Annotated in this window: 143 protein-coding genes, 3 tRNA genes and 1 pseudogene (2 of these 147 running past the window's edge); 112 read left to right on the top strand and 35 right to left on the bottom strand. The window is 70.2% G+C overall.

Annotated elements, in window-relative coordinates:
• The 6 genes from HKK74_RS41240 to HKK74_RS02350 all read right to left on the bottom strand — a co-directional run.
• Window positions 1-346, bottom strand: the start of a protein-coding gene (locus tag HKK74_RS41240) for a cytochrome P450 family protein (RefSeq protein ID WP_187241275.1). Its footprint begins 911 nt before the window's first position; 346 of the gene's 1257 nt are visible here — the first part of the coding sequence; the start codon lies at window positions 344-346; the stop codon falls past the left edge of the window.
• A gap of 221 nt (window positions 347-567) precedes the next feature.
• A tRNA-Tyr gene (locus tag HKK74_RS02370) sits at window positions 568-650 on the bottom strand.
• Between the two features lie 27 nt (window positions 651-677).
• Window positions 678-750 (bottom strand) — tRNA-Leu (locus HKK74_RS02365).
• A gap of 26 nt (window positions 751-776) precedes the next feature.
• Window positions 777-854: transfer RNA gene (locus HKK74_RS02360), tRNA-Leu, on the bottom strand.
• A gap of 384 nt (window positions 855-1238) precedes the next feature.
• The gene (locus HKK74_RS02355; protein WP_187241274.1) at window positions 1239-1700 is read right to left on the bottom strand and encodes a DUF3515 domain-containing protein; all 462 of its coding nucleotides are present in this window, start codon (window positions 1698-1700) and stop codon (window positions 1239-1241) included.
• A gap of 35 nt (window positions 1701-1735) precedes the next feature.
• Window positions 1736-1969, bottom strand: a complete 234-nt coding sequence (locus HKK74_RS02350) for an Lrp/AsnC family transcriptional regulator (RefSeq protein ID WP_187241273.1) — start codon at window positions 1967-1969, stop codon at window positions 1736-1738.
• 60 nt (window positions 1970-2029) lie between these two features.
• Here HKK74_RS02350 and HKK74_RS02345 point away from each other — a divergent pair, with 60 nt between their 5' ends.
• The 4 genes from HKK74_RS02345 to HKK74_RS02330 all read left to right on the top strand — a co-directional run bounded on the left by HKK74_RS02345 (window position 2030) and on the right by HKK74_RS02330 (window position 5336).
• Entirely contained in the window at window positions 2030-2953 is a 924-nt protein-coding gene (locus HKK74_RS02345; RefSeq protein WP_187241272.1) for a thiamine-phosphate kinase, read from the top strand.
• A 92-nt stretch (window positions 2954-3045) separates the two neighbouring features.
• On the top strand, window positions 3046-3660 hold the full coding sequence (locus tag HKK74_RS02340) for a cellulose binding domain-containing protein (protein WP_187241271.1): 615 nt from the start codon (window positions 3046-3048) through the stop codon (window positions 3658-3660).
• An 81-nt stretch (window positions 3661-3741) separates the two neighbouring features.
• A complete protein-coding gene (gene thiD, locus HKK74_RS02335) occupies window positions 3742-4539 on the top strand; it encodes a bifunctional hydroxymethylpyrimidine kinase/phosphomethylpyrimidine kinase (RefSeq protein WP_187241270.1) in 798 nt (265 codons plus the stop codon).
• Window positions 4540-4682: 143 nt separating this feature from the next.
• The gene (locus tag HKK74_RS02330; RefSeq protein ID WP_187241269.1) at window positions 4683-5336 is read left to right on the top strand and encodes a hypothetical protein; all 654 of its coding nucleotides are present in this window, start codon (window positions 4683-4685) and stop codon (window positions 5334-5336) included.
• A gap of 119 nt (window positions 5337-5455) precedes the next feature.
• On the opposite strand, the gene rpmB is transcribed toward HKK74_RS02330, so the two are convergent.
• Window positions 5456-5650, bottom strand: a complete 195-nt coding sequence (rpmB, locus tag HKK74_RS02325) for a 50S ribosomal protein L28 (RefSeq protein ID WP_187241268.1) — start codon at window positions 5648-5650, stop codon at window positions 5456-5458.
• A gap of 184 nt (window positions 5651-5834) precedes the next feature.
• Between rpmB and fakA the strand changes: the two genes are divergently transcribed.
• The 3 genes from fakA (at window position 5835) to HKK74_RS02310 (ending at window position 10849) form a co-directional block, all read left to right on the top strand.
• Window positions 5835-7484 carry a fatty acid kinase ATP-binding subunit FakA gene (fakA, locus tag HKK74_RS02320; protein WP_312881180.1) on the top strand — a complete coding sequence of 550 codons (1650 nt, stop codon included), beginning with the start codon at window positions 5835-5837 and terminating at the stop codon, window positions 7482-7484.
• A 69-nt stretch (window positions 7485-7553) separates the two neighbouring features.
• Window positions 7554-9770, top strand: coding sequence for an ATP-dependent DNA helicase RecG (recG, locus tag HKK74_RS02315; RefSeq protein ID WP_312881201.1), 2217 nt, complete (start codon window positions 7554-7556; stop codon window positions 9768-9770).
• Window positions 9771-9955: 185 nt separating this feature from the next.
• The gene (locus tag HKK74_RS02310) at window positions 9956-10849 is read left to right on the top strand and encodes a HEAT repeat domain-containing protein (RefSeq protein WP_312881179.1); all 894 of its coding nucleotides are present in this window, start codon (window positions 9956-9958) and stop codon (window positions 10847-10849) included.
• Window positions 10850-10918: 69 nt separating this feature from the next.
• Here the strand turns inward: HKK74_RS02310 and HKK74_RS02305 are convergent, their stop codons facing one another.
• Entirely contained in the window at window positions 10919-11566 is a 648-nt protein-coding gene (locus HKK74_RS02305) for a hypothetical protein (RefSeq protein WP_187241265.1), read from the bottom strand.
• 281 nt (window positions 11567-11847) lie between these two features.
• On the opposite strand from HKK74_RS02305, the gene rsmD reads away from it, so the two are divergent.
• From rsmD to smc, 10 genes are all read left to right on the top strand, one after another.
• Window positions 11848-12408 (top strand): 16S rRNA (guanine(966)-N(2))-methyltransferase RsmD, encoded by a 561-nt coding sequence (rsmD, locus tag HKK74_RS02300; RefSeq protein ID WP_187241264.1) that lies wholly within the window; start codon window positions 11848-11850, stop codon window positions 12406-12408.
• A 92-nt stretch (window positions 12409-12500) separates the two neighbouring features.
• On the top strand, window positions 12501-12980 hold the full coding sequence (gene coaD, locus HKK74_RS02295) for a pantetheine-phosphate adenylyltransferase (protein ID WP_187241263.1): 480 nt from the start codon (window positions 12501-12503) through the stop codon (window positions 12978-12980).
• A gap of 65 nt (window positions 12981-13045) precedes the next feature.
• Window positions 13046-13639, top strand: coding sequence for a YceD family protein (locus HKK74_RS02290; protein ID WP_187241262.1), 594 nt, complete (start codon window positions 13046-13048; stop codon window positions 13637-13639).
• 1 nt (window position 13640) lies between these two features.
• Entirely contained in the window at window positions 13641-13817 is a 177-nt protein-coding gene (rpmF, locus tag HKK74_RS02285; RefSeq protein ID WP_187241261.1) for a 50S ribosomal protein L32, read from the top strand.
• Window positions 13818-14154: 337 nt separating this feature from the next.
• Window positions 14155-14898 carry a ribonuclease III gene (rnc, locus tag HKK74_RS02280; protein WP_187241260.1) on the top strand — a complete coding sequence of 248 codons (744 nt, stop codon included), beginning with the start codon at window positions 14155-14157 and terminating at the stop codon, window positions 14896-14898.
• Window positions 14899-14917: 19 nt separating this feature from the next.
• Window positions 14918-15121 carry a DUF1737 domain-containing protein gene (locus HKK74_RS02275; RefSeq protein ID WP_187241259.1) on the top strand — a complete coding sequence of 68 codons (204 nt, stop codon included), beginning with the start codon at window positions 14918-14920 and terminating at the stop codon, window positions 15119-15121.
• Complete coding sequence (mutM, locus tag HKK74_RS02270) at window positions 15114-16031, top strand: bifunctional DNA-formamidopyrimidine glycosylase/DNA-(apurinic or apyrimidinic site) lyase (protein ID WP_187241258.1); 918 nt, start codon at window positions 15114-15116, stop codon at window positions 16029-16031. The genes HKK74_RS02275 and mutM overlap by 8 nt, the downstream gene beginning before the upstream one ends.
• Window positions 16032-16104: 73 nt before the next feature.
• Complete coding sequence (locus tag HKK74_RS02265) at window positions 16105-16386, top strand: acylphosphatase (RefSeq protein WP_187241257.1); 282 nt, start codon at window positions 16105-16107, stop codon at window positions 16384-16386.
• A 178-nt stretch (window positions 16387-16564) separates the two neighbouring features.
• Window positions 16565-16759: a hypothetical protein gene (locus tag HKK74_RS02260; protein WP_187241256.1), complete on the top strand. Its 195-nt coding sequence runs from the start codon at window positions 16565-16567 to the stop codon at window positions 16757-16759.
• A 365-nt stretch (window positions 16760-17124) separates the two neighbouring features.
• On the top strand, window positions 17125-20784 hold the full coding sequence (gene smc, locus HKK74_RS02255; RefSeq protein WP_187241255.1) for a chromosome segregation protein SMC: 3660 nt from the start codon (window positions 17125-17127) through the stop codon (window positions 20782-20784).
• Window positions 20785-20787: 3 nt separating this feature from the next.
• On the opposite strand, the gene HKK74_RS02250 is transcribed toward smc, so the two are convergent.
• On the bottom strand, window positions 20788-21897 hold the full coding sequence (locus HKK74_RS02250; RefSeq protein WP_187241254.1) for a ricin-type beta-trefoil lectin domain protein: 1110 nt from the start codon (window positions 21895-21897) through the stop codon (window positions 20788-20790).
• A 108-nt stretch (window positions 21898-22005) separates the two neighbouring features.
• The gene (locus tag HKK74_RS02245) at window positions 22006-22167 is read right to left on the bottom strand and encodes a hypothetical protein (RefSeq protein ID WP_222721746.1); all 162 of its coding nucleotides are present in this window, start codon (window positions 22165-22167) and stop codon (window positions 22006-22008) included.
• A 13-nt stretch (window positions 22168-22180) separates the two neighbouring features.
• Between HKK74_RS02245 and HKK74_RS02240 the strand changes: the two genes are divergently transcribed.
• The 4 genes from HKK74_RS02240 (at window position 22181) to HKK74_RS02225 (ending at window position 26004) form a co-directional block, all read left to right on the top strand.
• Complete coding sequence (locus tag HKK74_RS02240) at window positions 22181-23401, top strand: sensor histidine kinase (protein WP_187241252.1); 1221 nt, start codon at window positions 22181-22183, stop codon at window positions 23399-23401.
• The gene (locus tag HKK74_RS02235; protein ID WP_246491107.1) at window positions 23386-24069 is read left to right on the top strand and encodes a response regulator; all 684 of its coding nucleotides are present in this window, start codon (window positions 23386-23388) and stop codon (window positions 24067-24069) included. Before HKK74_RS02240 ends, HKK74_RS02235 begins: the two co-directional genes overlap by 16 nt.
• A gap of 171 nt (window positions 24070-24240) precedes the next feature.
• Window positions 24241-25191, top strand: coding sequence for a glycoside hydrolase family 16 protein (locus HKK74_RS02230; RefSeq protein ID WP_187241251.1), 951 nt, complete (start codon window positions 24241-24243; stop codon window positions 25189-25191).
• A 60-nt stretch (window positions 25192-25251) separates the two neighbouring features.
• A complete protein-coding gene (locus tag HKK74_RS02225; protein WP_187241250.1) occupies window positions 25252-26004 on the top strand; it encodes an AfsR/SARP family transcriptional regulator in 753 nt (250 codons plus the stop codon).
• An 18-nt stretch (window positions 26005-26022) separates the two neighbouring features.
• Here HKK74_RS02225 and HKK74_RS02220 read toward each other — a convergent pair whose 3' ends face one another.
• Window positions 26023-26541: a hypothetical protein gene (locus HKK74_RS02220; RefSeq protein ID WP_187241249.1), complete on the bottom strand. Its 519-nt coding sequence runs from the start codon at window positions 26539-26541 to the stop codon at window positions 26023-26025.
• A 291-nt stretch (window positions 26542-26832) separates the two neighbouring features.
• Here HKK74_RS02220 and ftsY point away from each other — a divergent pair, with 291 nt between their 5' ends.
• The 13 genes from ftsY (at window position 26833) to HKK74_RS02155 (ending at window position 39376) form a co-directional block, all read left to right on the top strand.
• Window positions 26833-27999, top strand: coding sequence for a signal recognition particle-docking protein FtsY (gene ftsY, locus HKK74_RS02215; protein WP_187241248.1), 1167 nt, complete (start codon window positions 26833-26835; stop codon window positions 27997-27999).
• A 179-nt stretch (window positions 28000-28178) separates the two neighbouring features.
• A complete protein-coding gene (locus HKK74_RS02210) occupies window positions 28179-29582 on the top strand; it encodes an ammonium transporter (RefSeq protein ID WP_187241247.1) in 1404 nt (467 codons plus the stop codon).
• Window positions 29579-29917 (top strand): P-II family nitrogen regulator, encoded by a 339-nt coding sequence (locus tag HKK74_RS02205; RefSeq protein WP_187241246.1) that lies wholly within the window; start codon window positions 29579-29581, stop codon window positions 29915-29917. The genes HKK74_RS02210 and HKK74_RS02205 overlap by 4 nt, the downstream gene beginning before the upstream one ends.
• A gap of 166 nt (window positions 29918-30083) precedes the next feature.
• A complete protein-coding gene (locus HKK74_RS02200; RefSeq protein WP_246491106.1) occupies window positions 30084-32519 on the top strand; it encodes a [protein-PII] uridylyltransferase in 2436 nt (811 codons plus the stop codon).
• Between the two features lie 175 nt (window positions 32520-32694).
• Window positions 32695-34245 carry a signal recognition particle protein gene (ffh, locus tag HKK74_RS02195; protein ID WP_187241245.1) on the top strand — a complete coding sequence of 517 codons (1551 nt, stop codon included), beginning with the start codon at window positions 32695-32697 and terminating at the stop codon, window positions 34243-34245.
• A 214-nt stretch (window positions 34246-34459) separates the two neighbouring features.
• A complete protein-coding gene (rpsP, locus tag HKK74_RS02190) occupies window positions 34460-34969 on the top strand; it encodes a 30S ribosomal protein S16 (RefSeq protein WP_187241244.1) in 510 nt (169 codons plus the stop codon).
• Between the two features lies 1 nt (window position 34970).
• Entirely contained in the window at window positions 34971-35213 is a 243-nt protein-coding gene (locus HKK74_RS02185) for an RNA-binding protein (RefSeq protein ID WP_187241243.1), read from the top strand.
• 13 nt (window positions 35214-35226) lie between these two features.
• Window positions 35227-35736: a ribosome maturation factor RimM gene (rimM, locus tag HKK74_RS02180; RefSeq protein ID WP_187241242.1), complete on the top strand. Its 510-nt coding sequence runs from the start codon at window positions 35227-35229 to the stop codon at window positions 35734-35736.
• 10 nt (window positions 35737-35746) lie between these two features.
• On the top strand, window positions 35747-36535 hold the full coding sequence (trmD, locus tag HKK74_RS02175; RefSeq protein ID WP_187241241.1) for a tRNA (guanosine(37)-N1)-methyltransferase TrmD: 789 nt from the start codon (window positions 35747-35749) through the stop codon (window positions 36533-36535).
• Between the two features lie 119 nt (window positions 36536-36654).
• A complete protein-coding gene (rplS, locus tag HKK74_RS02170) occupies window positions 36655-37005 on the top strand; it encodes a 50S ribosomal protein L19 (RefSeq protein WP_187236619.1) in 351 nt (116 codons plus the stop codon).
• Between the two features lie 219 nt (window positions 37006-37224).
• The gene (gene lepB / locus HKK74_RS02165; protein WP_187241240.1) at window positions 37225-38232 is read left to right on the top strand and encodes a signal peptidase I; all 1008 of its coding nucleotides are present in this window, start codon (window positions 37225-37227) and stop codon (window positions 38230-38232) included.
• Window positions 38233-38312: 80 nt separating this feature from the next.
• Window positions 38313-39071, top strand: a complete 759-nt coding sequence (locus HKK74_RS02160) for a ribonuclease HII (protein WP_187241239.1) — start codon at window positions 38313-38315, stop codon at window positions 39069-39071.
• On the top strand, window positions 39068-39376 hold the full coding sequence (locus HKK74_RS02155; protein ID WP_187236622.1) for a DUF2469 domain-containing protein: 309 nt from the start codon (window positions 39068-39070) through the stop codon (window positions 39374-39376). Before HKK74_RS02160 ends, HKK74_RS02155 begins: the two co-directional genes overlap by 4 nt.
• 17 nt (window positions 39377-39393) lie before the next feature.
• Here HKK74_RS02155 and dprA read toward each other — a convergent pair whose 3' ends face one another.
• Together dprA and HKK74_RS02145 are read right to left on the bottom strand one after the other, a co-directional pair.
• The gene (gene dprA / locus HKK74_RS02150) at window positions 39394-40557 is read right to left on the bottom strand and encodes a DNA-processing protein DprA (protein ID WP_187241238.1); all 1164 of its coding nucleotides are present in this window, start codon (window positions 40555-40557) and stop codon (window positions 39394-39396) included.
• Entirely contained in the window at window positions 40554-41876 is a 1323-nt protein-coding gene (locus HKK74_RS02145) for a YifB family Mg chelatase-like AAA ATPase (protein WP_222721744.1), read from the bottom strand. Before HKK74_RS02145 ends, dprA begins: the two co-directional genes overlap by 4 nt.
• A gap of 20 nt (window positions 41877-41896) precedes the next feature.
• Between HKK74_RS02145 and HKK74_RS02140 the strand changes: the two genes are divergently transcribed.
• Window positions 41897-43516: a recombinase family protein gene (locus HKK74_RS02140; protein ID WP_187241237.1), complete on the top strand. Its 1620-nt coding sequence runs from the start codon at window positions 41897-41899 to the stop codon at window positions 43514-43516.
• Between the two features lie 22 nt (window positions 43517-43538).
• Here the strand turns inward: HKK74_RS02140 and HKK74_RS02135 are convergent, their stop codons facing one another.
• Together HKK74_RS02135 and HKK74_RS02130 are read right to left on the bottom strand one after the other, a co-directional pair.
• Complete coding sequence (locus HKK74_RS02135; RefSeq protein ID WP_187241236.1) at window positions 43539-44225, bottom strand: hypothetical protein; 687 nt, start codon at window positions 44223-44225, stop codon at window positions 43539-43541.
• 182 nt (window positions 44226-44407) lie between these two features.
• On the bottom strand, window positions 44408-44827 hold the full coding sequence (locus HKK74_RS02130; RefSeq protein WP_187241235.1) for a hypothetical protein: 420 nt from the start codon (window positions 44825-44827) through the stop codon (window positions 44408-44410).
• 169 nt (window positions 44828-44996) lie between these two features.
• Between HKK74_RS02130 and HKK74_RS02125 the strand changes: the two genes are divergently transcribed.
• From HKK74_RS02125 to HKK74_RS01840, 59 genes are all read left to right on the top strand, one after another.
• Window positions 44997-45239, top strand: coding sequence for a helix-turn-helix transcriptional regulator (locus HKK74_RS02125; protein ID WP_187241234.1), 243 nt, complete (start codon window positions 44997-44999; stop codon window positions 45237-45239).
• On the top strand, window positions 45239-45382 hold the full coding sequence (locus HKK74_RS02120) for a hypothetical protein (RefSeq protein WP_187241233.1): 144 nt from the start codon (window positions 45239-45241) through the stop codon (window positions 45380-45382). The genes HKK74_RS02125 and HKK74_RS02120 overlap by 1 nt, the downstream gene beginning before the upstream one ends.
• Window positions 45379-45543, top strand: a complete 165-nt coding sequence (locus tag HKK74_RS02115) for a hypothetical protein (protein WP_187241232.1) — start codon at window positions 45379-45381, stop codon at window positions 45541-45543. Before HKK74_RS02120 ends, HKK74_RS02115 begins: the two co-directional genes overlap by 4 nt.
• A gap of 81 nt (window positions 45544-45624) precedes the next feature.
• A complete protein-coding gene (locus HKK74_RS02110) occupies window positions 45625-46083 on the top strand; it encodes a DNA-directed RNA polymerase subunit alpha C-terminal domain-containing protein (protein ID WP_187241231.1) in 459 nt (152 codons plus the stop codon).
• 94 nt (window positions 46084-46177) lie between these two features.
• Window positions 46178-46420 carry a hypothetical protein gene (locus HKK74_RS02105; RefSeq protein ID WP_187241448.1) on the top strand — a complete coding sequence of 81 codons (243 nt, stop codon included), beginning with the start codon at window positions 46178-46180 and terminating at the stop codon, window positions 46418-46420.
• Window positions 46417-46809, top strand: coding sequence for a hypothetical protein (locus HKK74_RS02100; RefSeq protein WP_187241230.1), 393 nt, complete (start codon window positions 46417-46419; stop codon window positions 46807-46809). The genes HKK74_RS02105 and HKK74_RS02100 overlap by 4 nt, the downstream gene beginning before the upstream one ends.
• Window positions 46806-47246, top strand: coding sequence for a hypothetical protein (locus HKK74_RS02095; protein WP_187241229.1), 441 nt, complete (start codon window positions 46806-46808; stop codon window positions 47244-47246). The genes HKK74_RS02100 and HKK74_RS02095 overlap by 4 nt, the downstream gene beginning before the upstream one ends.
• The gene (locus tag HKK74_RS02090; protein ID WP_187241228.1) at window positions 47246-47413 is read left to right on the top strand and encodes a hypothetical protein; all 168 of its coding nucleotides are present in this window, start codon (window positions 47246-47248) and stop codon (window positions 47411-47413) included. Before HKK74_RS02095 ends, HKK74_RS02090 begins: the two co-directional genes overlap by 1 nt.
• On the top strand, window positions 47410-48162 hold the full coding sequence (locus tag HKK74_RS02085; RefSeq protein ID WP_187241227.1) for a hypothetical protein: 753 nt from the start codon (window positions 47410-47412) through the stop codon (window positions 48160-48162). Before HKK74_RS02090 ends, HKK74_RS02085 begins: the two co-directional genes overlap by 4 nt.
• Window positions 48159-49022, top strand: coding sequence for an ERF family protein (locus tag HKK74_RS02080; protein WP_187241226.1), 864 nt, complete (start codon window positions 48159-48161; stop codon window positions 49020-49022). The genes HKK74_RS02085 and HKK74_RS02080 overlap by 4 nt, the downstream gene beginning before the upstream one ends.
• Entirely contained in the window at window positions 49019-49282 is a 264-nt protein-coding gene (locus HKK74_RS02075; RefSeq protein WP_187241225.1) for a hypothetical protein, read from the top strand. Before HKK74_RS02080 ends, HKK74_RS02075 begins: the two co-directional genes overlap by 4 nt.
• Window positions 49282-49584 carry a hypothetical protein gene (locus tag HKK74_RS02070; protein WP_187241224.1) on the top strand — a complete coding sequence of 101 codons (303 nt, stop codon included), beginning with the start codon at window positions 49282-49284 and terminating at the stop codon, window positions 49582-49584. The genes HKK74_RS02075 and HKK74_RS02070 overlap by 1 nt, the downstream gene beginning before the upstream one ends.
• Window positions 49581-49946 (top strand): hypothetical protein, encoded by a 366-nt coding sequence (locus HKK74_RS02065; protein WP_187241223.1) that lies wholly within the window; start codon window positions 49581-49583, stop codon window positions 49944-49946. The genes HKK74_RS02070 and HKK74_RS02065 overlap by 4 nt, the downstream gene beginning before the upstream one ends.
• A complete protein-coding gene (locus HKK74_RS02060; RefSeq protein ID WP_187241222.1) occupies window positions 49939-50550 on the top strand; it encodes a hypothetical protein in 612 nt (203 codons plus the stop codon). Before HKK74_RS02065 ends, HKK74_RS02060 begins: the two co-directional genes overlap by 8 nt.
• On the top strand, window positions 50543-50911 hold the full coding sequence (locus HKK74_RS02055; protein ID WP_187241221.1) for a DUF6197 family protein: 369 nt from the start codon (window positions 50543-50545) through the stop codon (window positions 50909-50911). The genes HKK74_RS02060 and HKK74_RS02055 overlap by 8 nt, the downstream gene beginning before the upstream one ends.
• Window positions 50908-51102 (top strand): hypothetical protein, encoded by a 195-nt coding sequence (locus HKK74_RS02050; RefSeq protein ID WP_187241220.1) that lies wholly within the window; start codon window positions 50908-50910, stop codon window positions 51100-51102. Before HKK74_RS02055 ends, HKK74_RS02050 begins: the two co-directional genes overlap by 4 nt.
• Window positions 51095-51526, top strand: a complete 432-nt coding sequence (locus HKK74_RS02045; protein WP_187241219.1) for a hypothetical protein — start codon at window positions 51095-51097, stop codon at window positions 51524-51526. The genes HKK74_RS02050 and HKK74_RS02045 overlap by 8 nt, the downstream gene beginning before the upstream one ends.
• Window positions 51519-51674 (top strand): hypothetical protein, encoded by a 156-nt coding sequence (locus HKK74_RS02040; protein WP_187241218.1) that lies wholly within the window; start codon window positions 51519-51521, stop codon window positions 51672-51674. Before HKK74_RS02045 ends, HKK74_RS02040 begins: the two co-directional genes overlap by 8 nt.
• Complete coding sequence (locus HKK74_RS02035; RefSeq protein WP_222721743.1) at window positions 51671-52240, top strand: RusA family crossover junction endodeoxyribonuclease; 570 nt, start codon at window positions 51671-51673, stop codon at window positions 52238-52240. Before HKK74_RS02040 ends, HKK74_RS02035 begins: the two co-directional genes overlap by 4 nt.
• Window positions 52237-52884, top strand: coding sequence for an Lsr2 family DNA-binding protein (locus HKK74_RS02030; RefSeq protein ID WP_187241217.1), 648 nt, complete (start codon window positions 52237-52239; stop codon window positions 52882-52884). Before HKK74_RS02035 ends, HKK74_RS02030 begins: the two co-directional genes overlap by 4 nt.
• On the top strand, window positions 52884-53132 hold the full coding sequence (locus tag HKK74_RS02025) for a WhiB family transcriptional regulator (protein WP_187241216.1): 249 nt from the start codon (window positions 52884-52886) through the stop codon (window positions 53130-53132). Before HKK74_RS02030 ends, HKK74_RS02025 begins: the two co-directional genes overlap by 1 nt.
• Window positions 53129-53530, top strand: a complete 402-nt coding sequence (locus HKK74_RS02020) for a helix-turn-helix domain-containing protein (RefSeq protein ID WP_187241215.1) — start codon at window positions 53129-53131, stop codon at window positions 53528-53530. The genes HKK74_RS02025 and HKK74_RS02020 overlap by 4 nt, the downstream gene beginning before the upstream one ends.
• Window positions 53527-54225, top strand: coding sequence for a hypothetical protein (locus HKK74_RS02015; RefSeq protein WP_187241214.1), 699 nt, complete (start codon window positions 53527-53529; stop codon window positions 54223-54225). The genes HKK74_RS02020 and HKK74_RS02015 overlap by 4 nt, the downstream gene beginning before the upstream one ends.
• A gap of 91 nt (window positions 54226-54316) precedes the next feature.
• A complete protein-coding gene (locus tag HKK74_RS02010) occupies window positions 54317-55039 on the top strand; it encodes a hypothetical protein (RefSeq protein ID WP_187241213.1) in 723 nt (240 codons plus the stop codon).
• Window positions 55036-55365 (top strand): hypothetical protein, encoded by a 330-nt coding sequence (locus tag HKK74_RS02005; protein ID WP_187241212.1) that lies wholly within the window; start codon window positions 55036-55038, stop codon window positions 55363-55365. The genes HKK74_RS02010 and HKK74_RS02005 overlap by 4 nt, the downstream gene beginning before the upstream one ends.
• Window positions 55366-55411: 46 nt before the next feature.
• Window positions 55412-56083, top strand: coding sequence for a helix-turn-helix domain-containing protein (locus HKK74_RS02000; RefSeq protein WP_187241211.1), 672 nt, complete (start codon window positions 55412-55414; stop codon window positions 56081-56083).
• A complete protein-coding gene (locus HKK74_RS01995; RefSeq protein ID WP_187241210.1) occupies window positions 56076-56318 on the top strand; it encodes a hypothetical protein in 243 nt (80 codons plus the stop codon). Before HKK74_RS02000 ends, HKK74_RS01995 begins: the two co-directional genes overlap by 8 nt.
• A complete protein-coding gene (locus HKK74_RS01990) occupies window positions 56318-57094 on the top strand; it encodes a hypothetical protein (protein ID WP_187241209.1) in 777 nt (258 codons plus the stop codon). Before HKK74_RS01995 ends, HKK74_RS01990 begins: the two co-directional genes overlap by 1 nt.
• The gene (locus HKK74_RS01985) at window positions 57091-57390 is read left to right on the top strand and encodes a DUF7352 domain-containing protein (protein ID WP_187241208.1); all 300 of its coding nucleotides are present in this window, start codon (window positions 57091-57093) and stop codon (window positions 57388-57390) included. The genes HKK74_RS01990 and HKK74_RS01985 overlap by 4 nt, the downstream gene beginning before the upstream one ends.
• Window positions 57387-57617 (top strand): hypothetical protein, encoded by a 231-nt coding sequence (locus HKK74_RS01980; protein WP_187241207.1) that lies wholly within the window; start codon window positions 57387-57389, stop codon window positions 57615-57617. The genes HKK74_RS01985 and HKK74_RS01980 overlap by 4 nt, the downstream gene beginning before the upstream one ends.
• An 85-nt stretch (window positions 57618-57702) precedes the next feature.
• Window positions 57703-58362: a hypothetical protein gene (locus HKK74_RS01975; protein WP_187241206.1), complete on the top strand. Its 660-nt coding sequence runs from the start codon at window positions 57703-57705 to the stop codon at window positions 58360-58362.
• Window positions 58359-58577, top strand: coding sequence for a hypothetical protein (locus tag HKK74_RS01970; protein ID WP_187241205.1), 219 nt, complete (start codon window positions 58359-58361; stop codon window positions 58575-58577). Before HKK74_RS01975 ends, HKK74_RS01970 begins: the two co-directional genes overlap by 4 nt.
• A 107-nt stretch (window positions 58578-58684) precedes the next feature.
• Window positions 58685-58981, top strand: a complete 297-nt coding sequence (locus HKK74_RS01965; protein ID WP_187241204.1) for an HNH endonuclease — start codon at window positions 58685-58687, stop codon at window positions 58979-58981.
• Window positions 58982-58983: 2 nt separating this feature from the next.
• On the top strand, window positions 58984-59130 hold the full coding sequence (locus tag HKK74_RS01960) for a hypothetical protein (protein ID WP_187241203.1): 147 nt from the start codon (window positions 58984-58986) through the stop codon (window positions 59128-59130).
• A gap of 5 nt (window positions 59131-59135) precedes the next feature.
• Complete coding sequence (locus tag HKK74_RS01955; RefSeq protein WP_187241202.1) at window positions 59136-59558, top strand: hypothetical protein; 423 nt, start codon at window positions 59136-59138, stop codon at window positions 59556-59558.
• 384 nt (window positions 59559-59942) lie between these two features.
• Complete coding sequence (locus HKK74_RS01950; RefSeq protein WP_187241201.1) at window positions 59943-60227, top strand: hypothetical protein; 285 nt, start codon at window positions 59943-59945, stop codon at window positions 60225-60227.
• Window positions 60224-61714: a terminase large subunit domain-containing protein gene (locus HKK74_RS01945; protein ID WP_187241200.1), complete on the top strand. Its 1491-nt coding sequence runs from the start codon at window positions 60224-60226 to the stop codon at window positions 61712-61714. Before HKK74_RS01950 ends, HKK74_RS01945 begins: the two co-directional genes overlap by 4 nt.
• 13 nt (window positions 61715-61727) lie before the next feature.
• On the top strand, window positions 61728-61919 hold the full coding sequence (locus HKK74_RS01940; RefSeq protein ID WP_187241199.1) for a hypothetical protein: 192 nt from the start codon (window positions 61728-61730) through the stop codon (window positions 61917-61919).
• Window positions 61916-63157 (top strand): phage portal protein, encoded by a 1242-nt coding sequence (locus HKK74_RS01935; protein ID WP_187241198.1) that lies wholly within the window; start codon window positions 61916-61918, stop codon window positions 63155-63157. The genes HKK74_RS01940 and HKK74_RS01935 overlap by 4 nt, the downstream gene beginning before the upstream one ends.
• A complete protein-coding gene (locus HKK74_RS01930; protein ID WP_222721742.1) occupies window positions 63129-63881 on the top strand; it encodes an HK97 family phage prohead protease in 753 nt (250 codons plus the stop codon). Before HKK74_RS01935 ends, HKK74_RS01930 begins: the two co-directional genes overlap by 29 nt.
• Before the next feature lie 141 nt (window positions 63882-64022).
• Window positions 64023-65273 carry a phage major capsid protein gene (locus tag HKK74_RS01925; RefSeq protein WP_187241197.1) on the top strand — a complete coding sequence of 417 codons (1251 nt, stop codon included), beginning with the start codon at window positions 64023-64025 and terminating at the stop codon, window positions 65271-65273.
• Between the two features lie 69 nt (window positions 65274-65342).
• Window positions 65343-65708, top strand: coding sequence for a hypothetical protein (locus HKK74_RS01920; RefSeq protein WP_187241196.1), 366 nt, complete (start codon window positions 65343-65345; stop codon window positions 65706-65708).
• Complete coding sequence (locus HKK74_RS01915) at window positions 65708-65896, top strand: hypothetical protein (protein ID WP_187241195.1); 189 nt, start codon at window positions 65708-65710, stop codon at window positions 65894-65896. The genes HKK74_RS01920 and HKK74_RS01915 overlap by 1 nt, the downstream gene beginning before the upstream one ends.
• Window positions 65897-65899: 3 nt before the next feature.
• Window positions 65900-66505: a hypothetical protein gene (locus HKK74_RS01910; protein WP_187241194.1), complete on the top strand. Its 606-nt coding sequence runs from the start codon at window positions 65900-65902 to the stop codon at window positions 66503-66505.
• Window positions 66505-66924 carry a hypothetical protein gene (locus HKK74_RS01905; RefSeq protein ID WP_187241193.1) on the top strand — a complete coding sequence of 140 codons (420 nt, stop codon included), beginning with the start codon at window positions 66505-66507 and terminating at the stop codon, window positions 66922-66924. The genes HKK74_RS01910 and HKK74_RS01905 overlap by 1 nt, the downstream gene beginning before the upstream one ends.
• A gap of 1 nt (window position 66925) precedes the next feature.
• Window positions 66926-67216 (top strand): hypothetical protein, encoded by a 291-nt coding sequence (locus HKK74_RS01900; protein ID WP_187241192.1) that lies wholly within the window; start codon window positions 66926-66928, stop codon window positions 67214-67216.
• Window positions 67216-67944, top strand: a complete 729-nt coding sequence (locus HKK74_RS01895) for a hypothetical protein (protein WP_187241191.1) — start codon at window positions 67216-67218, stop codon at window positions 67942-67944. Before HKK74_RS01900 ends, HKK74_RS01895 begins: the two co-directional genes overlap by 1 nt.
• Window positions 67945-68006: 62 nt before the next feature.
• Window positions 68007-68420 carry a radical SAM protein gene (locus tag HKK74_RS01890; protein WP_187241190.1) on the top strand — a complete coding sequence of 138 codons (414 nt, stop codon included), beginning with the start codon at window positions 68007-68009 and terminating at the stop codon, window positions 68418-68420.
• The gene (locus tag HKK74_RS01885) at window positions 68417-68875 is read left to right on the top strand and encodes a hypothetical protein (RefSeq protein ID WP_187241189.1); all 459 of its coding nucleotides are present in this window, start codon (window positions 68417-68419) and stop codon (window positions 68873-68875) included. The genes HKK74_RS01890 and HKK74_RS01885 overlap by 4 nt, the downstream gene beginning before the upstream one ends.
• A gap of 14 nt (window positions 68876-68889) precedes the next feature.
• Window positions 68890-69297, top strand: a complete 408-nt coding sequence (locus HKK74_RS01880) for a hypothetical protein (protein WP_187241188.1) — start codon at window positions 68890-68892, stop codon at window positions 69295-69297.
• A gap of 135 nt (window positions 69298-69432) precedes the next feature.
• Window positions 69433-71751, top strand: a complete 2319-nt coding sequence (locus HKK74_RS01875) for a phage tail protein (protein WP_187241187.1) — start codon at window positions 69433-69435, stop codon at window positions 71749-71751.
• On the top strand, window positions 71751-73136 hold the full coding sequence (locus HKK74_RS01870) for a hypothetical protein (protein WP_187241186.1): 1386 nt from the start codon (window positions 71751-71753) through the stop codon (window positions 73134-73136). Before HKK74_RS01875 ends, HKK74_RS01870 begins: the two co-directional genes overlap by 1 nt.
• Window positions 73133-74884: a hypothetical protein gene (locus HKK74_RS01865; protein WP_187241185.1), complete on the top strand. Its 1752-nt coding sequence runs from the start codon at window positions 73133-73135 to the stop codon at window positions 74882-74884. Before HKK74_RS01870 ends, HKK74_RS01865 begins: the two co-directional genes overlap by 4 nt.
• Before the next feature lie 39 nt (window positions 74885-74923).
• Complete coding sequence (locus HKK74_RS01860; RefSeq protein ID WP_187241184.1) at window positions 74924-75268, top strand: hypothetical protein; 345 nt, start codon at window positions 74924-74926, stop codon at window positions 75266-75268.
• Window positions 75265-75795, top strand: a complete 531-nt coding sequence (locus tag HKK74_RS01855) for a collagen-like domain-containing protein (RefSeq protein ID WP_187241183.1) — start codon at window positions 75265-75267, stop codon at window positions 75793-75795. Before HKK74_RS01860 ends, HKK74_RS01855 begins: the two co-directional genes overlap by 4 nt.
• Window positions 75796-75802: 7 nt before the next feature.
• Window positions 75803-75928, top strand: a complete 126-nt coding sequence (locus HKK74_RS40685) for a hypothetical protein (RefSeq protein WP_281397647.1) — start codon at window positions 75803-75805, stop codon at window positions 75926-75928.
• The gene (locus HKK74_RS01850) at window positions 75918-76661 is read left to right on the top strand and encodes a peptidoglycan recognition protein family protein (RefSeq protein WP_187241182.1); all 744 of its coding nucleotides are present in this window, start codon (window positions 75918-75920) and stop codon (window positions 76659-76661) included. Before HKK74_RS40685 ends, HKK74_RS01850 begins: the two co-directional genes overlap by 11 nt.
• A 5-nt stretch (window positions 76662-76666) precedes the next feature.
• Window positions 76667-76885: a hypothetical protein gene (locus HKK74_RS01845; RefSeq protein WP_187241181.1), complete on the top strand. Its 219-nt coding sequence runs from the start codon at window positions 76667-76669 to the stop codon at window positions 76883-76885.
• Between the two features lie 2 nt (window positions 76886-76887).
• The gene (locus HKK74_RS01840) at window positions 76888-77106 is read left to right on the top strand and encodes a hypothetical protein (protein ID WP_187241179.1); all 219 of its coding nucleotides are present in this window, start codon (window positions 76888-76890) and stop codon (window positions 77104-77106) included.
• 116 nt (window positions 77107-77222) lie between these two features.
• On the opposite strand, the gene HKK74_RS01835 is transcribed toward HKK74_RS01840, so the two are convergent.
• The 6 genes from HKK74_RS01835 to HKK74_RS01810 all read right to left on the bottom strand — a co-directional run bounded on the left by HKK74_RS01835 (window position 77223) and on the right by HKK74_RS01810 (window position 79652).
• Window positions 77223-77372, bottom strand: coding sequence for a hypothetical protein (locus HKK74_RS01835; RefSeq protein ID WP_187241176.1), 150 nt, complete (start codon window positions 77370-77372; stop codon window positions 77223-77225).
• A gap of 209 nt (window positions 77373-77581) precedes the next feature.
• Entirely contained in the window at window positions 77582-77920 is a 339-nt protein-coding gene (locus HKK74_RS01830) for a hypothetical protein (protein WP_187241175.1), read from the bottom strand.
• Between the two features lie 93 nt (window positions 77921-78013).
• On the bottom strand, window positions 78014-78730 hold the full coding sequence (locus HKK74_RS01825; RefSeq protein ID WP_187241174.1) for a DUF2637 domain-containing protein: 717 nt from the start codon (window positions 78728-78730) through the stop codon (window positions 78014-78016).
• Between the two features lie 66 nt (window positions 78731-78796).
• Window positions 78797-78937 (bottom strand): hypothetical protein, encoded by a 141-nt coding sequence (locus HKK74_RS01820; RefSeq protein ID WP_187241173.1) that lies wholly within the window; start codon window positions 78935-78937, stop codon window positions 78797-78799.
• A complete protein-coding gene (locus tag HKK74_RS01815) occupies window positions 78934-79116 on the bottom strand; it encodes a hypothetical protein (RefSeq protein ID WP_187241172.1) in 183 nt (60 codons plus the stop codon). Before HKK74_RS01815 ends, HKK74_RS01820 begins: the two co-directional genes overlap by 4 nt.
• A gap of 254 nt (window positions 79117-79370) precedes the next feature.
• On the bottom strand, window positions 79371-79652 hold the full coding sequence (locus tag HKK74_RS01810) for a hypothetical protein (protein WP_187241171.1): 282 nt from the start codon (window positions 79650-79652) through the stop codon (window positions 79371-79373).
• Between the two features lie 154 nt (window positions 79653-79806).
• On the opposite strand from HKK74_RS01810, the gene HKK74_RS01805 reads away from it, so the two are divergent.
• Entirely contained in the window at window positions 79807-80646 is an 840-nt protein-coding gene (locus HKK74_RS01805) for a helix-turn-helix domain-containing protein (protein WP_187241169.1), read from the top strand.
• Window positions 80647-80655: 9 nt separating this feature from the next.
• Window positions 80656-80853 carry a DUF397 domain-containing protein gene (locus HKK74_RS01800; protein ID WP_187241167.1) on the top strand — a complete coding sequence of 66 codons (198 nt, stop codon included), beginning with the start codon at window positions 80656-80658 and terminating at the stop codon, window positions 80851-80853.
• 92 nt (window positions 80854-80945) lie between these two features.
• Here the strand turns inward: HKK74_RS01800 and HKK74_RS01795 are convergent, their stop codons facing one another.
• From HKK74_RS01795 to HKK74_RS01775, 5 genes and pseudogenes are all read right to left on the bottom strand, one after another.
• The gene (locus HKK74_RS01795; RefSeq protein ID WP_187241165.1) at window positions 80946-81356 is read right to left on the bottom strand and encodes a hypothetical protein; all 411 of its coding nucleotides are present in this window, start codon (window positions 81354-81356) and stop codon (window positions 80946-80948) included.
• 47 nt (window positions 81357-81403) lie between these two features.
• A complete protein-coding gene (locus tag HKK74_RS01790) occupies window positions 81404-81685 on the bottom strand; it encodes a hypothetical protein (protein ID WP_187241163.1) in 282 nt (93 codons plus the stop codon).
• On the bottom strand, window positions 81682-82029 hold the full coding sequence (locus tag HKK74_RS01785) for a hypothetical protein (protein ID WP_187241162.1): 348 nt from the start codon (window positions 82027-82029) through the stop codon (window positions 81682-81684). The genes HKK74_RS01790 and HKK74_RS01785 overlap by 4 nt, the downstream gene beginning before the upstream one ends.
• A gap of 43 nt (window positions 82030-82072) precedes the next feature.
• Window positions 82073-82327, bottom strand: a pseudogene (locus tag HKK74_RS01780) (magnesium chelatase domain-containing protein); the annotation flags it as partial.
• Between the two features lies 1 nt (window position 82328).
• Complete coding sequence (locus HKK74_RS01775; protein WP_187241160.1) at window positions 82329-82730, bottom strand: YraN family protein; 402 nt, start codon at window positions 82728-82730, stop codon at window positions 82329-82331.
• 84 nt (window positions 82731-82814) lie between these two features.
• On the opposite strand from HKK74_RS01775, the gene HKK74_RS01770 reads away from it, so the two are divergent.
• Complete coding sequence (locus HKK74_RS01770) at window positions 82815-83759, top strand: tyrosine recombinase XerC (protein ID WP_187241158.1); 945 nt, start codon at window positions 82815-82817, stop codon at window positions 83757-83759.
• On the opposite strand, the gene HKK74_RS38920 is transcribed toward HKK74_RS01770, so the two are convergent.
• Complete coding sequence (locus HKK74_RS38920) at window positions 83722-84531, bottom strand: murein hydrolase activator EnvC family protein (protein WP_222721741.1); 810 nt, start codon at window positions 84529-84531, stop codon at window positions 83722-83724. The genes HKK74_RS01770 and HKK74_RS38920 overlap by 38 nt on opposite strands.
• 327 nt (window positions 84532-84858) lie before the next feature.
• Between HKK74_RS38920 and rpsB the strand changes: the two genes are divergently transcribed.
• The 5 genes from rpsB to HKK74_RS01740 all read left to right on the top strand — a co-directional run bounded on the left by rpsB (window position 84859) and on the right by HKK74_RS01740 (window position 89172).
• Window positions 84859-85869 (top strand): 30S ribosomal protein S2, encoded by a 1011-nt coding sequence (rpsB, locus tag HKK74_RS01760; RefSeq protein WP_187241156.1) that lies wholly within the window; start codon window positions 84859-84861, stop codon window positions 85867-85869.
• Between the two features lie 106 nt (window positions 85870-85975).
• Entirely contained in the window at window positions 85976-86812 is an 837-nt protein-coding gene (gene tsf, locus HKK74_RS01755) for a translation elongation factor Ts (RefSeq protein WP_187241154.1), read from the top strand.
• A gap of 77 nt (window positions 86813-86889) precedes the next feature.
• Window positions 86890-87663, top strand: a complete 774-nt coding sequence (pyrH, locus tag HKK74_RS01750; protein ID WP_187241419.1) for a UMP kinase — start codon at window positions 86890-86892, stop codon at window positions 87661-87663.
• 51 nt (window positions 87664-87714) lie between these two features.
• Window positions 87715-88272, top strand: coding sequence for a ribosome recycling factor (gene frr, locus HKK74_RS01745; RefSeq protein ID WP_187241151.1), 558 nt, complete (start codon window positions 87715-87717; stop codon window positions 88270-88272).
• Between the two features lie 3 nt (window positions 88273-88275).
• A complete protein-coding gene (locus HKK74_RS01740) occupies window positions 88276-89172 on the top strand; it encodes a phosphatidate cytidylyltransferase (RefSeq protein ID WP_246491104.1) in 897 nt (298 codons plus the stop codon).
• A 127-nt stretch (window positions 89173-89299) separates the two neighbouring features.
• Here HKK74_RS01740 and HKK74_RS01735 read toward each other — a convergent pair whose 3' ends face one another.
• Window positions 89300-90409: a suppressor of fused domain protein gene (locus tag HKK74_RS01735; RefSeq protein ID WP_312881171.1), complete on the bottom strand. Its 1110-nt coding sequence runs from the start codon at window positions 90407-90409 to the stop codon at window positions 89300-89302.
• Between the two features lie 126 nt (window positions 90410-90535).
• On the opposite strand from HKK74_RS01735, the gene rlmN reads away from it, so the two are divergent.
• Together rlmN and HKK74_RS01725 are read left to right on the top strand one after the other, a co-directional pair.
• On the top strand, window positions 90536-91744 hold the full coding sequence (gene rlmN / locus HKK74_RS01730; protein WP_376771501.1) for a dual-specificity RNA methyltransferase RlmN: 1209 nt from the start codon (window positions 90536-90538) through the stop codon (window positions 91742-91744).
• A gap of 8 nt (window positions 91745-91752) precedes the next feature.
• Window positions 91753-92262 (top strand): DivIVA domain-containing protein, encoded by a 510-nt coding sequence (locus tag HKK74_RS01725; protein ID WP_187241146.1) that lies wholly within the window; start codon window positions 91753-91755, stop codon window positions 92260-92262.
• Between the two features lie 10 nt (window positions 92263-92272).
• Here the strand turns inward: HKK74_RS01725 and HKK74_RS01720 are convergent, their stop codons facing one another.
• Together HKK74_RS01720 and HKK74_RS01715 are read right to left on the bottom strand one after the other, a co-directional pair.
• Entirely contained in the window at window positions 92273-92968 is a 696-nt protein-coding gene (locus HKK74_RS01720) for a hypothetical protein (RefSeq protein WP_187241144.1), read from the bottom strand.
• On the bottom strand, window positions 92965-93723 hold the full coding sequence (locus tag HKK74_RS01715; protein ID WP_187241142.1) for an ATP-binding cassette domain-containing protein: 759 nt from the start codon (window positions 93721-93723) through the stop codon (window positions 92965-92967). Before HKK74_RS01715 ends, HKK74_RS01720 begins: the two co-directional genes overlap by 4 nt.
• Window positions 93724-93811: 88 nt before the next feature.
• Here HKK74_RS01715 and HKK74_RS01710 point away from each other — a divergent pair, with 88 nt between their 5' ends.
• Window positions 93812-94222 carry an HIT family protein gene (locus tag HKK74_RS01710; RefSeq protein WP_187241140.1) on the top strand — a complete coding sequence of 137 codons (411 nt, stop codon included), beginning with the start codon at window positions 93812-93814 and terminating at the stop codon, window positions 94220-94222.
• Between the two features lie 271 nt (window positions 94223-94493).
• On the opposite strand, the gene HKK74_RS01705 is transcribed toward HKK74_RS01710, so the two are convergent.
• Together HKK74_RS01705 and HKK74_RS01700 are read right to left on the bottom strand one after the other, a co-directional pair.
• Window positions 94494-94760: a type II toxin-antitoxin system TacA family antitoxin gene (locus HKK74_RS01705; protein WP_187241138.1), complete on the bottom strand. Its 267-nt coding sequence runs from the start codon at window positions 94758-94760 to the stop codon at window positions 94494-94496.
• A gap of 146 nt (window positions 94761-94906) precedes the next feature.
• Entirely contained in the window at window positions 94907-95422 is a 516-nt protein-coding gene (locus HKK74_RS01700) for a PH domain-containing protein (protein ID WP_187241417.1), read from the bottom strand.
• A 154-nt stretch (window positions 95423-95576) separates the two neighbouring features.
• Here HKK74_RS01700 and HKK74_RS01695 point away from each other — a divergent pair, with 154 nt between their 5' ends.
• Window positions 95577-96179, top strand: a complete 603-nt coding sequence (locus tag HKK74_RS01695; protein WP_187241137.1) for a helix-turn-helix transcriptional regulator — start codon at window positions 95577-95579, stop codon at window positions 96177-96179.
• Between the two features lie 69 nt (window positions 96180-96248).
• On the opposite strand, the gene HKK74_RS01690 is transcribed toward HKK74_RS01695, so the two are convergent.
• From HKK74_RS01690 to HKK74_RS01680, 3 genes are read right to left on the bottom strand one after another with little or no spacing between them, the layout of a single operon-like run.
• Window positions 96249-97673 carry an NAD(P)/FAD-dependent oxidoreductase gene (locus HKK74_RS01690; RefSeq protein WP_187241135.1) on the bottom strand — a complete coding sequence of 475 codons (1425 nt, stop codon included), beginning with the start codon at window positions 97671-97673 and terminating at the stop codon, window positions 96249-96251.
• Window positions 97674-97707: 34 nt separating this feature from the next.
• Window positions 97708-99054, bottom strand: coding sequence for an aspartate aminotransferase family protein (locus tag HKK74_RS01685; RefSeq protein ID WP_187241133.1), 1347 nt, complete (start codon window positions 99052-99054; stop codon window positions 97708-97710).
• Window positions 99051-99551: an Lrp/AsnC family transcriptional regulator gene (locus tag HKK74_RS01680; RefSeq protein ID WP_187241131.1), complete on the bottom strand. Its 501-nt coding sequence runs from the start codon at window positions 99549-99551 to the stop codon at window positions 99051-99053. Before HKK74_RS01680 ends, HKK74_RS01685 begins: the two co-directional genes overlap by 4 nt.
• 164 nt (window positions 99552-99715) lie before the next feature.
• Here HKK74_RS01680 and HKK74_RS01675 point away from each other — a divergent pair, with 164 nt between their 5' ends.
• The 6 genes from HKK74_RS01675 to HKK74_RS01650 form a co-directional block, all read left to right on the top strand.
• Window positions 99716-101161, top strand: a complete 1446-nt coding sequence (locus HKK74_RS01675; protein ID WP_312881169.1) for a gamma-aminobutyraldehyde dehydrogenase — start codon at window positions 99716-99718, stop codon at window positions 101159-101161.
• Window positions 101162-101325: 164 nt separating this feature from the next.
• Complete coding sequence (locus HKK74_RS01670; RefSeq protein WP_187241130.1) at window positions 101326-102474, top strand: ABC transporter ATP-binding protein; 1149 nt, start codon at window positions 101326-101328, stop codon at window positions 102472-102474.
• Entirely contained in the window at window positions 102471-103694 is a 1224-nt protein-coding gene (locus HKK74_RS01665; RefSeq protein ID WP_187241128.1) for a polyamine ABC transporter substrate-binding protein, read from the top strand. Before HKK74_RS01670 ends, HKK74_RS01665 begins: the two co-directional genes overlap by 4 nt.
• Window positions 103691-104554, top strand: coding sequence for an ABC transporter permease (locus HKK74_RS01660; protein WP_187241126.1), 864 nt, complete (start codon window positions 103691-103693; stop codon window positions 104552-104554). The genes HKK74_RS01665 and HKK74_RS01660 overlap by 4 nt, the downstream gene beginning before the upstream one ends.
• Window positions 104551-105390 carry an ABC transporter permease gene (locus tag HKK74_RS01655; RefSeq protein WP_187241124.1) on the top strand — a complete coding sequence of 280 codons (840 nt, stop codon included), beginning with the start codon at window positions 104551-104553 and terminating at the stop codon, window positions 105388-105390. Before HKK74_RS01660 ends, HKK74_RS01655 begins: the two co-directional genes overlap by 4 nt.
• A gap of 215 nt (window positions 105391-105605) precedes the next feature.
• On the top strand, window positions 105606-105837 hold the 5' end (the start) of the coding sequence (locus HKK74_RS01650) for a glycosyltransferase family protein (protein WP_187241122.1). It continues 1028 nt past the right edge of the window; the window shows 232 of its 1260 coding nt (coding positions 1-232); it begins with the start codon at window positions 105606-105608; the stop codon falls past the right edge of the window.

Genomic DNA, 105837 nt, shown 5'->3' with positions numbered 1-105837 from the left:
GTGCCAGCGCCTCGACGCGTGACGCGGTGAAGGCGCGGGATACCAGCGTCCGCAGCCGCCGGTGGTCGACGCCGTCCAGGACCTGGAGATGCTCGCCCTCGATGAGCGGGCGCAACGGCCAGTCCGCGGGAATCTCCCCGTTCCGGAGGGCCGACCAGTGCCTGGGGTTCCTGGAGACCAGCTTGTTGTCGTTGGCGAGCAGTTCGGCCAGAGCGGCGTAGTTGGTCACCGCCCAGGCGCTGACATTGCCCGGGAGCTCCAGGGGGACGACCGGACCGATCTCCCTGAGCCGGGCGAGAGTGTGCGGGACGGGCTCTCCAGGTACAGGGAACTGGAAGGGGACCACGAAGCGCCTCCGAAGGGGTTGGCCGCTGTCAGCGAGACCGGCCGAAGAAACCAGGGCAACATCATCAGCCGTGCGTGCCCCACAGATCCGCACCATCGGTGCGGGCACGACATGCGCGGCGCACCACCATGATCTACTAAGTCCACGCGGACCGGGCGCACTTGGGCGCCGTCGTGCCCGAGATCGCGAAATTCACGACGGCGGCGCCGTCGTCGCGCCGGTGGGGCGGGTGGGATTCGAACCCACTCAGCACATGGCACCCGGTTTACAGCCGAGCCCGACTCTCCCACGTCGGCGCCGCCCCTCACCGGACTCGCGAGAGTCCGTTTCGTACCCCCGGCGGGATTCGAACCCGCACATCTGGCTCCTCGGGCCAGCGCCTCTGCCATTTGGACCACGGGGGCATAGGTCATCAGTTGTGGAACGGGAATGGTGCGGCTCCCGGGATTCGAACCCGGCTCTTCCGTTTCCTGAGAACGGTTCCTCTTGCCAGCTGGGATAGAGCCGCGCGGGTGAAGCGGGCGCTGCTCGCGGCGGCGCGGCGGGAAGCGGCGTCGTGCCCGGGCGAGGGAAGTGCCTCAGTGGGCGACGGGCCGGCCGCGGCGGGCGAGAAGCGCCGGGCGCAGTCGATAGCGAAGCTGCTCCATGGCCATGGCCGGTCCTCCTCCGCGATGTCTCGGAAACCTCGGGTCGCCCTGTCGCCGGGCGGACCGGGCGGGCGAACGACCCCCACGGTGCCAGCGGTCGCGGCACCGGCGCAACGGATTATTCGCCCGGTTGGAGGCGCCGTACCGGCCGCACGGCGTCCTCGGGCACTCGTGACCCCTTACGGGCCTGCCCAGCGACCCGGCGCGCCGGGAGTCGTGCCGGGTCGCGTCGAGGGGCCGTCGCCTCAGAGTTCGCCGTCGGGTTTGGGACGGAGGGTCTTGATCACGCCGGTCAGCTCGTTGAGCACCTCGGCGGCCGGCTCGTAGGCGGCCGGCACGGTGACCTCGACGTAGGCCTGCCGGCCCACGGCCGTGAACGTCGTGGGCCGGTCCATGGGCTGCCCGAACCAGTCGACGCCATTGATCGTCAGCAGCTGCGACGTCGGGACCATGGCGGACGGGCGGGCGACCCCGCAGCGCACCGCGATCGCGGGGGAGCCCCACGCGGTGATCAGCGGGGACTTCGGCGCGGTCGACCGCCGGGACTGGCCGTGCAGTTCGGCCGGCAGTCGCAGGCCTTCGCAGACCCGGGCCGTCGCGGCGTCCGGGCGGGGCACGGGTACCTGGACGGCGCCACCCGCGCAGCCGCCCGCCAGCAGTGCCGGCGACAACGCCAGCACCGTCAGAACCGCGGCGGCCCTCCGCATCTCGGAACTCCTACCGCACCCTGCGTACGGTGGAGTCAGATATGGACGATCGGGCAGGTGAGAGTACGCGTGATGCCGTCGACGCCCTGAATCTGCGCGACGACGAGCTTGCCGAGATCATCCACATTGTGCGCCTCCGCCCGCACGATCACGTCATAGGGACCGGTGACGTCCTCCGCCTGCTTGACACCGGAGATGCCGGAGATCTCACGGGCCACGTCCGCGGCCTTGCCGACCTCGGTCTGGATGAGGATGTAGGCCTGCACCATCACGTCCTCCAGGGCGTAGTTTGTCCCGTCCGTCGGCCACCGTACCGTGTCTTCACGGAGGTGTGGGCTATCACGATCGGGGATCTGGGCGAGTTCGGACTAATCGCTCGTATTTCACAGCGTCTCACGCAGGGACCGGACGTCGACCTCGGGCCGGGGGATGACGCGGCGATCGTCCGCGCGCCGGACGGCCGGGTCGTCGCCACGTCGGATCTGCTGGTCGAGGGCCGTCATTTCCGCCCTGACTGGTCCAGCGCCTACGACGTGGGGCGGAAGGCGGCGGCGCAGAATCTGGCCGACGTGGCGGCGATGGGGGCGCGCCCGACGGCGCTGCTGGTCGGATTCGCGGCCCCGCCCGAGACCGAGGTCGCCTGGGCCGAGGAGCTCACCGACGGGCTGCGCGACGAGTGCGCCGTGGTCGGGGCCTCGGTGGTCGGCGGCGACGTCGTACGGGCTCCGCTGGTCGTCCTCGCGGTCACCGCGCTGGGTGATCTCGGCGGGGCCCGGCCGCTCACCCGCTCAGGAGCCCGTCCCGGCGACCGGGTGGCGGTGCGGGGCCGGCTCGGCTTCGCCGCCGCCGGGCTGGAACTGCTCTCCGCCGAGCGTACGGAGCCGGCCGAACTGATCGCCGCGCACCGCCGCCCGCTGCCGCCGTACGACGCGGGTCCCGAGGCGGCGCGGTTGGGCGCCACGGCACTGCTCGACGTCAGCGACGGTCTGGTGCAGGACCTCGGGCACGTCGCGGCGGCGAGCGGCGTCCGGATCGATCTGGACACGTCGTCGCTCCCGGTGCCCGCCGTCCTCGGAGCGCGCGGCCTGCGGCATGTGCTGACCGGGGGAGAGGACCACGCGTTCGCGGGCACGTTCCCGGCCGGGGTCGCCCTGCCCGAGACCTGGCGGGTGATCGGCCAGGTGACGGAGGGGACCGGTCTGACCGTCGACGGCGAAGCGTACGCAACCGGCGGTTGGGATCATTTCCGCTAGTGAAATGTGGTGATTCGCGGTTCAAGTATTGCTTGTCTTGTAGGCACTCTTGGTGCGGATTTGGTATACATCCTGGGACCGAAGAGGACGGGATGGGACGACACACCAAACTCGCGGATGACCTTGACCCCGAGGACGCTGACCTCACGGGTGACGCGATCACCGAACCGCCGCAACAGGGGCGGCGCATGGGCTGGGTCACGAAAGTGCCGTTGCTGCCGGCGATCGCCGGCATCGGCGCCATCGGCGTCGTCACGGCCGCATGGAGCACCTCACAGATTTCGCTGAACTTCGCGGGTGGAACCCCGGCGGTCGCCGACCGGCCGCAGGCCCAGGCACAGGACAGCGCGAACCGGCGTGGGGCGGACGACCGGACCAGCCGCGCGGAGCGTTCGAGCGCGGTGACCATCGCGTTCCGGGCCACCTCGCGGTCGTCCACGGGCTTTCGGGCCACGGCGACGATCGCCAACCACGGGACGCAGCCGATCAACGGCTGGACCCTGCGGTTCCAGATCCCGAACGCCCAGGTCATCGGGGCGACGAACGTCGTGCTGGTCCAGCCCGGCAGGGTCGCGACCGTGCGGAACCCGGCGCACTCGCCGACGATCGCCCCCGGCCGGTCGGTCAAGGTGATCTTCACCGCCGAGGGTGCGGCCAGCAAGCCGTCGACGTGCCGTTTCAACGGGGTCGCCTGCACGCTCGACTGACGCGGGCGGCCAACGCCGGGGCCCTCCGGCGGACGGCCTCCGGGATCTTCGAGCCCGGCCGCAGGCTCTAGGCTGGCTGCCATGGCGCGACCGACCCCTCCGCGGGTGCTCACCGTGGCCGGATCCGACTCCGGTGGCGGTGCCGGGATCCAGGCGGACCTGAAGACGATGCTGGCTCTCGGCGTGCACGGAATGAGCGTCATCGCCGCGGTGACGGCGCAGAACTCCGTGGGCGTCCAGGGCTACTGGGAACTGCCGGCCGAGGCCGTACGGGCCCAGCTCGACTCCGTGCTAGGTGACATCGGGGCCGAGGCGATCAAGACCGGCATGCTCGCCTCGGCCGAGCTGGTCGAGACGGTGGCGCAGGTCCTCGCGGACGCCGAGGCGCCGGTCGTCGTCGACCCCGTCGGCGTGTCCAAGCACGGCGACTCGCTGCTCGCCGCCGACGCCGTCGACGCGGTGCGCACCGCCCTGCTGCCGGTCGCCACCGTGGTGACGCCGAATCTCTGGGAGGTCGAGCAGCTCACCGGGATCAAGGTCGTCGACGAGTCGGGGCTGCGCGAGGCCGCCGAGGCGGTGTGGGCGCTCGGCCCGCGGTGGGTGCTGGTCAAGGGCGGTCACCTGCCGGGCGAGCCGGTCGACCTGCTGTTCGACGGAACCCGTGAGTACCACTTCTCGGCGGCCCGGCACGACAACCTGCACACGCACGGCACCGGCTGCACGCTGGCCTCGGCCACCGCCTCGTATCTGGCCCTCGGAGAGGACGTGCCGGGTGCGGTGGGCAAGGCCAAGGAGTACGTCACCGGAGCGATCGAGCGTGGTTTCCCGCTCGGCTCGGGCATCGGCCCCGTCGACCACGCCTGGCGCTGGCGCGACTGATCCCGATTCGGGATCTCGCGAGCGGTTCGGCTGCCGAGCGCTTGACGTCGATGCGCCGTTGCTCCATGATCACGGCTCACGGTCGCCGCGACGCACGCGGCTTGTGCGGTGTGGGCTCCCGCTCACTGACGGAGGGAACCGGCGTGGGCGACGGCGAGTCGGCGCGAGACGAGCGGGCAGAGCACGGCGACGCCGAAGAGGCTCACGCCGAAACGGCCGGATCTGAAGATGCCCGCACCGAAGAGGCCGGTACCGAGAAGGCCCGCACCGAGAAGACCCACACTGAAGACGCCAATACCCGAGAGGCCGCTCCCGGAGAGATCGCTGCGGGGCGGCGCGGTGGCAGGGGTGCGTCGGCCGCGCTCGGGGGGCTCATCCTGGTGGCCGGCCTCCTGCTGGGCGGGATCGCCATGGACGCGGGGTGGCTCGGCGGTACGAAAGATCCACTGCCTGCGTCCGTTCCGGTGAGCCGGAGCGCGATTCCCGACTGCGCCGAGCCCGGGCCCTGTGAGAGCGGCGCGCCGCGTGGCGTCACGGCCGACAAGGCGCCGGCGGCCAAGCCCTCGGCCCGCCCGGCGGGTGGCACGGCGAACGGCGGAGCCGACTCCGGAACGAGCGCCGGGAGCGGCGGCCGGCCGAACCAGACCGATCTCGCCCGCAGGGCACGGGACGGCCAGGCGCCCCGGCCGCCCTCGACGTCCGGGGTCGATCAGGACGAGATCGACCGGCAGCGCGACGAGGCCGAGTCCACGGTCGTCCCCGAGCCCGCCGACAACGGCCCGACCCCGGCTCCGTGATCACCGGGCGGCCCCCGCTGCCCGCTGCCCGTTGAAGGCAGTGAGGAACGATCGGGCCGGCGGAAACTACGAAGCCGGCCCACCCCAGGGGTGAGCCGGCTCGGTTGGCGCGGGAGCGGTCAGACGGTGGGACGCTTGACCTTGCCGGCCTTGATGCAGGACGTGCAGGCGTTGATCCGCTTCGTGGTGCCACCGACGACGGCACGCACGCGCTGGATGTTGGGGTTCCAGCGGCGCGGGGTGCGGCGGTGCGAGTGGGAGACACTCATGCCGAAACCGGGTCCCTTGCCGCAGACGTCGCAGACGGAAGCCACGGGAAACTCCAAGTGGTATCGATGCTTGAGCGCCCTGATCGGCCGCTCGCCAAAAGGTCCCCATCGGGGACGACCTAGCAAGAGTAGCCGACCCCTGGCTACCGTGCGAATCAGCCCGCGAACCCGTTCCACCCTGGACGGCCTGTCCGATAAGGATAATCTCGCCGGAAACACGGAGGTGGGCGTGCGCGAGATCCTGGACGCGGCCGGTGTACGGCATTGGTGCGGGCTCGCGGCCGACGCCCTCGGCCGGGTCCGGGGTGAGATCGACGGACTGAACGTCTTTCCCGTGCCCGATGGCGACACCGGCACCAACCTCCACCTCACGGTGCTGGCGGCGGCGGAGGCCCTCGCTGAGCTGCCGCCCGGGGCGGACGCCGAGCGCACCTGGCGGGCCCTGGCCCAGGGGGCGCTCCTCGGCGCGCGCGGGAACTCGGGGGTGATCCTCAGCCAGGTCTTCCTCGGACTCGCCGACGTCCTGGGCAAGCCAGGGGTGATCGCCGACGGCCAGGTGCTCGACGAGGCGCTCGGATACGCGGCCGCGCTCGCCCGTACGGCCGTGGCGCATCCCGTCGAGGGCACCATCCTGAGCGTCCTGGCCTCGGCCGCCGCCGCCCCGCCCACCGGCGGCCCCACGCTGGCGGGTGTGGTGCGCGCGGCCGCTGAGGCGGCCAGGGCGGCGCTGTCGCGGACCCCCGAACAGCTCGACGTGCTCGCCCGCAACGGGGTGGTCGACGCGGGCGGAGCCGGGCTCTGCGTCGTGCTGGACGCCCTGGTGGCGGTGGTCACGGAGGAGTTCCCGGACGGCTACGCGGTTCCCTCCCGCGCCGTGGCGCCCTCCCGCGCCGTGGCGCCCTCCCGCGCCGCCGTGCCCGGCGGCTACGACCTCGCGGACCGGTCGGTGACCGCCGGGGAGGCGGGCGGCGGGGGCTATGAGGTGATGTACCTCCTCGACGCTTCCGACGACGAGGTCACGGTGCTGCGGCGGACCCTGGACGGGCTCGGCGACTCGCTGGTCGTCGTCGGCGGAGACGGGCTCTGGAACGTCCACGTGCACGTCGACGACGTGGGCGCGGCCATCGAGGCGGGGCTGGCCGCCGGCCGGCCGCGCCGTATCAGGGTGACCTGCCTGCACGACGCACCGCACGCGGCAGGGAGGCCGCAGGCGCCCTGCGCCGGCCGGGGAGTCGTGGCGGTCACCGACGCCGATGGCCTGGCGACGCTCTTCGAGAGCGGCGGCGCCCGGATCGTGCGCAGGGAACCGGGTGCCGTGCCGCCGGTCGCGGTACTGGTGGAGGCGATCTTGGCGGCCGGCGACGAGGTGACCGTATTGCCCAATGATCCGGGCGTGCTGGCGGTCGCCGAGGCCGCCGCGGAACGCGCCGGCGACAGCGGGGTGCGCATCGCCGTGCTGCCCACCGAGGCTTCCGTACAGGGTCTGGCGGCACTGGCGGTGCACGATGAGCTGCGCCGGTTCGACGACGACGTGATCGCCATGATGCGCGCCGCGGGAGCGACCAGGTCCGGGCATGTGGAGATCGCCGAGCAGGAGGCCGTCACCAGTGCGGGCATCTGCCAGCCCGATGACGTCCTCGGGCTCATCGAGGGCGACGTGTGCGTGATCGGCGCCGACGTGACCGAGACGGCCCTCCACATCCTGGGCCGCATGCTCGCCGGCGGCGGTGAGCTCGTCACACTGATCATGGGCCGCACGGCACCGCCCGGGCTGACCGGCGCGGTAGAGGGCCGCCTGCGCGCAGAACGCCCCGGTGTCGAGCTGGTCTTCTACGAGGGCGGCCAGGAACGCCGCCCGGTGCTCATCGGAGTGGAGTGAGCCCGCGGCGCCCGCCTTCGCGCACGCGCACCCTCGCGCATGGTCTGTAATAGCCCTGTGGGTAGCACTGTGGCGAAACTCGACGAGCCGCTGCGCAAGGCGCTCGGTGACCGTACGGCCAAGGTGATGGCCGAAGGCCTCGACCTGCACACCGTCGGAGACCTGTTGTGCCATTACCCCCGGCGCTACGCCGAGCGGGGTGAGCTCACCGACCTGTCCGGCCTGGTGGAGGGCGAGCACGTCACCGTCATGGCCGAGGTGCTGAAGGTCCAGGGCCGGACGATCACCAAGCGGCCCGGCTACCTGCTGGAGGTCACCGTCACCGACGGGCGCGGCGAGCTGATGCTCACGTTCTTCGGCAAGAAGGCGTCCTACAAGCCCGAGAAAGAGCTGCCCCCGGGCACCCGGGCGCTGTTCGCCGGAAAGGTGACCTTCTTCCGCACCAGGCAGGGTGTCAAGAAGCAGCTCACCCACCCCGACTACCGGCCGGTGGCCGTCTCGGCCGTCTCGGGCGCCTCGGGGAGCGGGATGTCCGAGGCCGCGCGGGAGTTCGTCGAGGAACTGATCCCGGTCTACCCGGCGACCAAGGGCCTGGAGTCCTGGAAGATCACGGACTGCGTGAAGATGATCCTGGACACCGTCGACATCGGCACCGATCCCATGCCCGAGCCGATCTTGCGTGACCACGGCTTCATCAGGCTGCGTGAGGCCTATGACGGCATTCACCGGCCCAAGGACTTCGCGGAGCTGTCACGGGCCCGCAAGCGGCTGAAGTGGGACGAGGCGTTTCTGCTGCAGCTGGCTCTGGCGCGCCGACGCAGAGCGGCCGGCGCGCTGCCCGCCAAGGCCCGGCCGCGAGCCGAGGACGGGCTGCTCCGCGAGTTCGACCGGCGGCTGCCCTTCACTCTCACGGAGGGACAGCTGTCGGTCGGCGAGGAGATCGCTGCGGAGCTGGCCCGCGAACACCCGATGCACCGGCTGCTCCAGGGCGACGTCGGCTCGGGCAAGACCATGTGCGCCCTGCGGGCGATGCTGCAGGTCGTCGACTCCGGCGGGCAGGCGGCGCTGCTCGCGCCCACCGAGGTCCTCGCGCAACAGCACTACCGCTCGATCACCGGCATGCTGGGCCCGCTGGGGCAGGCGGGGCAGCTGGGCGGCGCCGACCGGGCGACCAGGGTGGCGCTGCTCACCGGTTCACAGGGGGCCAAGGCGCGGCGCGCGGCGCTGCTCGACGCCGCCTCCGGTGCCGCCGGGATCGTGGTCGGCACCCACGCCCTGCTGCAGGAGCACGTGCAGTTCGCCGACCTCGGGCTGGTCGTCGTCGATGAGCAGCACCGATTCGGGGTGGAACAGCGGGACGCCCTGCGGGAGAAGGTCGCGGGCGGGCGCCCGCACGTGCTGGTGATGACCGCGACGCCGATCCCGCGTACGGTCGCGATGACCGTGTTCGGCGATCTGGACACCTCGGTCCTCAACCAGCTTCCGGCCGGCCGAGCGGAGATCAAGACCCATGTCGTGCCCCCGGAGAAGCCGGGCTTCCTCCACCGCGCCTGGGAGCGGATAAGGGAAGAGGCCGCACAGGGCCGCCAGACCTACATCGTCTGCCCGCGGATCGGTGAGCAGGAGGGGGACGAGGGCGACGTCGAGCCCAAGGACGACGAGGGGGAGCGGCGCCCTCCGCTGGCAGTGCTCGACCTGCTGCCGAGCCTGGCGGAGGAGCACCTGTCCGGGCTTCGCATCGGCGTGCTGCACGGCAAGCTGCACCCCGACGAGAAGGACGCCGTGATGCGCCGGTTCGCGGCCGGCGAACTGGACGTCCTGCTCGCGACCACCGTCATCGAGGTCGGCGTCGACGTCCCCAACGCCACCGTGATGATGATCATGGATGCCGACCGGTTCGGCGTCTCGCAGCTCCATCAGCTTCGCGGCCGGGTAGGGCGCGGCAACCTGCCCGGTCTCTGCCTCCTCGTGACCGAGGCGCCCGAGGGCACGAAGATCAGGGAACGACTGGCGGCCGTCGCCTCGACCACCGACGGCTTCGAGCTGTCCCGGCTCGATCTGGAGCAGCGCCGCGAGGGCGACGTGCTGGGCGTCGCCCAGGCCGGCCGGGCGTCGAGCCTCAAGCTGCTCACCCTGCTCCGCGACGAGGACGTGATCCTGCGTGCCCGGCAGGCGGCGGCGGCGGTCGTCGCGGCAGACCCCGACCTCACCCACAGTCCCGGGCTCGCGGCCGAACTCGCCGCGCTGCTGGACGACGAGCGCGCGGAGTACCTCGAGAAGGCCTGACAAGAGGGTTTCCTACTTATTCCATTGATTTTATCCGCAACCTCCTCGACCATGAGGACATGGAGCGGAGCCGGCCTTTGATCGCTCGGCTGCACGTCGACCTACGGCGGCAGGCCAGCGCGCTGTGTTCCCGTCGGTGATCTGAGCCCCACTCACAGATCCGCGACGGCTCCGGAGGCCATGCCGTGACCACCACAGACACTCCCTCGACCCGCATTGCCGCGCTCTACCGGCTGGAGCGCCCAGAACTCCCCGACATCGAAGAACATCTGCGCGACCCCGCGCCCGAGGTGCGCAAGGCCGCCCTCATCATGTTGACCCGCACCGCTCCGGCCGGGGCGGGCGACACTCTCGCCTGGGCGCTGGCCGACGAGGACCACAGCGTGCGGGAGGTCGCCGCCGAATCGCTGCGGGTCCTGGCCGAGGTCTACATCGGCGAGGACGGTGTCAGGGCGCTGCTGCTGGCCGCCGCGCACGGCCGCGACGCCCGGCTCCGCGAGACGGCCGTCGAACTGCTCGCGCTGCTGACCGAGGGTGCCCGGGAGCAGTACGCCGATGGCCTCCGGGACGGCGAGCCGGAGGTGCGCCTCCAGGCGATCATCGGCCTGATCGCACTCGGCGCCGTCACCGAGGTGGCGCAGGCGGCCGGCGATCCGGCCCGCGAGGTGCGCGTCGGCGTGGCCGAGGGGCTCGCGCGGCTCAAGTCGCCCGCGGGCCTCCCGGCGCTGGAGCGGCTGATCGTCGACCACGACGCCGTGGTTCGGATCGCAGCGATCGACGCGGCCACGGACCTCGGCATGCCGCCGCCCCTCGCCGAGCGCGTGGCGAGCACGCTGGAGCACCCCGACTGGCGGGTGCGCGCACGCGCGGCGACCGCGCTGCGCGCCGCCGCTCCCGAGATCGCCATCGGCCTGCTCGTCCGGGCACTCGGCGACCGCGTCGTGGACGTACGGCGGGCCGCCGTACGGTCACTGGAGCCGTGGGCCGACGACCGGCCCGAGGTCGTGACCGCACTCGTCGAAGCGCTCGCCGATCCGGACGCGGGCGTGCGCACCCAGGTGCGCTGGGTGCTCGGATAGCGCGATCAGCGCGGGCCGTGCTGCGTCAGTCAGGGGCCGTGCACCTGGGTCAGGAGCCGTGCGCGTGCGTCAGGAGCCGTCGCGAGCGCGCCTGCGGGTGGCGGCCAACGCGGCCGCCCCCGTGAGCACCAGCGCCCCGGCCACGCCCGCGAGCGTGTCGATGGATCCGCCCGTGAACGGCAGGCTGCCGGTCACGGTCCCCGTCGCCGTGGGCAGCGCTCCGGCTTCCCCCGCCGCGACAGGTGGAGCCGCGGGCGGTGCGGAGGGGGCGGGCGGCGGAGATGGGACGGGCGGCGAACCCGGCTCTGTCGGGGGGCGGGGCGGTATGGGCGGCGTACCGCCGTTCCCGCAGCTCGCCGTGCCGAGGCACACGTCCGCCGCCGCCCGTGCCGACAGCCCGCTCTGCGCACTGACCCGCACCGAGGCGCCGGCCGAGGCGCGGAGGGGACCGGCGGCCGGGGTCTCGACCCTGGCGTCGACGCCGAGCCCGGGCGGCCGGGTGCTCTTGGGCCGCGAGTCGCGGGCCGGCGCCCCCGGGTCGGCGACGGTGCTCACGAGCCCGTCGACCAGCTCGGTGGTGCCGGTCACCGTGTCGGTGAGCCCGGAGAGAAGCGACGGGTCACGGGTGGCCGTGTCGGCCTGGGCCATGCCGCCCATGACGGTGATGCCCAGGACCGTCGCCCCGGCCGTCGTCACCGCTCTGGAAACCAGGCGCATCGTCGAGCCTCCTGCCGTGAAATGGGGGGATCGGGCGGCACCGGCGCTTCACCTGCCACTGCCGTCCCACAGGTTGACACCTATCTTGTCACCTTACGTAGCGTTCCGAAAGGAATCTGTTGTTCTGTGGAGCGTCGTTGTTCCGCTGAGCCGGTGGCCTTCCGGGTGAACCGGCCCGGGTGAACCGGCCCGGGTGAACCAGCCCGGGTGAACCAGCCCGGGTGAACCGGCTCGGGGGAGTCCCGGAGCGGGCCGCTCGCGCGGCCGGGCACACTGAGTGGGTGACCCGAGTCATCGCAGGCATCGCCGGAGGGCGGCGGATAGCCGTGCCGGCCGGCCGTGACACCCGACCGACCAGCGACCGCGCCAGGGAGGGCCTGTTCTCGACCGTCGGGGCGCTGCTCGGGCCGCTCGACGGCTGCCGGGTCGCCGACCTGTACGCGGGGTCCGGCGCGGTGGGGCTCGAGGCCCTGTCCAGGGGAGCCGACCACGCTCTGCTCGTCGAGTCGCACGCCCGCGCCGCCCGGGTCATCAGGGACAACATCGCCCTGCTCGGCCTGCCCGGAGCCGAACTGGTCACCGACCGGGTCGAACGCCTCGTGCGCCGAGGCTGTGAAGCGCCGTACGACCTGATATTCGCGGACCCTCCGTACGCCCTGGGCGGCGAGGAGGTCACCGGCCTGCTCGGCGCGCTGCGCGACAACGGCTGGGCGGCCCCGGACGCGCTGATCGTCGTGGAGCGGGCCGGCCGGGACGGACCCCTGGCCTGGCCGCCGGGCTACACGGCTGAGCGTGAGCGGCGGTACGGCGAGGCGGTTCTGTGGTATGGCAGGGTGACGTAGAGGCGCTCAGGGGTGAGGCGGGCACGTCACGTCACGGCCCGTTTGGTACGGTCGCGCCACAGGTCTCCGCTCTTGACCGGAGGTTCCACTTCGTGCGCCGTGTCGTCTGTCCGGGTTCGTTCGACCCAGTGACCAACGGACACCTCGACATCATCAGCCGGGCGTCCCGCCTGTACGACGAGGTCGTCGTCGCCGTGTTGATCAACTACTCGAAGCAGGGTCTCTTCACCGTCGACGAGCGCATCGACATGCTCCGGGACGTGACCAAGGAGTACGGGAACGTCCGGGTGGACAAGTTCCACGGGCTGCTCGTCGACTACTGCCGGCAGCATGACATCCCGGTCATCGTCAAGGGACTGCGTGCCGTCAGCGACTTCGACTACGAGTTGCAGATGGCGCAGATGAACCATCGCATGGCCGGGGTCGAGACGATGTTCATGGCCACCAATCCCCTGTACTCCTTCCTCTCCTCCAGCCTGATGAAGGAGATCGCGAAGTACGGCGGGGACATCTCGGGGCTCGTTCCGGAGATCATCCACGAACGCCTGGTACAGCGCCTTTCCGAAGCCTGAGTTGGGTCCACCGGATCTGTTCGCTATCCTGGGTCTTCGGCCATGTCGTCGGCCACGGATTCCCCATGCCCCACGAAAGCAGGAGACCTCTGTCTCGCCTTGATCCCCGCGATCCACTCGTGCTCGACACCCGAGCCCTGGGCCGCCGACCGGGATCGATGCGCGAAGAGAGCCTGACCGTGCCGGCTCCGGGGAGTCTCGGCGTCGAGATGGTCGGCGTCCCGAAGGACGCCGAACTCGAGCTGGATCTTCGGCTCGAGGCGGTGATGGAGGGGGTGCTCGTCACCGGCACCACGCGGGTACCTCTCGTCGGGGAGTGCTCGCGCTGCCTGGATCCGCTCGCCTCGGTCTTCGAGGTGGAGTTCCAGGAGCTCTTCGTCTACCCCGACAACCGCTTCGGCAGCGTCGAACACGCGGCCGGAGAGGACGAGCTCCGTCTCGAGGGAGATTTCATCGATCTCGAGCCGGTGCTGCGGGACGCGGTGGTGCTGGCACTGCCGCTGTCCCCGCTCTGCCGGGACGACTGTCCCGGCCTGTGCTCCGAGTGCGGCGTCCGGCTGGACGACGCCGAGCCCGGTCACCATCACGACGCCGTCGACCCCAGGTGGGCGGCGCTGAAAGACCTAAAAGACCAACGAGAAGAAAGCCAGGAGGGCTGAGGTGGCCGTCCCGAAGCGGAAGAAGTCGCGCAGCAACACGCGGCACCGGCGTTCGCAGTGGAAGACCTCGGCGCCGACCCTTGTCGAGTGCCCGCAGTGCCGTGACCCGAAGCTGCCGCACACCGCGTGCCCGACCTGCGGTACCTACGACCGGCGGCAGGTAATCACGCCGGCCTGACCCCCGGCCCGGGGATCGCAAGATCATGTCCGGGCGGGGCCGGATTGCATGATCACGTACTACGGGGGCCGCTCGTGCTCCGGATGCCGCGTGATCATGCAATCCTTTCCATTTCGGCTGGGCCTGCCGCGTCGGACGCGGCCGCCCCGGTCCACGTGTGGAGTCGGGCGAGTGGCCGGGGAGCGCCCGAGGCCGTGGTGTACGCCGGGGGATCGACTCACCGGCGCACACCTCGTCTTCGAGGAATCCCCGGCCCGTGTGACGCGTCGGGTCACCGGGCATGTCACTCGCCGTAGCGACGGACGCACGATGACGTGTGGAGCTACGAGGAGGACGTGTGAGTGCTAAGACTCCCGACCCTGCGCCGGATCGCGCCGACCTTGAGCGCGCCCTCGGCGTCAAGCTGGACGATGCGCTGCTGGAGCGGGCGCTGACGCACCGCTCGTTCGCCTATGAGAACGGCGGCCTGCCCACCAACGAGCGGCTGGAGTTCCTCGGCGACTCGGTGCTCGGCCTGGTGGTCACCGACACCCTGTTCCGCGGTCATCCCGACCTGCCCGAGGGGCAGCTGGCGAAGCTCCGCGCGGCGGTTGTCAACATGCGGGCACTCGCCGGCGTGGCCCGAGGGCTCGGCGTCGGCGCCCATATCCGGCTCGGCCGGGGCGAAGAGGGCACCGGCGGCCGGGACAAGTCGTCGATCCTGGCCGACACCCTCGAGGCGCTCATCGGCGCGGTCTACCTCGACCAGGGCCTCGTCGAGGCGTCCGACCTCGTGCACCGGCTCTTCGACGCGCTGATCGACCGGTCCGCGAGTCTCGGTGCCGGCCTGGACTGGAAGACCTCGCTACAGGAGCTCACCGCGGTCGAGGAGCTCGGAGTGCCCGAGTACCACGTCGTCGAGAGCGGCCCCGACCACCAGAAGACGTTCCGCGCGTCGGTGCGGGTCGGCGGCAAGGTGTACGGCAACGGCGAGGGGCACAGCAAGAAAGAGGCCGAGCAGCACGCCGCCGAGGCGGCCTGGACCGAGATCCGGGCCCGTGCCACCGCCCGTGAGGCGGACGGGGCCGCGACCGAGGGCTGATCCTCACTACGCTGCACATATGACCGGACAAGCCCCATTGGCCGAACAAGCCCCCTTGCGGTATCGGCTGATCACCGGACCGGACGACGCCGGGTTCTGTGCGCGCGTCAGCGCTCTCCTCGAAGAGGGGTACGAGCTGTACGGCTCACCCGCCCTGACCGGCGACGGGGGCCGAGTGATCGTGGCCCAGGCGCTGGTCCTGCCGGGGACGGCCGGTGCCTGAGCTGCCCGAGGTCGAGGTCGTCCGCCGCGGTGTGGACGGCTGGGTGTCCGGCCGCACGATCGCGTCGGTCACGGTCCTGCATCCCCGCGCCGTCCGGCGGCACATCACCGGCCCCGACGACTTCGCCGCCCGGCTGGCCGGCCGTAAGGTGCTGGGCGCCGAACGCCGCGGCAAGTACCTGTGGTTGCCCGTCGGTGATCCGGACGCGCACGCCGACGAACTCCCGGCCGAGGCGTTGCTCGCGCACCTCGGCATGAGCGGGCAGTTGCTGGTGGGCAAGCCGGACAGCCCCTTCGAGAAGCACCTTCGGGTTCGGATGACCTTCACCGACGGCGGCCTCGATCTGCGCTTCGTCGACCAGCGCACCTTCGGCCACCTCATGGTGACGAACCTCGTCCCCGACGCCTTCGCCGCAACGGCGCCCGGGGCGTTCGCGCGCGTCCCCGAGCCCATCCTGCACATCGCGCGCGACCCGCTGGAGCAGGCGTTCGACGACGAGGCGTTCTACCGCGCGTTGCGGCGGCGGCGGACCGGGATCAAACGCGCGTTGCTCGACCAATCGTTGATCAGTGGGGTCGGCAACATCTACGCCGACGAGGCGCTGTGGCGGGCTCGGCTGCACTGGGCCCGCCCGACCGAGACGCTCACCCGGGCCGAGGTCACCCGGGTGCTGTTGGGGGTACGCGAGGTCATGGGTGCCGCCCTCGCCGCGGGCGGCACGTCGTTCGACAGCCTGTACGTGGACGTCAACGGCGACAGCGGCTACTTCGACCGTTCCCTGCACGTCTACGGCCGGGGCGACCGGCCGTGCGACCGCTGCGGCACGCCCATCCGCCGCGACGCCTTCATGAACCGCTCATCCTTCAGCTGCCCCCGCTGCCAACCCTGGCCACGGCGCGCGCGTGTCTGATTGCCTCGCTCCGCTCGGGCTCCGCGCCCCCCTCGGGGTGGGTCCGGGTGGGCTGGTCGTACGATCGGGGCTCGTGGGGAACGAGGAGGTCCGGCTGACCGCCTGGGCGCGGGGCGCCGTGCAGGGTGTGGGATTCCGCTGGTGGGTCCGTGCGCGGGCGCTGGAGCTCGGGCTCGTCGGGTCCGCGACCAACCTCGCGGACGGCCGGGTCGAGGTCGTCGCCGAGGGCTCGCGGACGGACTGTGAACGGCTGCTCGAGCTGTTGCGAGGCCGAGAAACACCCGGAAGCGTGACCGGAGTCACTGAACGGTGGGCCCAGCCCCGTGGCGGCCTGTCCGGTTTCGTGGAGCGATGATCGGGTAGGGCATTCCGGTTTGTACCTGCTAAACTCATGGGGACAGGTTGTTACCGGCCTGTGATGTCCGTCTTGACCGACACTCCGGCCGGTGCGACTCTAGATGATACGCGCATCGGCTCATGTGGCTCTTTGTGCGCGATCCCTGCTGGTCACTCAGCGTGGAGGACCCTTAATCATGGCGAAGGCTATACTCGGCCACGTCGGCGGTCCCGACCCCCGGATGGTCGCGGAGATGCGGCGTCTGCAGCGGCGTGTTCGGGATCTGGAAGCCGAGCTGGTACGGCTTCAGGCGGAGAACGATGCGCTGTCAGTGGACCAGGACGATGTCCTGACACTGAGGGCCAAGGATCGTGAACCGGCGCTGACCTGATCGTCTGCGCCGAGACCGAAAGGGACGTCGATAACGACGTCCCTTCTGTTTTGTCCGGATTTGTCACGGCTGCGGCAATCCACGAGCAGATGGCAGTGGAGTCTTCACCATTGGATGACCGGCGATAGGGCCGTCATGAGACGTGCCGGCCGAGGAACGGGATTTGCCGGGGCAGCATCCGGCGGCGGAAGGCGCTGTCGTGGCAGCCTGCTGAAATCCCGCCGGTGATTTCAGATGCCGCATGCCCGATGATCATGCCAGATTGGCAGGCAAAGGTCCTTGATACCGGATGTGCTGACTGCCGACCGGTATCGTTCGACTGATCAGGGGGCCGGCCCCTGAGGGATTGACAGGGGAGCGCGTGCGTGTATCTGAAGAGCCTGACGCTGCGCGGCTTCAAGTCCTTCGCCTCCTCGACCAGCCTCCGCTTCGAGCCGGGCATCACCTGCGTGGTCGGGCCGAACGGTTCCGGTAAGTCCAATGTCGTCGACGCTCTCGCCTGGGTCATGGGTGAGCAGGGGGCCAAGTCGCTGCGCGGCGGCAAGATGGAGGACGTCATCTTCGCCGGCACCGCGAGCCGGCCGCCCCTGGGCCGTGCCGAGGTCGTGCTGACCATCGACAACTCCGACGGCGCGCTGCCGATCGACTACACCGAGGTGACGATCAGCCGGCTGATGTTCCGGTCCGGTCAGAGCGAGTACTCCATCAACGGCGATCCGTGCCGGCTGCTCGATGTCCAGGAACTGCTGTCGGACTCGGGTATCGGCCGGGAGATGCACGTCATCATCGGGCAGGGCCAGCTCGACGCCGTGCTGCACTCGGGCGCCGAGGGGCGGCGCGCGGTGATCGAGGAGGCCGCGGGCGTTCTCAAGCACCGCAAGCGCAAGGAGAAGGCCCTGCGCAAGCTCGACGCCATGCAGGCCAACCTGACCCGCGTGCAGGACCTCAACGGTGAGCTGCGCCGCCAGCTCAAGCCCCTTGGCAGGCAGGCCGAGATCGCCCGCAGGGCGGCCGTCATCCAGGCCGACCTGCGCGACGCGCGGCTGCGCCTGCTCGCCGACGATCTGCTCACCCTGCGGACCAGGCTCGAGGCCGAGGCGGCCGACGAGGCGGCGGTGCGGGAACGGCGCCGCTCGGTCGAGCAGGCGCTGGCCGGGGCACAGGACCGCGAGACCGAGCTGGAGGCCGAGGCACAGGCCGAGGCTCCCCGGCTGGTCCAGGTGCAGGACACGTGGTTCCAGCTCTCCTCACTCAAGGAGCGGCTGCGGGGGGTCGCCGATCTCGCCTCGGCGCGGCACCGGCACGCCGTCGAGAGCGGTGACGAGGAGCGGCGCGGCCGGGACCCCGAGGACATGGAGCGCGAGGCCGCAGAGGTGCGCGAGCAGGAGGAATGGCTGCGCGGCCGACTCGACGAGGCCGAGGACGGCCTCGGCGAGGCCGTTCGCGAGCGCACCGAGGCCGAGCTCCTGCTGAAGGACGAGGAGCGCAGGCTGCACGAGGCCACCCGCGCCGCCGCCGACCGCCGCGAGGGGCTGGCCAGGCTCCGCGGCCGCGTCGACGCCCTGCGCAGCAAGACGCAGGCGGCCGAGGCCGAGATCGGCCGGCTGGCCGCCGCCCGGGCCGAGGCCGAGGGCCGGGCCGAGACGGCACAGGCGGAGTACGAGGCCCAGGACGCCCTGGCCGACGAGGATCCGGAACTGGCCGCGGACCACGAGCGTGCCCAGTCGGCGCTCGCCGAGGCCAAGAGCGCGGTGGAGGAGACCCGCGCCGCGGTCGCCGGCCCGGAACAGGCGGTGCGGGACGCCAGGGCCGGAGTCGCCGCCGCCCGTGAGGCGGATCAGCGGGCGCAGCGGGCGGTCGCCGCGCTGCGCGCCCGGATCGAGGCCCTGGAGCTGACCCTCGGCAACGCCGCCGCCGGCGGCGAGGCACTGCTGGCCTCCGACCTCGACGGTGTGCTCGGCACGGTCGCCGCATTGCTGGCCGTGGAGCCGGGAGCAGAGGTGGCCGTCGCGGCCGCGCTCGGCGCCGCCGCCGAGGCGGTCGCCGTCGCGTCACTGGACACGGCGCAGGCCGCTCTGACGCTGCTCCGTGACAAGGACTCCGGCCGGGCGGGGGTGGTCGTCGGTGACGGGCCCGCTCCCGGCGTCGCACGGGCGCCGTTGCCCGGTGATGCGCGCCACGCCCGAGATCTGATCACGGCGCCGGATTCCGTACGGGCCGCCATCGAGCATCTGCTCGACGGTGTGGTCGTGGTCGACGACCTGCCTGCCGCGAGGGCTCTGGTCGACGCGCGGCCGGAGCTGCGGGCGGTCACTCGTGACGGCGATCTGCTCGGGGCGCACTGGGCGCAGGGCGGGGCCGCGGGAGCCGCGCACGGGCCGTTGCAGATGCGGGCCGCGCTCGACGAGGCCGTCGAGGCGCTCGCCGCCGCGGGCCGCGAGGCCGAGCGCAGCGCGCTGGGGCTCGAGCAGGCCGCCGCCGCCGAACAGCGCGCCCAGACCGCGCTCGACGCGGCCAGGGCGTCCGTCAACCAGGCGCAGGCCACTGCCGGCGAGGCACAGTCGGCACTCGACCGGGTGCGCGTCCGGCTGCGCGAGGTCGACGCCAAGGCGGCGCAGGAGGCCAAGCATCTCGCCCGCCTCCAAGCGGCCGAGCACGCGGCCCGCCAGGAGGTCGAACGCCTCGCCAAGGCCGTCTCGGCGGCCGAGGAGGCCCGCGAACGCGACGATCAGGGCATCGCCGAGCTGCAGGAGCGGCTCGAGATCGCCGAGGCCCAAGAGGACCTCGACGTGGAACCTGATCTGAGCCGGCGCGACGACCTCGCGGAGCGCTGCCAGGAACTGCGCTCGGCCGAGATGGAGGCCCGCCTGTCGGTCCGTACGGCCGAGGAACGGGTGAAGGCGATCACCGGCCGCGCCGACGCGCTGGAACGCGGGGCACGCCGGGAGCGGGAGGAACGGGCCCGGGCGGCGGCGCTCCGTGAACGCCGAGCCCGGCAGGCGCGGGTCGCCAAGGCGGTCGAGCAGGGCGCCCGGGTGGCCCTGGAGCGGATCGAGGTGTCGCTCGGCGACGCCGTCGCCGAGCGCGAGACCGCGGAGCGGGGGCGCGAGAGCCGCGAGGCCGAGCTCAAGATCGTACGCAACCAGGTGCGCGAGCTGTCCGCACAGCTGGAGAAGCTCGTCAACGTGGTGCACGGCAGCGAGGTCGCCAGGGCCGAGCAGCGGCTGCGACTGGAGCAGATGGAGACGCGGGCCCTGGAGGAGTACGGCGTCGAGGCCGCCTCCCTCATCGCCGAGTACGGGCCGGACCAGCCGGTGCCGCCCCCGCCCGACGCGGGCGAGGACGCCGTCCCGCAGCCGTACGACCGTGCCGTACAGGAGAAGCGGGCCAAGGCCGCCGAGCGGCAGCTGACCACGCTGGGCAAGGTCAATCCGCTGGCGCTGGAGGAGTTCGCCGCGCTGGAGGAGCGCCACGCGTTCCTCACCTCTCAGCTCGAGGACCTCAAGAAGACCCGCCGGGATCTGCTGACGGTGGTCAAGGAGGTGGACGAGCGGGTCGAGCAGGTGTTCGCCGCGGCCTTCGCGGACACCGCACGCGAATTCGAGCGGATCTTCTCCCGGCTGTTCCCCGGCGGTGAGGGCCGCTTGTCGCTGACCCAGCCCGAGGACATGCTGACCACCGGTGTCGAGGTCGAGGCCCGGCCGCCCGGCAAGAAGGTCAAGCGGCTGTCGCTGCTGTCCGGCGGTGAGCGGTCGCTGGTCGCGATCGCCATCCTGGTGGCCATCTTCCGCGCCCGGCCGTCACCGTTCTACGTCCTCGACGAGGTCGAGGCGGCGCTGGACGACACGAACACCCAGCGGCTGCTGACGATCCTCGAAGAGCTGCGCGAGTCATCGCAGTTGATCATCATCACCCACCAGAAGCGCACCATGGAGGGTGCCGACGCCCTGTACGGGGTGAGCATGCGAGGTGACGGTGTGACACACGTGATCAGTCAGCGCATCCGTGAGCCGGAGCCCGCCTGACGGTCAGCTCCCGGTGGGGGACGCCACCGGCGACAGGGTGTACTCCAGAATGCCGGTCCGCTCGCAGCCGATCTGCATGGCCTGGGCAGTGCCTGCGACGCGCGTGCCGAGCCCGACGCACATGCCGTCATCGCCCTGCGGGCGCATCCGGAACAGCGGGCCCCTCTGCGGCGACGCGCCGGCCGACGTCACGGTGAACCGTTGCAGCGAGGAGTTCGGATCGCACGACGTCAGATGGATCAGCGCGCCCTCGGACCGCGAATCCACGGTGGCGCACCAGATGTCGTCGTCCATGGTCGAGCCCTTGATCGTGTATACGCCGCCCTCGCCGGACTCGAACCGAAATCGCTGCATGGTGTCGTCCGCGATGCAGGCGTCGGTCGCGAGCGTCGGCCGGAAGTCGTTGTCGGGCAGGACCGAGAGGCAGCCGCCGGGCGTCGGATGGACGGTGTACCAGCCACCCACGGGCAGTCCACGGGAGGACGTCGAGATGGTCGCGCCCGGTGCGGTCGTCCGGCCCGGCGTGGCCGGCTCGCCCGGTGCGGTCGACTCGGCCCCCGTGTTGGCGCGCGCGGGCGTGGCGCCGGGCTCGACGGCGGGGGTGCCGCCCGGCCACAGGGAGATCCCCACGATCGCGAAAGTGATCAGCACGGGCGCCATGACCAGCAGTGAGACCGGATGACGGCGGTGCGCCCGGCTGTGCCGCGGACCGTGGTCGGCCGGGGCGGGCGAGCCCTCCGACGTGGGCGTTCCGTCTCCCGGACCGGCTCCGGGCGGCTGGTCGGAACGGGGTTCGGTGACGGTCGTGACCGGCGCGTTCGGAGACGGCATGGCGGTGACACGCTCGTGGACCCGCGTCCATTCCCGCTGTACCGCGGGGGTGCAGCCGCATGCGCGTACGAACGCCACGGCCATTTCCCTGGGGGGAACGATGTCATGGTCGAGGAGAACGGCGAGCCGGCCGGCCGGCAGCCGGTCCCCGCGTACCGTCGCCCTGGCCTCCAGTTCGTCGAGGGTCAGACCGGACCATTGCTGCAGCCTGCGCATATGTGCGACGAACTCGATGGGGGTCGTCGCGTCCCCGGGGCGGGGCGCGAGCCGGGCACCGGACACTGTCGTCCCCTCAACTCCCCTAATACCGGCTATTGCGGGCATAATAGTCAATTACTGACCAGGTACGGCAACAGCTAGCTATGTAGACCAATACCACGATTATTGTAGTTACGTACCGGGGGTGTAAGTGTGACCGGAGGGCTCGGCGATGTCTTCTAGCGAGACTTCGTCCACCAGCGAATCCTCTTCCGGCTCTTCGCCCGCGTCCTTCTTCGAGGACCGGTCGCAGCGTGAGTTGAACCGCTCGACCGAGTCCAGGGTCGGCATCACTTTCGTGCTCCTCATGCAACTCCGGGTCCTCGCCGTGGGCGTGACCGTGCTGTTCGACGCGAACGTGCGCCGTGACGTGGTCGCGCTCTGCGTGCTCGCGGCCATGGCCGTGTCGTCAGGACTCGTGCTCGCCGTGTGGGAACGCGTCGTCCCCCGGCTCCTCAAGCACCCGGCCTTGCTCGGGTTCGACGTCCTGCTCGGATACGCCGTGCTCGAGGTGGGCGGCATCTTCGGTCCGTACTTCCTGGTCACGGTGGTCGCGGCCGGTATCGCCGGGCTCCTCTACCAGTGGCGGGTGACCGCGCTTCTCTGCCTGCAGCAGACGGTGCTCTACTACGCCGCCATGCACCAGAACGACACCTCCGACGAGCTGTCGACCGGCGCCTTTCCGCTCCTGCTCGCGATGCCGGTGTTCTATCCGACCGCCGCCCTGGTCGGGGCGGTGCTGCGCCGTCTGTTCGACGAACAGGTCGAGGTGGAGGAGACCCGCTGGCGGATGGAGGCCATGGCGCTGGCCGCGGACGAGCGCGCCCGGCTGGCCCGCGAGATGCACGACTCGCTCACGAAGACCCTCGCCGGGATCGCCCTGTCGGCGAAGGCGCTTCCGCTCTGGGTCCGCGAGTCGCCCGAGCGCGCGGAGGTCGAGGCGAAGCGCATCGAGTCCGCCGCCGCCATCGCCTCGCGCGAGGCGCGCACGCTCATCTCGGATCTGCGGATCGACGTCGTGCGCCGGCCGCTCGGAACCGCGATCGGCGAGGTCGCGGAGAAGTGGTCGAGGGCGAGCGGCGTGCCGGTGCGGACCACGGCCGGTGCCGACGCCGAGGTGCCGTTGCGCGCGAGGCACGAGGCCGTGGCCGTCGTCAAGGAGGCCCTGCAGAACGTCGGGAAGCACGCGAAGGCCACCAGCGTGACCGTCCGGCTGTCCGTGCGCGGTGACCGGCTGGAGGTCCGGGTGAGCGATGACGGCAGGGGCTTCGCGGCGCCGGCCGGGGGCGACGAGGCCTGGCTCGACGGGCTCGCCGACGACGGTCACTACGGCATAGTGGGCATGCACGAGCGGGTTCAGCGCGTGGGAGGGGACCTGGCGGTACGGTCCGAGCCGGGGGCCGGCACCGAGATCATGATGAGTCTTCCGCTCGATGACGTCGCTTCCGCGGCCGAGGCGGCAGCCGGACGACGGACGGGCGAGCCGCGCGGGAAGGGCCTGGAGACGAGAGCATGGAGGCTTCGATGAGCGGCGGCCCGCGTCACCGCGTGATGGTGGTGGACGACAACCCCGTCGTGCGGTCCGGGCTCACCGCCCTGCTCGAGGCCAGCGGCGACATGGACGTCGTCGCCGAGGCCGGAGACGGACGGAACGCCGTCGAACGGGCATGGCAGGTGATGCCCGACGTGGTCCTGCTCGACGTGCGCATGCCTCGGGTCGACGGAGTGAGCGCGGCAGAGGCGCTCAGCAAGATCAGCAGAGTGATCATGCTGACGCACGTCGACGAACCCGCAGTGGTGCTGTCGGCCATCCGCAACGGCGCGGTCGGTTATCTCGTGCACGACGCCTTCACCGTCGACGAGCTGCTCACGGCGATCCGCGAAACGGTGCACAATCGGGCGCATCCGCTCTCACCGGCAGCCGTCTCGGCCCTCATCAACGAGGCCAAGTCGGGCCGGGCCGCCGCTCCGCCCCCGCGGGAGACCCCGGCCGATCGGACCCGTTTCGGCCTGTCGGCCCGCGAGGCCGAGGTGATGGACCTGGTGACGCGGGGGCACACCAATCGGGATATCGCGGTCCGGCTGTTCCTCACCGAGAAAACGGTGAAAAATCATCTGAACAGGATTTACGCGAAGCTCGGGGTGCCGAACAGGGCGTCCGCCATCGCGACCTGGCTCGGTGTACTGCCGGGGTGAACGTTGCACTGACCCGCCTTGGGCCCGGCTCAATGCGATAGGTCCAGTTTGGGTCCAATGGCCCTACGGCTGCGCTTTCCGGATGCCTACTGTCTGAGGAATACACCGGAAAGGCGGGGTGGCCCATGACCGAGGAGCCGCCGGATCGCCCCTCGGGAAGGAGCTCACCCCGTGTTGCCTTCCCCTCTCTCCCGGGCGGCGGTCGCCGCCGGAGCCTTCCTGATCGGGGGCATGGCGATCGGTGCCGCGCTGCCCGTGGAGCGAGGGGAATCCGGTGTCGGTTCCGGCTCGTCGAGACCGGTGGCCACCGGTCATGACCGCCGTGATGAGTGCTCGCCCGCCGGCTCGCCGCCGCCCGCCTCATCGAGCCGGGCGGCGGCTCCGTCGGCGGGCGGGTCCGCCGAGGCGTCGCCGATGACGCCCGGCGATCGGGAGACCGCCGCTGGGCGCCATGGCTGGACCGGCCTCGTCGCCCGTGACGACTTCGACGGCGACGACGTCGACCGCGCCGACTGGGAGGTCTATGACGGCGCGGGGCACGCCGGCAACGGCCGGCGGAGCCCCGAGGCCATCCGGGTCCGCGACGGCGTTCTCACGATCACCGGCTGGCCCGACGGGACGACGGGCGCCATGGCGTGGCGACGGGGCGCGCAGAAGACCGGGCGCTGGGAGGCCCGCGTCAGGATGTCGCGGGGATGCGCTTGCTACCACCCGGTGCTGCTGCTGTGGCCGACGCAGGGCGGTGGCGGCGTCACCCCCGCGGGGGGCGGGGGCGAAGTCGACTACCTGGAGGTCATCGACTCCGGCAGGCGCGACGTGGCGAACTTCTTCCTGCACTATGGCCCTCCCGAGCGTGATGACCAGTTGCAGGCCCAGGTCAGGGCCGATCTGACCGAGTGGCATCACTTCGCGGTCGAATGGACGGCCGAGAGCATGACCGGCTACGTCGACGGACGACGCTGGTTCCACACCGATGACCGCGCCGTGCTGCCACCCGGCGACATGGTGCAGACGATCCAACTTGACTGGTTCCCGGCGGATCAGCCGCACACCGGGGAGGGCATCGACTGGAAGGTCCCGGCCACCATGGAAGTCGACTGGATCAAGATGTACCGGCTCTGATCGATGCGGGCAGGCGGCACAGGCCGCACAGAGCATGCAGAGGCGGAAAGGGGACGACGGGTGTTGACCAGAGACGGGTGCTCGACCGGCGGCGGTTGCGTTCACCTGCTGTCGGCGTTCACCTGCCGGATCGACGGCGGCGAGGTGGCTCTCGCGGAACTCCCGCGCAACCTGGTCATCAATCTGGTGCTCGGACGGCACCGGATGTCCAGGGGCGCGCTGATGGCGCGCCTCTGGCCCGACGAGGAACCGGAACGCGCCGCGAAGAGGCTGCGGCAGATCCTCTGGCGGATCCGCAGGCTGACCCAGGGCCGGATCGTCAGTGCCGACCACGAGGTCATCGGGCTGGCCGAGGACACCTGCGTCGACTTCACGGCCGCGCTGGACCTCGCCCGCTTCGCGGTCTCGGCCACGGCCACGCTCCCGGAGCTCGCGATCCGTTCCCTCGACCACTGGCGCCCTCTCGCCCAGCCCCTCCTGCCGGGATCGACCAGCGATGAGGTGCACATGGCGCGGCAGCGGTGGGACCGGCTCCGCCTCCTCGCCCTGGAGAAGATCGCCGATGCGATGCTGCTCAGCGGCGACATACCGGCGGCCATCGAACTCGCGTCGTACGCCGTGGAGGTGGACGATCTGAGCGAGGGGCCGTACAGGGTCCTGGCACAGGCTCACCTGGCGCGCAACGACATCGGGATGGCCCAGCGGGTCTACGGCGCCTACGCGGCGCTGCTCCGGGAGAGCCTCGGAGTCGGCCCGAGCGCCGAATTCGGCGACATCCTCAACACAGCGGGTTCGAGGAGGCTGGCCGGCTGACCGACCGGGCGCCGGCCGTCACCGGACGATCTTCCACACGCCGCCCGTCTCCCGCATCACGAAGACCGGCTGCACCGTGTGAACCGTCATGTTCCCGTCACTCCAGCTGAGGTCGGTGAAGGGGATGCTCACCTCGCCGGCGGCGTCGATCGTGCCCCCCGACACCTTGACCGTCACGAGGGCCCGCCGCTCGTCCGGCTTGATGAAGTGCGGCATGTCCTTGACGCCCTGCCGGCAGTCGCCCTTGAACACCTGCCGTTCGAACTCGCTGTCCGGGGCCACATGACCACACGCCGAGATGTCGCCGACCGTGCTACGCCGCATGAACGCCTGCAGGGCCTGCCGGGCCTGCTCCAGCCTGGCCTCCGTGGTTCCGTCCCCGGATTCGCCCTGCGAAGGCGAGGCGGCGGTGGAGCCGCGACCGTCCGCGCTGGGAGTGCTCTTGGACGCGCTACCGGAATCGCCACCGCATCCGGCCGTGGTGGCCATGCCGATGAGTACGAGGATCCCGAGCCGGAGCGCGCTTCGACCAGACATCGCATGCCTTCCTGAACTAGAGCGTGAACTGCGAAGAGAGGTTGAACGGCGAAGAGAGGTGCACCTGAGCAGTGAGGTTGAACTGCGAAAGCACCTTATATGTGGGGAAACCGGGAAATAGGGTTGGTCAAGGCATTGGCCGAATCGCGGCCTCGGGCCGTGCGCGACGCACGAGGAACCCGTCGGCGGCCGCGATGCCCATCCGCAGCCGCTCCGGCGAGCGCACCGGGTCATCACCCTCTCCCCGGGATGTCCGGGTCGGCTGCGCGGTCTGGGAGACTGGGACACGTTATGGAATTCGTGATCCTCGCCGTAGCCATCGTCGTCGTCGCCGTCATCACCGGCGCATTGCTCCTGCGCCCCGGCCGCCGTAAGGCGCCACCGCGCGTGCCGCCGGCGCGGACCTCCGCGGGCACCGCCACCGAGACCCGCCCGGCCGGAGCGACGGTCGCGGAGGAAGAGCCGGTCGCGCCGCCCCAGGGCCCGATCGAGCCGTCGGTCGGCACGATGCCGATACCGGAGATCGAGAAACCGCCACCGTCGGCCGGCCGGCTCGTACGGCTGCGGGCACGGCTGGCCCGGTCGCAGAACACCTTCGGCCGGAGCCTGCTCGCGCTGCTGTCGCGGGACACGCTCGACGACGACGCCTGGGACGAGATCGAGGACACCCTGCTCGCCGCGGACATGGGCGTGGCGCCCGCCCGGCAGATCGTCGAGGATCTGCGGACCAAGGTGCAGGTCCTCGGCAGCCGCACGCCCGCGGACGTGAGGGAGCTGCTCAGGGGGGAGCTGATCGCGCAGATCGGGGCCGACTGGGATCGGGCGCTGCACACCGAGCGGCACGGAACCCGGCCGGCCATCGTGCTCGTCGTCGGGGTCAACGGCACCGGCAAGACCACCACCTGCGGCAAGCTCGGCCGGGTGCTCGTCGGTGACGATCGCAGGGTGCTGCTGGGCGCCGCGGACACCTTCCGCGCGGCGGCCGCCGATCAGCTCGTCACCTGGGGGACCCGGGTCGGAGCCGAGGTCGTGCGCGGCGCCGAGGGCGCCGACCCGGCCAGCGTCGCGTTCGAGGCGGTCAGACAGGGCATCGACAGCAAGGTCGACACGGTCATCATCGACACCGCCGGACGGTTGCACACCAAGACCGGACTGATGGACGAGCTCGGCAAGGTCAAGCGCGTCGTGGAGAAGCAGGCGGAGGTCGACGAGGTCCTGCTCGTGCTCGACGCGACCACCGGCCAGAACGGCCTTCAGCAGGCCAGGGTCTTCGCCGAGGTGGTCAACGTGACGGGCATCGTGCTGACCAAGCTGGACGGCACCGCCAAGGGCGGCATCGTCGTCGCCGTGCAGCGTGAGCTCGGCGTCCCGGTCAAGCTGGTCGGCCTGGGAGAGGGCCCCGACGACCTGGCCCCCTTCGAACCGGGGCCTTTCGTGGACGCCATCCTCGGCGACTGACCCCTCGTCTCTCGGCGACCGACCCCCTCGTCCTCACACGGTGAGGATTGTGAAACATGCTCGCAACACGGCATGGCAGGGTTTCACACCTTGGAAACACAGGGGCCTTTCGGGTGAAACCGCGGCACCGGAACCTCAACGCAATCAACGTTCCGTGCCGAGGAGGGGCTCTCTCCGAGATGAAGATCGACAGCGGTAATACCGCCTGGATGCTGGCGAGCACAGCGCTCGTCCTGCTCATGACACCGGGCCTGGCCTTCTTCTACGGGGGGATGAGCCGGGCCAAGAGCGTCCTCAACATGATGATGATGAGCTTCGTCAGCATCGCCACCGTGACCATGGTCTGGGTCCTCTATGGCTATTCTCTGGCGTTCAGCGACGGTGGCGGCGTCAACAAGATCATTGGTGGCCTCGGCGACTGGGGCCTGGTGGGCCTTGAGAAGATGGCGACCACCGACGACGGCACCGGCATCCCGCAGCTCGTGTTCGTCGCCTTCCAGGCCACGTTCGCCATCATCACCGTGGCCCTCATCAGTGGGGCCATCGCCGACCGGGCCAAGTTCGGCGCGTGGGTCGTCTTCGGCATCGTGTGGGTGACGCTGGTCTACATCCCGATCGCCCACTGGGTCTGGGCCTCGGGCGGATGGCTCTTCGACCTCGGCGCGCTCGACTTCGCCGGCGGCACGGTGGTCCACATCAACGCAGGTGCGGCGGGCCTGGCCCTGGCCCTGGTGCTGGGCAAGCGCAAGGGCTGGCCGAAGGAGCCGATGCGGCCGCACAACCTGCCGTTTGTACTCCTCGGCGCGGGCCTCCTGTGGTTCGGCTGGTTCGGCTTCAACGCCGGGTCCGCGCTCGGCGCGAACGAGGTCGCCGCGGTGGCGTTCATCAACACGCTGGTCGCCACGGCCGCCGCGTCCTTCGCCTGGATCATGGTGGAGAAGGTGCGCGACGGAAGCCCCACCACGCTGGGCATCGCCTCCGGCGCGGTCGCCGGCCTCGTCGCCATCACCCCCGCATGTGCCTTCGTCACCCCCATCGGTGCGATCGTCCTCGGCCTGATCGCCGGCGCGGTCTGCGCCTTGGCGGTGGGCCTGAAGTACCGCTTCGGCTATGACGACTCGCTCGACGTGGTCGGCGTCCACCTGGTCGGTGGCGTGCTCGGCGCCCTGCTCATCGGCTTCCTCGGCACGGCGGCCGTCAACGAGGCCGGCGCCGACGGTCTGCTGGCCGGAGGCGGCCTCACCCAGCTGGGCAAGCAGGCGGTCGGCGTGGCCGCGACGCTCGCCTACTCGCTCGTGCTGACCTATGTGATCGGCAAGGTCATCGACCTCACCATCGGCTTCCGCGCCGACGCCGAGGACGAGATCTCCGGCATCGACAGCGCGGCGCACGCCGAGACCGCGTACGACTTCGGCACGATCCACTCCGGTATCGGAGCCTCCCTGCCGGCGGCCGTGCGCCAGGCGACCGCCGTGAGTGACGGCACCGGCCCGGCGGAGGACAAGGGCGACGATCCCAGCGAAACGGCCGGTACCGACGGCGACTCCGAGACCGCGTCCAAGAAGGTGGAGGCCGACGCATGAAGCTGATCACCGCGGTCATCAAGCCGTTCAAGCTCGATGAGGTCAAGTCCGCGCTGGAGACCTTCGGGGTCCGTGGGCTGACCGTCAGCGAGGCCAGCGGATACGGCCGGCAGAAGGGCCACACCGAGGTCTACCGTGGCGCGGAGTACAAGGTGGATCTCGTCCCCAAGCTGCGGGTCGAGGTCCTCGTCGACGACGCCGACGCCGACGACACCATCGACGTCATCGTCAAGGCCGCCCAGACCGGGAAGATCGGGGACGGCAAGGTGTGGGCGGTTCCCGTCGAGACGGTGATCCGGGTTCGTACCGGTGAAACCGGCCCGGAAGCCCTCTGAGGAACGGCGTGCTCGGGGGAGATCGCCGTATGGGTGACATGAGCGGGGCGCTCCCGACCGTACGACCCGGTCGGGAGCGCCCCCGTCCGCATCGGGGTGGGCGCGCGGCGACATCCGCGCGGCAAGCGCGTCCGGCCCGGCCGCGGCGCACCCCGAGGGGGAGCCGATGAGACACGAGGCGGTCGCGCCCGGCCCTGAGCAGATGCTGAGGTCACCGGACCTGCCGCGGTCCGGCACGCTCGCCGCCAGGAAGGCCCACGCGGACGCGCGGGCCACCCGGGCGGACGAGCTCGATCGGTGGCTCACCGGTCTGCTCGGCCCCGAACCGCACGTCGCCCTGGTCGCGGTCGGCAGCCACGGCCGCCGTGATCTGACTCCCGGCGGTGACCTCGATCTGGTCCTGCTGCACCGGGGAAGGTCCAAGGCACCCGGCGACGGTCTCGGGGACCGAGACCGCGCGCACCTGACCGGCCCGGCGGACCGGCCCGACGCGGGTGGCCCGAGTGGCCTGGACGTCCTCGACGCGGCCTGGGCACGTCACGTGGCCGAGGTCGCAGACCGGATCTGGTACCCGGTCTGGGACTCCGGGCTCCGGCTCGATCATTCCGTGCGCACGGTGCACGAGGCGCGAACCGTGGCCAGGGACGATCTCAAGGCCGCGCTCGGGCTCATGTCCGCCCGCCGCATCGCGGGCGAGCAGTCCCTCGTCGACGAACTCCGCGCGGCCGTGCTCGCGGACTGGAGGGCCGACGCGCGGCGGCGGCTCGGCGAGCTGTCCGCGATGACCCGTGAGCGCTGGGAGACCCAGGGCGAACTGGCGTTCCTGCTCGAACCCGATCTCAAGGAGGCGCGCGGCGGGCTGCGGGACGTCCACGTGATGCAGGCGGTGGCGGCCTCGTGGGTGGCGCCGGCACCGGACGAGCGCGTCCGCGCGGCCTACCGCCTGCTGCTGGACGTACGGCATGCCCTGCACGAGCTCACCGGCCGGGCGGCCGACCGGCTCGTCCTCCAGGAGCAAGAGGCGGTGGCGCGGGCGGTCGGCCTCCTCGACGCCGACATGCTGCTCCGTACCACCGCCGAGGCGGCGCGCACCGTCACCTACGCGGGCGACCACGTGTGGCGGCACGTCGACCGGTTCTGCGCCGCCCGCGGCCGCAACCGGGGGCGGGGCCGCCCCGAGCGGCGTCCGCTCGCCGACGGCGTGGTCGAGCACGACGGCGAGGCCGTCCTCGCCCGCGGTGCCGATCTGACCGACCCCGCGCTCGTGCTGCGCATCGCGGCCGGCGCGGCACAGGCCGGCCTCCCGCTGGCGCCCGCCACCGTGAACCGGATGGCCGAGGACGTGCCGCCCATGCCCGTGCCGTGGCCCGCCGAGGCCCGTGACGCCCTCGTCGCGCTCCTCGGTGCCGGCCCCCCTGCGATCCCCGTGTGGGAGGCGCTGGACCAGGCCGGGCTGATCACCAGGCTGCTGCCCGACTGGGAGCGGGTGCGCAACCGTCCGCAGCGCAATCCCGTGCACCGCTTCACCGTCGACCGGCATCTGGTCGAGGCCGCCACCGGAGCCGCGGCCCTCACGCGCGAGGTCGCCCGTCCCGACCTGTTGCTGGTCGGCGCGCTGCTGCACGACATCGGCAAGGGCTGGCCCGGCGACCACTCCCGCGGCGGGGCCGTGGTGGCCCGCGATATGGGCGCGCGGATGGGCTTCGGCGAGCGCGACGTCGGCGTGCTGGAGGCGATGGTCCGCCACCATCTGCTGCTGCCCGACACGGCCACCCGGCGCGATCTCGACGATCCGGTCACCATCAGGGCGGTGGCCGACGCCGTGGGCGGTCACGAGGTGCTCGAACTGCTGGCCGCGCTGTCGCTCGCGGACGGCCTGGCGACCGGTCCCGCCGCGTGGGGCGCGTGGAAGGCCGGCCTCGTCGACGAACTGGTCCGCCGGGTGACCGCGGCGCTGTCGGGCCGGGCGGTGCCACGGGCACCCGAACCCAGCCCCGCGCAGCTCGCCCTGGCCAGGCACGGCGGAGGCGCCGTGCGAGTCGTGGGCACGAGGATCACGGTGGTGGCTCCCGACCGGCCGGGGCTGCTGTGGCGTGCGGCGGGGGTGCTCGCTCTGCACCGGCTCGTCGTCCGTACGGCCCGTGGCGTGCTGCCCGCCCAGGGCGGCGACGGCCCCACAGCCATGATCGAGTTCACTGCGGTCCCGGAGTACGGCACACCGCCGGATCCGGCCCTGCTGGAGGCCGACCTGCGGCGGGCCCTGGCCGACCGCCTGGACGTCGCGGCCCGGCTGGAGCGCCGCGCCGGCGCGGCGCGGGTACGGCCGGGCGCCGTGGTGCCGCCACCACGGGTCACGATCCTCGACGACGCCTCGAACACGGCCACCGTCATCGAGGTGCGGGCGCACGACCGGCCCGGACTGCTGTGGCGGATCGGGCGGGCCATCGGTGCGTGCGGCCTGCAGGTCCGCGCCGCTCAGGTGGACACGCTCGGCGCCAACGCCGTCGACGTTTTCTACGTCGTGGGAGAGGACGGTGCCCCGATCTCCGACACCGCCGCCCTCGACGCCGTACGCCAGCGGATCCTCAAGGTCCTGCGCTGATCCGCGCCGGCCCGACCGGCGGCCAGGCGGCCCTGTGACCAGGGCCGGAGCCCCTCGGAGGCGTGTCGCGGCGGGGTGATCCCCGTATTCGTCCGTCTCGGCGCGACCGGGAACCGCGTGAACCGGATAACCTTGGGGGTCGATCCCCGAAGCTCCTGAGGACTGGTCGAGACACGTGTTCGAGACGCTTTCAGACCGCTTGACGTCGGTCTTCACGTCGCTGCGCAGCAAGGGCAAGCTGACCGAGGCCGACATCAACGCGACGGCGCGCGAGATCCGCGTCGCGCTGCTCGAGGCCGACGTCGCGCTGCCCGTCGTCAAGGACTTCATCGCGCGGATCAAGGAGCGGGCAACCGGCGCCGAGGTCGCCCAGGCGCTGAACCCCGCGCAGCAGGTCGTGAAGATCGTCAACGAGGAGCTCATCGAGATCCTCGGCGGCGAGACCCGGCGGATCCGGTTCGCCAAGACCGCGCCCACGGTGATCATGCTCGCGGGTCTGCAGGGTGCCGGTAAGACCACCCTCGCGGGCAAGCTCGCCCGCTGGCTCAAGGCGGAGGGCCACGCGCCGCTGCTCGTCGCCGCCGACCTGCAGCGCCCCAACGCGGTGCAGCAGATCCAGGTGCTCGGCGAGCGTGCCGGCGTCGCCGTCTTCGCGCCCGAGCCCGGCAACGGCGTCGGCGATCCGGTGCAGGTGGCCCGGCGCTCCATCGACCATGCCCGGCACGCCCAGCACGACATCGTGCTGATCGACACCGCCGGCCGGCTCGGCATCGACGCCGAGATGATGGGGCAGGCGGCCGACATCCGCGACGCGGTCCGGCCGGACGAGATCCTCTTCGTGGTCGACGCCATGATCGGCCAGGACGCGGTCACGACCGCCCAGGCCTTCCTCGACGGGGTCGGATTCGACGGGGTCGTCCTCACCAAGCTCGACGGCGACGCGCGCGGTGGCGCGGCGCTGTCGGTGCGCCACATCACCGGCCGGCCGATCATGTTCGCCTCGACCGGTGAGAAGCTCGAGGACTTCGATGTCTTCCACCCCGACCGGATGGCCGGCCGGATCCTCGACATGGGCGACGTCCTCACCCTGATCGAGCAGGCCGAGAAGGCGTTCGACGCCGACCAGGCCGCCAAGATGACCACGAAGTTCGCCTCGGGTGAGAACTTCACGCTCGATGACTTCCTCGAGCAGATGATGATGATCCGTAAGCTCGGCCCGATCGGCAATCTGCTCGGCATGCTGCCCGGCATGGGGCAGATGCGGCAGCAGATCGACCAGATCGACGACAAGGACCTCGACCGGGTCGCGGCCATCATCCGCTCCATGACCCCGGGCGAACGCGACAACCCGAAGATCATCAATGGCTCGCGGCGGGCGCGCATCGCGGGTGGCTCCGGGGTCAGCGTCGGCGAGGTCAGCAGCCTGGTCACCCGCTTCTTCGACGCCCAGAAGATGATGCGCCAGATGGCCGGCGGCATGGGGATCCCCGGAGTGCCGGGAACGCGGCGCAAGGGCGCGGCCAAGGGCAAGAAGGGCAAGAAGAAGCAGCCGCGCAGCGGTGACCCGCGCAAGCGCGCGGCCGCCGCGCAGCAGAACGGTGAGCGCGAGGCGCCGCAGGCTCTGCCGCCCGCCCTCGGCGGGCTCCCGGGCGGGCTGCCCGGCCAGCTGCCCCCCGGCTTCCAGATGCCCGATCTCGGCGATCTGCAGCCCCGCAAGAAGAGATAGCCCCGCGATCGCGTAAGTAATACGGCATTTCTCGCGTGTTCGCGGCGCCGAATTACTACTCGGCGCTAATCGTCTGGCACAATGACAGGCTGGAAACCCGGAGCGTCAGGAGCCCTCTCACCCCTGTCGCGCCGGAGTCCATCCGAGCGGCTCGTGCCGGTCCCCACCTGGCGCGCTTCGCTCATCCATGTCGAATCTGGAGAACACCACACCCGTGGCAGTCAAGATCAAGCTCAAGCGTCTGGGGAAGATCCGGAACCCGCAGTACCGGATCATCATTGCCGATGCCCGCACCAAGCGTGACGGGCGTGCGATCGAAGAGATCGGCCGGTATAACCCGAAGGAGAATCCCTCTCTCATCGAGGTGGACTCCGAGCGGGCACAGTACTGGCTCGGCGTCGGCGCGCAGCCGACCGAGCCGGTTCTCAGCATCCTGAAGGTCACCGGCGACTGGCAGAAGTTCAAGGGCCTGCCGGGAGCCGAGGGCCGGCTCAAGACGGCCGAGCCCAAGGTGGACCGGAAGGCCGTCTTCGACGCCGCCGTCAAGGAGACCTTGAAGGACGGCGGCGCCGCGACGACGCCGAAGTCGAAGAAGAAGGCCGAGCCCAAGAAGGCCGAGGCCAAGAAGGCCAAGCCCGAAGCGAAGACCGAGGCGAAGACCGAGGCCAAGCCCGAAACCGAGGCGAAGGCCGAGGAGACCACCGAAGCCAAGAGCGAGGCCTAAGGTGCTCGAAGACGCGCTCGAGCACCTGGTCCGGGGCATCGTCGAACATCCGGACGACGTCCGGGTTCAGGCGCGCCGGATCAAGGGTGGCCGGGTGCTCGAGGTGCGAGTGCACCCCGAGGACCTCGGTAAGGTCATCGGCCGAAGCGGGCGTACCGCCAAGGCCCTCCGCACGGTGATGGGCGCTCTTTCCGGCGACCGTTACGTGCGCGTGGATCTGCTCGACGTCAACGAGGTCCGCTGACCGGCGCATTCTGATGAAGACGCTGGTTGTGGGCCGCATAGGACGGCCGCACGGGATCCGTGGCGAGGTAACCGTCGAGGTTCGCACCGACGACCCCGACTCCAGGTTCGCACCCGGAGCGGTGCTCGCCACGGAACCCGAGCAGTCGGGCCCCCTCACCATCGAGAGGGCCCGGTGGCATTCGGGCCGGCTGCTCCTGCAGTTCGCCGGAGTCGACGGCCGCGATGAGGCCGAAGAGCTGCGAGGCACCTGGCTCGTCGTCGACTACGCAGACATCCCGCCGAGCGACGACCCCGACGAGTTCCATGATCAGGAACTGCTCGGGTTGGACGTCGTCACGGTGGGCGGGGCCGAGATCGGCACCGTCACCGAGGTGCGGCACGGTGGCCAGGACCTGCTCGTCATCGGCCGGCCGGAAGGCGGCGAGGCGTTCGTGCCCTTCGTCGCCGCGCTCGTTCCCGAGGTCGACGTGGCCGCCGGCCGGCTCGTCATCGACCCGCCGCCCGGCCTCATCGAGGATTAGGGTTCGCGCGATGCGCATCGACATTGTCTCGATCTTCCCGGAGTACTTCGCCCCGCTGGACGTCTCGCTGCTCGGCAAGGCGCGGCGGCGCGGCGTCGTGGACGTCCGCGTGCACGACCTGCGGGACTGGACGCACGATCGGCACCGCACCGTCGACGACACCCCGTACGGCGGCGGACCCGGCATGGTCATGAAGCCCGAGCCGTGGGGCGAGGCCCTCGACGCGATCGTCCCGCCCGGCACGCCCGCCGTGCCCCGGCTGGTGGTGCCCACGCCCAGCGGCCGCCCCTTCACCCAGGCCCAGGCGGTGGCCTTCGCAGCCGAGCCATGGCTGGTGTTCGCCTGCGGACGGTATGAGGGGATCGACTCCCGGGTCGTCGAGGAGGCCCGTCAGCGGATGCCGGTCGACGAGGTCGGCATCGGCGACTACGTCCTCGCCGGCGGAGAGGTCGCCGTTCTCGTGATCGTCGAGGCGGTCAGCCGGCTGCTGCCGGGCGTGCTCGGCAACGCCGACTCGGTCACCGACGACTCCTTCGCCCCCGGTGCCATGGAGACCCTGGTCGAGGGCCCCGTCTACACCAAGCCCCCGGTCTGGCGCGACCGGGCGGTACCCGAGGTCCTGCTGTCCGGCGACCATGGCGCGATCGCGCGCTGGCGGCGTGATCAGGCGCTCCGCCGTACGGTCGTTCACCGGCCGGAACTGGCGGCGAAGATAGATCCCGACACGCTCGACGCGGACGACCGGAGGGTACTCGATTCGGCCGGTTTTCCGGTGGACGGCGAACCTACGGTAGGCTAGGGCGTCGCTCGGCTCGATGCCGAGCACGTCACGACTTCCCAGATGTCCCCACTCGCGCGGTCGGCGCTGCCGTCATCCTGGCGCGTTTGGCCGTGAGGAACCGCAGAGGAACCGCAGTCATGCACACCCTGATCCAGGAGATCGAGAAGGCCGCGATGCGTGCCGACGTCCCGGCGTTCCGCCCGGGCGACACGCTGAAGGTGCACGTTCGCGTCACCGAGGGCAACCGGAGCCGGATCCAGGTCTTTCAGGGCGTGGTGATCCGGCGTCAGGGCGGCGGCGCCCGTGAGACCTTCACGGTCCGCAAGATCAGCTACAGCGTCGGCGTGGAGCGCACCTTCCCGCTTAACAGCCCGTCGATCGACAAGATCGAGATCGTCACCCGTGGTGACGTCCGGCGGGCCAAGCTCTACTACCTGCGCAACCTGCGCGGCAAGGCGGCGCGCATCAAGGAGAAGCGCGACAACTGAGCCGCGGTGGGCGCGCGACCGCGCTCCCGTCTCCCACGTCCGCTGCCCCGGTGCGTTCAGAACGCGCCGGGGCAGTGTTGGGTGGCGCCGCCCGGCGAATTCGCTCAGGCCGTTCCCGGCGGATCGGCCGGGTAGTGATCGCTTGGGGTTGTGATCGCTTTGTGAACGACACGCCGCCGCAAGGCGCCGTGACCGCTGGTCGCCTATAGGCTCGACTTGATGACTGACGACCAGAGCGTGGGCGACCCGGCGCGCAGTCCCGCCGACGCCGCCCCGGAGCCGTCCCAGGACGATCGGAGAGACGTGCGTTCCGAGGCCGAGGGCACGGTGCCCGACGAGAACAAGGCCGCCGATCCCGACGGCTCCGCGTCCGGCGACGAGCGGCCTGCGGGCAAGCGCGCCGGGAAGCGTACCGGCGAGGACGGCAAGAAGCAGGGCTCCTTCTGGAAGGAGCTGCCCATCCTCGTCGGTGTGGCTCTGGTGCTCGCCCTCGTCATCAAGGCGTTCGCCGTCCAGGCGTTCTACATCCCGTCGGCGTCGATGCAGAACACGCTGCAGATCGGCGACCGGGTGCTGGTCAGCAAGATCGTTTACCACATGCGCGACATCGAGCGCGGTGACGTCGTGGTCTTCAACGGCCTGGACTCGTGGGATCCCGAGGTCCAGGTGCAGCAGCCGAGCAACCCGGTGTCGAAGGCGTTCGCGGCCGTGGGCCGCGCGTTCGGCGTCGTGCCCGGCGAGAAGGACTACATCAAGCGGGTCATGGGCGTCGCGGGCGACCGGGTGAAGTGCTGTGACGCGCAGGGCCGGGTCACGGTCAACGACGTGCCGGTGGACGAACGGAGCTACCTCTACACCGATCCGGTCACAGGGCAGCAGAACAGGCCCTCGGAGAAGGAGTTCGACTTCACCGTGCCCGAGGGGCGGCTATGGGTCATGGGCGATCATCGCGAGGTCTCCTACGATTCTCGTCAGCACTCGGGCGACGCGGGCGGCGGCTCGATCCCGGAGAGCAGGGTGATCGGCCGCGCGTTCGTCATCGTGTGGCCGATCGGCCGGGCGAGGGTCCTGCCGATTCCCAAGACCTTCGAGCAGCCCGCACTGGCCGTGGCCAACGCCGCGCTGCCCGCCACGCCGCTGGCGGCCGGGCTGGTGGGCGCGGTTCCGCTCACCTGGGTGGGCCGTCGGCTCCGGCGCCGCCACCGACGTCGCCAGGCCGCCGCCTGACCGGTTTCGGTCCGCTCTGTCCTCGGTACGTCGTACGCTCGAAACGTGAGTTTCGAGGGCGATGGGGTCGGGTGCGGGCGATGACGAACCTCTGGCGTCTCGTACGCCCCGTCAAGTTCACACCCCGCAGGGACGCGGGGCTTTACGCGTACGAGCGCGCTCTGGAGCATGGTGGCTTCAGCCCGGTGGCCGGTGTCGACGAGGCGGGGCGCGGGGCATGCGCCGGTCCGCTCGTGGTGGGCGCCGTGATCCTTCCCGCCGGCCGGCGCGGGCTGATCGACGGGCTCACCGACTCAAAGCTGCTCACGCCGCGCCGCAGGGAGGAGATCTACGCCGAGATCGTGGCGCGAGCCCGGGCGTGGAGCGCAGTGATCATCCCCTGTGACGACATCGACCGGATCGGGCTGCACCGGTGCAACATCGCCGGGATGCGGCGGGCGCTCGCGGCGCTGGAGACCCGGCCCGCCTACGTGCTCAGCGACGGCTTCCCGGTACCCGGGCTCGGCGTCCCCGCCCTGGCGGTGCCCAAGGGCGATCAGGTCGCGGCGTGTGTGGCGGCCGCCTCGGTGATCGCCAAGGTCACGAGAGACCGGCTCATGGTCGCGCTGCACGAGCGTTATCCCACCTACGGTTTCAACGTGCACAAGGGCTACATCACCCGCGAGCACACCGCCGCCCTGGCGGCTCACGGGCCCTGTGCCGAACACCGTTCATCCTTTGTCAACGTCGCTCGCGTGATGTCGCGGGCGGCACGGCCAGGCGCGGTCACACCAAGCGCGGGGGAGGCCGAGATGCGGAACAATGAGGCAGAGGTCGTCGGGGAGGGAGTGCGGCTATGAGTGCGGAAGATCTCGAAAAGTACGAGACCGAGATGGAGCTGCAGCTCTATCGCGAGTACCGGGACGTGGTCGGGCTCTTCACCTACGTGGTCGAGACCGAGCGCCGGTTCTACCTCACCAACTCGGTGGACCTTCAGGTGCGCACCGCCGACGGCGAGGTGTTCTTCGAGGTGACGATGCAGGACGCCTGGGTGTGGGACATGTATCGTCCGGCGCGTTTCGTGAAGAACGTTCGGGTGGTCACGTTCAAGGACGTCAACGTGGAGGAGCTCGCCAAGAGCGACCTCGAACTGCCCCGCAACTAGGGGAACCCCACGCCGGCTCACGGCCGCCCCTTACGCCGGGGGCGCGGAAGCCGCCAGCCCTGGCCGCGGCGTTCGATGAAGCCGGCCGCGGCCAGCAGCCCCAGCCTGCTCCTCGCGGTGCCGATGTCGACGCCCGCCCGCACCGCGATCTGTGCCGGACCCGCCGAGCCGCGTGCCGGAACCGCCTCCAGCACCAGCCTGGTCACCGGTTCGAGATCGTCGCGGGGCATGACGGGGCCACGCGGTTCGGGCGCCAGATCATCACCGATGCGCCCCACCGTGTCCATCACCTCCGCGGCGTTCGACACGCACGTCGCGACGCCGTCCCGCAGCCAGCGGTGGCAGCCTCGGGACACCAATGAGGTCACCGGCCCGGGCACGGCCATGACCGGCCGGTTGAGCTCTCGGGCGAACTTCGCCGTGTTGAGGGCACCGCTGCGGAGGTCGGCCTCCACCACGACCGTCCCCTTCGTCAGCGCCGCGATGACGCGGTTGCGCACCAGGAAACGCAATCTCGTGGGCGTGGTGCCCGGTGGCCACTCGCTGACCAGCAGCGAGGTCCGGGCGATCTCGGTGAGGAGCCCCTCATTGCGGGGCGGATAGAGCCGATCGACCCCGTTGGCGAGCACCGCCACGGTGGCGCCACCCGCGGCCAGCGCGCCCCGGTGCGCCGCGGCGTCGATCCCGAGCGCACCGCCGCTGACGATGGTGCAGCCCCGGTCGGCCAGCTCGGCGCCCATGTCGGCCGCCACCCGGTTGCCGTACGACGTCGCGGCGCGGGCCCCGACCATGGCGATCGAGCGCAGGCAGGCGTAGCGGAGGTCGGCCGGCCCGCGCAGCCAGAGGGCGTAAGGCGCGCGGTCGCCCAGCGCGTCCAGCTGGGTGGGCCATTCGGGCTCGCCCGGGCAGATCATCCGTCCGTCCAGCTTCGCGCACACCGTGAGGTCGGCCTCGGGATCCGCGGACGGCAGCCGTACGCGCCACCGGTCCATGTGCTCGGCGAGCCGGCGGCGCTCGGGTTCGCCGGAGAAGAGACCCGGCGGCGCCTTCCCGGCCCGTACGGCATCGAGGGCGCCGACCGCGCCGAACCGCTGGATCATGCGGCCGAGTAACCGGTCGCAGGGCTCGGCGATGTAGCAGAGGGTGGCGCGGGCGAACCGCTCGTCGTCGGACACGGTCATGATCTCTTTCCCTTCCACAGTTCCAGTGCCTCGCCGACGTCGTGATCTGCCGGGACGCCGCGGTCGCCCAGATCGGCGATGGTCCACGCGACCCTCAGCACCCGGTGCATGCCCCGGGCGCTGAGAGTGCCCTCGATCAGGGCCTTGTCGACCGGCCACATCGCGGAGGTCGGCAGGGCCAGGCTTCGCCGCAGCTCCGGGCCGGGGACATCGGAGTTGGTCCGCCACGGGGTGCCGGCCAGCCGCTTGGCCGCTCGTTCGCGTGCGAGCAGGACCCGCTCGGCCACCACCTCGCTGGACTCCGCGACGTCGACGTCGTAGCGCAGCTCGGCCCGGGTGGCCGCCTCGAGCTCCAGCTTGAGATCGACCCGATCGAGGAGCGGGCCGGAGATACGGCCCAGATACCTGCTGCGCACCGCCGGAGTGCAGACGCACTCGAGCACTTTGGCCGCCGCACACGGGCAGGGGTTGGCGGCCAGGACCAGCGTGAAGCGGGCGGGGAAGCGCGTGGTCGCCTCGGCCCGCGAGATCGTCACCGCACCGTCCTCCAGCGGCTGGCGCAACGCGTCGAGGACCCCGGTGGAGAACTCCGGTGCCTCGTCGATGAACAGAACGCCCTGGTGGGCCAGTGACGCCGCTCCCGGCCGGAGCGCCCGCCTGCTGCCACCACCGATCATCGCGGCCCGGGTCGTCGTGTGGTGCGGCGCGCAGAAGGGCGGCTCGGTGATGAGCGGCTGCCCCGCCGGCAGCGTGCCCGCCACCGAATGGATCGTGGTGACCTCCAGGGCCGCGCTGCGCTCGAGCGGTGGCAGCAGAGTGGGCAGCCGTTCGGCGAGCATGGTCTTGCCGCAGCCCGGCGGCCCGGACAGCCAGAGATGGTGGCCGCCCGCCGCGCTGATCTCGAGTGCCCGGCGGGCGTCGGCCTGGCCGCGCACGTCGGACAGATCGAGAGCGTCGCGATGCGGCCCCGAACGGACGGCATGGCCGTCCGCGGGCGCGGGCACCGGTGGGTCGTCCTCGTCCTCCTCCACCGGAGGCGGTTCGTCGCGCAGGTAGGCCATCAACGCGCGGAGCGAGCCCACCGGGACCACCTTGACCCCGGGTACGAGGGCGGCCTCGGCGCCGTTGGCCGTGGGAACCACCACGCTGGTGAAGCCCGCCTCGGCGGCGCCGAGGATGGCCGGGAGCACCCCGCGCACCGCGTGCACCCTGCCGTCGAGCCCGAGCTCGCCGATCATCACGAGCCGTGCGCACACGGCCGGCGAGACCACGTCGGCTGCTCCGAGCACGCTGACCGCAATGGACAGGGCGAATGTCAAGATAGGGCATACTTAAGGGCATGGATGCCCCAGAGTCGCCGATCGTCAGAGAGTGTGTGCTCTACCTGCGCAAATCCAAGGGCAAAGCCGGGCTCGCCAGGCAGGAACGCGACTGCCGCACCTACGCCGACCGGATCGGCTGGCGCATCGTGCAGGTGTTCACCGACAAGGACAGTACCGCTCACCGCCGAGTCGGCGCCGCCAGACCAAAGCGCGACGACTACCAGAACATGCTGACCGTGCTCCGCGCCGACCAGCGGCCCGTCCCGCTCGGGGTGCTCTCGTGGCACGCCGACCGGCTCGACCGCGACCCAGGGGAGGCCGCGGAGTTCACGGATATCGCGGCGGTCGGCGGGCACCTCGTGGAGACACCGCGCGCGGGCGCGTACGACCTGGGCACGCCGACCGGCCGGAAGCGCTTCAGGGACGACGTCAGCCACGCCGCCTATGAGGTCGACCACCTGATCGAGCGGGTGGAGTCGGCGAAGATCGAGGCGGCCGCCGAGGGCCGGTGGCTCGGCGGCAAGAGGCCGTTCGGGTTCGAGGCCGACGGCGAGACGATCCGCCCAAAGGAGGCGGAGCTGATCGACGTCAGTAGCGGCCAGGTGCTCGTGGGCGTCTCGATGCTGCAACTCGAGCGGGACTGGCGTGCGGCGGGGAGCACCACGACCGGCGGGAAGCAGCCGACCGCGAACGAGATCCGCCGGATCCTCCTTCGCCCCCGCAACGCGGGGATCAGCGTTCACCGCGGCCGCGAGGTAGGCCCGGCACGATGGCTGCCGGTGCTGCTGGCGGGCACGTACCGGCCACGCTGGGAAGCTGCCGAGGGCAAGGAGCGCGAGGCGATCGAGGCCGAGTGGCGGGCTGAGGCCGAGGCCAGGTTCCGGGCGGTGGCGGTGGTGCTGACGGATCCGAATCGGCGGACGTCCCCAGGCCCGGAGCGACGGTGGCTCGGGTCGGGCCAGTACCGGTGCGGTTACCCGATCGCCGAGGCGGAGGAGTGCGGCCGGCCCTCGAAGATGGGCACTGCGGGGAACGGGTCGAGGGCGGGGCGGCCGACGCCGGCGTACCGGTGCAGCGGGCCGAAGCGGCATGTCGTCCGCGCTGCGGAGTCCCTGGACGACTTCGTGGAGGAGGCCATCATTACCCGCCTCTCCGAGCCGGACGCGGCGGCGACGTTCGCGCCGCCGGCCGCGCGTGACGATGCCGCCGAGCTGCATGTGCGGGCGGCGACGCTGCGGACCCGGATCACGGAGGCCGGGGACATGTGGGAGGAGGGGGAGCTCACCCGCGCGGAGTACGTGGAGCGCAAGGGCCGGCTTCAGGGGAAGCTCGATCGGATCAATGAGCAGATCGCCGCGAGCGTTCAGACGTCGGTGTTCGACGGGCTGCTCGGGGTGGAGGATGTCGCCGCGGCGTGGGATGCGCTGTCGTTGTCGCGGAAGCGCGCCGTGCTGGACGCTCTGGTGACGGTGACGATCCTGCCGGCGCCGCGGGGCCGCCCGAAGGGGTGGGAGCCAGGCAAGCCGTACTTCAACCCGGGGGCTGTTCGACTGGAGTGGAAGCCGCCAGCGTCGACGGCCGGTCGGCCGCGCCGGCGCGGGCCCGGCGCGGGCACGACCGTCATGGGGGAGGAGTAGGGCGCCCCATGTGCGCGCGGACCTAATGCCGACGGCATAGAAGGTTCACGTCCACAATCAGCAGGTCAAGGGCAAGGGCGCACCTCTGGCGGCCGGGCTTGTCCGGCGGCGGCCTGGTGCTGCTCGGCGGGGCCGGGCGCGGCGGCTTGACCTTCGGCGGCTTCGGCTTCTTGACCTTCGGCACCTTGGGCGCCTTGACGCGCTGAGGCTCATCAATCGGCAGAGCGCTTGCGAGCGGCAGGGCAGGCGTCTCGGGCACGTCCGGGGCGCTCGGCACGGGAGTCGACGCCGGAACTGGGGTAGTCGGGTCAGGCGATCGGGGTGGCGGTATCGCGGCGGCCGGTGGGGTGGAGGCGTAAGCGGGTGTAGGTGGGCGGGCTTGACTGCGCGGGCCGTCGTCGGCGAGTTGCGTGACGCCAGCCAACGCAGCAGTGCCCACGGTCGCCGCGGTGACGCCGCTCACGATGGCGTATGCGGTGTGGTCGCGCGCCCACGAGGCTGCCGCAACGATGGCGGCGGCGACACTGCCGGTGTTCGCGGCACGAATGATCGCGCGGCGGCGGCGCGCCTCGTCTTCCACCTCGTCGCGCTCACGCGCCTTGATCAGGGCGACGAGGGTCTTCCGGATCTCGGCGTGTTCCTGCAACTCGCGTTCGTGCTGTCTTCCCCTCTTGTCGTGCGCCGCCAGTGCCGCGCGCAGATCTTGCAAGTCCACTGTGTCCCCTTCGACGTCATCGTCTGCGCAATGCGCGGGGGTGCGCAGGTGTTCGAATGAACGATGATGCCCTTGGGGATGTTGAGGTCTGCACTACCCTGAGTGACAGTGTTTTGTCACCGGATTCAATGCTTGTCGCGGTAGGTCCGATTCCCGAAGGTTTCCTACGGCACGGGTTACGTTCCGGTCTGCTGGTTGGACTCGCCGAGGAGCCGGTCGAGCTTCTCCCTCAGTGCGCGGTCCTCCTCGCGTAGCCGCTCCAGTTCGGCCTCATGGCGGCGTATCCGCTCCAGCAGCTCCCGCTCGATGGGGGACATCTCTCTCTCGGGAGCGGGGGGCCGGTCGGGTTCGCGTGGAGGCTCGATGGGTGTCGGGTCACCGCCGGCGAGGATCGCGTCGATACTGCCGGCCGCCCACTGAAGCGCCTTCTCGATGCCGCTCTTGGTGAGCGACCGGATGTCGCCGGTCCCTCGTCGGATGGTGCGGAGGGTCTCGCGGTGGACCCCCGATAGAGCTGCGACCTGATCCCACGTCAGCCCGAGTTCAAGCCGTCGGGCGTCCATTTCCGCAGGTAGTCGCTCGCGCGGGGAAGGCATGGCCGCAGTGTCGCATGCCAAAAAAGGCCATGTCCACCAACGTCTAGGCCAAGTTAGGCATAACTGACCTCGCCGTTTGTGTCATACGACAGCACTACGCCAGGTTATGCCAAAGTAGGCCCTATTTCGGCCCTGGACATTAGGCCTAACTCGGCCTAGTCTGGCATCCATGCAGTCCGTGAAGGTAGATGGCCACCGGCTTCGGGCCGTGCGCGAGGAACGGGAACTGACCACGACCCAGCTCGCTGCGCTCGTCTCCGTGGAACTGGGTCGCCCTGTCAGCCAGTCGACGATCACCAAATACGAGATGGGCCACCGCCAGCCGCGCCCGCAGATGTTCGGCGCGCTATGCCGGGCCCTTCGCCGCCCCAAGACCGACCTGCTCGTTCAGACGGAAGGGCAGTCGGTCTGATGGGCCCGAGCAAGAACCGCCGGGACGACGCGCTCGAGGAGCGACGTCAGGAACGCGGGCGACTCGCCAAGGCCAAGGAAGAGGCCGACCGCCGCGCCGCCGAGGCCGAGCGCAGGGCCGCCGAGCAGGAAGACGGCGAGTGATGGCCGGCCAGCCGAGGCGCCGTCGCGAGATCAGCGACGAAAGCCGCGAAGCGATCCGCCGGTCCGTCGCCGCCGCACCGCGCCTCGTCCCGGAGCAGATCGCGACCCTCCGCGCGATCTTCCAGGGCGGGGCCGCTGAGAACCCCCAGCGCGCCGCCTGAAACAAGGCGGGCCCGGTCGCTGCAGACGACCGGGCACCGCTGACCCCACCACAACGCCAACAACCAAGGAAGGGCAGGGCCATGCCAGAGCCTACCGACCGACCGCAGTTCAAGCCCGGCGACAAGGTCCGCGCGATCGTCGATGGGGACGTCGTTCGCGTCGTGACCGAGGGCCACGACAGCGACGTGCGACCCGTAATCCAGCTGATCGTCACCCAGTCCAACGGAACGATGTTCTACACGACGCTGCCTCTCAACTGGGAGGGCGTCACGGTCGAGCCGTTGACGGAGACACCGGAGCCTGCCGCCCCGGCCGAGTCCTTCCCCACCCCGGACCCCGACCAGTCCATCCACGCTCTCCGTCTCTCCACCCGAGCCTTCAACATCCTGTGGCGCGCCAAGATCCTCACCGTCGGCGACCTGACCTCCCGCACCGAGGACGACCTGATGGACCTGCGGAACATGGGCGTGCGGTCCCATGCCGAGGTGCTCACGGCCCTCGCGGCGCGCGGCCTGGCGCTGAAGGAGGCCGGGTCATGATCGCCCCGATCGTCCTCGCCCTGCTGCTGATCGTCCCGCAGGCCGCCGCGTTCGTCTGGTACTTCCGCCGGCTGCGGCGGATCGGCGGTGCGCGATGACCGGCCCGGAGCACTACCGCGAAGCCGAGCGGCTCGCCAAGCAGGCCAACCACTGGACTTACGGCGACGGCGGCGACCCCGTTGCTGGGGCTGCTCTCGCCGCCGAGGCCCAGGTGCACGCCACGCTCGCCCTGGCCGCCGCGACCGCCCTCATGGGGTCGACCAACCACGCGCGGGTCGTCGACGCGAACGCGTGGCAGGCCGTCGCCGGTGAGAAGCCGAACGGCGGCTCGCGATGACCGCCCTCACCCCGAACGTGCCGCTGCTGAAGGCGACGTTCGCGCACGTCCTCAAGAACATGACCGCCTGGAATCAGGCCCACTGGTCGAACGAGTGCGGCACCGCCCACTGCTTCGCCGGATGGGCAATCGTCCTCCACGGCACCCCATTCCTGCCGCTGCCCAAGGACCGCGTCTCGCAGCTGTTCGTCGTCCCCCCGCCGAACGAGCCCCTGGACGGGATGGTCGCCCCGCTGGTCCTGGGGAAGCGCGTCGTCGCCGCCCCCGTCTACGCCCAGCACATCCTGCGCCTCACGAACCGGCAGGCCGACGACCTGTTCTTCGCGCTCAACACCATCGACGACCTCCGCCGGGGCGTCCAGGAGCTGTGCGTGGGGGTGCCCGTATGACGACCCTCGCAGCGTTCCGCCTCGGCCCCCACCACGGGCCCGACTACCAGCCGTACGGCGTCCTGTCCTACTCCCGGCAGGCCCACCGGCACATCCTCACCGAGTACGCCGACCGCGAGGCGGCCGAGGCCGCCCGTACCCGCATTGCCCACGACGCGGACCTGTCCGCGCTGCTGCTTTGCCAGTCCGCCGGCAGGTGGGTCCCGGCCGCCTCGGCCGACGCGCGCGTCGCGCTGGTGGCCTACGCCATCGACTGGCCGACCGGCGTACTGAACAACCGGCAGTCCGAGATCAAGGCGCTGCTGGCCGCGTGCCGCCGAGACCGGTCGCCGATGTGGGCGTGGGGCGTGTTCCAGAACCTCGTCACCGCCATGGAGCACACCGACACCGAGGCCCGCGACTGGTGCCTGAACAACCTCGCGCCCGGGGGTGCGTGATGGCCGTCCAGATCCAGCGCGGCACGTGCCCGGTCTGCCGCACCGAACAGAAGCTCACGGCGAACGGGACCGTCGACCACCACCGGCGAACCGTGCGCGGCCGGCTGACCGAGGCCTGCCCCGGCCGATGGAAGCAGCCCGCCGACACCGCAGGGGGCTCGCGATGACCAGTAAGACCAAGCGCCGCAACCACGGCCGCGGGCACTCCTACCTGCTCGATGGCCACAAGGTGTCCGGCGTCACCACCCTCATCAGCGGCGGATTTCCCAAGACCGCCCTCATCAATTGGGCCGCCCGAACCGTCGCCGCCAAGGCCGTCGACGAGTGGGACGACCTCGCGAAACTGCCGGTGTCCGAGCGGCTCCGCGCCCTGGAGAAGGCACACGAGGTCGTACGGAACTCGGCAGGGCTGCGCGGCACCCGCGTGCACGAGCTTGCCCACCGGCTGACGCACGGAGAGGAAGTGGAGGTGCCGGCGGAGCTGGCCGGCCACGTCGACGCCTGCGTGCGGTTCCTTGACGAGTGGGAGGTCGAGCCGCTGTTCACCGAGCGGCCGGTGTTCTCCCGAGAGCACCTCTACGGCGGGAGCCCGGACCTGGTGGCCCGGCTGCGCGACGGCAAGACCTGGCTCCTGGACTGGAAGACCAACACCAACGGCCCGTACGGCGACATGGCGTTCCAGCTCGCCGCCTACCGGTACGCCGAGTTCTACCTCGGCGAGGACGGCGAGGAGTGCGAGATGCCCGCCATCGATGAGGCGGGCGTGGTGTGGCTGCGCGCCGACGGCTACGACCTGTTCCCGTTCGAGGCCGGCCCGGACGTGTTCCGCCAGTTCCTGTACATCGCCGAAGTGTCCCGCGCGGCGCAGGACTGCCGTGACTACCAGGGCGATCCCCTGATCGGAGTGGACGCATGACCGAGCAGCAGACGAACGCGACACCGGCGCTGAACGCGGCGCTGGCCAAGGTGCAGGCCCGACTGCCCAAGTTGGAGCGCGACCGCACGGTCACGGTGGAGACGAAGAAGGGCGAGCCGTACTCCTACAGCTACGCGACCCTGGCCCACCTCTCCGAGGCCGTCCTGCCGCTGCTCGCCGAGAACGGCCTGTCGTTCACCTCCATGCCGGGCGCCGGTTCGGACGGGAAGATGTGCGTCCGCTACAGCCTGAGGCACGAGTCCGGGGAGGCGCTGACCGGAGAGTTTCCGATCTCCGCCGAGGGCGGCATCCAGGTGCTCGGCGGCCGGATCACCTACGCCCGCCGCTACTGCCTGGCGGCCGTCGTCGGTATCGCAGCCGACGAGGACGACGAGTCCCGACTGCCAGGCGACGCGGCACCGCGCACGGCGCAGCGGTCCGGGCGCCGGGGCTCACCCGAGCAGGGAGCGGAGACCGCTCAGCGGTCCAGGCCGGCGCGCCCGGCGGCGGGGCCGCCGCTCCCTGGTGAGGAAGGCCGGTCCGCCGAGCCGCCCATCACCCAGGCGCAGCTGAAGAAGCTCCACACCGTCTTCAGCGCGGTGGAGGTGCCCGACCGGGAGACCCGCCTCCAGGTCGCCTCGCTGATCGTGGGCCGTGACGTCGGCTCGTCCAACGAGCTGACGAAGGTCGAGGGGTCGACGCTGATCGACACCTTGGACCGGGTCGCGGCCGGCGGGCCCGAGCCGGGCGCGCGCCTGTGGACGCTGCTCGGCGAGATCGAGAAGCAGCGCGAGGGCGAGTCGGCCGTCGCCAACCCGCTGCACTACACCCCGGACGAGATTGCGGAGGGGTCCTCATGACCGACATCGACGACTTCACCGACTACACCGAGGGCTGCGCCTGCGGGCACCCGCGGCGCCAGCACGGCAACGAGGGTTGCGACGGCACCAACCAGAGGCTCGACCACGAGCAGCTGCCCGCCCCGTCCTACGCCGACGAATCGGACCCGTTCGCGTGGCCCGTCAACTGGCCGCCGCCCGAGCAGGCTCCGACCACTGAGATCCCGTGCACCTGCGACGCGTTCGGCCCGGCCGAGCCCGAGCCGCCGGAGGACTGGTGATGGACGCGCGCGAGCACTTCCACGCCGCCGAGCAGTACGCCACCGACGCCGCTCGTGGCGGCACGCCCGTCGGCGACACGACGGAGCTTGGCATCCTCGCCGTCGCGCACGCAGTCCTGGCGTGGGCTGCGCTGCTCGGCGCTGACGCTGACCCGGCCGAGCAGATCGACACCTACGACCCGGCCACCCGCGCGCCGGTCGTGAGCATCGCCGGACGCAAGACGGCCGCCGCTGCGGATGCACCCGCGACGGCGGCCGGTGAGACGACGACCCGACTCCCTGGAAGGAACCCGAAGTCATGACCACCCTACCCACCAGCAGGCCGGAGCCCGGCTCGGTGCGCGAGCGGCAGGCCAAAGCCCTGATCACCGCGTTCCGTCTCATGGCCTACGACCTGCCGACGCTCGCCCACGTCAACGTCGACCGCGACGGGGTCCTGCGTCTCCAGGTGAGCGCCACGCTCAGCGACGCCGATGACCTCGCCGCCGTCCACGCCTGGGCCGAGTTCCTGGACGCCGAGATGACGACGAGGGACGTCGAGGGACACAGGAGCAGGATCCACGTCTCCACCCAGACGACGTTCCGGGACGTGCCCGTCGAGGCGTGGACGAGCTTCATCCCCGCCGCGCCCGCTCTGGCGAAGGGCGGTGCCTCCAGTGAGTGAACTCACCACCGCCGCACTCGAAGACACCTACCCGCAGGCCGTCCTCTGGTCGTGGGGGAACCGCTTCAAGGCGCTCGGGTTCGTCGCCGACGTCGACCGCAAGCTGGACGCCACCGACACCGAGATCGAGCGTCTGCAGGCCCAGCTGGACGCGGCGAAGGCCCGGCACCGGGAGCTCGGCATCGAGCGCGGCGAGCACGAGGAGAACGCGGACGCGTTCCTGGAGATGGTCGCGGACTGGTGCCGGAACCACGGCGACCTCCCGCTGCCGCCCGAGCCCGTCATGCCGCCTGCCCCGCCGCCTGTCAGTGACGGCGTCCGGCCGGTCCGGATGGCCGACGTGCGGGTCGCGAATGGGGACCCGCGCGCCTTGGAGACCCGCGAGCATCCCGCCGTCAAGCCGGGGCACGCCGACCCGAACGCGCCGGTGTGCATCTGCGGTGACGAGCTCGCCAAGGAGGGCGGCGTGCTGGTGCACCGGTTCAACGGTTCGCCGCCGTGCGCCCCGGTCGACCCGCTGGAGCCGCTCGCGCCCGGCGTCATCGACGGCCGCGCCGACGTCACCGTGCCCGACACCGACCAGGAGGGCGACCGCAATGGGTGATCGCACCGCCGACCTGCTCGACAAGGCCGCCGACGTCCTCACCGAGCGCGGGTGGCACCGGGGCGGGTGGCTCCCCCTCGGTAGGGACGTCGACGTCAACACCTGCAACGTGTGCGTGCTCGCCGCGATCAACGTGGCCGCCGGGGCCTCGCCCTGGCGCGACTTCGAAGAGGAGAACACCGACACCTTCGACGCCGCGATCGCCCTCGCCGAGCACCTCGGTCACGAGCCGATGGAAGACCACGAGGACATCGCCGAGGTGATCGGCAACCAGTGGAACGACGACCAGACCCGCACCGCCGAGGACGTCATCACTGCACTGCGTGAGGCGGCCGCCGCCGAGAGGGGGCGGACGTCGTGATCGTCTACCACGTCTTCGGCGCGTTCATCCCGGTCATCGCCGCCCTGTACTCCCTCACCTGCCGCCTCCACCGGGCCCGGCCCCGCCTCATTGCGATCCGCCGACGCGGACGGCACGCCGCACCCCGCCCCCCACGCGACCACCGCGAGCGCGCCGACATCCTGCCCGGCCTGGAGGTCGCCAATGCCTGAGCGGATCCAGCCAGAGCAGCTCGCCGCGTACGAGCGCGTCACCGACGACGCCAGCGACGGCCCGTGGGAGGCGACCGGCGACGACCACGGCTCCGACGGCATCGAGTACGGCGTCTGGTCACCCCGATCGGTCCAGAACGGCGAGTACATCGCCGAGCTAATCACCAGCGAGCAGCCCGAGGCCGACTCGGTCTTCATCGCCACCGCGCGAACCGCGATGCCGAAGCTGATCGCCGAGGTCAAGGAGATCCACGCGACCGCGTGCTCCCTCGCCGAGCAGATCCGGCGCGTCCGGGAGCAGCACCCGCGCGAAGAGAACGCGAGCGGGCCCGTCTGCGGCGGCTGCGTCAACGCGTACGAGGAACCCAGCGCCTGGCCGTGCCCCACCATCCGCGCACTGGACGGCGGTGAGCCCGGTGCGTGACCTGACCATCGCCGCCGCCATCCTCGGCACCGCGTTCTGCGCCGCCGGGCTCGGCGTCCTGGCCACCCTCGCCTGCGTCGGCACCACCCGGGCCGACCGGGCGCGCGGCATCGACCACGAGCGCGACGCCATGGAGGCGCACCGGTGACCGACTCCCAGATCAGCCTGCCCCTGTCCGCGCCCGTTCCGGGCACGGGCAGGTCCAACCCCGGCCCGGCGCGCGGAGGGGAAGCCGCCGCCGGGCCGGCCCGGTCGAACCCGGCCTTCAAAATGACCGTGCTCGGCACACCCGCCCCCCAGGGCTCGAAGCGACACGTCGGCAACGGCGTGATGATCGAGTCGTCCAAGAAGGTCAAGCCCTGGCGCGAAGCCGTCAAGCACGCCGCCGGCGAACTCATCACCGACCCCGGCGCCCCCGGCCGCATCACCACCATCGGCTTCCCCCTCGATGGCCCGCTCCTCCTGGAGATCTGTTTCACCCTCCACCGGCCGAAGAGCGCACCGAAGAAGCGCCACCGGCCGGATCGGATGCCGGACCTGTCCAAGCTCATCCGGTCCACCGAGGACGCCCTCACGGACGCAGGTGTGTGGGCCGACGACGCCCGGGTGGTCGGCGTATCCGCCCGCAAGGTCTACCCGCACCCCCACTCCGGCGACCCCGACGCGCTCGCCATGCCGGGCGCCGTGATCCGCATCTGGGAGATCACCTCATGACCATCACACCACCAGCGCCGCCGGCGTCCGCCGAGCGCGTCAAGGAACTGCTCGAAGGCGGCCGCACCGTCGCCGACATTGCCACCAAGACCGGATGGCCACGCCAGAGAATCCTCGCCCTCATCAACGGGTGGAAAGGCTGGCTCCACAACCACACCACCGACATCGCCTACCGGCCCGACGCTCGGCCGGCGCCGACCGCCGGGCGCGGGCCGACCCTGCCCATCAGCCCGAGGGCCGAAGTCGTCCAGCCGCACCGCGACAGCGCCACCGAACTCATGGCCCGCGCCACGTACATGACCGACGAGAAGGTCGTACAGCGCGAGCTGACCCGCGTCACCGAAGCCCTCGCCCGCCTCCGTACCGCGGTGACCGACGTCGACCAGCGCGCCGAGCGGGAGAAGGAACGCAAGGCCGCACAGGAGCGTGTCGAGACGCTCGAGCGGGAGCTGGCCGAAGCGCGCGCCCGTGCCAAGGAACTCGGCGGGAAGCGGCCGGGCACCACGCCCGCGGCCGCCGTGGACGGCGCGTCGCCCAAGCAGATCCGCGCGTGGGCGAAGGGCGCCGGGATCGCGTGCAACGCCCAAGGCAAGATCCGCCGGGACGTCGTCGACGCCTACAACGCAGCCCACGGTGGTGCCTGATGGGCGACTGGCGGAAGCGGGCCCTCTGCCACGGGGACGACCCAGAGCTGTACTTCCCGATCGGGAACACCGGCCCGGCGGTCCTCCAGGCCGAGCAGGCCAAGGCCGTGTGCCGCCGCTGCCCGGTCCGCGCCGCATGCCTGGAGTTCGCGCTCCAGATGAAGGCCGAAGGGATCTACGGCGGCACCGATGAGGAAGACCGGCGGAAGCTACGCCGCCGCCTGTCCCGCCAAAAGGCCAGCGCATGACCGCCCCGACCGTCGCCGAGCTCGAGCAGCTCGCGCAGACCTACGCCACCGGCACCGCCCCATGGCTCGCGTTCGCCGTCCACCAAGGCGACGCCGACCTCATCGCCGAACTCCTGGCACACCTTGACGGCATCCAGCTGCGCACCCTCGCCGTCGTCCTCGCCTCCCAGATCCCACGCCCCCGCACCCGCCCCGACGACGGAGTCGTGGACGAGGTCGCCATCGCCCGCGTCGCCGCCGGCGACGACGCACCCCTGTCCAAGGCCGAGCGAGCCGCCGCGGCCCGCCTCATGGCCGACCAAGGCGCCACCCAATCCCAGATCTCCCGCCGCCTCCACATGTCCGGCACCAGCGTCCAGCAGGTGCTCAACCAGATGGAAGAGAGCAACGCAGCGTGACACGCATAGACCTCACCACCCGCGAACTCCACGGCCTCATCGCCCCCGTGCTCCCGCACACCAGCACCGACCCGACAATGCCCCCGCTGAACTGCATCAGCCTCGAAGTCAGCAGCGACGTCCTCTATGCCGCCGCCAGCGACCGCTACACCCTCGCCGCGTCCCGGCACGCCCTCGAGGAACCCACCGCCAGCCTCAAGCTGCTCATCGACCGCGGGGACGCCGCCGCGATGCTCAAGCTGTTCACGTTCAGCAAGGACGAGGACCCCCAGCTCGTCCTCATCGTCGATCAGTTCCCCATCGCCGTCGGCCGCAATGCCACCATCGACGGCCTCGGCTTGCGCATCGACGGTGAGGACGGCACCCGGCTGATCCTTCACGACCGCACCGTGCCCGGCGAGAAGTGGCCGCTCCATGACTGGCGGGCCCGCATCGGCAAGGCCGTCCACCGCCCCCAGCAGCCGGCCACGCCCGCGCTCATCCTCACCCCGACGTTCATGCCCCGGTGGGCCAAGGCCGCCGGCCGCGGCGAGCGGCTCATGGCGTTCATCGGACCCGAGGCGACCGACCCGATCCTCGTCACCGTCGAACAGCACTTCATCGGCCTGTGGCTGCCCTGCCATCACCTGGACAGCGACCACGAGGGAGGGCTGCTGACAGACAACCCGTGGAAGGCCGAACTCCCGGCCGCATAGACCCCGCCCGGCGGGAGCAGGGCTGCTGTCTCGCCCTGCTCCCGCCACCCAACCGACCGAGATCGTTTATAGAGATCAGGAGAGCCACCTAGTGGTCTGGTTCAAGGTCGACGACGGCCTCGCCTTCCACCGCAAAGCCGTCGCCGCCGGCAATGCGGCCATGGGCCTGTGGGTCCGGGCCGGGTCCTGGTGCTCGCACCAGCTCACGGACGGATTCGTCCCGGAAGACATGATCGGCTCGCTCGGCAACACCGGGCAGGCGAAGCGGCTTGTCGCCGTACGCCTGTGGGAGCGCGTCGAAGGCGGATACCAGTTCTGGCAGTGGAACGACCCCGGACGGCAGCCGACCCGGGAACAGGTGGAGCAGGAGCGAGAAGCGGCCCGCGAACGGATGCACCGAGTCCGAACCGGCAAGCGAAGTTCGCCCGAACGTTCACCCGAACACGCAGCGAACGGTGACCGAAGTTCAGACGCTGTTCGGCTTCCCCGACCCGACCCGTCCCGTCCCGAAGGGACGGGGGTAACTGTAGGTGAATCATCTACCGGTAGCAGACGCGCGACCGATGACGATTCGAAGATCGACGAACGGATCATCGAGCTACTCGCCGAACACGCCGGCCGAACCGTCAGCCCCGAATGGGCCGCCCGCGTCCGCCGGCAGATCCTGACCGGCCGCGACCCCCGAGACCCCGCCGCCTACGTCGCCGCCGCCATCCGCGGCAACCCCCGCGACTACCTGCCCACCGGCGACGACCACCCCTCCAGCCGGTCCGTGCGCGAAGCCATCGCCGCCTCCATGGGAGACCCCCCATGACCGACAACACCTGGGCGCACGCGCTCACACAGATCCAGCGCGAGGCCGTCGACGTGCTCGCCGAACGCCGGGAACGCGTCCTCGCGCACCCCGACCTCGCCCACCGCCTCACCCAGCGGCCCCTCCGGTTCGCCAGGCCGGAGGCGTGGAACGGCTACGTCCCCCCGAAGTTCGTGCCGAGCAGGGACGGCTACCGGATCAACGACTCCCCGTACCGGATCGCGCTCGTGGACATCTGCTCCGAGGCCATGCGCCGGCACGAGGACGGCGGCGAACAGACCCACCTTGACCCGGGCGACCAGCCCGCCGAACGAGAGGCCAGCTAATGCCCTGCCCGTACGACCATCCCTGGCCCTTCGGAGGGATCGACTGATGCACGCCGACCTGACGCCCGAACAAAAAACCCTGATCGCCGAGTACAAACAGCAGCACAGGGGGAGTCGGCAGGCGAGCCCGATTCGACGGGGATACCGCCGCCTGCCCAGCACCGTTGACCGGCGCGCGCAGCCCGGCCAGCCCCTCACCGACACCGAGGCCGACATCATCCGGCGCCTGGCGGCCGGTGCGTACGACGGTGAGATCGCCGAGGCTCTGGAGATCTCGGGTCGGCACTACCGGCGGCACGTCGTCGCCGCACAGCGCAAACTCGGGGCGCGTACCCGCGCGCACGCCGTGGCTTTGGCCGCCGCGGTGGGACTCATCGAGCTCACGTCTGACGACCACCCACTGAGGAGACCCCCGATGCCCGATGACCTGACCGAGATGCGTGACCGGATGGCACGGGCGCTGGCCCAACCCATCTACGGCCGCGACGACCCCTCGTGGCCGCTGCTGGAGGTCTGCCAGCCGTATGCCGACGCCGTGATGGCCGTCGTCGGGCCCGAGCTGGAGCGCGCCCGCCATGACGCGGCACGCATCCTCCAGATCGTCTCCGACTGGTGCACCGAGGCCAACAACATCGGGGGCGTGGACGCCACAGACCTTGCCTGGCGGCTGGAGACGGCGGGCTACATGCTGCCTGACGAGGAGATCCCCCATGCCTGATGACCTGACCCGCTGGCGGACGATCGCCGACGCCGTGAACACCACCCTCATCCGAGATGTGATCCACGAGGCCGCCGATGAGGTGGAGCGGCTCCGTGCTTGCGTCGTGAAGATGGCGGCCCTGCTCACCGACCACGACCGACTCGTGGAGCACACTCTCGATCTGCGGGCGTTCAACGCCATGGCCGAACGAGACGCCGAGTTGGAGCGGCTCGCGGACGGCGGTGACGTGTGATGCTCGATGACCTGACCGAGATCCGCGCGCACATCGAAGCGGCGCACACCGAGATCTGCGAGATCGCCGAGCAGGGCGTCACCCGCCGGTGGCGGATGCACATCCCCGCACAGCCCGACCGCGACAGCGACCTGCTCATCAGCCGGGCGCTCAAGGACGCTGAGGAACTTGCCGACGAGGTGGAGCGGCTCCGCGACAAGGTGCTGATCCAGGGCGGCATCCACAACGGCGGCTCGGTCTCCTGCGACGCGGTGAACGAGTTGCTCCAGCAGGCCGAGACCGAGCGCGACAACGCCCGTGCTGACCACGCCCGTGCTGACCACGCCGGGGCCGAGCGTCGCCTGCAGGTCGCGCAGCAGACCATCGAGATCAAAGACCAGGCCATCACCGACCTCAAGGCCGAGCGGGACGCCCTCAAGGCCGCCCTCCCTGGTGACGTAGCCCGCCAGATCGCCGAGGTCGAGGCCAAGCGTGCCGCGATGCCCGAGGACGAACGCCGCCGCCACGAGGCCTCTGACGCGCCGCTCCTGCGCTTGCAGCTCGCCGGTTGGTACAGGCAGGCCAAGGAGGCCGAGGCCACCCTCGATCGCGTACGGGCGCTCCACCCGCGTTCGACTCACGGCTTCGTCCGGGACTACGTGCCCATGGCCGACGTCCGCACTGCCCTCGACCACCCCGCCAAAACAAGATCACCCGCCCAGGTGGAATCGCAGGTCAGCGCCCCGCAGACCCCAAATCCCGCCCGGCCCGCACCCCCCAAGGGAGACACCCCGTGACCAAACGCGTGTACCGCTACGAGATCCCCGTCAACGGACGCCCCTTCACGCGCAGCGTCTCCGGCGACCCACTGCACGTCGCAGCCCGCCGGATAGGAGTCAGCCCGGACCACCGTGTCGACTTCTGGGTCGAGGACCGCGACGACGCGCCACCACGCGATCGGGTGTTCCAGGTGTTCGGGACCGGCCACCCCATCCCAGATGAGGCCCAATGGGTCGGCACGACCCAACGAACCCCCGAGGGGTTCATCTGGCACCTCTACGAACTCCTCGACACCCCTGGAGACACCCCGTGAGCATCTGGACCGTGCTGTGGATCGCCTGGATCGCAGCGTTCGCGCTGCTGGAAGGGCTCGCGCTGCGGGATAAGCGGCCCGGCGACACCCTGTCGGAATTCACCTGGCGGCTGTTCCGCATCCGCGACCGCCGCCCGACCGCGCTGACCTGGGTCGGCCGGGTCCTGCTCGTGATCGGCGGGGTCTGGCTCACCGGGCACCTCGCCTTCGGGTGGTGGTCGTTCTGAGCCGCCCGCACGCCGCTTACCCGCCGATGGGCGACCCTGACTTTCCGCAGGTCACAGACTTGCCCAAGATCCCCCAGGAGGCCCGTTGAAAGGCACCGCCGACCGGCTCGCCGTTGCCCTCGACGTGCACGAGCTCACCCGCCCCGGCGGGATCCTCGACCAGCTCGACGCGCTCCTGCCCGAGCAGGTCACCGACCCCACCACGGGCGGCACCAGCGGCCAGAAGACCACCGGCAGCCCCGCCCCATGGCACGCCGAGGCCGCCGCTGTCCTGGTGACGATCCACGAGGAAGCTCGCCGCCTGGAGGCCTCGCTACGCCGTGAGGTCACCGGTCGGCTCGGCCGCCGGCGTGGCGGGTCGGATGGGAACACCCGCGAGGCCCTGGCCGCGATCGTGAACCTCACCGAGGCCGTGTGCGAGGACGAGGTGAAGCGAGCCGCCCGCATCGTCGCCCGCTGGGTCACCAGCGCCCGGCAGATCCGCGATATTGACCAGGCCGACCGGTGGGAGCCGCTACCACGGCTGCCCGGACACCTGCCGCCGGCGTGCGACTGGTGCTCGACCTACAGCCTCCGCATGAACCGGCGCACCGGGGAGGTCCGCTGCACCAACCACCGCTGCACCGACGAGGAAGGCCGCCGCCCGTACGCCCGCATCCTCGCCGGCTCCTACTCCGGCCAGACCTCCCTCGTCTGGCAAGACAGCCGCTCCGTCGTGTACGTCACCGAGGAGCCCGCAGCGTGACCGATCTGTGGACCGTGGAGGATGCCGCCCACCTGCTCGACCCCCCGATGACCGTCGAGCAGGTGCGGGCGCTCATCACCGCTGCTGGGATCCGACCGGCCGGGCACCGCCGCACCGGCCGCCCAGGGCGTCCCGCACCGGCGTACGATCCCGCGGTGCTCCTCCGCGCACACGCCGCCCTCGTGCCGCTCCTCGTCGAAGCCGAGACCCCATAACAGCGTTGCAGGTGGTGAGCCCGCGAATTTTCTGATCTAATTCGCAGCGGAGACGTGTCTCTGAAGCCCGGCTGAGTGCCGGGCTTTCGCACGTCACGGGGGTGACGATGGCCGCCTCCTCCGGACGCAAGGGCCGCCGCTGGCGCCGCATCAAAGCGCAGGTGCTCGCGGACTGCGCAGGCATCTGCATCGTCTGTCGGCACGGAGGCGCCACCTACACCGACCACGTCGTGCCCATCGAGGCATGGAAGGCCATGGGCGGCGACCCCGAGGACCCGGCCAACCTCCGGCCCATCCACGGCGCACTCAACCGCTGCTCGGTCTGCCATCGCTGCTGCAACGAGTCCAAGGGTGACCGCCCCCTCGAAGAGGTCCAGGTCGTACAGGGATCAAGGGACTGGTGACCATGGCTGAGGCACTCGACTGGCTGGAGTACTGGGCAGGGCGAGCGTTCTGCCGGGTCCTGCACCGCCACAACACCTCGTGCCGAGGCCGCCGTGACCACATGCCGCACCACGTGCCCGGCCCGACGGGGTGCGGACACTGGCTCTGACTGTGGTGATCGGCCCACCTGCCGCCGGCAAGACCACCTACGTCCTCGCCCACGCGCGCCCAGGTGACGTCATCGTGGACTACGACCGCATCGCTAACGCTCTGACCTGCGGAGATGCAGACAGCCACCGCCACCCCGAGCCTGTGCAGCGTGTAGCCCATCGGGCCCGCACTGCGGCCATACGCGAGGCGCTGAAGCAGTCCACCCGCACGGACGTGTGGATCATCCACACCCAGCCCCAGCCCGACACCCTCGCTGAGTACGCCACCTACAGGGCCAAGGTCATCACCATCGACCCAGGCAGGGACGTGGTCCTGACCAGGTGCGACGAGCAGCGCTCACGTGGGGCCAGGGCAGCGGCAGAGCGCTGGTACTCAACGCAGCGTGACGCGGATCAGGTAGCAGCGACCGCCTCGCGCGCATGGTGACCACACCAACCATGCATAGCTATGCACATATGCATGCGACGCATCCCTATGCATGGTCAACACGCTGTGTGCACCCCTTCGCGTCACACCACGTGACCACCACCGAGCCATCGCACAGGCCGGAACGATCAACGCTCTGACCAGCAGGAATGTGGAGCTCCGGGGTAGGGGGTTCCAAAGTTCACAGACCGGGGCCGGTGGACCCCAAGCAAGTGCTCCCGCTTCTCTCTCCGTGACTCAGAGTGACGGCTTCATGATCATCCGAGCCTGCATATTCATGCATCGCTAATCGGTCGAACCCTGGTTGGGCCCAAATAGCGACCTTGATCATCGCCCCTCCACTAATCGCCCAACCTCGACTTCGACCGGATTAGCGGGGTGATCATGAGCGATGATCTTGACCCCTCGGCCCGCCTCGCGGAGGCCGTCAGGGCCGACCTCGCCCGGTGGAAGTTGCTCGACAGCTCGCTGGCTGCTGCGACCCTCGACGTCGTCGACCGCCTGTCCGACCCCGAGCTGAAGCCCGCCGCGGCGGCCCTGCTCCACCAGCGGCTCGACACCTACCTCGCCCACCTGCGGAAACTTGCCCCGCCTGAGGTGGCCCACGACGTCATCGACGAAGTCGCTCAGCAGCGCGAGGAGCGCCGCAAGGCCGCGGGGATGGCATGACGGTTCTCGATGCGCCGGCGCTGCTCGGATCGCAGGAGCCGACGGTTACCTCCGTGCCCGAGCACGTGTCGTCGGCCGGCCACGAGGCCGCGCTGCTCGCGGACCGGGCCGGGCTGGTGCTCGACCCCTGGCAGCGGCAGGTCCTCATCGGCGGCCTGGGCGAGCGCGCGGACGGCCGGTGGGCGGCGTTCGAGGTCGGCGTGATGGTGGCCCGGCAGAACGGCAAGGGCGCGATCGCCGAGGCGCGCGTGCTCGCCGGCCTGTTCCTGCTCGGCGAGCGGCTGATCATGTACTCGGCGCACGAGTTCAAGACCGCCTCGGAGATGTTCCGCCGGATCCTGGAGCTGATCGAGGGAACCCCGGCGTTCTCCCGGCGTGTGAAGGCGGTTGCTCGGTCCAAGGGTGAGGAGGGCATCGAGCTCACGACGGGCCAGCGTCTTCGGTTCCTGGCCCGCTCGACGGGCTCGGGCCGTGGCTTCTCGGGTGACTGCAACCTCCTCGATGAGGCTCAGCACCTTGGCGAGGCCCCGGTGGACGCGCTCATGCCGACGATGTCCGCAAGGCCAAACCCGCAGTTGTGGTATCTGGGGTCCGCCCCTGACAAGGATCTGGCGCCGTGCGAGCCGTTCGCCCGGGTGCGTTCCCGCGCGATGGTTGGCGACGCGAAGCGGCTGGCGTACTTCGAGTGGTCCGCGGCGTTGTGCGGCGACCAGTGCGGGACGGACTGCGACCAACACGACGACGCCAGCAGCCCTTTGACCTGGGCAAAGACCAATCCGGGCATGGGTATCCGCATCTCGGAGGAGCACATCGCCACTGAGCGGGAGTCGATGAGCCCCCGCGGGTTCGCCCGTGAGCGGCTCAGTGTGGGGAACTACCCGACGGTCGGCGGCGGGTGGGAGGTCTTCTCCCAGCCTGCGTGGACCGGGATCGAGGACGAGGCGTCGACGCCGGCGGACCCGGTGGCGTTCGCCGTAGAGGTGGCGCCTGAGCGGAACGCTGCGGCGATCTCGGTTGCCGGGGCGCGCGAGGACGGGCTTCTGCACGGTGAAGTCGTCGACTACCGGCCGGGCACCTCGTGGGTGGTGCCGCGGCTGGAGACGCTGCGGGGGCGGTGGGGGCCGTGCGCGGTGGCGATTGCCCCGGCCGGCCCGACGGGGTCACTGCAGCCGGACCTGGAGGACGCCGGGTTCGAGCTGACCTTGGTTAAGGGCCGGGATACCGGCGCGGCCTGCGGGTCGCTGTATGACGCGATCGTGCGCCCCCCGGACGCCGAGCCGGGTTGGGCGCCGACGATGCGTGTACGCCCGCATCCGGCGCTGACAGCCGCGGTGGCCGGCGCGGCCCGGCGGTTCATCGGGGATGCGTGGGTCTTCGACCGGCGTGGTTCGGCCGTCGACCCGGCCCCGCTTATCTCGCTGGTGGTGGCGCGGTGGGCGTTCCTAACGAGAGAGCGGATCGACGATGGCCCGCCGAACATCTGGTGAAGGAGGTTCGCTGATGCTGGACCTGCTTGAGCTGGGGTTCGTGGTGGTGTTTCTGGCCGGCGTGGCGCTGTGGTGGCCGCCTGCGGCGCTGATGCTCGGCGGTGTGCTGGGGGTTATGGCGTGCGAACGCCGCTCAGGGCCCCGTCGCACTGCTGTGGCGGCCGATGATGGGCGCCCGGCCCGGCGTCTGCGGAGGGTCGCGTGAGCCTGTTCGGGCTGTTCGAGAGCCGCGCGAATCCGAACAACCCGGCGGTGCCGCTGACCTCCAGCACGCTGCTGGACTGGCTGGGCATGGGCGAGGCCAACGAGTCCGGTGTGCCGGTCAACCAGAACACCGCGATGAACCTGTCGGCGGTGTACCGGGCAGTCGACTTGGTCTCATCGGTGTCCGCGGCGCTGCCGCTGGTGGCCTACCGCAGCGGCACCAAGCAGCCCGCGCCGGCGCCGCTGCTGGCCGAGCCGCACCCGGACCTTACGCCGTATGAGTTCTGGAAGCTCAGCTACGTGCACCGGCTGCTGTGGGCGGATTCGTTCTCACGTATCGTCACAGACCGTGTCGGCCGGCCTCGGCAGTTGTGGCCGCTCCACCCCTCGCGGGTGCAGGTCAAGGACGTGCAGCCCTCCGAGGCCAACCCCGAGGGCAAGGTCTTCGTCGTCGACGGCGAGGAGGACCGGCCGCTGACGTCGCGGGACATCTTCCATATCCCCGGGCTCAGCTACGACGGGCTGCGCGGGGTCAGTGTCATCACGCACGCCCGGCAGTCGATGGGGCTCGGGCTGGCGGCCGAACGGTACGGCGCCAGGTTCTTCGGCAAAGGCTCGTTGCTGTCCGGGATCCTGCGGACTGAGCAGCGCCTTGACCAGGGGCAGGCCGATGACCTGAAGTCCCGGTGGCGGGAGAAGATGGCCGGGATCGAGCACTCGCACGAGGTGGCGGTGCTGGACTCAGGGGCGCAGTTTCAGCCGCTGTCCATGCCGCATGACGACGCGCAGTTCCTGGAGTCCCGCCAGTTCCAGACCGAGGAGATCGCCCGCTGGTTCGGCGTCCCCCCGTTCCTGCTGATGCTGACGGAGAAGTCCACCAGCTGGGGCACCGGTCTGGAGCAGCAGACGCTCGCGTGGCTGAAGTTCACCCTTCACCCGACCTGGCTCACCCCGACCGAGCAACGCGCCACCCGCCGGCTGACCGACGGGGGCGTCGAGGTGCGCTACAAGGTCCGCGAGCTGCTGCGCGGTGACAGCACCGCCCGGGCGGCGTTCTACCGGACGATGCGTGAACTCGGTACGTACAACGGCGACGACATCCGCGACGAGGAAGACCTTCCGCCGCTGCCAGACGGCCTCGGCGCAGAGTACTGGCAGCCCGCGAACATGGTGCCACTGGGCACGCGGCCGCAGATCCAGGGAGATGATGATGAGCCGACGGGCCAGCCTGCCGACTGAGGAGCGCCGCAACCTGGCGCTCGCCGACGCCGGTGTGCAGTTGCGCGCGGATGAGGACAAGCCGCCGCGGTTCACCGGGCACGCCGCGGTTTTCAACAGCCGCACGGCCATCGGCCCGGTTCCGGGCTGGGGGTTCCTGGAAGAGATCGCACCAGGTGCGTTCACCAAGACCCTCAAAGAGGGCGACGCCCGGATGCTGATCGACCACGAGTCGTCCAAGGTCGTGAGCCGCGTGTCGGCGGGCACCCTGGATTTGGCCGAGGACGACGCGGGCCTGGCCACCAATTCCGCCCTCGATGACGAGCTTTCGTATGTGCGGGATCTGACGGCCAACCTCCGCAACGGAAACGTCACCGGCATGTCCTTCGGGTTCCGCGTGGTCAAGGACGACTGGCTGACTGAGGAACTGGACGTCGAGGGTCTCGATGACCCTGCCGAGGTCGAGGTCCGGGTGATCCGCGAGGTCAAGCTGATCGAGGTCTCGGCGGTGACGTTCCCCGCCTACACCGAGACTGACGCCGGGCTCCGCTTCGGCGTGATGCCGGCCCTGGCCCGCCGTGGTGACCGTGAGGCCATCAGCCGCCGCACGGCGGACCGGCCGGAACTACAAGAACTTCTCCCGCACCTTCCGGTGGGAGAGCCCCGCAGGCGCACGCTCAGCCTGGCCGAGATGGACCGGCTGGCCGACGCCTACGCACTGTCCGTCGAGCGCAAGCCGGCGTAGCACCACTTCCGCAAGTCTCGCTCTGCCGAGCCGGGCGCGACACCACTCCCCCTTGGGGAGCCGGGCGCGACACCACTCCGCACGAGATCGAGGCGGCCGGACGGACGAACCGTCAACCGCAACGATCAAAGGAGAACAGTCGTGTCTCGACTGCAGACTCTCCTGGAGCAGCGCGCGAACGCCTGGGCAACCGTTCAGGACATCCGTGAGCGGCTCTCCAGGGAAAACCGTGACGCCAGCGAGGATGAGGACACCGCGTTCCGGAACGCCCTCGACGACGTCGAGAAGCTCTCGGCGAAGATCGCCGATGAGGAGCGTGCCGCCCGGCTGGAGTCCATCGACTACAGCCAGACCCCCGGCCGCAGCGTCCCCGAGGGCCGTGGCGAGGGCGATCAGCCCAACGGCGAGTCCCGCTACGGCGACGCCTTCCAGGTGTGGATGCGTGGCGGCTCCGAAGGCCTGACCGCCGAGGAGCGCACCGCGCTTCACGGCGGGTTCGTCGACACCAAGGAGCTGCGAGCGCAGGGTGTGGCAACCGGCGCGGCCGGTGGCTACCTGGTGCCGCAGGGGTTCCGGAACACGCTCATCGAGACGATGAAGTTCTACAGCAGCATGCGCGCGGTGTCCGAGGTCATCAACACCGACTCGGGGCAGACGCTGCCGTGGCCGACCAACGATGACACCGCCAACGTTGGCGCGATCCTGGCCGAGAACACCCAGATGACCCAGCAGGACCTGACCCTCGGGCAGGCGCAGCTCGGCGCGTACATGTACACCTCGAAGATCGTGCTGGTCAGCTTCCAACTGCTGCAGGACAGCGTGTTCAACCTGGACAGCTTCCTGGCCCGCAAGCTCGGTGAGCGGATCGGCCGGATCCAGAACACCCACTTCACCACCGGCACCGGCTCCTCGCAGCCGCTGGGTATCCAGACGAACGCCACCGTCGGCAAGCAGGGCACCACCGGGCAGACGACCACGGTCATCTACGACGACCTGATCGACCTGATCCACTCGGTGAACCGCGCCTACCGCAACACCGACAGCCGGTGGATGATGGCCGACTCCTCGCTGAAGCCGATCCGCAAGCTCAAGGACTCCCAGAACCGGCCGCTGTGGGAGCCGAGCGTGCAGGTGGGGGTCCCAGACTCGCTGCTCGGCTACGGGCTGGAGATCAACGACGACATGCCCGCCATGGCGGCGTCGGCGAAGTCGGTCCTGTTCGGCGACTTCCGCCGCGGTTACGTCATCCGCGATGTCCTCGGTGTGCAGCTGCTGCGGCTTACCGAGCGGTACGCCGACTTCCTGCAGGTCGGCTTCGCCGCCTACGCGCGCACCGACGCGACCCTGCAGGATGCCGGCGCGATCCGCGCGTACCAGAACGCGGCCAGCTGATCCCCCGGGGAGGCGGGCGACCCCTGTACCGCCTCCCCGGGCTCCATTTCAACCAGGAGGGATCCTGACATGGCCGAGGCCAAGCAGGGCACACAGAAGACCACAAGGGCCGCCACGGGCCACACCGAGGCGTCCAAGGTGTCGGGCGACACCGACCGCGTTGCGATGGCTTCCCGCCGTCCCGACGGCACCCCGGCGCAGGCGCCCGGGTTCACCTACATCGACCCCGCAGCCGCCCGTGAGGCGAGCGAGACGCAGCTGACCGAGCAGACTGTCTCCGCCGTCGACCAGGTCGTTCGCGCACCGACCGAGGGCGGGGAGGGCTCGGAGGAGCCGGACCCGGCGGTGTCGCAGATCGTGCAGGCGCACGAGCAGGCCGCCGGCGTGGCCCGAGCCCGTGTGGAGGACGAGCACGGCAAGGACACCCGGTCCTGATGCCTCGCATCCGGTTCCTGCAGTCGGTCGTCGGCGATGACGTCGGCGACCGCTCTGCAGGGGATGAGGCCGACGTGTCGACCGAGGTCGCGAAGGTGTGGGCGGACGGGGTGCGGGCCGAGTTGGTGCGTGCCGAGCCCGTTCAGCGGCCCGAGCGGCGGCGGCGCCGTGAGACGGCGAAGGGCTGAACGGTGCCGCTCGTCAACCCGTACTGCGCTGTCGCCGACATCCGGGCGGAGTTGTCGGACGCTGACTCCAAGCTGTCCGAAGCGCTGATCGAGAAGGCAATCAGCGCGGCGTCCCGTGCGGTCGACAAGCACACCGGCCGCCGGTTCTGGCCGGACCCGGCGCCGACCGTCCGTGCGTACAAGACGACCGGCTGTTCGACGGTCAGGGTGCACGACATCTCCACCCTGACCGGGCTGGTCGTCAAGACCGACCCCGCTGGTGACGGCTCCTGGGCGACCACCTGGGCGGCGTCGGACTATCAGATGGAGCCGCTGAACGCCGACGCCGACGGTGGCTCCTATGCCTGGTGGGACATCGTGTCGCTGCTGGGCGCCTTCCCCGCCGCCAGGCGCCGGCCGTCGCTGCAGGTGACCGCACGGTTCGGCTGGTCGCAGGTACCTGACCAGGTCACCGAGGCGACCATCCTGAAGGCCGTCGGCCTGTTCCGGCGCAAGGACGCGCCGTTCGGGGTGGCCGGGTTTGGGGAGTTCGGCGCCATCCGCATCACCCGCGAGGACGCGGATGTGGTCGATTTGCTCGCCCCGTTCCGCCGGGTGGTGCTCGCCTGATGGCCTCCCTCCAAACGATCCGCGACGCGATCAGAACAACGCTGAACGGCATCTCTGACCTGCATGTGTACGACACAGTGCCTGAGGCGTCCAACCTCCCAGCGGCTGTTGTGATGCCGGACACCGCGAACTTCAACGTCGCCATGGGCCGCGGCATGGACACCTGGGAGTTCGACATCGCCGTCCTGGTGTCGTGGGGAGAATCGGGCGTGGCACAGGACCGGCTGGACGCGTACGTGACCGGCGCCGGCGCCAGGTCGATCCGGCAGGCCATCTTCAGCAACCGCAACCTCGGCCTCGCCGACACGGACGCGCACATCTCCAGGATGAGCGACTACGGCGGCCAGTTCGACATGGCCGGCATCGACAACATCGGTGCCCGGCTGCGGCTCGTCGTCCACACGAAGGGAACAGAGTGACGTGGGCATCTGCGTGAAGGACAAGTGCACGGCCCTGACGGTCGGCGGGAACATGGTCGCGCCGAACGAGTTCTGCCGCCCGCACCTGCTGCGAGAGGTCGATGCGGAACTGGTGGAGTGCGATGTGCTCCTCGGCCGCGTCTCGGGCCTTGACGGGGTGTCGGTCGGTCGGGGTGGTGTGGTGAAGCTCCACCCCGGGGAGACCCGCATTGAGCAGCTGGAGTCCGCGGGGGTCGTCCGCCGCCGGCCGCCGGAGAAGACCCCCAAGCCGACCGGTAGCGGTTCGAGCTGATGGGGACGTTCGCATTCAAGGACCTGGTGACGCTGGTCGGCGGGTATGACTTCACCACCGACCTGCGTGAGGCGTCCCTCGATGCGCCGATGGACGCGCTGGAGGGGACGGCGTTCGGGTCGTCGGCGCGCTCCCGCCGGGCGGGTTTCGAGGACGTCGAGGCGTCCCTGTCCGGGTGGTGGCAGGCCGGTACGGGGCTGGTGGACGAGCAGGCGTTCAACACCCTCACCGGCGTGCGGGCCGTCACCCAGGTGCCCCTTGGTACCGAGGGCAGTACGGCGTTCCTCTACCAGGCCCGGTCGTTTACCTACACCGTGGGCGGGGACATTGGGGAGCTGCTGCCGTTCGAGCTGGCCATGCAGGGCGGCAAGGGCAACGGCAACCCGGGGCTGATCCGCGGCATGTACGCCAAGGCCCGCGGTTCGGTCAGCGCCACCGGCGCCATCGGGTCGGCGGTGAACCTCGGCGCCCCGATCGCCGGGCAGTACGTGTACGCAACGCTGCATGTGCTCGCGGCCGGCACCACGATCACCGTTCAGGTCCAGTCAGATGACTCCGCGGGGTTCGCCTCGCCGACGACCCGCGCGACGATCGGGCCGATCACCGCGGCCGGTGGGACGTGGATGACCCGGGTGGCCGGGCCGTTCGCCGGTGAGACCCACTGGCGATTCAACGTCTCCGCCGTCACCGGGACGTTCGCCGTGGCCGGAGCCATCGGCATCAAGTAAGCAACACCCCCTTGTCAGGCCATCGCCCGCGGTGGCCTTTTCTCATGTGAGGAGACGGCCGAATGTCGACGATGGCTTTTACCGACGCCCGTGTCGAGGTGAACTCGGTGGACCTGTCGGACTGGGTCACCAGCGTGCAACTGCCGATCGAGTACGAGGCGCTCGAGGACACTGCGATGGGCGACAGCGCCCGGTCGCGGATCGCCGGGTTGCAGGACTCCAACCTGTCGATCAACTTCAACCAGGACTTCGCCGCCGCCGCCGTGGACGCCACCCTGTGGAACGCGCGCGGCACCACCATCACGGTGAAGGTCCGGCCGACCAGCGCGGCGATCGCCGCGACGAACCCCGAGTACGTCGGGTCGTACCTGGTCAACCAGTACAACCCGTTCGGCAACAGCGTCGGGGAGCTCGCCACCGTTGAGGTGGAGTGGCCGCTGTCCGACCCCGATGGGATCGCCCGGAACGTCGCGTGATCCAGGTCCGGGTCACCGGCGCCGAGGACTTCGCTCGCCTCGCCCGCCGGCTGCGGCGCGCCGGCGGGCGGGAGCTGGTGGACGAGCTGCGCCAGGAGCTCCGCGAGGCCGCCGAACCGGCGGTGCTGGCGGCACGCCGGGAGGTGCGTGCCCTGCCGGCCCGTGGCCCGCGTACGACCCGGCTGCGTGCGCGTACGGCGGCCGCGGTCCGGCTGCAGGCGTCCGGCCGCACGGGCGTGCGCATCCAGGTCCCCCGCACCCCATCGCTGGGGATGATGCCGCGTCATCTGAACCGCGGCCGGTGGCGCAAGCCGCTGTGGGGTGACAGAGCCCACTGGTTCACGCAGACCACCAGGCCGGGCTGGTTCGACCGCCCGATGCGCGACGCGCGCCCTGAGTTCGTCGACGGAGCACGCGCGGCGATGGACCGTGTCGCCCGCCGGATCACCGACTGAAGGAGAGCACCCTCTTGTACGTCATCTACAACCCGACCGGCGGCGATGAGCGCCGGTGGGAATACAAGGCCGAGGACCTGCCCTCCAGCGAGGCCGAGGACATCGAGGACGCCACCGCGACGACGTTCGACGAGTTCCAGGTGGCGCTGCTGAAGGGCGGCGCCCGGGCTCGCCGGGCACTGCTGTGGGTGCTGCTGAAGCGCAACACCCCGGGGCTGCGGTTCGCGGACGTGTCTTTCCGCATGGGTGAGCTGCAGATCGAGTTCGACTCCGCGGAGAAGTCCCGCCTGCGGGAGGGGGTCGCGAAGGCCAAGGGGCTGTCGGACTCCGACCGCGAGATGGCGCTGCAGCTGCTCGCGGACGAGGACGAGGGTGAGGACCCAAAAGAGGACCCGCCCGAGGATGGCGGCACACCCGCCTGACCTACACCCCGCTGTTCGCCCACCTGTTCGGGCTGCACCCGTGGGACATCCGCCGGTTGACCGTCGCCGAGTTCCGCTCCTACCAGCAGTGGGCCGAGTCCTGGCTCAAGAGCAACCAGAGCAGGGGGTGACGTAGTGGCGGACACTGCCCTGATCTTCAGCATCTTCGCCCGCGGCGGCCGGCGCACGGCCGCCGAGTTCGAGCGGGTCGCCCGCGGCGCCGACGAGGTGGCCGACAAGACGGCCGCGCTCGGCAAGGTCGCCGCCAAGGTCGGCAAGACCACTCTGATCAAGACGGCGCAGATCGGCGCCCTGTCGGCGCTGGCCGGCGGCGCGGCGGCGGCTGCCGCTTCCGTGCTGCAGCTCGGCGCCGCACTGGCGCCTGCCGCTGGTCTGCTGGCCGCGTTGCCAGCGGCTGCCGTCATGGCGCAGGCCGCTCTCGGCACGCTCAAGCTCGCAACGGTCGGCGTCGGCGACGCGATGAAGGCCGCACTCTCCGGTGACGGCAAGAAGTTCGAAGAGGCGCTCAAGAAGTTGGCGCCGGCCGCGCGCCAGTTCGCGCAGGAGTTCCGCGCGATCTCGCCCGCGTTCCGCGAGTTCCAGCAGAACGCGCAGCAGGGGTTTTTCGAACAGCTCACCGGGAGTCTCGGTGGGTTCTCCAACCTGCTGCAAAAGACCGGCCCGTACGTGCGGACGCTCGCCGCGGAAATGGGGCTGTGGGCGCGCGGGCTGATCTCGTTCGTGACGGCCGAGCAGTCGATCGGCCGGATACAGACCATCCTCGGCATGACCCGCCAGTCGCTGGGCGACCTGCGTGGCGCACTCAGGCCCGTGCTGGATGGGTTCCTGGCCATCGCTGAGGTTGGCTCAGTTTTCCTGCGCGGGCTGGCCCCCGGCATGGCGGATGTGATCACGAAGTTCGGCCAGTTCTTGAGCGCGGCGGCTGAGTCCGGCCGCGCGATGGAATGGATGGAGACTGGCCTGGCCGTCGTTAAGCAGCTGGGCGCGGTGCTGAGCAACCTTGGCGGGATCGTGCGGAGCGTATTCAGCGCGGCCGGCGCGAGCGGCGGCAATTTGCTGGGCACATTCGGCGCGCTCACCGGCGAGTTGAACAAGTTCCTCAAGACTGCGGAAGGCCGGACCGCGCTCGCTCAGATCTTCCAGGGACTCGCTGGGATCGGCAAGGCGCTGGCCCCGGTGCTGACGGCGCTGGTCAAGGGACTGGGCAGCATCGCGCCGGCCGTGGGCCGTATCGCCATGGCGGTCGGTCCCGTGCTGACGACGGCTATCAACGCGCTGGCGCCGGCTCTCAAGGCGTTGGAGCCGGGCATCACGGCTCTGATTCGCGGCATGGGCGGCGCGTTCAAGGCGCTTGCGCCGGCCTTGGTGCCGCTCGCCGCGGCCATCTCGGGTATCGCGGTAGGGCTCTCACCAGTCCTACCCGCGCTGGGGAAGCTCATCGCGATGCTGGCGCTAGGCCTGGCCGAGCACATCACCCGCATGCTGCCGGTCCTGCCGGGACTTGTTCAGGCGATCATCCAACTCGGCATGGCCATGGGCACCGCGCTGTTGGACGCGGTCACCGCGATATCGCCGTACCTGCCCGATCTCGTGACCGCGCTGACGGACATGCTTATCGCGCTCGTGCCGATCATCCCGGAAGTCATCAAGCTCGTTATCGCGCTGGCTCCGATGATTCCCGTGCTGACCGACATGATCGTGCTCTGGACGGACTTGGCCACCACGGTCATGCCGGTGTTCAACGGCGCCATTGCGACGCTCGTTTTTCTGCTCGGCGGCCTAGTTGACATCGTCAAGTGGGCGTGGGGCTACATCGCCGCCTACATCCGCGACCGGATCGACAACGCGGCGAGCGCGATCAACTGGTTCGCCGACCTCCCGTACAAGTTCGGGCTCTGGTTCGGCAAGGCACGTGATGCCGTTCTGCGCGTATTCAGCGGCGCCAAGGACTGGCTCTACAACGCGGGCCGAAACACCCTGATCGGCCTATGGAACGGCATCAAGTCCATGGCGAGCACCATCGCCCGATGGGTCGGCGACCTGATCACCCGAATCATCCCGGGGCCGATCCGGGATGCGCTGAACCTCGGCTCCCCGTCACGGCTGACGCACTACTTCGGACGGATGGTCGGCGTCGGTCTGGCCAACGGAATCGACGCGACACGGGCCCTGGTCGCCGGCGCCGCAGCCGGTCTCGCTGCGGCGGCGGTCCCTGCGGTGGCCCCGGGCGGGGGCGCTCCGGCGCCGAGGCCCGTCGGGATGAGCCGACCCGGCGTTGGAGGCGGGCGCGGGGAGGACAACGTGGCCGCGCTGGAGGCGGCGTTCGAGCGGGTCATACGACGGTTGTCGATCGAGTTGAACGGAGAACCCGTGGGGCGGGTCGTGTCCCAGACCGAAGGTAGGAAGGCGTACATGCGTAGGCGGGTGTCCTGATGGTCAACACCTGGAAGTTCGTCGAGCGGCCAGAGAGCGGCGCGGGTGTCCTGCTGGACATGAACAACGGGTCGACGTGGACGACGTTGAAGGAGGGGTTCGACATCAGTCCGCCGCCGCTGCGTAGGTCGGTGGCGACGAACAGCATGCGTGACGGTGGGCTGGTCACCTCGGCGAACTACGAGCTGCGGGAGTTGCGGTTCAAGCTGGAGCTGGCCGGGGCATCGGAGGATGCGCGGGCGGCTCAGCTCAAAGCCCTGTACGCGAGGCTGGGCGAGCCGGGCTGGTTGATGTTCCAGGCGACCGGCGCCACGTATCCGGTGTTCTTTCAGACCCTCCGCTCGGATGACCCCCGGGTGAACCGGGAGTGGGCGCCGGACGCGTGGCTGGTGGAGTGCGCGGTGCTCGCTGAGCCGTTCGCCCTCGGGGTCCGCCACGACATCCAGACCGGGGTCGTCATCCAGAACGATCCGGCCTCTGGCACGAACCGCGCGTTCTACGACCTGACCGGGGTGCGAGGCGACCACCCGACGCCGCTGTTCGCCCGGGTCGGCACCGGTTTCGGTGCGGGGGCGACGTTCCATGTCGCGGTGCGCAGCAAGAACAACCCGGCGGCGGTCACCACGTGGGCGCAGTGCGAGGCGGGGACACTGGGCACGGACACCACCCTCCAGGCCAACGACGCAACGATGAGCGGCTCCGGGCAGAACTTCGTCCGCACGACGTTCGCGACGAACACCTTCATCACGCGGGTGACGGTGACCGCGCCGACAGCGTCCTCTCCGGAGGCCATAAAGGGCCGGTACAGGGTACTGGTGAAGTGCCGCCGCTCCGGTTCCACCTCCGACTTCCTCATGGCCTACAAGCTGGGTGGCTCCTCCGAGGTACTCGGCCCACGGGTGACGTGGAGCGGCGGCATGCCGAACGTATGGCTTGTCGACCTCGGCATTGTCGAGTTTCCCTCCCTCGGGCCGTCACCCACCACGATCGGGTACAGCGGGCTGGTGGCCGGGTTCATCGCCCCGGCCATCGAGATCCAGGCTCAACGCTCCACGGGCGCCTTGAACCTCGACATGGACTACGTGTATCTGCTGCCCGCCGACCAGCGGCAGCTCATGTTCCGGCAGATCGGCACCCCCGGTTACAACGTGCTGGATGGCCCGAACGACATGGTGTACGGAATGGCCAGCGGGACGAGCCCATTCGGGGCTACCCGCACCGTCGACAACGGTGGTGGCCTCCTCTCGCGCGACGGTGGCATTCCGATGCTCACCCCCGGTGAGACCAACCGGCTCCACATCCTGCGCACCCCTCACGACGTGACAGCCACGTCCACCTGGGATTTCTCCTACTGGCCGTACTGGCTGGAGGTCGCCACCTCATGAGCCTCACCGTCCCGTTGGGCGTCCGCTTCTACCAGCAGAACACCGGGCTCGACTGGTGGGTGACCCGGCTCGTCTCCGACATCCAGTTCCGCAGTGTGGTCCCCGGCGGTTTCGCGAGCGCGGACATCACCCTCTACAACGACGGCCCCGACTCGTGGTCACGACTCGCGAAACTCTTCGTCAGGGTGCAGATCGTTGACCTGCGCACCCGGGAGACCGCCTGGGAAGGGCGGGTGGAGTCGTCCCGCCGCAACGCCTCCGCCAATACCTGGGCGATCGGGTGCCTCGGCGGCATGGTCGTCGCATCCGACATCACCATCCCCTACTTCGCAATCGACGGGGATGTGGGCAACTGGACGCTCGGCACCGGGGCGATCGAGTCGCTGTTCTCCCCGACAGCGAACTCCACGACCCGCACGATCACGATGAAACCCCAGGTCAAGTCGTGGGCCGCTGACCACTACGAGGGTGTGGCGATCTGGCAGAAAGCCGAAACGTGCGACATGCGCATTGGCCGGTTCGACTGCTCTTACCTCGGCGGGTCCGCCGACGCTGACTTCCGCACCGGCATGGACGTCGCCACCGGCAACGCGGTGAGCGTGCAGACGAACGTCGATGTGCGGGCCTGGTCATCATCGGAGGCGCGGTTCGCCAACCGGGTCGGCACCGAGTTCACCAGCACGAACGCGCAGCGGCTCACCATGTCCATGGACGTGCTGGCCACGAGCAACGCCACGAACGACATGTTCGGCACGATCAAGACCCCGCTCGTCCAGGCGCAACGGGTCGACCGGGTCGGTGCCAAACTTCAGGCCACGGCCGACTACCCCAACGAATACGTCCGGGTGTGGGAGGTTGTCGAGGACGTCCTCGGCCGGTTCCTGGTGGGCGCGTGGAACTGGGGGACCGGCTGGGCGCCCTGGCAAGGTGAGGTCCGCGGTGAGGACGCCTTTATCGACACCAGCTCCACCGCGCAGATCCGCCACCTCGCCTACTACGACGGCACCACCGCCGCGCAGGTGCTAAACGACCTGATGACTGCGCAGCCCGACGCGTACTGGGCAATCTGGGAAACCTCCTACGGGGCGACCGGCGGCGACAACCGGTTCCGTTTCGAGTGGGCGCGCTGGCCGGCCGGGTGGGGGTACCTCGCCTCCAGCATCGACGGGCTGGAGGAGCAGCCGGACGGGGCGAACCTGTACAACTACATCCAGTACCTGTGGAAACGCTCCGACAGCATCCCGTACGGCCTTGAGGTGTCCACGGTCACCTGGCATGGCTACAACAACCAGCTCCTCGGCGACGCCGGGATCACCCGAGGCGTGATGGTCCGCCGCGATGAACCCTCTGACGGCACCGGGATGTTCGACGCCGCCACAGCGACGCTGGGCCAGTACGGGCGCACCACGAACACCGGCACTTTGACGGTGCGCCGGCCGATCCAGTGCTACGACCCCGGCACCACCGGCGGCGGCGGCATGTCGAGGATGCTCGACCCGTGGATGATCCGCCCTGGTCGGCTCCTCCGCATCACCGACCTGCCTGCCCGTGGCATGGGCAACGAGCTTCGCCCGACCCCGACCCCGCCGAACCCGGCGCAGGACGGGATCGTGTTCCGGGTCGTCGGCACCACCTACAGCTCCGCTGACAACTCCTGCACGTTGGAGCTTGACACCGTCCCTGGATGGGAGTTGGCCAACCAGGTTGCCGCTACGAAACCGGCCAGCAACATCGTGGTCCGGGGATGACCACCACCCACCACCGCGCCCATACAGCAAGGGGGCGAAGTGGCCCATGAGCCCAGCAGCGTCGACGTTGTACGACGGCTGGATGAAGTCCTCGCCACTGTGCGCGATCTGGTTGGCCGGCGGGAGTACGACTCCGACCAGCGGCATTCCGAGCACCGGTTCGCCGACCTTGAGCGGGACCTGGAGCAGGAGCGGCAGGCGCGTATCACGGCGGTCGCCGACGAGAAGTCCTTGCGTGAGGCTGGCGACAAGGGTCTCGCCGACCGGATGGAGAAGAGCAGCGCGGGGTGGCGGCAGACGTTCTTTTCCGGCGTGCTGCCGAGCCTGCTCACTCTCTTCACCCTGGCGGTCACCGTCACCCTTGCGCTCCGGAGCGGCAAATGACTAGAGCCCAGGCCATCCGAGGTGTGAAGCGAAACGTCGGCGTCGTGGCCGCCACCGTGGTCCTACTGGCACTGGCGGTGTACGTCTTCGGCGCGATCCGCACCCTGGGCTCGGATCTGCGGGACGCGCGGGAAGACAGCCGTGTCCTTGCCCAGCAGGTGCGCGAGCTCGGCGGCACCCCGGCTGTTTCCCCGGCACCGGGCCCGCCCGGCGCTACCGGCCCAACGGGACCGTCCGGGCCGCCCGGCGCGACGGTGACCGGACCGCCCGGCCAGACCGGACGCGACGGCCGTACGGTCACCGGCCCGTCCGGACGCCCTGGCCCGTCCGGCGCCACGGTCACCGGACCGCCTGGCCCGTCCGGAAAAGACGGGGCGGACGGCGCCCCAGGCAAGGACGGCGCGGACGGCGAGCAGGGCCCCCGCGGGGAGCCGGGCCCGGCGTGCCCGTCGGGCTACCACGTGGAAGAGAGGACGGTCGTCACAGCTGGCGGACCGGAGACGGCCGCCGTGTGCGTCCAGGACTAGGAGAGCGATGACCGAACCGAATGAGGGTGTCGAGGAGATCGACGTGCCCGAGGTGCCCGAGCCGGCGCAGCCCGAGGAGGGCGTCATCGACCCGGCCGACACGCACGTGGAAGGGGTGGACGGTGAAGCTTGAGAAGCGCTCGGTGTTCGGCTGGCCCGCGAGCGGCGCGGGCTCCGCCTCGCCGAGGAACGGCATTGCCGTGCACTACGACGGCTCGAATCAGGGCCTGGCGAAGAAAAGCCACGCCGCATGCCGTGAGTACTGGGCCCGGACCCGCAAGTTCCACATGGGCCCGAGTCGGGGATGGGCGGATGTCGGCTACTCGTGGGCAGTGTGTTGTCACGGAATCGTCCTCGAGGGCCGCGGGCTCAACAAGGTCCAGGCCGCGCAGCCCGGCGGCAATGCGACGTGGTATTCGGTGACGTTCATGTCCGGCCCGTCGGAGTCGCCGACGGCCGCTCAGATCAACGCGTTCCGGGAGCTCCGGGCGTGGCTCAGGGGCAAGGGTGTCAAGGCCGCGATCCGGCCGCACAGCGCGTTCATCTCGACGTCGTGCTGCGGGAACATCCTGCGCAAGCTGATCAGCAACGGAACCCTGGCGGCGGCCCCGCCAAAACCGACGGAGGAACTCGACATGACCCCCGAGCAGGTCTTCAACGCGGTCTGGAACCGCGACGCCGTCCCCGCTCCGCCCGGTGGACCGAGCGGTCCGAACTGGAAGGGCGCCTCGTTCCTGACGAACACCTACCGGGACATGGCCAAGGCCTCCGAGGTGAAGGCCCTCCGCACCGAGGTGGCCGGGCTCAAGTCCGAGCTCGCCGAGATCAAGGCGCTGCTGAGCGCCGCACTACCCCCCAAGGAGTGAACGGAATGGTTACCGCAAAGATCGTCTGCCAGGGCAAGACGGAGAGCGGCGAAGGTGATGAGCGGCAGGCGCACGTGACGTTCGGGCCTGACTACGCGGACGGCCGCAACGAGGAGTGGGCGCTGTACACGCCGTCGCTGTCCCTGTCCATGAACCTGCGGGGTCCGGTGGCCGACCGGTTCGAGCAGGGCAGCCGGTACACGCTCACGTTCGAGGAGGAGTGACCATGCTCAAGGCGTTCCCCCACTACTGGAAGACCGCCGTGGCCGCGCTGGCACCGCTGTACCTGCTGATCCAGTCGGCGGTGAGCGACGACCAGGTGACCACCGACGAGTGGGCGAAGATCGGCGGCGCGGTCCTCGGTGTGATCCTGGTGTGGGCGGTGCCGAACGCGCCGAAGCCTCCCGTGCACGAGCCCGCCACGGACCGTACGCCGCACATGTGACTCTTCCCCAGCGGCCACCGCACGAGTAGCCTGACGGGCACCTGGGGACGCGCCGTAGCCGAACGCCCCCGCTCATCTCCTCGGAGACGGGCGGGGGCGTTTCGTCGTGCGCGGGGTCAGTCGTTCTCCGCCATCATGGCCGCGATCGTGTCGCTCCGCGCCAGGTCTAGGTCGCCGATCTCCCGGAGCGTGCTGGCGGAGCGGTTGTTCTCGTCCCAGTAAAAACCGTCGTCGGGGTCGCAATCGAGTGCGTCGTTCGAGTCCATGCGCCCTCCTCGTGTTCGTTCCATCAGCCCCGCTCTCTTCGGAGGGCGGGGCGTTCGTCGTGCGTGGCGGCTACCTGGTGCCGGAGCCGCCACACCCGTGACAGGTCACCTGCGTTGTCGTGCGGTTGCCGTTATCGTCCACGAACACGTGCGCGATCGTTCCGCTGCCGCCGCACGTGTTGCACGTTCTCGGCTGGTCCTTGCCCATCTCAGTCCTCCGGGTAGTACGCGCCATACGTGCGGACCGGCTTATGCCGGGTACCGCACACCTCACAAACCAGCTCCACCCTGCGGCGGCACACCTGGCACGTCGACAGGATGTCGCCCTTGGTCCGCTGCATGCGGATCGGGTCGCCCTGGCAGCGGAGCACGTGCATGGTCGCGGCACTGCACGTGCGGCACAGCATTGGGGCACCGGGCGCCGGGGGCATCCCCTCGACCTGCCGCGGTTTGTGCTCGCCCGGCACTGCGGGTTGACGGTGGCGCGTCTCATCCGGCACGTCCACCACCGTGACATCGGCCCGGCCGGACCGCAACCGACTCTCCATGGATCTACCCATCGCTCACCTCGGTCGCTAACACGGTTTCTCCTTCACTTCCCGTCCGGCCCTGTGCCGGGCGAAGTCTGCGGGGTGGGGCGGTCATGCGCCCTCCAGGCCGGCTGCCGCGGCGTGCGCGTGGCCGTTGTTGGTGTGCGCGGCCGGCAACGGAGCCGGCTCCTCGTCGGGCTCGCCGGCGGCCGTGCGATCGGCAGCGTCGACCGCATCCGACAACTTGTTGCGGTTCACGCCGAACGCCGCCGCGGCTGCGGTGAACGTTGGGGTCTCGCCGTGGCAGTCGCGCTCGCACACGAAGTACTGCACGGCGGACTCCATGCAGCCCACGACAGGTCGATGGGGGCACTGCACACCATGCTCGGCGGCCGCCGCGGGGGGCTGCTGCTCGGCGCGCTGGCGGATGCGCCGGATCATGTCCATGAGCGTCTCGTAGGACAGCAGCAGGGCAACCGGTGCAAGGGCGCTGACCAGCGCGCCCGCGTACCCGTGGGTCCACCCGGCGGCGATGTTCATGCACAGGGTGGCAGCGACGCCGAACACCAGCCCGGCCCATGCCAGCGGCGGCCGCCCGAGCCCATGCAGGGCGGCGAGGAGGACGGCGAGGCTGCACGCGGCGATCGACAGGTCGGGCACGAGCGGCACCAGGTAGGCAACCCACCCGGTGGTGCCGGAGGCGCGCACGACCTGGAGGCCGTGCTGGTAGCTGATGATGGCGGTGATGGCCGCCAGGGCGGCGAGGAGCGTGCCGCCGGCGGCGGGCATGAGGCCACCGGTGGCGGCCGCGGGGGGCTGCTTGCTCATTGCGCGGTGTCTCCCTATGGCCGGCCCTGGGCCACGCCGGGGCCGGTCGTGCGGGTGGTCGGGTGGTCAGCGGTGGCGGCCGTGACTGCGATGCCAGCCCCGGTAGCGGGGGACGCGCTGGCGGCGGGTCGTCGCCCACACCATCAGCAGGAGTACGCCGGCGATGAACGCGGCTCCGAGTAGGCCGATCAGCTGGTTGTCGGTCACGGCTGCCTCCGTGCCCGCTCCTCGCGGGCAGCCTCGTCGATCTCTTCGGCCAGCTCGGCGATCCGGTCGGCGTCCTCAACTCGCGGGCACATCTCGGTGCCGAGTTCGTCGAGGAGCTTGTCGAACGCTGCCCAGGCGCGGCGGCCTTCGGGGGTCGGGTAACCCGGAACCCAGCTCATGGCGTGTCCGTGGTGGGCGCGGTGGTGCGGGCATAACGCCAGCGGTCGCTGGGGGGTCTCCGCACCACCGCGCTGTCTTGGGGGTCGTACGGCCCGGTGCCCGGCACCGTGCCGGCCCTTCCCCGGTACCTGGCCGGCTCCGTGACTCCGGGCCGTACGACGTTCGTGCGGGAGGAGCGTCCGGCCGCGCCCCGGCTCGCCCCTCCCGCGTTCGTGGGGACCCACGGAGGGTCCGGCCAGAGGATCACCGGGGCTCAGAACGTGCGACCGGCGATCGTGGGCACGTCACCCCGGCGTTCGAGCTGCTCGGCCTGCCGTTCGAGCCGGACGCGCATGCTCGGGATGTCGTCCTCAACGAGCGTGCGATCGACGCCGACGGCGCCGTCGTTCCGGGTGGCCACGACAAGCCGCTGATCGCGGGAGAGCCAGAAGTCGTACTCGGGGTGCTCGTCCTGGAGTTGCTCAATCTTGATGTCGAGCGGGGATCGGTCCGGCCATCCGGAGTCGAGCGCGTGGCCGCCGGTCGCTGCCGTCATGGGATCACTCCCGGTGAGGTTTGCCGGGTGGGAAGCCCGGCGTGGGACTGGATGAATCCAGAGTCGACCGCATTGAGCCGTCTGTCAATGCACTGATGCATTTTTCTAAGAACCGGACGTGACGATCTCGTGTCCCCGTGCGACACTGCACCTCATGCCACCCGAGAACTCCCCAACCGTCCGGCATCGGCGACTCGCCGCCGAACTACGACACCTCCGCGAGGCCGCCAACCTGACACCGGCGGACGCCGCCGCTGCCCTCGGCTGGTCAAAGTCGAAGCTGACGCGCTTCGAAACCGCCGCAACCAGACCACAGCCCGCCGACGTCGCCGCGATGTTCGGCCTGTACGGCGGTGACGAGGCGCTCAAGCTCGCGCTGGTGGAGCTCGCCCGGAAGATCCGCACGCGCGGGTGGTGGGCCACCTACAGCGACGTACTCGCGCCCTCGTTCGTCGAGTTGGAGAACGACGCCTCGACCATCCGAACGTGGGGCGCTCATCTCATCCATGGGCTACTACAGACACCCGACTACACGCGTGCGGTCATCCGGGCGGACGTCACCGACGAGGCCGAGGTGAACCGAAGGCTTCAGGCGCGCGAGCACCGTAAGGCGGTGCTGGCTCGGGAGGACGCGCCGCGACTCGACGTCGTGCTCGACGAGGCCGTCCTTCGCCGCCCGGTCGGTGGGCCCGAGGTGATGCGCGGGCAGCTTCGAGCGCTGCTGGAGGCCGGGCAGCGGGAGAACATCACGGTTCGGGTCGTGCCGATCGAGGCCGGCGCATACCCCAACATCGGCGCGGGCAGCGTGACAATCTTCGGGTTCCCGAGGCAGATCGACCTAGACGTCGCCCACGTCGAAAGCTTCGCCGGTGGCGTGTTCGTGGAGGATCTCGTCGAGGTCCGGCGTTGTAGCGTGACAGTTGACCGTATCTCTGAACTGGCGCTGTCCGAGGAACGCTCGGCAGCGCTCATCAGAGCCATCACCGAGGAGTAACCAGTCCCCATGTCCAGTCCCACTCTGATCTGGCGGAAGGCTGCCCGGAGCACAGGAACCGGGAGCGAGTGCGTCGAGGTGGCCGCCCTCCCGGCGGCCGTCGCCGTGCGCGACTCGAAGAATCCGGACGGGCCGAAGCTCGCATTCGACAGCTCGACGTGGGCCGCGTTCGCTGGCCGCGTGAAGGCGGGCGAGCTCGACCTCTGACCCTGCTCAACAGAAAGCCCCCGGCGTAATGCCGGGGGCTTTTCCAGTCCCGAGACCATCGTACGGCACGGGGGTGACAGCATCAGCGTGGATCACACGTCGATGACCTTGATGGTCCACCGGCATTGGGAGTTGATCTGCAAGGCGAGCTTCCCACCGGTGTGCTGGTGCGTCACGTCGTCGCCCTTGGCGCCGAGTTCGTTGACGTAGATGTCGCCCATGCCGGTGTCGTCGTTCCACACCTGGAAGTTGCCCATGTCGCCGTAGGTGTCTCGGCAGTCGTAGGTGTACTCGAGGTCCCAGTCGCCGCGGACGGTGAAGGTCTTGGTCGACTTCAGGCCCTTGCCCTTGGCGGTGAGCACGACCTTCGGCGAGGGCTCGGCGGCCGGCGCCTCGGCGCTCGAGGTGTCAGCGCCTTCGACCACGGGCGGTTCGGCTTCGGTGGGGACGGTGCACGCGGCGAGGGTGAGGGCGGCGGCTATGGCGGACAGGGTCTTGCGCATGGCTGGTGCTCCTGTGGTTGTGAGGGGGTAACCGGTGAGACGGTGGATCAAGCGGCTCGGTTGGCGACCGCATCTGGCCGTGCCGGGGCCGAACCGATGCGGTAGGTGGCGAGCGGGTCAGCGCGCCGGCGGGTCTGCCAGGCGCGCACGACCGCGCGTGCGTCGCCGACGGCGCGGGAGGTACGCCAGGTGATCCAGCCCGCCGCCATAACCAGCCATGCCATCGCCTGGAGGTGGTCGAGGGTGATGCCGGCGGCGGTGAGCCCAACCCAGAGCACGACGAGCGGGGTGAGGCAGGTGACGGCCGCCTGCAGGGCCAGGCGCCTCATGTCCGGTCCTCGGTGTAGATCGTGGCGGTGAGGGAGAGCTTCACGCCGTCGCGCTGGCCCGTTGCGAGCAGGCGGGTGCTGATCTCGTCGGCGTAGGCCGAGGTGATGGTGAGCCCGAGCGCGTCGGTCCAGGCGGTGAACGCCTCGCGGATCTCGACCTCGGGCGGCAGGGTGGAGATCGCCCCAGTGAGTCCGCAGCCGGCGTTCCAGACGGTCCACGACAGCGGGGTCAGGTGGGCGTAGTCGTCAAGGAGTCGACTTAGGAGCCGGGTGGCTCGGTGCTGCCAGAGGATCTGGTCGGTGCTCACGATGGGAGCGAGGGCGGTCGGTGCGCGGTCGGCCATCGGAGTCCTTAGGGTCGCTGATTTATGTGCGCCCTATCGTGTCTATCGCGAGGTCGAAGCCCGAACCGCTCTTCGGCAGGCTGGCCGGGCAGAGACTGACGGTGATGTGGCGCTGCGGCCACTGCTCACCGGAGTTGAGGATCGCCGCACGCACGCGGTCGCGCGCCTCGCTGAGGGCCGTGTCGGGCAGCCCCACCAGGTGGAGCCCCGGGACCCCGCTGGTGATGGCGGCCTCGACGTCGACGACGAAGCCGTCGACGCCCACCAGGGCGACGGAACGCGTCTTGGCCAGAGCCATCTCAGCACACCTCCCGGACGTGATCGATCGCGAAGCCGCCATGGTCGTCGCCGACCAGCCCGATGGCGTCGATGCGGATCCGGTGGGCGGATACGCCGTGCTGCTCCGCCCACCGTCCGGCGAGCCGCCTCAGCCGCGCGGCCTTGACCGTCGTGATGGCCTCGATCGGTGCTCCATAGCCGAGGCCGGACCGGGTCTTGACCTCGCACACCACGTGCAGAAGCCCGTCGAACGCCACGAGATCGAGCTCGCCGTCGGGACATCGCCAGTTGCGGTCGAGGATGGTCCAGCCGAGCCGGGTGGTCACGTAGCGGGCGGCGGCCCGCTCGCCTCTGCGGCCGAGCGCGTCCTTGCGGTTCGCGGGCCGGCGGCCCGCCGGCCCGCGGTTCCTTGAGGGGTTCATCCGCGTCACCTCCGGCCTCCGACGGTGCCCTGCCCGTGTCGCGAGTGGTGGGCCGAGCGACGTTCTGTGGATAACTTGACCCCCATGGGCGAACCCTCTGGACCCTCACCGCTGCCGGCTGCGTTCCGCACGGTCCTGTCGGAATACGAACGGCACCTGCGGGCGGAACGGGGCCTGTCCGAGCACACCGTCCGGGCGTATCTGGGGGACGTCGCCGATCTGCTGGGCCATGCCACCGAGGTCGGCGTGACCGATCCGGGGGGCCTAGACGTACAGGTCGTCCGGGCCTGGCTGGCGCGCCAGCACGCGTACGGGAAGGCTCGCGCGACCCTCGCCCGCCGCACCGCCGCGGTCCGCGCCTTCACGGCGTACGCCCACCGCAGGGGGCTGCTCGGGCGGGATCCGGGGCCGTTGCTCGGCACGCCCAGACGTCGGCGCGACCTGCCGAAGGTGCTCCGCCAGAGCGAGGCCGCCGCGCTGCTCGACGCCGGTACGGAAGATCATGGCGGGCCGCCGGCCGATCCTCGGGAACTGCGGGACCAGGCCGTCCTCGAGCTGTTGTACGCGACCGGGATCAGGGTCAGTGAGCTGTGCGGCCTCGACGTCGACGATCTCGACCGGCAGCGCCGTACCGCACGGGTCTTCGGCAAGGGCGGCAAGGAGCGGACCGTGCCGGTCGGCGATCCCGCGGTCCGCGCGGTCGACGCCTGGCTGAGCCGGGGCCGCCCCGCGCTGACGACCGAGCGGAGCGGGCCGGCTTTGTTCCTCGGTGCCCGCGGCGGGCGGCTGCACCCCACGACCGCCCGGCGGCTCGTGCACGCCCGGATCGCCGAGGTCGGGGACGTACCGGACCTGGGCCCGCACGGGCTGCGGCACAGCGCCGCGACGCACCTGCTCGAAGGCGGCGCCGATCTGCGGGCCGTACAGGAGATCCTCGGGCACGCCTCGCTGCAGACCACCCAGCTCTACACGCACGTGTCCGCGGAGCGGCTCAGGCGGACCTACCGCCAGGCCCACCCCCGCGCCTGAGAGGGGACCTCCCGCGAACAACTGCATGATCACGGCGTGGGGATCCGGGCGGTGAGCGGCGGGCTCGGCGGACGGCGAGGGCCGAGGCGATCACCGGCGCCGCCGCGCCGCTCGCGCCGGCGAGGATGGGCAGGGCGGACGGCACGGGCGGCCCGCCGCGCGGGGTCACGGTCTGCGCCGGATCGGCGCGCGGGGCTCCGGGCCCGTGGCGGAGGGGCCCGTGGCGGAGGGGCCCGTGGCGGAGGGGCCGGTGGGGGAGGGGCGGGCCCGCTGGCGGGGAGGTGCTCGGGGGCGGGACTCCCCAGACCGGGAGCAGCCGGATGCGGCCCACGCCGACCAGGGACAGCGGATCGATGTAGGACGGGCCCCGCAGGGCACCCCAGTGCAGGCAGGACACCTGGCCGCAGTGGCCGGGGCGGCGCTCGACCGTGCCGATCCGGTCGCCCGCCCTGACCCGCCTGCCCGGCCGTACCGACGCGCGCACGGGCAGATAGGTCGTCCGGAGCGCGCCATGCGAGATCACGACCACGCCCCGTCCGGCGAGCCGTGCCGCGTATGTCACGCGCCCGGCGCCCGCTGCATGGACCGCCCGGCCGGGGTCCGCCGCGAGATCGACACCGCGGTGACCGGCAGTCCAGGGCTCCTCCGGGGGATCGAAGGCCCGTAGTACCGCGGGGGCGGGCGTCAGCGGCCATCGCCACGGTCCTTCGTACGGCGGGCCGGGGGAGGCGCACATGATCGTCCAGGTGACGAACCACGTCATCGGCGTCATGCCGCCAGGGTGGCCGTCCGGGCGGGCGCGGCGCCAGCCCGGCAAGTACCTGTGGAAAACCCGCTCGGAGGGCCCGGCGCGCCCGCCCGGACCCTTCGTCCGCCCGGGCGAAACGCGGGCGATTCGGCGCTAGGGGCGTCTCTCCCGTAAACTTGCCAGACGGCCGACAGTGCATCGCCACCGACGGCCGAATTCACGCGCCTGCCGGCCACCGACGTACAGGTGGGGCACGCCTCCAGGTCCGCGGTCCAGCCGCGGTGGGGCGGGTCCAGGCGCAACAGGTAACCGAAATTGGCCCAATCATGGGCCGGACAGGAGAACACGGGCATGGCACCCGTCGTCACCATGAGGCAGCTGCTCGAGAGCGGCGTGCACTTCGGACACCAGACTCGCCGCTGGAACCCGAAGATGAAGCGCTTCATCCTCACCGAGCGCAACGGCATCTACATCATCGACCTGCAGCAGTCGCTGTCGCACATCGACCGCGCCTTCGAGTTCATCAAGGCGACGGTCGCGCACGGCGGCTCGATCCTGTTCGTCGGCACGAAGAAGCAGGGCCAGGAGGCCATCGCCGACCAGGCGCTGCGCGTCGGCATGCCCTACGTCAACCAGCGCTGGCTGGGCGGCATGCTCACCAACTTCTCCACGGTGCACAAGAGGCTCACCCGCCTCAAGGAGCTCGAGGAGATCAACTACGACGACGTGGCCGGCTCCGGCATGACCAAGAAGGAGCTGCTCGGCCTCAAGCGCGAGAAGGACAAGCTCGAGCGCACGCTCGGCGGTATCCGCGACATGGCCAAGGTGCCCAGCGCGATCTGGATCGTCGACACCAAGAAAGAGCACATCGCCGTCAACGAGGCCCGGAAGCTGAACATCCCGGTCGTGGCGATCCTCGACACCAACTGCGACCCCGACGAGGTCGACTACCCGATCCCGGGCAACGACGACGCGATCCGCAGCGTCAGCGTCCTGACCCGGGTGGTGGCCGACGCGGTCGCCGACGGCCTGATCGCCCGCGCTGGCGCGGCCGCCGGCGAGGAGAAGCCCGCTGACGGCGCGGCCGTGACCGAGCCGCTGGCCGAGTGGGAGCGCGAGCTGCTCGAGGGTAAGAAGGACGACGAAGAGAACACCGAGGCTCCGGCCGCGGCCGCGGCCGACGAGAGCGCCGCGCCTGCCGCCGACGAGAGCGCGACGCCTGCCGCCGACGAGAGCGCGACGCCCGCGGCCGACGAGAGCGCGACGCCTGCCGCCGACGAGAGCGCGACGCCTGCGGCCGACGAGAGCTCCGCGCCCGCCGCCTCGGCCGAGGCGCCGGCCGCCGAGGAAGAGCGCGCCTGAGGTTCGGTCTTTCGACCTTGGCACGCTCGACCTGAGCCTTGGTCCCGGCGGCCCCACACGGGGGCCGCCGGCGATCGTACGATTCGACGGGAGAGACAGCGAAACGATGGCGAACTTCACCACCGCGGACGTCAAGCGGCTCCGTGAGCTGACCGGCTCCGGGATGATGGCCTGTAAGAAGGCCCTCGAGGAGGCGGAGGGCGACTTCGACAAGGCGGTCGAGCTCCTGCGCCTCAAGGGCGCCAAGGACGTCGGCAAGCGCGCCCAGCGCACCGCCGGTAACGGCCTGGTCGTCACGCATTTCAACGGCGACGCCGACGGGGTCCTGCTCGAGCTCAACTGTGAGACCGACTTCGTCGCCAAGAACGAGCAGTTCATCGATCTCGCGAGCAAGATCGCCGCGTTCGTGGCGTCGAGCGACGCCGGCGACACCGCGAGCCTGCTCGGCAGCGAGATCGAGCCCGGCAAGACCGTCCAGCAGCTGATCGAGGAGAACGGCGCCAAGATCGGCGAGAAGGTCGAGCTGCGCCGCTTCGCGCGGTTCCAGGGCGTCTACGTGACCAGCTACCTGCACAAGTCCGACCCGCAGCTGCCGCCGACCACCGGCGTGCTGGTCGAGCTCGACAAGGCCGACACCGAGGTCGCCAAGGACATCGCCCAGCAGATCGCCGCGATGTCGCCGAAGTACCTCACCCGGGAAGAGATCCCGGCCGAGGCGATCGAGAAGGAGCGGGCGCTCGCCGAGCAGATCACCCGCGACGAGGGCAAGCCGGAGCAGGCGATCCCGAAGATCGTCGAGGGCCGGGTCAACGCCTACTTCAGGGACTTCGTCCTGCTGGAGCAGGCGTTCGTGAAGGATGGCAAGAAGACCATCGCCAAGGTCCTCGACGAGGCCGGGGTGCAGGTCAAGCGGTTCGCCCGCTTCAAGGTGGGCCAGCTCTGAATGCCTTCCGCTGAGGAGACATCCTGGAGTTGAGGGAGTCCCACATCAAGCAGTACGTCATCGAGGAGGCCGCCGCCGTGCAGGAGACCAGAAACACTGACACGACGGCGGCTTCTTCGTCGTCTCCGGCGCCGCACGGGTGGCGCCGCGTGCTCCTCAAGCTCTCCGGGGAGGCGTTCGCGGGCGCCGACCCGCTCGGCATCGACCCAGCGGTCGTGCAGCACGTCGCCCAGGCGATCGCCGACGCGGTGCGCGACGGCGTGCAGGTCGCGGTCGTGTGCGGCGGCGGCAACATGTTCCGCGGGGCGGCGTTGTCCGAGCGCGGCATGGACCGGGCCCGGGGCGACTACATGGGCATGCTGGGCACCGTCATCAACTGCCTGGCGCTGCAGGACTTCTGTGAGAAGCTCGGACTCGACACCCGGGTGCAGACCGCGATCACGATGGGTCAGGTCGCGGAGCCGTACATCCCGCGGCGCGCCATCCGGCACCTGGAGAAGGGCCGAGTCGTGATCTTCGGTGCGGGCCTCGGACAGCCCTTCTTCTCGACCGACACCTGCGCGGCGCAGCGTGCGCTGGAGATCGGTGCCGAGGCGGTGCTCAAGGGCACTCAGGTCGACGGAGTTTACGACGCCGACCCGCGCAAGAACCCGGACGCGGTGAAGTTCGATCGCCTGGATTACGGTGAGGTCCTGCGCCGGAGCCTGAAGGTCATGGATGCCACGGCGATCAGCCTTTGCATGGACAATGGGCTGCCCATCGTCGTGTTCGATCTGATGGGACAGGGCAATATCATCCGGGCCGTCCGAGGTGAAAAGATCGGCACATTGGTCAGCCCCGCCGACGGCTGACCGGCCGCGGCCGAGGGCAGGCACACAACAACACGCGCGACGGGAGCCGAAGTGATCGACGAGATCCTCCTCGAGGCAGAGGAGAAGATGGAGAAGGCGGTCGCGGTCGCCAAGGACGATTTCGCCGCCATCCGGACCGGCCGGGTCACTCCTGCGATGTTCAACAAGATCACCGCGGAGTACTACGGTACGCCGACGCCGATCAACCAGTTGGCGTCCTTCACCACACCCGAGCCGCGCATGGTGATCGTGCAGGTCTTCGACCGGTCGTCGCTCGGAGCGGTCGAGAGGGCCATCCGGGACAGCGACCTCGGCGTGAACCCGACCAACGACGGCAACGTGATCCGGGTGGTCTTCCCGGAGCTCTCCGAGGAGCGCCGCCGGGAGTTCATCAAGGTCGCGGGCGGCAAGGCCGAGGACAGCAAGATCTCGATCCGTAACATCCGGCGTAGGGCGAAGGACACGCTGGACAAGCTGGCCAAGGACGGCGAGGCCGGCGAGGACGAGGTTCGGCGTGCTGAGAAGGAGCTCGACGACGCGACGCACAAGTACGTCGCGAAGATCGACGAGCTGCTCGAGCACAAGAAGGCCGAGCTCCTCGAGGTATAGGGGTTGGCCTTGGAACAGGCCCGGGAGCCGGATCCGTCCGGCGAGGACTCGCAGGAGTCCGCCAAAGCGGACGGGGATCGGCCGCCGGGCAAGAAGCGCGGTCCTGGCCGCAACCTCCCCATCGCCATCGGTGTCGGACTCGGGCTCGGCACCCTCGTGGTGGTGTCGCTCTACACGCGCAAAGAGATCTTCCTGCTCGTCCTGGTGGTGTTCCTCACCCTCGCGCTGCGGGAGCTGACCGACGCGCTCGCGACCCGCGGCATCCGTGTCCCGCTGATCCCGGTGGCCGTCGGCAACCTCGCCATGCTGGTGTGCGCGTACGTCTACGGGGCCGAGGGGCTCATCGGCGCCTTCGCGCTGACCGGCCTGGTGCTGCTGATCTGGCGGATGGCCGCCGGCGCCGAGGACTATGTGCGGGACGTCACCGCGGGCGTCTTCACCGTCGCGTACATTCCCTTCCTCGGTGGGTTCGCGGCGCTCCTGCTGGAACCGGGGGACGGCGCCGAGCGCATCGTGGCCTTCATCGCGATCACGGCGGCGAGCGACATCGGCGGCTTCTTCGCAGGGACCTTCCTCGGCAGGCACAAGCTGGCCCCGGCCATCAGCCCGAAGAAGACCTGGGAGGGACTGGCCGGCTCGGCCCTCGCCTGCATGCTGGTCGGCGCATGGCTGCTGCCCTGGCTGCTGGACGCGCGGATCTGGCAGGGCGCCGTTCTCGGCGCGGCGGTCGTCTGCTCGGCCACCCTCGGCGATCTCATCGAGTCCATGATCAAGAGGGATCTCGGCGTCAAGGACCTCGGCACCCTGCTGCCAGAGCACGGCGGTGTCATGGACCGTCTCGACTCGCTGCTGGTGAGCGCCCCGGTCGTGTGGATCGCCCTGCAGATCTACGGTCTGTGACCACCGGCCGCTCACGGCCGACCAGGGGCTCACGGCCCGCTGCGGCCGCCCACGGCCCGGCGAGGCCGCTCACGAGCCACCGGAGGCCGCTCACGACTCCGCGCGGCCGCCCCTGGCTCGGCGCCGGCTACCCCACGACCCAGCTGCGGCCCTGCTGCGCGAGGCGGCGGATCAGGGCGTCCGAGCCCTGCGCCTTGGCGTACTGCCGCTCCTCGTCGGTGATCGGCACCAGCCACAGCCAGGTGACCGGCTCGCCGCCGACGGTGAACCCGGACAGATCGGGGGGGTACGGCCCGGGCAGCCGGGCGGGGTCGTCGAGCAGCAGCACGCCCTCGAAGCGGGAGTCGCCCGCGCCGGATCCGTTGAGCGGAAAGGTCTGGGCCTCGTGGTACCACTTCACCACGTCGCCCGGGGCGAACCAGGTGACCGATCGCCACGGATACTGCGCCAGCCAGGGGAACACGCTGCCCGCCCGCTGGCTCGGCAGCGTCGTCGCCACGGCCAGTTCGATGCGGGCGAGCGCTGAGACGTCGTCCTCGTACAGCTCGATGGTCGGCATGCGCTGGCAGCTCATCCCGATCGTGCTGAGAACGGAGTAGGGCCGGGCGTCCTGGCGCGGCCGCTCGCTCACCCCCACGACGGGCACCGGGGCCGCGCCGCCGCGAGACTGCCGGCCCACGTCGTGCCAGTAGTGGCCACCGGGTCCGAGGCGTCCCAGGAGGTGGCCGAGGGCGGACTGCTGGAATCGGGCCCAGGAGTTCTCGTCCGCCCGCCAGTCCCAGTACGCCTTGGCCTCGCGGATCCGCGGGCCGAACTCCTCGATATCCTCGTCCAGCGGGAAGGCGAAGGGGCTCTGTGTGGTGGCGTCGCGGCTGTAGCCGGGGATGCCACGGCTCATGTCCGACCACACCGGGATCACGCACAGGGGCTCACCCGACTCGAGGACCGCGGCGCCGTCGCCCTCCTCGAACCACACGACCTCGAGGGCCGACGCGTCCAGGGCGGCCCGGCCGGCGGGATGCTTGGTGCCCGCGGAGGGCATGGTCGGTGGCAGCCCCGCATTGAGCCGGTCCAGATCGACGCCCTGCGGCGCTGCCTCGTGGTTGGCCAGCCACACGGCACCGACGATCGTGTCGCGCGAGTCCCTGAGGTAGGCGACCGTCGTGGTGCCGTCGGTCTCCACCGACAGCCTGCGGCTCTGGTACGGGCTCGTGTCGCTGATGACGACCTGGGTCACAGAAGCCTTGAGCGAAGCTGGGCCCCTGCGCAATACCGGCATAGATCATGACTTTAGTGCAGTCCACGTACGTGCAGGGACGCCTTTGGCCAGAGCACCTCGCTGCGTTTGAGACACTGGCGGGTGATGTCAGCCATGCCGAGTCCAGCCGATCCGAGTCCGCACGCCCCCGGCTCGGAGCTTCCGCGACCGGAGAGTCCGGGTGCCGAGACCCCTGAGCGGGGGACCCCTCCGCCACCGGGTCTGCTCACCTTCGTCGCCCCGCGACGGGCGAAGCCGCCACGGCACCTCGCCGACCTCAGCCCGGCCGAACGCAGGGAGGCCGTCGCCGCGCTCGGCGAGAAGCCGTTCCGTGCCGACCAGCTCTCCCGGCACTATTTCGCCCGCTTGGCCGACGACCCGGCGGACATGACCGACCTGCCGGCCGCCGTACGCGACCGGCTCGCCGGTGAGCTCCTGCCGACGCTCCTCAGCCCCGTGCGCGCACAGACCTGTGACGGCGGCAGGACGCACAAGGCCCTGTGGAAGGCCTTCGACGGCACGCTGATCGAGTCCGTGCTGATGCGCTACCCGGACCGCGTCACCATGTGCGTCTCATCCCAGGCCGGATGCGGCATGAACTGCCCGTTCTGCGCGACCGGGCAGGCCGGCCTCACCCGGAACCTGTCCACCGGCGAAATCGTCGAGCAGGTGGCCGCCGGCGCGCGTGCGCTGGCCCGCGGCGAGATCGCGGGAGGCCCCGGCCGGATCTCGAACATCGTCTTCATGGGCATGGGCGAGCCGCTCGCCAACTTCAAGGCCGTGCTGGGCGCGGTACGGCGGATCACCGACCCCGCTCCGGGCGGTCTCGGCATCTCCCAGCGCTCGGTGACCGTGTCGACCGTGGGACTCGTGCCCGCGATCGAGAAGCTGACCGCCGAGAAACTGTCCGTACGGCTGGCCGTGTCGCTGCACGCGCCCGACGACGAGCTGCGGGACGAGCTCGTACCGATCAACACGCGCTGGAAGGTCGCCGAGGTGCTCGACGCCGCATGGGCCTACGCGGCCGGCACCGGGCGCCGCGTCTCCATCGAGTACGCGATGATCCGGGACATCAACGACCAGGCCTGGCGCGCCGATCTGCTGGGCAGGCTGTTGCGCGGAAAGCTCGTGCATGTCAATCTCATCCCGTTGAACCCGACACCGGGCTCGAAGTGGACGGCCTCCCGCCCGCGCGACGAGAAGGAGTTCGTCGCCAGGCTCGAGGCGCACGGCGTGCCCGTGACCGTTCGGGACACCCGTGGCAGGGAGATCGACGGGGCGTGCGGGCAGCTGGCCGCCGCCACCCAGACCTGAGGAGCCCAATGTCGCGCTTCCCGGTGGTGTTGCGCGGGTACGACCGCGCGCAGGTCGACGCGGTTCTGGACCGTATCGCGGGGGTCGCCGCCCCCGGATCGCCGCAGACCGAGCCGGTCACCGCCGACGAGATCCGGGCGAGCCGCTTCGACGTGGCCACGCGCGGTTACGACCGCCGGGCGGTCGACGAGGTGTTGCACGAGCACATCCGGCGGCTGGCCGCGAGCGGCCCGAGGTCGGGGCGGCCGAAACGACCCCAGGTCCGGCAGGGCTGGCTGATCGACTGGGTCCAGAACGCGCAGTTCACCGGGGTGCGGATGCGACCCGGTTACGACGTGCGCGACGTCGACGCGTTCCTCGCCAGGGTGGTCGCCGGGCTGCGCGGTGTGGCACCGCCCGTGAGCGCCGCGGACGTGCGCGAATGCGTGTTCCGTACCGTCAAGTTCGGGCCGGGCTACACCGAGCGGGAGGTCGACGCCTTCCTCGTCCAGCTGGCCTCCGCGCTCGACGGCGGCTGAGCCCGTACCCTCACGGGCGGAAGCGCCGCACCCAGGCGTAACCGGCCCCGGCGACGGCCGACCAGGCGGCGATGTGCGCCACCAGCCCGGGGAGCGCGGCGGTGAGCGCGTCCGGCCCGTCATGGGCGGCGCGCAGCCACCCGATCATCGGTACTGACAGCCACGCGAGCGGGCCCATGCTCAGGATCAAGAGCACGACACAGCCGCCCAGCAGGACCAGGATCGACACCGCCGTGGACGGCAGCACCGCCCGGCCGGCCCAGGCTCCGACGAGCGTCGCCGGTACCGCCACCGCCAGATGCAGCACCACGGCGGGAGGCAGTGCCCCCCACCCGGCGCCGGCGCTGATTCCCTGGAGGACGGGGACCGTCAGGGTGAGGGCGCCGAGACCGAGGTTGACGAGGTAGGCGGCGAGCAGTCCCGATGCCATCGCCGTGCGCCGGCCCACCGCCAGAGCGCCGAGTTCACGCTGCCCGTCCGGTTCGGTGTCGAGCACGCTCCGGGCCGTCCACGCCCAGATCGGGAACAGGAACGCGGCCACGTCGCCGTACCCGCCGACGGCCAGCTTCAGCGTCGTGGCCCGGTCCGGACCGACCGGCGCGTTCGGCAGCATGACGGAGGCCAGCAAGAAGATCGCGAGCAGCGGCTGCACCACCCGCAGCGACCTCACGTAACCCGATAGATGAAAGCGGACCAGCGCGGTCATGTCCGCGGCTCCCTGGCGGCGTAGCCGTCGGCCCGGAGCTTCGCGAGCACGGTCGCGGCCTGGTGCGCGGGGACCACGACCTCAATGATCGCCTGCTCGGCGACCGGACCCTCACCGTTCCCGGTCCGGGTGGCGGAGCGCTCGTCATGGGCGCCCGGAGCGCGGGTGACGGTGCCTCCGGCGACCTGGAGCCGGTCGACGTCCGGCAGCGTCCGCAGATCGCGCTGGTGGTCGCTGACGACGATCATGGTGCCTCCCGAACGCAGCCCGGTGAGCAACGCGGGCAAATCCGCCCGGGTTCCGGCGTCCAGACCGGCGAACGGTTCGTCCAGCACGAGCAGCTCCGGGTCGCCGAGGATCGCCTGGGCGAGCCCCACCTTGTGCGCGCTGCCCTTCGACAGCTCGCGCAGCGGCAGATCGAGCAGCTCGCCGAACCGCAGCCGTTCCGCCCACAAGTCGATGCGCGCGTCCGGAGCCCCGCGCATCCGGGCCATGTGCGACAGATATCCGCGAACGGTGAACGGCTGATCCGCCGGGAACCGCTCGGGCGCGTAGCCGACCCGTGCCGGCCGGTCGGTCAGCTCGCCGAGGCGAGGCCGCAGGATGCCGGCGAGCAGCCGGAGCAGGGTGGACTTCCCAGCGCCGTTGGGGCCGGTCACCTCGGTGATCCGGTCTGGTGCCAGTGTGAGTGTCACGTCGCGGAGGACCCATCCGGCCCGGCGCTGGTACCGGTAGCCGACACTGTTCAGGCGCATAGGCGCAGAACGCTAGCGGCCGCGTCATAAGCGCGTCGTTAGCGGCCCGGGCGGCGAGCCGCCCACGCGGAACGGCACAATGCCGGTCATGAAAGCCTGCGTGTTCTGCGAGATCGTCCAAGGGAAGCGCCCCGCGCACATCGTGCTCGACACCGGTGAGGCGATGGCGTTCCTGGACGCGCGGCCGCTGTTCGAAGGGCACACGCTGCTGGTGCCGCGAACGCATCTGGAGACGCTGGCCGATCTGCCGCCCGAGGTGGTCGGGCCGTTCTTCACGCACGCGCAGCGGCTGGCGCAGGCGATGGAGACCGAGCTCGGCGCGGCCGGCTCGTTCGTCGCCATGAACAACAGGATCAGCCAGAGCGTGCCGCACCTGCACGTCCACGTGGTCCCGCGCAACCGCAAGGACGGGCTGCGCGGGTTCTTCTGGCCGCGGCGCAAGTACGACTCCGAGCAGCAGGCCGCCGAGTACGCGGAGCGCCTGCGGAACGCGCTGTGACCGGGACCGGCACCCACGCGCCGGGGTGGCCAAGGCAGGCGGCCGAGGCCACGATGGTGCCCATGACAGCACAGGGATCGGGGAGCTCCGCCGTCGGCGCGGGTGAAGGCGCGGGTGAAGCCGCAGGCGAAGTGACCGGAACGACCGCCCGGCGCTCACGGCTCTGTCGGCCTTTGTCGGCCATGATTTCGTGTGGGCCATAACCGGGGGGGGAGCCGTGGCCGGGCGGCCGTGGCCCGGCGGCCCCGCCCACCCGCCGGGCCGGGCGGGCTCAGAGTTCGCCGAGGAGCCGCATGATGCTGTCCATGGGCTCGAGCTCGGAGGGCGCGGCCTCGCCTTCCCGGCCCACGCGCGCGGCGTGCGCGTGAACCTCACGTTCGGCCCGGTCGAGCACGGCGCAGAGGACGAACTCGCTCACCGTCCAGCCGGACAACTCCGCCGCCCGGCGAATGACGCGGTCCTGATCCGCGGTGGTTCGGATGCCGATGATTCCGTTGTGGTCGGAAAAGGGAAGATGATGCTGAGCCGACGCGGTCATGCCGGTGCCCTCCGCTCGCAGACGTTACCCAGGCCTCACCCGCGTTACCCCTGTGGGCGAAAATTATGACGGCGCAGCGTTATTCGGGAGACCGAATTCCGTTGGGACGGTCGAACTGGAGCGACTGGAGCGCCCCGGCGTGGCCGCTAATCCTCCACGGGGAAGATGACCGAGGAGACCTCGAGGTAGAGCTGTTCGGGGTAGGGCATGTACTCCACCTCGCGCAGGGCCTGGTCCTGCCCGGCGGACTCCAGGACGAACGTGCCGTAGCCGATGATGCGGCCGACGAAGGGCCGTTCGAGGGCGATGTCGGTGACCTTGGCCAGCGGCATCATCGCGACCTTGCGGTTGAGCACACCGGTTATCAGCATCACGCGGTGCTCGGTGACGATGAAGAACTCCAGCGACCACGCGAAGACCTTCCACGTCAGCCGGACGAGCAGGGCGAGCCAGAGCCACCAGAGGATGAAGGCCGGGCCGGCGCCGATCGTGGTGCTGGCCAGCCCCGCGACGATCAGCCCGGCGGTGACCTCTCCGACGGGCCGCAGGAGCACCGCCGGATGCCTGCGCACGGCGACCGGCTGGCCCTCATAGGACATCAGGTACTTGGCGACCGTGCGCGTGCCCGCGTCGCGGATGACCATCAGGTCGTTCAGGTTCATGTGCAGCAGGCCCGCCTCGCCGGTCAGCCATGATCCAACCAAGTCAACGGTAGCCCAGGGCACGCCTTCCGCGGAGCCCGAACCGCGCTCAGACCGGTGCGAAGATGGTTGCTGACCCCTGAAAAATGTCAGCGATCGAACGTATTATCGAGTCATGGCCAACGTCGCACTGCACGCCACCCCGACGTCCACGACGTCCCCGACAAGCCTGCCGACGCCGACGACCCCGAACGGCGGCCCGCTGACGGCCGCCGAGATCGCCGCTCTCGCGCTGTCCCTCGCCCACCTCGGGGCGGGGCCGCAGGCCGCCGTGGCCCGCCAGGCGCTGAGCCGGCTGCTCGATGCCGAGCCCGACGAGCACCTCACGGACGACGCCATTCCCCACGGGGCCCACGACGCCACCGGCGGCCGGGTCGGGTCCGACGAGTTCATCGCGGTCACGCTCGCGACGCTGACCGCGCCTCTCGACGGTGAGACGGCCGGCCGGGCGAAGGTCCTCGCCGCCGGGATCAGCGAGCGGCTCGCGGTCCGCCTGCACTACCGCGATGCCAAGGGCACGCACTCGGTCCGTCACGTCGAGCCGGTCACCTGCCTGGTGCATCGCGACCACTGGTATCTCGTCGCCTGGTGCCGGCTCCGTGGTGGAATCCGGGCGTTCCGGTTCGACCGGGTGACGGCCGTCGAGCCGACCAGCAGCCCGGCGCGTGCGCATCCCGCCGAGCGCTTCCTGCCCTTCCAGCGCAGAGCGGCGGCCTGAGGTCCGGCCGTGCCGCCGGGGCGGCGTCCCGGCGGCACGGCGCGGCGCCCGCCGATGTCCGGCCTGGGGTCACCGCCCGGAGATGAGTCCTGCCAACCGGGCGTAGTTCGAGGTGCGGGCGAGCCGATGGTTCTCTCGGCGGTCGGCGGCGCGATACAGCGTGTAGATGAGGTGTACGCCGATCCAGCGCAACGGCTCCGGCTCCCATCGACGCACTCGCCGGTCGACCCAGGGCAGCCGGGTCAGCTCGGTCTCCTCGTGGAGCAGCAGATCGCGCAGAGTCCGCCCGGCCAGGTTGGTCGTCGTCACGCCGTTGCCGACGTACCCGCCGGCCCAGCCGAGCCCACTGTCATGGTCGAGATGGACGGTGGAGCACCAGTCTCGGGGAACGCCGAGGACGCCGCACCACGCGTGGTCCACACGGGCGTCGGCGGCGGTCGGGAACAGCTTTCCGAGCATCCGCCACAGCGCGGCGACGGTCTGCGGCTGAGTTGCGCCCCACTGGTCCCATCGTGACCCGAAGCGGTACGGGATGCCGCGGCCGCCGATCGCGATCCGCCCGTCGGCGGTGCGCTGCGCGTAGACGTAGGCGTGGGCCTCGTCCCCGAGGAGTTCGGCACCCGGCCAGCCGATGTCCTTCCAGATCTCCTCGCCAAGCGGTTCGGTGACGATCATCGAGCTGTTCATCGGCAGCCACTGGCGACGCTGCCCCGCGATCCCGGCGGTGAACCCCTCGGTCGCCCGGATCACGTACTCGGCCCGCACGGTCCCCCGACCCGTCACCGCGGCCGCCGGCTCGCCCGCCCTACCACGCGGCCGGATCTCGGTCACCGCCGTGGACTCGAAGATGTCCACGCCGAGACCGGCAACGGCACGGGCCAGACCCTGAACGAGACGGGCGGGCTGGACACGGGCGCAGTGCGGGCTGTGGAGTGCGTCCAGCGCTCCGGCGACACGCAGCCTGTCCTCACGCTCGCCGCGGTCCAGCAGCCGGAGGTCGTCTTCCGCGAAGCCCCAGCGGCGCGATTCGGCGAGCCCGGCGTGCAGCCGGCGGCGCTGTGCCGGGTTGGTGGCGACGTGCAGCACACCACCTTTGACGATGTCGGCCACGATGCCTTCCTCGGCAGCGACCCTGGCCACCTCGTCGACGCCGTCGAACATCGCACGCTGTAGCGCGACAACGGCGTCCCGGCCGTGCGCGCGGGCATAGCGCTCGCGCGACCCGGCCATCTCGGCGGACAGCCAGCCGCCGTTGCGTCCGGAGGCGCCGAATCCGGCGAACTCCTTTTCCAGGATCGCGATGCGCATGTCCGGCCGGGCCTGCTTGAGGTAGTAGGCCGTCCACAGCCCGGTGAATCCGCCGCCGACGATGCAGACGTCGTACTCACGCGTCCCCGGTAGTGGGGCGCGCGCGGTGGGCAGGCCTGTCTCGCGGTACCAGAAGGACACTCCGCCGTTGGCGAAGTCATCGGTCTTCAGGACCTCGGTCGTCATCGCGGGGCCGCCGTTCCTTCAGATACGAGTGTCCTCAGATACGGGTGGCGGCCTCGGTGAGGACGGAGCGCAGGATCTGCTCGATCTCGTCGAAGTGTTCCTGGGTGCAGATGAGTGGTGGGGCGAGTTGGATGACGGGGTCGCCGCGGTCGTCGGCCCGGCAGATCAGGCCCGCGTCGAACAGGGCATGTGACAGGAAGCCGCGTAGTAGCCGCTCGCATTCCTCGTCGGTGAAGCTCTCCTTGGTTTCTTTGTCCTTGACCAGTTCGATCCCGTAGAAGTAGCCGGCGCCCCGGACGTCGCCCACCAGTGGCAGGTCGGACAGCCTTTCCAGGGTGGTGCGGAAGCCGGCCTCGTTGGAGCGGACGTTGTCGAGGACCCCCTCCTTTTCGAAGAGGTCGAGGTTGGCCAGTGCCACGGCTGTCGACACGGGGTGGCCGGCGAAGGTGATGCCGTGCAGGAAGGTCGAGTCTCCTGTCGTGAACGGCTCCATCAGCCGGTCGCTTGCGATCATCCCGCCGAGCGGCGCGTAGCCCGAGGTGACGCCCTTGGCGAAGGTGATGATGTCGGGCCGGTAGCCGTATCGCTCGGAGCCGAAGTAGTGGCCCAGCCGGCCGAAGGCGCAGATCACCTCGTCGGAGACGAGCAGCACGCCGTAGGTGTCGCAGATCGATCGCACTTGCGTGAAGTAGCCGGGTGGGGGCGTGAAGCAGCCGCCGGCGTTCTGCACCGGCTCGAGGAAGACCGCCGCCACTGATTCCGGGCCTTCCCGCAGGATCGCCCGCTCGATCTCGTCGGCCGCCCACTGTCCGAACCGCTCGACCGAGTCGCCGTGTTCGGTGGCCCGATAGAAGTTGGTGTTCGGCACGCGCACCGACCCGGGTACCAGTGGCTCGAAGGGGTGCTTGATCTCGGCCAGGCCGGTGATGGACAGGGCGCCCATGGTGGTGCCGTGGTAGGCGATGTCGCGGCTCAGTACCTTGTAGCGGCCGTGCTCGCCGGTCAGTTTGAAGTAGTTGCGGGCCAGCTTCCAGGCCGACTCGACGGCCTCGGAGCCGCCGGTGGTGAAAAAGACCCGGTTCAGGTCTGCGGGGGCGAGCGCGGCGAGCCGGGTGGCCAGCTCGATCGCGTTCGGGTGGGCGTATGACCAGAGGGGGAAGTAGGCGAGCTCGCTCGCCTGCTTGGCCGCTGCTTCGGCCAGTTCCCGACGGCCGTGTCCGACCTGTGAGGTGAACAGCCCCGACAGCCCGTCGAGATAGCGCTTGCCGTGCTGGTCGTGGACATACGGTCCGGAGCCGCGCGAGATGACCGGCACGTCGGTGTCGGACATCCGGGTGAAGTGCATCCACAGATGCCGCTTGGCGTCGTCCTGCAAGGTCATCGTGTCCCCCACGAGTAGGTCTGCTTGCGCAGCTTGAGATAGACGAAGCTCTCGGTGCCGGTCACGTTCGGCACGGCCCGGATCCGGCCGAGGAGACCGAGCAACTGCTCATCGGTCTCGCAGACCAGCTCGACAAGGATGTCGAAGGAACCGGCGGCGATGACCACGTAGTCGATCTCCTCGATGGCGGCCAGCGCGTCCGCCACCGTCTCCAGGTCACCACCGCACTTGACGCCGATCATCACCTGCCGCGAGAAACCCAGCATGAGCGGGTCGGTGACGCCGACGATCTGCATGACCCCGGCGTCGAGGAGCTTCTGCACCCGCTGGCGCACCGCCGCCTCAGACAGCCCGACGGCCTTGCCGAGCGCCGCGTACGACATCCGGCCGTCCCGCTGCAACTGCTCGATGATCTGCTTGGCGGTCTCGTCCAGGTGAACGCCACCGCGGCCGGGCGCTCCTCGCTGTCGTGACGCGGGTTCCCGCTGCTCGGTCATCTGCGCCCCCTCGTCGGCAACGCCCTCGCTGCGACATCGTGTCACTTATGCCGTGTTTGTCAAGCGTTTCCGTTGCGAAACGTGAACTTTACAACGAAATTGCTTGCCATTGCCGTCCTTGTCTGTAAAGGTCGCTCTACATCCCGTGCTGCGGAGGTCGAAACGTGTCCAGGGCCAGCCAGTCGATCCGCCTGCGTAACTTCGTCGACGGTGCATACGTCGACGCCAAGGACGGTCGTACGTCTCAGGTGGTCGACCCCAGCACCGGTGAGACCTATGCCGAGGCGCCGTTGTCGAGCGCTGATGATGTCGACGCGGCCGTGCGTGCCGCGGCCGAGGCATTTCCGGGGTGGCGCGACGCCACCCCGCAGGACCGCAGCCTCGCGCTGCTCAGGATCGCCAACGCGATCGAGGCGAGGGCGGCCGAGTTCGTCGCCGCCGAGTGCCGCAACACCGGCAAGCCCCTCCAGCTGACCGCGGACGAAGAAGTCCCGCCGATGGTGGACAACATCCGCTTCTTCGCCGGTGCCGCCCGCATCCTCGAGGGCAGGTCGTCCGGCGAGTACATGGCGGACCACACCTCCTCCATCCGGCGCGAGCCGATCGGGGTCTGCGGCCAGGTCACGCCGTGGAACTACCCGATGATGATGGCCGTCTGGAAGTTCGCGCCCGCGCTGGCGGCGGGCAACACCGTCGTCCTCAAGCCCAGTGACACCACGCCGGCCAGCACGCTCCTGCTGGCCGAGGTCGCTGCAGAGTTCCTTCCGCCGGGTGTGTTCAACGTCGTCTGCGGGGACCGGGACACCGGGCGGTCGCTGGTGACCCACGAGATCCCGCAGATGGTCTCGATCACCGGCAGCGTGCGGGCCGGCATGGAGGTCGCCGCCGCGGCGGCGGCCGGTCTCAAACGAGTGCACCTCGAACTGGGCGGCAAGGCCCCGGTGGTCGTCTTCGACGACGCCGACGTGGCGGGCACGGCGTCCGCCATCGCCGAGGCCGGCTACTTCAACGCGGGCCAGGACTGCACCGCCGCCACCCGCGTGCTCGTCCACGAGCGCATCGCCACCGACCTCACCGCCGCCCTGGCCGAGCAGGCCGAGGGGACCAGGGTGGGACCACCCGCCGATACCGACGCCTACTTCGGCCCGGTCAACAACGCAAGCCAGCTCGCCCGTGTGCAGGGCTTCCTGGACCGTACGCCGGACCACGCCGAGGTGATCACCGGCGGGCAGCGGATCGGTGACCGCGGCTACTTCTTCGCGCCTACCGTCGTCAGCGGCCTGCATCAGAACGACGAGATGATCCAGGACGAGATCTTCGGCCCGGTCGTCACAGTGCAGCGGTTCACGGACGAGGACCAGGCCGCCGCGTGGGCCAACGGTGTGAAGTACGGGCTGGCCGCGAGCGTATGGACCAAGGACCACGGCCGGGCGATGAGGATGACCCGCCGCCTGGACTTCGGCGCCGTCTGGGTCAACACCCACATCCCATTCGTGTCCGAGATGCCGCATGGCGGCTTCAAACACTCCGGCTACGGCAAGGACTTGTCAATGTACGGGTTTGAGGACTACACCCGCATCAAGCACGTAATGCACTACATCGGTGCCTGACCCGGCGTGAGCCTGATGAGTGAGCGAAGGGGCCCGCGACCCCGCGAGCGGAGCGAGCAAGGCAAGCACAGTGAGCACGCGAGCGAAGCGAGCGGTCCGCGTAGCGAACGAAGAGGGCGAGCGCCGCATGAACACGGTACGAACCAGAGGAAGAAGACGTGCCCATGACGGAGACCGCGGACGCTCCAGCGCCGGCCGCGGCGGCGACGCTCTCGGCGATCGAGCTCATCGGCGTGGTCAAGACGTACCAGTCACGCGGCGAGGCCGTACATGCGGTCAAGGGCATCGACCTGACGATCGCACAGGGAGAGTTCTTCTCGCTGCTCGGACCGTCGGGCTGTGGCAAGACCACCACCATGCGAGTCATCGCCGGCTTCGAGGAGCCGACCGCCGGAGAGGTGTGTCTCCAGGGCAAGAACGTCACCGGCGTTCCGGCCAACAAGAGGGACGTGAACATGGTGTTCCAGTCCTACGCCCTGTTCCCTCACATGAGCGTCTTCGAGAACGTGGCCTTCGGGCTCAGGCGGAAGGGCGTGGAAAAGGCCGAGGTCACCCGGCGGACCGCGGAGATGCTGGAGATCGTCGATCTGGCGGGCCGGGAGAAACGCCGTCCAAAGCAGCTATCAGGTGGCCAGCAGCAGCGTGTCGCGCTCGCCCGGGCACTCGTCAACCGGCCCCGCGCGCTGCTGCTCGACGAACCGCTCGGAGCGCTCGACCTCAAGTTGCGCCAGGCCATGCAGGTCGAGCTGAAGCGGATCCAGCGCGAGGTCGGCATCACGTTCGTGTACGTCACGCACGACCAGGGCGAGGCGCTGGCGATGTCGGATCGGATCGCCGTCATGAACGACGGAGTGATCGAACAGCTCGGCTCACCACGCGAGATCTACGAGCACCCCGCGAGCAAGTTCGTCGCGGGATTCATCGGTACCTCCAACCTGCTGACCGGCACCGTGGCCGAGTCCGGCGCCGACACCGCCGTCATTCGGTACGGCGCGGACGAACGGATCACCGTCCCGGTCCGCGGCGTCTTCGCCGAGGGCGCCGAGCTGGAGCTGACCGTGCGACCGGAGAAGATCGACCTTCGCCTTGAGGCGCCTGGTAACGGTGCCTGCCAGATCACGGGGACCGTGACCGAGGTCGTTTACCTCGGCACCTCCACCAACTACAACGTCAGGACCTCGGCAGGGGCCGACGTTGTGGTGTTCACCCAAAACGCCTCGTCGGCCGACGACATCGCCGTCCGGGGGGACAGTGTCTGGCTGTCGTGGGAACCGGAGCACTCCTACGCGATCGGAACGGAAGCAGCACCATGAGCAACCTCGACCCTGCGTTCGTCCGCGGCCTGACCCGGCCGCGCCGTGACTTCCTGAAGCTGTTCGGCGCCGCGGGCGGCGGGCTCGCCCTGGCCGCCTGTGGAGTCGAGGGCAAGAAGCAGGCGCCGGCCAAGCAGTCGGACGTCCAGAAGTACTGGGCCGGAAAGACCGGGAAAGGTCACGTCGACTTCGCCAACTGGCCGCTGTACATGGACCCCAAGAAGCCCGAGCTGAAGCTGTTCACCCAGCGGACGGGCATCACGGTCACCTACAAGGAGGTGATCCAGGAGGCCGCGTCGTTCTTCGCCAAGATCCAGCCGCAGTTGGCAGCCGGCCAATCGATCGGCTACGACATCATCGTCATCACCAACGGCATCCAGTTCGGGCAGCTGGTCGATCTCGGCTACGTGGCCCCTCTCGACCACGGCAAGCTGCCGAACTTCGCCAAGTACGCCGATGCCGCGTACAAGAAGGAGTCCTTCGACCCGGGCAACGTGTACAGCCTGCCGTGGGCGACCGGGATCACCGGGATCGCCTACAACCCCAAGTACGTCAAGGAAGAGATCACCAGCTTCGCCTCGCTCTTCGACCCCAAGTACAAGGGCAAGGTCGGGATGTTCTCCGACACCCAGGAGATCGGCAACTTCGGCATGCTGGCGCTGGGCATCGACCCGGAGAAGTCCACCGCCGCCGACTGGCAGAGGGCCGCCGAAAAGCTCAAGCAGCAACGCGACCAGGGCGTCGTCCGCAAGTACTACGACCAGGGATATGTCGACCCGCTGGCCAAGGGCGACATCTGGATCACCCAGGCGTGGTCGGGTGACGTCTTCCAGAAGAACCTGGAGGGGGCGGGCCTGAAGTTCGTGATCCCGCAGGAGGGCGGGACCATCTGGACCGACAACATGATGATCCCGAAGACGGCCGAGAACCCGGTCGACGCGATCACGCTGATGGACTTCTTCTACGACCCGAAGATCGCCGCCGGCCTGGCCGAGTACATCAACTACGTCACCCCCGTCAGCGCGGCCAAGCAGGTCATCCTGCAGGACGCGGCGAAGGCGTCCGGCGAGGACAAGAAGACCCTCACGGATCTGGCGGCCAGCTCGTTGGTCTTCCCGACCCCGGCCGACTACGCCCAGCTCCGCCACTACCGGGCCTTCAAGAACCCGCAGGAGCAGAAGCAGTACGAGTCCATCTTCCAGCCCATCGTCACCGCATGAGCAGACGTGCCGCCGCGCTGACGCCGTACTGGCTGATCATGCCGGGCGGGCTATGGCTCGCGATCTTCTTCGTGGTCCCGATGGTCATGATGCTGTCGCTCTCCCTCCAGCAGGGCGACGTCGTCAATGGCTTCCAGCTCACCTGGCACTGGCAGACCTACGTCGACGGCGTCACGACCTACCACTCGCAGATCGTCCGGTCGTTGCAGTACGGGCTGGCCTCGACGCTCCTGCAGATAGTGATCGGCTACCCGGTCGCGTACTGGATCGCGATGCACGGGGGCGACCGCAAGACCGCCTACCTGTTCCTGCTGCTGCTGCCGTTCTTCGTGTCCTTCGTGCTGCGCACCCTGTCGTGGCAGTTCTTCCTGTCCGATGACGGGATCCTGCTGGGGACGCTGAAGAGCCTGGGGCTGGTGGAGCAGGACTACCACGTCCTGGCGACCGGCGGCGCGGTGATCGGCGGGCTCACCTACAACTTCCTGCCGTTCATGATCCTTCCGATCTATGTGGCGCTGGAACGGGTGGACCCTCGGCTGCTAGAGGCGGCGCACGACCTGTACGCGGGGCGGGTCCAGACCTTCCTGCGGGTGGTCCTCCCGCTTTCGCTCCCCGGGGTGTTCGCGGGCGTCCTGATGACCTTCGTGCCCGCGGCCTCCGACTATGTGAACGCCACGGTGCTCGGCGGAACCAACAACACCATGATCGGAAACGTCATCCAGAACCAGTACCTGGTGACCCAGGACTACCCGATGGCCTCGGCGTTGTCCTTCACCCTGATGGGGGCCCTGCTCGTCGGGATCTTCCTGTACGCGCGGGCGCTGGGCACCGAGGACGTGCTGGAGGTGGCGGCGAGATGAGCACCCGCACCGCGGAGCGCGCGGCACCGCCCGCCGCCCGGCGCCGAAGCCCGCTGGGCTTCCTACGCGGCCGGTCGCTGCACATCTACACCTGGCTGGTGATCGCCTGGTTGCTCCTGCCGATCTGCGTGATGATCCTTTTCGGGTTCAACGACACGCAAAGCCGGTACAACACCAAGTGGCAGGGCTTCACGTTCAAGTGGTACGGCGAGCTCTTCGCGATCGACGAGCTGACCACCGCGTTGATCAATTCGCTGCTCATCGCGCTGCTGACCATGCTCATCGCGGGAACCCTCGGCACACTCATCGGGCTGGCGCTCGGGCGCTACCGCTTCCGGGGGGCGGGGCCGCTCAACCTGGTCATGTTCGCCGCGATCGCCTGCGCTGAGATCGTGATGGGCGCGTCGCTGCTGTCGATGTTCGTGACGCTGAGCGCGCCGCTCGGCTTCTGGACCATCCTCATCGCCCATGTGATGTTCTCGGTGTCCTTCGTGGCGGTCACCGTTCGGGCCCGGGTGCTGACCCTCGACCCGGCCCTGGAGGAGGCGGCACGCGATCTCGGAGCCGGACCGCTGACCACGTTCCGCCTGGTCACCTTTCCCATGATCTTCCCGGGTGTGATGGCGGGCTCGCTGCTGGCCTTCGCACTGTCGATCGACGACTTCGTGATCACCAACTTCACCGCGGGCGGCACGGTCACGTTCCCGCTGTGGATCTGGGGCTCCACCCGGGTCGGGACGCCGCCCCAGGTCAACGTGATGGGCACGTTGATCTTCGCGGTCGGAGTGCTGCTCGCGATCGGACTCAGGCTGATCGCCCGTCGCCGCGCCGCCTGACGCGCGCCCGAACGGGCCGATACGCACCAACGACCGCATTCGCGGCCGGGCCCGGCCAACCTCCGCGAACCCCTGCGGTGGATCAAGTTCGGGTGAGTGAAGTGCATACCACACGTCTTGATATGCCTTGGGATGCTGTGCCTAGCTTAGAACTCTCTGTGAAATCAGTCTCGATCAATGCGCTGGCACTGCATCCATGGCAATCTTGACGTGCAATGGATCATCCCTTTCTTACGACGATCATCCTCGTCGGTGCCTTCGCGCTCGCGCTGATCGCGCAATGGCGTGGCTGGCGACCCTCGTTGCGCGTCGCACTCACCGTGGGCATCGGCCTCCGCCTGTCGTTGCTCGTCCTCGCCGCGGCCGACTCATGGCAGCCGGTCGACTTCATGGAGAGCTTCAAGCCCGCGGCCGAGGCGGTGATGGCGGGGCAGGATCCCGTCCTCA

It is taken from the genome of Actinomadura alba (assembly GCF_014323705.1).
Classification (GTDB): Bacteria; Actinomycetota; Actinomycetes; order Streptosporangiales; family Streptosporangiaceae; genus Actinomadura_C; species Actinomadura_C alba.
This window is presented reverse-complemented; position numbering and strand designations above follow the sequence as displayed.

Coding starts and splice junctions, on each gene's coding strand:
- HKK74_RS02125 (WP_187241234.1), top strand. CDS start 44,997: ATGCAGTCCGTGAAGGTAGATGGCCACCGGCTTCGGGCCGTGCGCGAG.
- HKK74_RS02140 (WP_187241237.1), top strand. CDS start 41,897: ATGGATGCCCCAGAGTCGCCGATCGTCAGAGAGTGTGTGCTCTACCTG.
- HKK74_RS02095 (WP_187241229.1), top strand. CDS start 46,806: ATGACGACCCTCGCAGCGTTCCGCCTCGGCCCCCACCACGGGCCCGAC.
- HKK74_RS01825 (WP_187241174.1), bottom strand. CDS start 78,730: ATGAGCAAGCAGCCCCCCGCGGCCGCCACCGGTGGCCTCATGCCCGCC.
- HKK74_RS01830 (WP_187241175.1), bottom strand. CDS start 77,920: ATGGAGAGTCGGTTGCGGTCCGGCCGGGCCGATGTCACGGTGGTGGAC.
- HKK74_RS01685 (WP_187241133.1), bottom strand. CDS start 99,054: ATGACCTTGCAGGACGACGCCAAGCGGCATCTGTGGATGCACTTCACC.
- HKK74_RS01930 (WP_222721742.1), top strand. CDS start 63,129: ATGAGCCGACGGGCCAGCCTGCCGACTGAGGAGCGCCGCAACCTGGCG.
- HKK74_RS01940 (WP_187241199.1), top strand. CDS start 61,728: ATGCTGGACCTGCTTGAGCTGGGGTTCGTGGTGGTGTTTCTGGCCGGC.
- HKK74_RS01680 (WP_187241131.1), bottom strand. CDS start 99,551: ATGACCGAGCAGCGGGAACCCGCGTCACGACAGCGAGGAGCGCCCGGC.
- HKK74_RS02080 (WP_187241226.1), top strand. CDS start 48,159: ATGACCGAGCAGCAGACGAACGCGACACCGGCGCTGAACGCGGCGCTG.
- HKK74_RS02085 (WP_187241227.1), top strand. CDS start 47,410: ATGACCAGTAAGACCAAGCGCCGCAACCACGGCCGCGGGCACTCCTAC.
- HKK74_RS02290 (WP_187241262.1), top strand. CDS start 13,046: ATGCCCCACGAAAGCAGGAGACCTCTGTCTCGCCTTGATCCCCGCGAT.
- HKK74_RS01895 (WP_187241191.1), top strand. CDS start 67,216: ATGGGGACGTTCGCATTCAAGGACCTGGTGACGCTGGTCGGCGGGTAT.
- HKK74_RS02305 (WP_187241265.1), bottom strand. CDS start 11,566: ATGCGCCTGGTTTCCAGAGCGGTGACGACGGCCGGGGCGACGGTCCTG.
- HKK74_RS02210 (WP_187241247.1), top strand. CDS start 28,179: ATGAAGATCGACAGCGGTAATACCGCCTGGATGCTGGCGAGCACAGCG.
- HKK74_RS02355 (WP_187241274.1), bottom strand. CDS start 1,700: ATGCGGAGGGCCGCCGCGGTTCTGACGGTGCTGGCGTTGTCGCCGGCA.
- HKK74_RS02065 (WP_187241223.1), top strand. CDS start 49,581: ATGACCACCCTACCCACCAGCAGGCCGGAGCCCGGCTCGGTGCGCGAG.
- HKK74_RS02045 (WP_187241219.1), top strand. CDS start 51,095: ATGCCTGAGCGGATCCAGCCAGAGCAGCTCGCCGCGTACGAGCGCGTC.
- HKK74_RS02020 (WP_187241215.1), top strand. CDS start 53,129: ATGACCGCCCCGACCGTCGCCGAGCTCGAGCAGCTCGCGCAGACCTAC.
- HKK74_RS01960 (WP_187241203.1), top strand. CDS start 58,984: ATGGCTGAGGCACTCGACTGGCTGGAGTACTGGGCAGGGCGAGCGTTC.
- HKK74_RS01915 (WP_187241195.1), top strand. CDS start 65,708: ATGCCTCGCATCCGGTTCCTGCAGTCGGTCGTCGGCGATGACGTCGGC.
- HKK74_RS01805 (WP_187241169.1), top strand. CDS start 79,807: ATGCCACCCGAGAACTCCCCAACCGTCCGGCATCGGCGACTCGCCGCC.
- HKK74_RS01690 (WP_187241135.1), bottom strand. CDS start 97,673: ATGACGACCGAGGTCCTGAAGACCGATGACTTCGCCAACGGCGGAGTG.
- HKK74_RS02110 (WP_187241231.1), top strand. CDS start 45,625: ATGCCAGAGCCTACCGACCGACCGCAGTTCAAGCCCGGCGACAAGGTC.
- HKK74_RS02350 (WP_187241273.1), bottom strand. CDS start 1,969: ATGGTGCAGGCCTACATCCTCATCCAGACCGAGGTCGGCAAGGCCGCG.
- HKK74_RS01665 (WP_187241128.1), top strand. CDS start 102,471: ATGAGCAACCTCGACCCTGCGTTCGTCCGCGGCCTGACCCGGCCGCGC.
- HKK74_RS01670 (WP_187241130.1), top strand. CDS start 101,326: ATGACGGAGACCGCGGACGCTCCAGCGCCGGCCGCGGCGGCGACGCTC.
- HKK74_RS02260 (WP_187241256.1), top strand. CDS start 16,565: ATGGCGAAGGCTATACTCGGCCACGTCGGCGGTCCCGACCCCCGGATG.
- HKK74_RS02130 (WP_187241235.1), bottom strand. CDS start 44,827: ATGCCTTCCCCGCGCGAGCGACTACCTGCGGAAATGGACGCCCGACGG.
- HKK74_RS01785 (WP_187241162.1), bottom strand. CDS start 82,029: ATGGCCGACCGCGCACCGACCGCCCTCGCTCCCATCGTGAGCACCGAC.
- HKK74_RS01710 (WP_187241140.1), top strand. CDS start 93,812: ATGAAAGCCTGCGTGTTCTGCGAGATCGTCCAAGGGAAGCGCCCCGCG.
- HKK74_RS02240 (WP_187241252.1), top strand. CDS start 22,181: ATGCAACTCCGGGTCCTCGCCGTGGGCGTGACCGTGCTGTTCGACGCG.
- HKK74_RS02030 (WP_187241217.1), top strand. CDS start 52,237: ATGACCATCACACCACCAGCGCCGCCGGCGTCCGCCGAGCGCGTCAAG.
- HKK74_RS01770 (WP_187241158.1), top strand. CDS start 82,815: ATGGGCGAACCCTCTGGACCCTCACCGCTGCCGGCTGCGTTCCGCACG.
- HKK74_RS01845 (WP_187241181.1), top strand. CDS start 76,667: ATGGTTACCGCAAAGATCGTCTGCCAGGGCAAGACGGAGAGCGGCGAA.
- HKK74_RS02155 (WP_187236622.1), top strand. CDS start 39,068: ATGAGTGCGGAAGATCTCGAAAAGTACGAGACCGAGATGGAGCTGCAG.
- HKK74_RS02105 (WP_187241448.1), top strand. CDS start 46,178: ATGACCGGCCCGGAGCACTACCGCGAAGCCGAGCGGCTCGCCAAGCAG.
- tsf (WP_187241154.1), top strand. CDS start 85,976: ATGGCGAACTTCACCACCGCGGACGTCAAGCGGCTCCGTGAGCTGACC.
- HKK74_RS01720 (WP_187241144.1), bottom strand. CDS start 92,968: ATGACCGCGCTGGTCCGCTTTCATCTATCGGGTTACGTGAGGTCGCTG.
- HKK74_RS01790 (WP_187241163.1), bottom strand. CDS start 81,685: ATGAGGCGCCTGGCCCTGCAGGCGGCCGTCACCTGCCTCACCCCGCTC.
- HKK74_RS02220 (WP_187241249.1), bottom strand. CDS start 26,541: ATGTCTGGTCGAAGCGCGCTCCGGCTCGGGATCCTCGTACTCATCGGC.
- ftsY (WP_187241248.1), top strand. CDS start 26,833: ATGGAATTCGTGATCCTCGCCGTAGCCATCGTCGTCGTCGCCGTCATC.
- HKK74_RS02055 (WP_187241221.1), top strand. CDS start 50,543: ATGGGTGATCGCACCGCCGACCTGCTCGACAAGGCCGCCGACGTCCTC.
- HKK74_RS01835 (WP_187241176.1), bottom strand. CDS start 77,372: ATGGACTCGAACGACGCACTCGATTGCGACCCCGACGACGGTTTTTAC.
- rlmN (WP_376771501.1), top strand. CDS start 90,536: ATGTCAGCCATGCCGAGTCCAGCCGATCCGAGTCCGCACGCCCCCGGC.
- HKK74_RS01920 (WP_187241196.1), top strand. CDS start 65,343: ATGGCCGAGGCCAAGCAGGGCACACAGAAGACCACAAGGGCCGCCACG.
- trmD (WP_187241241.1), top strand. CDS start 35,747: ATGCGCATCGACATTGTCTCGATCTTCCCGGAGTACTTCGCCCCGCTG.
- HKK74_RS02000 (WP_187241211.1), top strand. CDS start 55,412: ATGCACGCCGACCTGACGCCCGAACAAAAAACCCTGATCGCCGAGTAC.
- HKK74_RS01810 (WP_187241171.1), bottom strand. CDS start 79,652: ATGACGGCAGCGACCGGCGGCCACGCGCTCGACTCCGGATGGCCGGAC.
- HKK74_RS01795 (WP_187241165.1), bottom strand. CDS start 81,356: ATGCGCAAGACCCTGTCCGCCATAGCCGCCGCCCTCACCCTCGCCGCG.
- HKK74_RS02090 (WP_187241228.1), top strand. CDS start 47,246: ATGGCCGTCCAGATCCAGCGCGGCACGTGCCCGGTCTGCCGCACCGAA.
- HKK74_RS02070 (WP_187241224.1), top strand. CDS start 49,282: ATGGACGCGCGCGAGCACTTCCACGCCGCCGAGCAGTACGCCACCGAC.
- HKK74_RS01855 (WP_187241183.1), top strand. CDS start 75,265: ATGACTAGAGCCCAGGCCATCCGAGGTGTGAAGCGAAACGTCGGCGTC.
- HKK74_RS02005 (WP_187241212.1), top strand. CDS start 55,036: ATGACCGACAACACCTGGGCGCACGCGCTCACACAGATCCAGCGCGAG.
- HKK74_RS40685 (WP_281397647.1), top strand. CDS start 75,803: ATGACCGAACCGAATGAGGGTGTCGAGGAGATCGACGTGCCCGAGGTG.
- HKK74_RS01870 (WP_187241186.1), top strand. CDS start 71,751: ATGGTCAACACCTGGAAGTTCGTCGAGCGGCCAGAGAGCGGCGCGGGT.
- HKK74_RS02100 (WP_187241230.1), top strand. CDS start 46,417: ATGACCGCCCTCACCCCGAACGTGCCGCTGCTGAAGGCGACGTTCGCG.
- HKK74_RS01695 (WP_187241137.1), top strand. CDS start 95,577: ATGGCCAACGTCGCACTGCACGCCACCCCGACGTCCACGACGTCCCCG.
- rimM (WP_187241242.1), top strand. CDS start 35,227: ATGAAGACGCTGGTTGTGGGCCGCATAGGACGGCCGCACGGGATCCGT.
- HKK74_RS01775 (WP_187241160.1), bottom strand. CDS start 82,730: ATGAACCCCTCAAGGAACCGCGGGCCGGCGGGCCGCCGGCCCGCGAAC.
- HKK74_RS01655 (WP_187241124.1), top strand. CDS start 104,551: ATGAGCACCCGCACCGCGGAGCGCGCGGCACCGCCCGCCGCCCGGCGC.
- HKK74_RS01890 (WP_187241190.1), top strand. CDS start 68,007: ATGTCGACGATGGCTTTTACCGACGCCCGTGTCGAGGTGAACTCGGTG.
- HKK74_RS01700 (WP_187241417.1), bottom strand. CDS start 95,422: ATGAACCTGAACGACCTGATGGTCATCCGCGACGCGGGCACGCGCACG.
- HKK74_RS02120 (WP_187241233.1), top strand. CDS start 45,239: ATGGGCCCGAGCAAGAACCGCCGGGACGACGCGCTCGAGGAGCGACGT.
- HKK74_RS01840 (WP_187241179.1), top strand. CDS start 76,888: ATGCTCAAGGCGTTCCCCCACTACTGGAAGACCGCCGTGGCCGCGCTG.
- rplS (WP_187236619.1), top strand. CDS start 36,655: ATGCACACCCTGATCCAGGAGATCGAGAAGGCCGCGATGCGTGCCGAC.
- HKK74_RS01995 (WP_187241210.1), top strand. CDS start 56,076: ATGCCTGATGACCTGACCCGCTGGCGGACGATCGCCGACGCCGTGAAC.
- HKK74_RS02200 (WP_246491106.1), top strand. CDS start 30,084: ATGAGACACGAGGCGGTCGCGCCCGGCCCTGAGCAGATGCTGAGGTCA.
- HKK74_RS02205 (WP_187241246.1), top strand. CDS start 29,579: ATGAAGCTGATCACCGCGGTCATCAAGCCGTTCAAGCTCGATGAGGTC.
- HKK74_RS01715 (WP_187241142.1), bottom strand. CDS start 93,723: ATGCGCCTGAACAGTGTCGGCTACCGGTACCAGCGCCGGGCCGGATGG.
- rpsB (WP_187241156.1), top strand. CDS start 84,859: ATGGCACCCGTCGTCACCATGAGGCAGCTGCTCGAGAGCGGCGTGCAC.
- HKK74_RS01705 (WP_187241138.1), bottom strand. CDS start 94,760: ATGACCGCGTCGGCTCAGCATCATCTTCCCTTTTCCGACCACAACGGA.
- HKK74_RS38920 (WP_222721741.1), bottom strand. CDS start 84,531: ATGACGCCGATGACGTGGTTCGTCACCTGGACGATCATGTGCGCCTCC.
- HKK74_RS02075 (WP_187241225.1), top strand. CDS start 49,019: ATGACCGACATCGACGACTTCACCGACTACACCGAGGGCTGCGCCTGC.
- HKK74_RS01945 (WP_187241200.1), top strand. CDS start 60,224: ATGACGGTTCTCGATGCGCCGGCGCTGCTCGGATCGCAGGAGCCGACG.
- lepB (WP_187241240.1), top strand. CDS start 37,225: ATGACTGACGACCAGAGCGTGGGCGACCCGGCGCGCAGTCCCGCCGAC.
- dprA (WP_187241238.1), bottom strand. CDS start 40,557: ATGACCGTGTCCGACGACGAGCGGTTCGCCCGCGCCACCCTCTGCTAC.
- HKK74_RS02235 (WP_246491107.1), top strand. CDS start 23,386: ATGGAGGCTTCGATGAGCGGCGGCCCGCGTCACCGCGTGATGGTGGTG.
- HKK74_RS02340 (WP_187241271.1), top strand. CDS start 3,046: ATGGGACGACACACCAAACTCGCGGATGACCTTGACCCCGAGGACGCT.
- HKK74_RS01865 (WP_187241185.1), top strand. CDS start 73,133: ATGAGCCTCACCGTCCCGTTGGGCGTCCGCTTCTACCAGCAGAACACC.
- HKK74_RS01950 (WP_187241201.1), top strand. CDS start 59,943: ATGAGCGATGATCTTGACCCCTCGGCCCGCCTCGCGGAGGCCGTCAGG.
- HKK74_RS02025 (WP_187241216.1), top strand. CDS start 52,884: ATGGGCGACTGGCGGAAGCGGGCCCTCTGCCACGGGGACGACCCAGAG.
- HKK74_RS01725 (WP_187241146.1), top strand. CDS start 91,753: ATGTCGCGCTTCCCGGTGGTGTTGCGCGGGTACGACCGCGCGCAGGTC.
- HKK74_RS02160 (WP_187241239.1), top strand. CDS start 38,313: ATGACGAACCTCTGGCGTCTCGTACGCCCCGTCAAGTTCACACCCCGC.
- HKK74_RS01815 (WP_187241172.1), bottom strand. CDS start 79,116: ATGAGCTGGGTTCCGGGTTACCCGACCCCCGAAGGCCGCCGCGCCTGG.
- thiD (WP_187241270.1), top strand. CDS start 3,742: ATGGCGCGACCGACCCCTCCGCGGGTGCTCACCGTGGCCGGATCCGAC.
- HKK74_RS01965 (WP_187241204.1), top strand. CDS start 58,685: ATGGCCGCCTCCTCCGGACGCAAGGGCCGCCGCTGGCGCCGCATCAAA.
- HKK74_RS01660 (WP_187241126.1), top strand. CDS start 103,691: ATGAGCAGACGTGCCGCCGCGCTGACGCCGTACTGGCTGATCATGCCG.
- HKK74_RS02275 (WP_187241259.1), top strand. CDS start 14,918: ATGACCGGACAAGCCCCATTGGCCGAACAAGCCCCCTTGCGGTATCGG.
- HKK74_RS01800 (WP_187241167.1), top strand. CDS start 80,656: ATGTCCAGTCCCACTCTGATCTGGCGGAAGGCTGCCCGGAGCACAGGA.
- HKK74_RS01990 (WP_187241209.1), top strand. CDS start 56,318: ATGCTCGATGACCTGACCGAGATCCGCGCGCACATCGAAGCGGCGCAC.
- HKK74_RS01905 (WP_187241193.1), top strand. CDS start 66,505: ATGGCCTCCCTCCAAACGATCCGCGACGCGATCAGAACAACGCTGAAC.